The organism is Hydrogenophaga sp. T2, assembly GCF_049843535.1.
Classification (GTDB): Bacteria; Pseudomonadota; Gammaproteobacteria; order Burkholderiales; family Burkholderiaceae_C; genus Hydrogenophaga; species Hydrogenophaga crocea.
This window is the reverse complement of the sequence record NZ_JBBHZJ010000003.1, coordinates 1-109,563: the sequence shown is the minus strand read 5'-3', so window position 1 is coordinate 109,563 and position 109,563 is coordinate 1. Positions and strand designations below refer to the sequence as shown.

107 protein-coding genes and 3 tRNA genes (1 of these 110 only partly in view) are annotated in these 109,563 nt (G+C 69.7%); 54 read left to right on the top strand and 56 right to left on the bottom strand.

Annotated elements, in window-relative coordinates; all coding sequences use genetic code 11:
* The 4 genes from WDZ95_RS07575 to WDZ95_RS07560 form a co-directional block, all read right to left on the bottom strand.
* On the bottom strand, positions 1–2,565 hold the 5' portion of the coding sequence (locus WDZ95_RS07575; protein ID WP_425777432.1) for a valine--tRNA ligase. 315 nt of this gene lie to the left of the window's left edge; 2,565 of the gene's 2,880 nt are visible here — the first part of the coding sequence; the start codon lies at positions 2,563–2,565; its stop codon lies off the left edge, out of view.
* Between the two features lie 99 nt (positions 2,566–2,664).
* Positions 2,665–2,850: a DUF2783 domain-containing protein gene (locus WDZ95_RS07570; RefSeq protein ID WP_425777430.1), complete on the bottom strand. Its 186-nt coding sequence runs from the start codon at positions 2,848–2,850 to the stop codon at positions 2,665–2,667.
* Complete coding sequence (locus WDZ95_RS07565) at positions 2,847–4,568, bottom strand: FAD-dependent oxidoreductase (RefSeq protein WP_425777428.1); 1,722 nt, start codon at positions 4,566–4,568, stop codon at positions 2,847–2,849. The genes WDZ95_RS07570 and WDZ95_RS07565 overlap by 4 nt, the downstream gene beginning before the upstream one ends.
* Positions 4,569–4,886: 318 nt before the next feature.
* Positions 4,887–5,513 carry a VOC family protein gene (locus WDZ95_RS07560; RefSeq protein WP_425777426.1) on the bottom strand — a complete coding sequence of 209 codons (627 nt, stop codon included), beginning with the start codon at positions 5,511–5,513 and terminating at the stop codon, positions 4,887–4,889.
* Positions 5,514–5,673: 160 nt separating this feature from the next.
* Between WDZ95_RS07560 and yaaA the strand changes: the two genes are divergently transcribed.
* From yaaA to WDZ95_RS07540, 4 genes are all read left to right on the top strand, one after another.
* A complete protein-coding gene (gene yaaA / locus WDZ95_RS07555) occupies positions 5,674–6,450 on the top strand; it encodes a peroxide stress protein YaaA (RefSeq protein ID WP_425777424.1) in 777 nt (258 codons plus the stop codon).
* Between the two features lie 16 nt (positions 6,451–6,466).
* Positions 6,467–7,357: a 2OG-Fe(II) oxygenase gene (locus tag WDZ95_RS07550; protein ID WP_425777422.1), complete on the top strand. Its 891-nt coding sequence runs from the start codon at positions 6,467–6,469 to the stop codon at positions 7,355–7,357.
* Between the two features lie 10 nt (positions 7,358–7,367).
* Positions 7,368–8,219: an NADPH-dependent 7-cyano-7-deazaguanine reductase QueF gene (gene queF, locus WDZ95_RS07545; RefSeq protein WP_425777420.1), complete on the top strand. Its 852-nt coding sequence runs from the start codon at positions 7,368–7,370 to the stop codon at positions 8,217–8,219.
* 180 nt (positions 8,220–8,399) lie between these two features.
* Positions 8,400–8,735, top strand: a complete 336-nt coding sequence (locus tag WDZ95_RS07540; protein WP_425777419.1) for an RNA recognition motif domain-containing protein — start codon at positions 8,400–8,402, stop codon at positions 8,733–8,735.
* 70 nt (positions 8,736–8,805) lie between these two features.
* Here the strand turns inward: WDZ95_RS07540 and WDZ95_RS07535 are convergent, their stop codons facing one another.
* Both WDZ95_RS07535 and WDZ95_RS07530 read right to left on the bottom strand, forming a co-directional pair.
* The gene (locus WDZ95_RS07535; RefSeq protein ID WP_425777417.1) at positions 8,806–9,648 is read right to left on the bottom strand and encodes an anti-sigma factor; all 843 of its coding nucleotides are present in this window, start codon (positions 9,646–9,648) and stop codon (positions 8,806–8,808) included.
* Between the two features lie 10 nt (positions 9,649–9,658).
* The gene (locus tag WDZ95_RS07530; protein ID WP_425777415.1) at positions 9,659–10,240 is read right to left on the bottom strand and encodes an RNA polymerase sigma factor; all 582 of its coding nucleotides are present in this window, start codon (positions 10,238–10,240) and stop codon (positions 9,659–9,661) included.
* Positions 10,241–10,457: 217 nt separating this feature from the next.
* Between WDZ95_RS07530 and WDZ95_RS07525 the strand changes: the two genes are divergently transcribed.
* A complete protein-coding gene (locus WDZ95_RS07525) occupies positions 10,458–11,003 on the top strand; it encodes a DUF3455 domain-containing protein (RefSeq protein ID WP_287468765.1) in 546 nt (181 codons plus the stop codon).
* A gap of 120 nt (positions 11,004–11,123) precedes the next feature.
* Here WDZ95_RS07525 and WDZ95_RS07520 read toward each other — a convergent pair whose 3' ends face one another.
* Genes WDZ95_RS07520 through WDZ95_RS07510 form a run of 3 tightly spaced genes read right to left on the bottom strand, consistent with a single transcriptional unit; the run spans position 11,124 to position 14,262 of the window.
* Complete coding sequence (locus WDZ95_RS07520) at positions 11,124–12,185, bottom strand: histone deacetylase family protein (protein ID WP_425777412.1); 1,062 nt, start codon at positions 12,183–12,185, stop codon at positions 11,124–11,126.
* 24 nt (positions 12,186–12,209) lie between these two features.
* Complete coding sequence (locus WDZ95_RS07515; protein ID WP_287468767.1) at positions 12,210–13,061, bottom strand: enoyl-CoA hydratase-related protein; 852 nt, start codon at positions 13,059–13,061, stop codon at positions 12,210–12,212.
* Positions 13,024–14,262, bottom strand: coding sequence for a Y-family DNA polymerase (locus WDZ95_RS07510; protein WP_425778052.1), 1,239 nt, complete (start codon positions 14,260–14,262; stop codon positions 13,024–13,026). Before WDZ95_RS07510 ends, WDZ95_RS07515 begins: the two co-directional genes overlap by 38 nt.
* A gap of 107 nt (positions 14,263–14,369) precedes the next feature.
* On the opposite strand from WDZ95_RS07510, the gene WDZ95_RS07505 reads away from it, so the two are divergent.
* Positions 14,370–15,089: an SIMPL domain-containing protein gene (locus tag WDZ95_RS07505; protein WP_287468768.1), complete on the top strand. Its 720-nt coding sequence runs from the start codon at positions 14,370–14,372 to the stop codon at positions 15,087–15,089.
* A 4-nt stretch (positions 15,090–15,093) separates the two neighbouring features.
* On the opposite strand, the gene WDZ95_RS07500 is transcribed toward WDZ95_RS07505, so the two are convergent.
* Positions 15,094–16,248: an alpha-hydroxy acid oxidase gene (locus WDZ95_RS07500; RefSeq protein ID WP_425777410.1), complete on the bottom strand. Its 1,155-nt coding sequence runs from the start codon at positions 16,246–16,248 to the stop codon at positions 15,094–15,096.
* Between the two features lie 145 nt (positions 16,249–16,393).
* On the opposite strand from WDZ95_RS07500, the gene WDZ95_RS07495 reads away from it, so the two are divergent.
* Positions 16,394–17,944, top strand: coding sequence for an AMP-binding protein (locus WDZ95_RS07495; protein WP_425777408.1), 1,551 nt, complete (start codon positions 16,394–16,396; stop codon positions 17,942–17,944).
* Here the strand turns inward: WDZ95_RS07495 and WDZ95_RS07490 are convergent.
* On the bottom strand, positions 17,893–18,339 hold the full coding sequence (locus WDZ95_RS07490) for a hemerythrin domain-containing protein (RefSeq protein WP_425777406.1): 447 nt from the start codon (positions 18,337–18,339) through the stop codon (positions 17,893–17,895). The two genes, WDZ95_RS07495 and WDZ95_RS07490, sit on opposite strands and share 52 nt — an antisense overlap.
* A gap of 101 nt (positions 18,340–18,440) precedes the next feature.
* Here WDZ95_RS07490 and WDZ95_RS07485 point away from each other — a divergent pair, with 101 nt between their 5' ends.
* Positions 18,441–18,794, top strand: a complete 354-nt coding sequence (locus tag WDZ95_RS07485) for a hypothetical protein (RefSeq protein ID WP_425777404.1) — start codon at positions 18,441–18,443, stop codon at positions 18,792–18,794.
* Positions 18,795–18,804: 10 nt separating this feature from the next.
* On the opposite strand, the gene WDZ95_RS07480 is transcribed toward WDZ95_RS07485, so the two are convergent.
* From WDZ95_RS07480 to argH, 4 genes are all read right to left on the bottom strand, one after another.
* Positions 18,805–19,806 (bottom strand): Bug family tripartite tricarboxylate transporter substrate binding protein, encoded by a 1,002-nt coding sequence (locus WDZ95_RS07480; RefSeq protein ID WP_425777403.1) that lies wholly within the window; start codon positions 19,804–19,806, stop codon positions 18,805–18,807.
* A gap of 32 nt (positions 19,807–19,838) precedes the next feature.
* Positions 19,839–20,993, bottom strand: coding sequence for a mandelate racemase/muconate lactonizing enzyme family protein (locus tag WDZ95_RS07475; RefSeq protein WP_425777401.1), 1,155 nt, complete (start codon positions 20,991–20,993; stop codon positions 19,839–19,841).
* Positions 20,994–21,124: 131 nt separating this feature from the next.
* Positions 21,125–22,012: a LysR substrate-binding domain-containing protein gene (locus WDZ95_RS07470; RefSeq protein WP_425777399.1), complete on the bottom strand. Its 888-nt coding sequence runs from the start codon at positions 22,010–22,012 to the stop codon at positions 21,125–21,127.
* 45 nt (positions 22,013–22,057) lie between these two features.
* Positions 22,058–23,491, bottom strand: coding sequence for an argininosuccinate lyase (gene argH / locus WDZ95_RS07465; RefSeq protein WP_425777397.1), 1,434 nt, complete (start codon positions 23,489–23,491; stop codon positions 22,058–22,060).
* A 96-nt stretch (positions 23,492–23,587) separates the two neighbouring features.
* On the opposite strand from argH, the gene WDZ95_RS07460 reads away from it, so the two are divergent.
* Together WDZ95_RS07460 and WDZ95_RS07455 are read left to right on the top strand one after the other, a co-directional pair.
* Positions 23,588–24,649 (top strand): sensor histidine kinase, encoded by a 1,062-nt coding sequence (locus WDZ95_RS07460; protein WP_287468774.1) that lies wholly within the window; start codon positions 23,588–23,590, stop codon positions 24,647–24,649.
* A gap of 35 nt (positions 24,650–24,684) precedes the next feature.
* Entirely contained in the window at positions 24,685–25,428 is a 744-nt protein-coding gene (locus tag WDZ95_RS07455; protein WP_166227379.1) for a LytR/AlgR family response regulator transcription factor, read from the top strand.
* Positions 25,429–25,459: 31 nt separating this feature from the next.
* Here WDZ95_RS07455 and WDZ95_RS07450 read toward each other — a convergent pair whose 3' ends face one another.
* The 4 genes from WDZ95_RS07450 to WDZ95_RS07435 form a co-directional block, all read right to left on the bottom strand.
* Entirely contained in the window at positions 25,460–26,614 is a 1,155-nt protein-coding gene (locus WDZ95_RS07450) for an aminotransferase class V-fold PLP-dependent enzyme (protein WP_166227378.1), read from the bottom strand.
* Positions 26,615–26,648: 34 nt separating this feature from the next.
* Positions 26,649–27,167, bottom strand: a complete 519-nt coding sequence (lspA, locus tag WDZ95_RS07445) for a signal peptidase II (protein ID WP_425777394.1) — start codon at positions 27,165–27,167, stop codon at positions 26,649–26,651.
* A complete protein-coding gene (gene ileS, locus WDZ95_RS07440) occupies positions 27,167–30,022 on the bottom strand; it encodes an isoleucine--tRNA ligase (protein ID WP_425777392.1) in 2,856 nt (951 codons plus the stop codon). Before ileS ends, lspA begins: the two co-directional genes overlap by 1 nt.
* Positions 30,023–30,139: 117 nt before the next feature.
* Positions 30,140–31,204 (bottom strand): bifunctional riboflavin kinase/FAD synthetase, encoded by a 1,065-nt coding sequence (locus tag WDZ95_RS07435; protein ID WP_425777390.1) that lies wholly within the window; start codon positions 31,202–31,204, stop codon positions 30,140–30,142.
* A gap of 166 nt (positions 31,205–31,370) precedes the next feature.
* On the opposite strand from WDZ95_RS07435, the gene WDZ95_RS07430 reads away from it, so the two are divergent.
* A complete protein-coding gene (locus WDZ95_RS07430; RefSeq protein ID WP_166227374.1) occupies positions 31,371–31,928 on the top strand; it encodes an HNH endonuclease in 558 nt (185 codons plus the stop codon).
* A 21-nt stretch (positions 31,929–31,949) separates the two neighbouring features.
* Here the strand turns inward: WDZ95_RS07430 and WDZ95_RS07425 are convergent, their stop codons facing one another.
* From WDZ95_RS07425 to WDZ95_RS07415, 3 genes are read right to left on the bottom strand one after another with little or no spacing between them, the layout of a single operon-like run.
* Positions 31,950–33,323 (bottom strand): alpha/beta fold hydrolase, encoded by a 1,374-nt coding sequence (locus WDZ95_RS07425; RefSeq protein WP_425777387.1) that lies wholly within the window; start codon positions 33,321–33,323, stop codon positions 31,950–31,952.
* A complete protein-coding gene (locus WDZ95_RS07420; protein ID WP_425777385.1) occupies positions 33,323–34,438 on the bottom strand; it encodes an acyl-CoA dehydrogenase family protein in 1,116 nt (371 codons plus the stop codon). The genes WDZ95_RS07425 and WDZ95_RS07420 overlap by 1 nt, the downstream gene beginning before the upstream one ends.
* Before the next feature lie 16 nt (positions 34,439–34,454).
* Positions 34,455–35,636: an acyl-CoA dehydrogenase family protein gene (locus WDZ95_RS07415; protein WP_425777383.1), complete on the bottom strand. Its 1,182-nt coding sequence runs from the start codon at positions 35,634–35,636 to the stop codon at positions 34,455–34,457.
* Positions 35,637–35,780: 144 nt separating this feature from the next.
* Here WDZ95_RS07415 and purN point away from each other — a divergent pair, with 144 nt between their 5' ends.
* Entirely contained in the window at positions 35,781–36,374 is a 594-nt protein-coding gene (gene purN, locus WDZ95_RS07410; RefSeq protein WP_425777381.1) for a phosphoribosylglycinamide formyltransferase, read from the top strand.
* A gap of 1 nt (position 36,375) precedes the next feature.
* Here the strand turns inward: purN and WDZ95_RS07405 are convergent, their stop codons facing one another.
* Positions 36,376–37,995 carry a peptide chain release factor 3 gene (locus WDZ95_RS07405; protein WP_166227368.1) on the bottom strand — a complete coding sequence of 540 codons (1,620 nt, stop codon included), beginning with the start codon at positions 37,993–37,995 and terminating at the stop codon, positions 36,376–36,378.
* Between the two features lie 35 nt (positions 37,996–38,030).
* Here WDZ95_RS07405 and WDZ95_RS07400 point away from each other — a divergent pair, with 35 nt between their 5' ends.
* The gene (locus tag WDZ95_RS07400) at positions 38,031–39,299 is read left to right on the top strand and encodes an RsmB/NOP family class I SAM-dependent RNA methyltransferase (protein ID WP_425777379.1); all 1,269 of its coding nucleotides are present in this window, start codon (positions 38,031–38,033) and stop codon (positions 39,297–39,299) included.
* A 166-nt stretch (positions 39,300–39,465) separates the two neighbouring features.
* Positions 39,466–40,692 carry a DesA family fatty acid desaturase gene (locus WDZ95_RS07395; protein WP_425777377.1) on the top strand — a complete coding sequence of 409 codons (1,227 nt, stop codon included), beginning with the start codon at positions 39,466–39,468 and terminating at the stop codon, positions 40,690–40,692.
* Between the two features lie 86 nt (positions 40,693–40,778).
* Here WDZ95_RS07395 and rpmG read toward each other — a convergent pair whose 3' ends face one another.
* The 3 genes from rpmG to trxB all read right to left on the bottom strand — a co-directional run bounded on the left by rpmG (position 40,779) and on the right by trxB (position 42,358).
* Positions 40,779–40,949 (bottom strand): 50S ribosomal protein L33, encoded by a 171-nt coding sequence (gene rpmG, locus WDZ95_RS07390; RefSeq protein ID WP_166227366.1) that lies wholly within the window; start codon positions 40,947–40,949, stop codon positions 40,779–40,781.
* A gap of 11 nt (positions 40,950–40,960) precedes the next feature.
* Entirely contained in the window at positions 40,961–41,194 is a 234-nt protein-coding gene (rpmB, locus tag WDZ95_RS07385) for a 50S ribosomal protein L28 (RefSeq protein WP_166227365.1), read from the bottom strand.
* Positions 41,195–41,410: 216 nt separating this feature from the next.
* Entirely contained in the window at positions 41,411–42,358 is a 948-nt protein-coding gene (gene trxB, locus WDZ95_RS07380; RefSeq protein ID WP_166227364.1) for a thioredoxin-disulfide reductase, read from the bottom strand.
* A gap of 184 nt (positions 42,359–42,542) precedes the next feature.
* Between trxB and WDZ95_RS07375 the strand changes: the two genes are divergently transcribed.
* The 9 genes from WDZ95_RS07375 (at position 42,543) to lysS (ending at position 53,032) form a co-directional block, all read left to right on the top strand.
* Complete coding sequence (locus WDZ95_RS07375; protein ID WP_166227363.1) at positions 42,543–43,217, top strand: Crp/Fnr family transcriptional regulator; 675 nt, start codon at positions 42,543–42,545, stop codon at positions 43,215–43,217.
* A 53-nt stretch (positions 43,218–43,270) separates the two neighbouring features.
* Positions 43,271–45,610 carry a DNA translocase FtsK gene (locus WDZ95_RS07370; RefSeq protein ID WP_425777374.1) on the top strand — a complete coding sequence of 780 codons (2,340 nt, stop codon included), beginning with the start codon at positions 43,271–43,273 and terminating at the stop codon, positions 45,608–45,610.
* 52 nt (positions 45,611–45,662) lie between these two features.
* On the top strand, positions 45,663–46,304 hold the full coding sequence (gene lolA, locus WDZ95_RS07365) for an outer membrane lipoprotein chaperone LolA (protein WP_425777372.1): 642 nt from the start codon (positions 45,663–45,665) through the stop codon (positions 46,302–46,304).
* A gap of 28 nt (positions 46,305–46,332) precedes the next feature.
* Entirely contained in the window at positions 46,333–47,628 is a 1,296-nt protein-coding gene (locus WDZ95_RS07360) for a replication-associated recombination protein A (RefSeq protein WP_425777370.1), read from the top strand.
* Positions 47,629–47,845: 217 nt separating this feature from the next.
* Complete coding sequence (locus WDZ95_RS07355; protein WP_166227359.1) at positions 47,846–48,775, top strand: branched-chain amino acid ABC transporter permease; 930 nt, start codon at positions 47,846–47,848, stop codon at positions 48,773–48,775.
* Positions 48,776–48,794: 19 nt separating this feature from the next.
* Entirely contained in the window at positions 48,795–49,895 is a 1,101-nt protein-coding gene (locus WDZ95_RS07350) for a branched-chain amino acid ABC transporter permease (protein WP_425777367.1), read from the top strand.
* Between the two features lie 10 nt (positions 49,896–49,905).
* Positions 49,906–50,676 (top strand): ABC transporter ATP-binding protein, encoded by a 771-nt coding sequence (locus tag WDZ95_RS07345; RefSeq protein WP_166227357.1) that lies wholly within the window; start codon positions 49,906–49,908, stop codon positions 50,674–50,676.
* A 14-nt stretch (positions 50,677–50,690) separates the two neighbouring features.
* Complete coding sequence (locus tag WDZ95_RS07340) at positions 50,691–51,407, top strand: ABC transporter ATP-binding protein (protein WP_425777365.1); 717 nt, start codon at positions 50,691–50,693, stop codon at positions 51,405–51,407.
* A 68-nt stretch (positions 51,408–51,475) separates the two neighbouring features.
* Entirely contained in the window at positions 51,476–53,032 is a 1,557-nt protein-coding gene (gene lysS, locus WDZ95_RS07335) for a lysine--tRNA ligase (protein WP_425777363.1), read from the top strand.
* Positions 53,033–53,058: 26 nt separating this feature from the next.
* Here lysS and WDZ95_RS07330 read toward each other — a convergent pair whose 3' ends face one another.
* From WDZ95_RS07330 to WDZ95_RS07320, 3 genes are all read right to left on the bottom strand, one after another.
* Entirely contained in the window at positions 53,059–54,831 is a 1,773-nt protein-coding gene (locus WDZ95_RS07330) for a 7TM diverse intracellular signaling domain-containing protein (RefSeq protein WP_425777361.1), read from the bottom strand.
* A gap of 31 nt (positions 54,832–54,862) precedes the next feature.
* Complete coding sequence (rpoH, locus tag WDZ95_RS07325) at positions 54,863–55,819, bottom strand: RNA polymerase sigma factor RpoH (protein ID WP_166227353.1); 957 nt, start codon at positions 55,817–55,819, stop codon at positions 54,863–54,865.
* 138 nt (positions 55,820–55,957) lie between these two features.
* Entirely contained in the window at positions 55,958–56,932 is a 975-nt protein-coding gene (locus WDZ95_RS07320) for a Bug family tripartite tricarboxylate transporter substrate binding protein (protein ID WP_425777359.1), read from the bottom strand.
* A gap of 148 nt (positions 56,933–57,080) precedes the next feature.
* Here WDZ95_RS07320 and WDZ95_RS07315 point away from each other — a divergent pair, with 148 nt between their 5' ends.
* The 3 genes from WDZ95_RS07315 to WDZ95_RS07305 all read left to right on the top strand — a co-directional run bounded on the left by WDZ95_RS07315 (position 57,081) and on the right by WDZ95_RS07305 (position 59,673).
* Positions 57,081–57,845 (top strand): FadR/GntR family transcriptional regulator, encoded by a 765-nt coding sequence (locus WDZ95_RS07315; RefSeq protein ID WP_425777357.1) that lies wholly within the window; start codon positions 57,081–57,083, stop codon positions 57,843–57,845.
* A 58-nt stretch (positions 57,846–57,903) separates the two neighbouring features.
* Positions 57,904–58,488, top strand: coding sequence for an NnrU family protein (locus tag WDZ95_RS07310; RefSeq protein ID WP_425777355.1), 585 nt, complete (start codon positions 57,904–57,906; stop codon positions 58,486–58,488).
* Between the two features lie 63 nt (positions 58,489–58,551).
* Positions 58,552–59,673 (top strand): PQQ-dependent sugar dehydrogenase, encoded by a 1,122-nt coding sequence (locus WDZ95_RS07305; RefSeq protein WP_425777353.1) that lies wholly within the window; start codon positions 58,552–58,554, stop codon positions 59,671–59,673.
* 26 nt (positions 59,674–59,699) lie between these two features.
* Here the strand turns inward: WDZ95_RS07305 and phnE are convergent, their stop codons facing one another.
* Genes phnE through senA form a run of 4 tightly spaced genes read right to left on the bottom strand, consistent with a single transcriptional unit; the run spans position 59,700 to position 63,412 of the window.
* Entirely contained in the window at positions 59,700–60,533 is an 834-nt protein-coding gene (gene phnE, locus WDZ95_RS07300; RefSeq protein WP_425777351.1) for a phosphonate ABC transporter, permease protein PhnE, read from the bottom strand.
* Positions 60,530–61,372, bottom strand: a complete 843-nt coding sequence (locus WDZ95_RS07295) for a PhnE/PtxC family ABC transporter permease (RefSeq protein ID WP_425777349.1) — start codon at positions 61,370–61,372, stop codon at positions 60,530–60,532. The genes phnE and WDZ95_RS07295 overlap by 4 nt, the downstream gene beginning before the upstream one ends.
* Positions 61,373–61,382: 10 nt before the next feature.
* Positions 61,383–62,210: a phosphonate ABC transporter ATP-binding protein gene (locus WDZ95_RS07290; RefSeq protein ID WP_425777347.1), complete on the bottom strand. Its 828-nt coding sequence runs from the start codon at positions 62,208–62,210 to the stop codon at positions 61,383–61,385.
* A gap of 8 nt (positions 62,211–62,218) precedes the next feature.
* The gene (senA, locus tag WDZ95_RS07285; protein WP_425777345.1) at positions 62,219–63,412 is read right to left on the bottom strand and encodes a selenoneine synthase SenA; all 1,194 of its coding nucleotides are present in this window, start codon (positions 63,410–63,412) and stop codon (positions 62,219–62,221) included.
* Here senA and senB point away from each other — a divergent pair.
* Genes senB through WDZ95_RS07270 form a run of 3 tightly spaced genes read left to right on the top strand, consistent with a single transcriptional unit; the run spans position 63,411 to position 66,181 of the window.
* Positions 63,411–64,406 (top strand): selenoneine biosynthesis selenosugar synthase SenB, encoded by a 996-nt coding sequence (gene senB / locus WDZ95_RS07280; protein WP_425777343.1) that lies wholly within the window; start codon positions 63,411–63,413, stop codon positions 64,404–64,406. The two genes, senA and senB, sit on opposite strands and share 2 nt — an antisense overlap.
* Positions 64,407–64,419: 13 nt before the next feature.
* Entirely contained in the window at positions 64,420–65,490 is a 1,071-nt protein-coding gene (gene selD, locus WDZ95_RS07275; RefSeq protein WP_425777341.1) for a selenide, water dikinase SelD, read from the top strand.
* Position 65,491: 1 nt separating this feature from the next.
* Entirely contained in the window at positions 65,492–66,181 is a 690-nt protein-coding gene (locus WDZ95_RS07270; protein WP_425777339.1) for a haloacid dehalogenase type II, read from the top strand.
* A gap of 9 nt (positions 66,182–66,190) precedes the next feature.
* Here the strand turns inward: WDZ95_RS07270 and WDZ95_RS07265 are convergent, their stop codons facing one another.
* Genes WDZ95_RS07265 through ftsY form a run of 3 tightly spaced genes read right to left on the bottom strand, consistent with a single transcriptional unit; the run spans position 66,191 to position 69,266 of the window.
* Entirely contained in the window at positions 66,191–66,997 is an 807-nt protein-coding gene (locus WDZ95_RS07265; RefSeq protein ID WP_425777337.1) for a DUF4399 domain-containing protein, read from the bottom strand.
* Between the two features lie 32 nt (positions 66,998–67,029).
* Entirely contained in the window at positions 67,030–68,154 is a 1,125-nt protein-coding gene (locus WDZ95_RS07260) for an NAD(P)/FAD-dependent oxidoreductase (protein WP_425777335.1), read from the bottom strand.
* 17 nt (positions 68,155–68,171) lie between these two features.
* Positions 68,172–69,266 carry a signal recognition particle-docking protein FtsY gene (gene ftsY / locus WDZ95_RS07255; protein ID WP_425777333.1) on the bottom strand — a complete coding sequence of 365 codons (1,095 nt, stop codon included), beginning with the start codon at positions 69,264–69,266 and terminating at the stop codon, positions 68,172–68,174.
* 29 nt (positions 69,267–69,295) lie between these two features.
* Between ftsY and WDZ95_RS07250 the strand changes: the two genes are divergently transcribed.
* From WDZ95_RS07250 to WDZ95_RS07230, 5 genes are read left to right on the top strand one after another with little or no spacing between them, the layout of a single operon-like run.
* Positions 69,296–70,702, top strand: coding sequence for an insulinase family protein (locus WDZ95_RS07250; RefSeq protein ID WP_425777331.1), 1,407 nt, complete (start codon positions 69,296–69,298; stop codon positions 70,700–70,702).
* A complete protein-coding gene (locus tag WDZ95_RS07245) occupies positions 70,699–72,048 on the top strand; it encodes a M16 family metallopeptidase (protein WP_425777329.1) in 1,350 nt (449 codons plus the stop codon). Before WDZ95_RS07250 ends, WDZ95_RS07245 begins: the two co-directional genes overlap by 4 nt.
* Positions 72,049–72,057: 9 nt before the next feature.
* A complete protein-coding gene (rsmD, locus tag WDZ95_RS07240; protein WP_425777327.1) occupies positions 72,058–72,639 on the top strand; it encodes a 16S rRNA (guanine(966)-N(2))-methyltransferase RsmD in 582 nt (193 codons plus the stop codon).
* A 21-nt stretch (positions 72,640–72,660) separates the two neighbouring features.
* Positions 72,661–73,155 (top strand): pantetheine-phosphate adenylyltransferase, encoded by a 495-nt coding sequence (gene coaD / locus WDZ95_RS07235; protein WP_425777325.1) that lies wholly within the window; start codon positions 72,661–72,663, stop codon positions 73,153–73,155.
* 10 nt (positions 73,156–73,165) lie between these two features.
* Complete coding sequence (locus tag WDZ95_RS07230) at positions 73,166–73,456, top strand: YfhL family 4Fe-4S dicluster ferredoxin (protein ID WP_166227309.1); 291 nt, start codon at positions 73,166–73,168, stop codon at positions 73,454–73,456.
* Here the strand turns inward: WDZ95_RS07230 and pth are convergent.
* The 7 genes from pth to WDZ95_RS07195 all read right to left on the bottom strand — a co-directional run bounded on the left by pth (position 73,414) and on the right by WDZ95_RS07195 (position 79,379).
* Complete coding sequence (pth, locus tag WDZ95_RS07225) at positions 73,414–74,067, bottom strand: aminoacyl-tRNA hydrolase (RefSeq protein WP_425777322.1); 654 nt, start codon at positions 74,065–74,067, stop codon at positions 73,414–73,416. The two genes, WDZ95_RS07230 and pth, sit on opposite strands and share 43 nt — an antisense overlap.
* Before the next feature lie 158 nt (positions 74,068–74,225).
* Complete coding sequence (locus tag WDZ95_RS07220; protein ID WP_425777320.1) at positions 74,226–74,852, bottom strand: 50S ribosomal protein L25/general stress protein Ctc; 627 nt, start codon at positions 74,850–74,852, stop codon at positions 74,226–74,228.
* 85 nt (positions 74,853–74,937) lie between these two features.
* Positions 74,938–75,912 carry a ribose-phosphate pyrophosphokinase gene (locus WDZ95_RS07215; protein ID WP_166227306.1) on the bottom strand — a complete coding sequence of 325 codons (975 nt, stop codon included), beginning with the start codon at positions 75,910–75,912 and terminating at the stop codon, positions 74,938–74,940.
* Between the two features lie 94 nt (positions 75,913–76,006).
* A tRNA-Gln gene (locus WDZ95_RS07210) sits at positions 76,007–76,083 on the bottom strand.
* An 86-nt stretch (positions 76,084–76,169) separates the two neighbouring features.
* Positions 76,170–77,045, bottom strand: coding sequence for a 4-(cytidine 5'-diphospho)-2-C-methyl-D-erythritol kinase (locus WDZ95_RS07205; RefSeq protein WP_425777318.1), 876 nt, complete (start codon positions 77,043–77,045; stop codon positions 76,170–76,172).
* A gap of 61 nt (positions 77,046–77,106) precedes the next feature.
* Positions 77,107–77,598: a lipoprotein insertase outer membrane protein LolB gene (locus WDZ95_RS07200; protein WP_425777316.1), complete on the bottom strand. Its 492-nt coding sequence runs from the start codon at positions 77,596–77,598 to the stop codon at positions 77,107–77,109.
* Positions 77,595–79,379 (bottom strand): tetratricopeptide repeat protein, encoded by a 1,785-nt coding sequence (locus WDZ95_RS07195; protein ID WP_425777314.1) that lies wholly within the window; start codon positions 79,377–79,379, stop codon positions 77,595–77,597. The genes WDZ95_RS07200 and WDZ95_RS07195 overlap by 4 nt, the downstream gene beginning before the upstream one ends.
* 94 nt (positions 79,380–79,473) lie before the next feature.
* Between WDZ95_RS07195 and mutM the strand changes: the two genes are divergently transcribed.
* The 3 genes from mutM (at position 79,474) to mutY (ending at position 83,364) form a co-directional block, all read left to right on the top strand.
* Positions 79,474–80,289 carry a bifunctional DNA-formamidopyrimidine glycosylase/DNA-(apurinic or apyrimidinic site) lyase gene (mutM, locus tag WDZ95_RS07190; protein WP_425777312.1) on the top strand — a complete coding sequence of 272 codons (816 nt, stop codon included), beginning with the start codon at positions 79,474–79,476 and terminating at the stop codon, positions 80,287–80,289.
* A gap of 73 nt (positions 80,290–80,362) precedes the next feature.
* Positions 80,363–82,309, top strand: coding sequence for a dynamin family protein (locus tag WDZ95_RS07185; protein ID WP_287470205.1), 1,947 nt, complete (start codon positions 80,363–80,365; stop codon positions 82,307–82,309).
* Positions 82,306–83,364: an A/G-specific adenine glycosylase gene (mutY, locus tag WDZ95_RS07180; protein ID WP_425777309.1), complete on the top strand. Its 1,059-nt coding sequence runs from the start codon at positions 82,306–82,308 to the stop codon at positions 83,362–83,364. The genes WDZ95_RS07185 and mutY overlap by 4 nt, the downstream gene beginning before the upstream one ends.
* Here the strand turns inward: mutY and rapZ are convergent.
* From rapZ to WDZ95_RS07165, 3 genes are read right to left on the bottom strand one after another with little or no spacing between them, the layout of a single operon-like run.
* The gene (rapZ, locus tag WDZ95_RS07175; protein ID WP_425777307.1) at positions 83,346–84,236 is read right to left on the bottom strand and encodes an RNase adapter RapZ; all 891 of its coding nucleotides are present in this window, start codon (positions 84,234–84,236) and stop codon (positions 83,346–83,348) included. The genes mutY and rapZ overlap by 19 nt on opposite strands.
* Before the next feature lie 2 nt (positions 84,237–84,238).
* Positions 84,239–85,882, bottom strand: coding sequence for a DNA repair protein RecN (gene recN, locus WDZ95_RS07170; RefSeq protein WP_425777305.1), 1,644 nt, complete (start codon positions 85,880–85,882; stop codon positions 84,239–84,241).
* A gap of 41 nt (positions 85,883–85,923) precedes the next feature.
* Positions 85,924–86,841, bottom strand: coding sequence for an NAD kinase (locus WDZ95_RS07165; protein ID WP_166227299.1), 918 nt, complete (start codon positions 86,839–86,841; stop codon positions 85,924–85,926).
* A 91-nt stretch (positions 86,842–86,932) separates the two neighbouring features.
* Here WDZ95_RS07165 and hrcA point away from each other — a divergent pair, with 91 nt between their 5' ends.
* The 4 genes from hrcA to greB all read left to right on the top strand — a co-directional run bounded on the left by hrcA (position 86,933) and on the right by greB (position 88,824).
* Positions 86,933–87,943, top strand: coding sequence for a heat-inducible transcriptional repressor HrcA (gene hrcA / locus WDZ95_RS07160; protein ID WP_425777303.1), 1,011 nt, complete (start codon positions 86,933–86,935; stop codon positions 87,941–87,943).
* Positions 87,944–87,983: 40 nt separating this feature from the next.
* Positions 87,984–88,060: transfer RNA gene (locus WDZ95_RS07155), tRNA-Ile, on the top strand.
* Positions 88,061–88,114: 54 nt separating this feature from the next.
* A tRNA-Arg gene (locus WDZ95_RS07150) sits at positions 88,115–88,191 on the top strand.
* Between the two features lie 72 nt (positions 88,192–88,263).
* Complete coding sequence (gene greB / locus WDZ95_RS07145) at positions 88,264–88,824, top strand: transcription elongation factor GreB (protein ID WP_425777301.1); 561 nt, start codon at positions 88,264–88,266, stop codon at positions 88,822–88,824.
* A gap of 4 nt (positions 88,825–88,828) precedes the next feature.
* On the opposite strand, the gene WDZ95_RS07140 is transcribed toward greB, so the two are convergent.
* From WDZ95_RS07140 to WDZ95_RS07125, 4 genes are all read right to left on the bottom strand, one after another.
* A complete protein-coding gene (locus WDZ95_RS07140) occupies positions 88,829–91,090 on the bottom strand; it encodes a RelA/SpoT family protein (protein WP_425777299.1) in 2,262 nt (753 codons plus the stop codon).
* A gap of 91 nt (positions 91,091–91,181) precedes the next feature.
* Entirely contained in the window at positions 91,182–91,385 is a 204-nt protein-coding gene (gene rpoZ, locus WDZ95_RS07135) for a DNA-directed RNA polymerase subunit omega (RefSeq protein ID WP_166227296.1), read from the bottom strand.
* Positions 91,386–91,402: 17 nt separating this feature from the next.
* The gene (gene gmk, locus WDZ95_RS07130; protein WP_166231206.1) at positions 91,403–92,023 is read right to left on the bottom strand and encodes a guanylate kinase; all 621 of its coding nucleotides are present in this window, start codon (positions 92,021–92,023) and stop codon (positions 91,403–91,405) included.
* A 7-nt stretch (positions 92,024–92,030) separates the two neighbouring features.
* On the bottom strand, positions 92,031–92,942 hold the full coding sequence (locus WDZ95_RS07125; protein WP_425777296.1) for a YicC/YloC family endoribonuclease: 912 nt from the start codon (positions 92,940–92,942) through the stop codon (positions 92,031–92,033).
* A 60-nt stretch (positions 92,943–93,002) separates the two neighbouring features.
* Here WDZ95_RS07125 and WDZ95_RS07120 point away from each other — a divergent pair, with 60 nt between their 5' ends.
* Genes WDZ95_RS07120 through hemW form a run of 5 tightly spaced genes read left to right on the top strand, consistent with a single transcriptional unit; the run spans position 93,003 to position 97,497 of the window.
* On the top strand, positions 93,003–94,013 hold the full coding sequence (locus WDZ95_RS07120) for a serine/threonine protein kinase (protein ID WP_166227294.1): 1,011 nt from the start codon (positions 93,003–93,005) through the stop codon (positions 94,011–94,013).
* Positions 94,010–94,912, top strand: coding sequence for a PP2C family protein-serine/threonine phosphatase (locus tag WDZ95_RS07115; RefSeq protein ID WP_166227293.1), 903 nt, complete (start codon positions 94,010–94,012; stop codon positions 94,910–94,912). The genes WDZ95_RS07120 and WDZ95_RS07115 overlap by 4 nt, the downstream gene beginning before the upstream one ends.
* 31 nt (positions 94,913–94,943) lie before the next feature.
* On the top strand, positions 94,944–95,672 hold the full coding sequence (rph, locus tag WDZ95_RS07110; RefSeq protein WP_166227292.1) for a ribonuclease PH: 729 nt from the start codon (positions 94,944–94,946) through the stop codon (positions 95,670–95,672).
* Positions 95,669–96,280, top strand: a complete 612-nt coding sequence (locus WDZ95_RS07105; protein WP_425777293.1) for a non-canonical purine NTP pyrophosphatase — start codon at positions 95,669–95,671, stop codon at positions 96,278–96,280. The genes rph and WDZ95_RS07105 overlap by 4 nt, the downstream gene beginning before the upstream one ends.
* Entirely contained in the window at positions 96,277–97,497 is a 1,221-nt protein-coding gene (gene hemW, locus WDZ95_RS07100; RefSeq protein ID WP_425777291.1) for a radical SAM family heme chaperone HemW, read from the top strand. Before WDZ95_RS07105 ends, hemW begins: the two co-directional genes overlap by 4 nt.
* Positions 97,498–97,507: 10 nt before the next feature.
* On the opposite strand, the gene WDZ95_RS07095 is transcribed toward hemW, so the two are convergent.
* The 5 genes from WDZ95_RS07095 to WDZ95_RS07075 all read right to left on the bottom strand — a co-directional run bounded on the left by WDZ95_RS07095 (position 97,508) and on the right by WDZ95_RS07075 (position 103,057).
* Positions 97,508–99,337, bottom strand: a complete 1,830-nt coding sequence (locus WDZ95_RS07095; RefSeq protein WP_425777289.1) for a PAS domain S-box protein — start codon at positions 99,335–99,337, stop codon at positions 97,508–97,510.
* Positions 99,330–99,713: a response regulator gene (locus WDZ95_RS07090; protein ID WP_166227288.1), complete on the bottom strand. Its 384-nt coding sequence runs from the start codon at positions 99,711–99,713 to the stop codon at positions 99,330–99,332. Before WDZ95_RS07090 ends, WDZ95_RS07095 begins: the two co-directional genes overlap by 8 nt.
* Positions 99,710–100,828 (bottom strand): sensor histidine kinase, encoded by a 1,119-nt coding sequence (locus WDZ95_RS07085; protein ID WP_425777287.1) that lies wholly within the window; start codon positions 100,826–100,828, stop codon positions 99,710–99,712. Before WDZ95_RS07085 ends, WDZ95_RS07090 begins: the two co-directional genes overlap by 4 nt.
* Before the next feature lie 139 nt (positions 100,829–100,967).
* Positions 100,968–102,377: a heavy metal sensor histidine kinase gene (locus WDZ95_RS07080; protein ID WP_287470195.1), complete on the bottom strand. Its 1,410-nt coding sequence runs from the start codon at positions 102,375–102,377 to the stop codon at positions 100,968–100,970.
* On the bottom strand, positions 102,374–103,057 hold the full coding sequence (locus WDZ95_RS07075; protein WP_166227285.1) for a heavy metal response regulator transcription factor: 684 nt from the start codon (positions 103,055–103,057) through the stop codon (positions 102,374–102,376). Before WDZ95_RS07075 ends, WDZ95_RS07080 begins: the two co-directional genes overlap by 4 nt.
* 202 nt (positions 103,058–103,259) lie before the next feature.
* On the opposite strand from WDZ95_RS07075, the gene WDZ95_RS07070 reads away from it, so the two are divergent.
* Positions 103,260–103,652 (top strand): DUF4148 domain-containing protein, encoded by a 393-nt coding sequence (locus tag WDZ95_RS07070; RefSeq protein WP_166227284.1) that lies wholly within the window; start codon positions 103,260–103,262, stop codon positions 103,650–103,652.
* Positions 103,653–103,828: 176 nt separating this feature from the next.
* Here the strand turns inward: WDZ95_RS07070 and WDZ95_RS07065 are convergent, their stop codons facing one another.
* On the bottom strand, positions 103,829–104,647 hold the full coding sequence (locus WDZ95_RS07065; RefSeq protein WP_425777284.1) for a hypothetical protein: 819 nt from the start codon (positions 104,645–104,647) through the stop codon (positions 103,829–103,831).
* A gap of 137 nt (positions 104,648–104,784) precedes the next feature.
* On the opposite strand from WDZ95_RS07065, the gene WDZ95_RS07060 reads away from it, so the two are divergent.
* The 7 genes from WDZ95_RS07060 to WDZ95_RS07030 all read left to right on the top strand — a co-directional run bounded on the left by WDZ95_RS07060 (position 104,785) and on the right by WDZ95_RS07030 (position 109,420).
* Entirely contained in the window at positions 104,785–106,092 is a 1,308-nt protein-coding gene (locus WDZ95_RS07060; protein WP_425777283.1) for a tyrosine-type recombinase/integrase, read from the top strand.
* A 93-nt stretch (positions 106,093–106,185) separates the two neighbouring features.
* Complete coding sequence (locus tag WDZ95_RS07055) at positions 106,186–106,434, top strand: hypothetical protein (protein WP_425777281.1); 249 nt, start codon at positions 106,186–106,188, stop codon at positions 106,432–106,434.
* 18 nt (positions 106,435–106,452) lie between these two features.
* Positions 106,453–106,992 (top strand): HNH endonuclease, encoded by a 540-nt coding sequence (locus WDZ95_RS07050; RefSeq protein WP_425777279.1) that lies wholly within the window; start codon positions 106,453–106,455, stop codon positions 106,990–106,992.
* Positions 106,985–107,650 carry a hypothetical protein gene (locus WDZ95_RS07045; protein ID WP_425777277.1) on the top strand — a complete coding sequence of 222 codons (666 nt, stop codon included), beginning with the start codon at positions 106,985–106,987 and terminating at the stop codon, positions 107,648–107,650. Before WDZ95_RS07050 ends, WDZ95_RS07045 begins: the two co-directional genes overlap by 8 nt.
* Positions 107,651–107,749: 99 nt before the next feature.
* On the top strand, positions 107,750–108,427 hold the full coding sequence (locus tag WDZ95_RS07040; protein WP_425777275.1) for a hypothetical protein: 678 nt from the start codon (positions 107,750–107,752) through the stop codon (positions 108,425–108,427).
* Positions 108,428–108,540: 113 nt separating this feature from the next.
* Positions 108,541–109,050: a DUF6988 family protein gene (locus WDZ95_RS07035; RefSeq protein ID WP_425777273.1), complete on the top strand. Its 510-nt coding sequence runs from the start codon at positions 108,541–108,543 to the stop codon at positions 109,048–109,050.
* Between the two features lie 169 nt (positions 109,051–109,219).
* Positions 109,220–109,420, top strand: coding sequence for a helix-turn-helix transcriptional regulator (locus WDZ95_RS07030; RefSeq protein WP_425777271.1), 201 nt, complete (start codon positions 109,220–109,222; stop codon positions 109,418–109,420).
* The last annotated feature ends 143 nt before the right edge of the window (positions 109,421–109,563 follow it).

Sequence of the window (109,563 nt, the reverse complement as noted above, 5' to 3'; positions counted from 1 at the left end):
CAGCGACTGCAGCACCGGCGCGGCCGCGCGCAGGAAGTCGGCGTCGCCCACGGCGTACAGCGGCAGGCGCTGGGCCGGTGACACGCCCATTTCGCCGCGCAGCGTGCGGCAGGCGTCCACCAGCTTCTTCAGGCGCGCCACGTGGGCCTCGGCGGTTTCGTCGATGCGTTCGGGCTGGCTCACCGGGTAGGCGGCCAGCGCCACCGACTCGCCCGCGCGGCCGGCCACGGGCGCCACCTTCTGCCAGAGTTCCTCGGTGATGAAGGGGATCAGCGGGTGCGCCAGGCGCAGGATGGCCTCGAGCGTGCGGATCAGGGTGCGGCGCGTGGCGCGCTGCTGCGATGCATCGCCGGTCTGCACCTGCACCTTGGCGATCTCGAGGTACCAGTCGCAGAACTCGTTCCAGACGAAGTCGTAGATCGCGTTGGCGACGTTGTCGAGCCGGTACTCGGCGAAGCCCTTGGCGACCTCGGCTTCCACGCGCTGCAGCGTGGACGAGATCCAGCGGTCGGCTTGGCTGAAGCTCAGGTAGCCATGGAAGGGCTGGCCCACGGCGCACTCGTCCTTGGTGTGCTCTTTCAGGCCGCAGTCGTGGCCCTCGCAGTTCATGAGCACGAAGCGCGTGGCGTTCCAGAGCTTGTTGCAGAAGTTGCGGTAGCCCTCGCAGCGCTTGCTGTCGAAGTTGATGCTGCGGCCCAGCGAGGCCAGGGCCGCGAAGGTGAAGCGCAGCGCGTCGGCGCCGTAGGCGGGAATGCCCTCGGGGAATTCCTTCTCGGTGTCCTTGCGCACGCGCGGCGCGGTCTCGGGCTTGCGCAGGCCGGTGGTGCGCTTTTCGAGCAGGGGCGGCAGCGCGATGCCGTCGATCAGGTCCACCGGATCGAGCACGTTGCCTTCGCTCTTGCTCATCTTGCGGCCCTGGGCGTCGCGCACCAGGCCGTGGATGTAGACGTGGCGGAAGGGCACGCGGCCGGTGAAGTGGGTCGTCATCATGATCATGCGAGCGACCCAGAAGAAGATGATGTCGTAGCCCGTGACCAGCACCGAGCTCGGCAGGTAGAGGTCGTAGTCGCCGGTGGCGCCGCCTTCGGTGTTCGGCCAGCCCATGGTGCTGAAGGGCACCAGCGCCGACGAGTACCAGGTGTCGAGCACGTCGGGGTCGCGCGTGAGCGTTTTGCCCGGGGCCTGGGCCTGCGCCTCGGCCTCGTTGCGCGCCACGTAGATGCGGCCCTCTTCGTCGTACCAGGCGGGAATCTGGTGGCCCCACCAGAGCTGGCGGCTGATGCACCAGTCCTGGATGTTGCCCATCCACTGGTTGTAGGTGTTGACCCAGTTCTCGGGCACGAAGCGCACCTCGCCCGAGGCCACGGCGTCGATGGCCTTCTGCGCGATGCTCTTGCCCGTGGGGTCCTGCTCGCTGACCTTGGTGGTGGCCACGAACCACTGGTCGGTGAGCATGGGCTCGACGACCTGGCCGGTGCGCGCGCAGCGCGGCACCATGAGGCGGTGCTTCTTGGTCTCCACCAGCAGGCCCTGGGCCTCGAGGTCGGCCACCACGGCCTTGCGCGCGGCGAAGCGGTCCAGGCCCTGGTACTTCGCCGGCGCGTTCTGGTTGATCGCGGCGTCGAGCGTGAGCACGCCGATGATGGGCAGGCCGTGGCGCTGGCCCACGGCGTAGTCGTTGTGATCGTGCGCGGGCGTGACCTTGACCACGCCGGTGCCGAAGGCGCGGTCGACGTAGTCGTCGGCGATCACCGGGATCTCGCGCTCGCACAGCGGCAGCTTCACGGTCTTGCCCACGATCGCGGTGTAGCGCTCGTCTTCGGGGTGCACCATCACCGCGGTGTCGCCGAGCATGGTCTCGGGGCGCGTGGTGGCCACCACCACCGAGCCACTGCCATCGCTCAGCGGGTAGCGGATGTGCCAGAGGAAGCCGTCTTCCTCCTCGCTCTCCACCTCGAGGTCGCTCACGGCCGACTTGAGCACCGGGTCCCAGTTGACCAGGCGCTTGCCGCGGTAGATCAGGCCCTGCTCGTACAGGCGCACGAAGGTCTCGGTGACCACGGCCGAGAGCTTGTCGTCCATGGTGAAGTACTCGCGCGACCAGTCCACGGTGTCGCCCATGCGGCGCATCTGGCCCGTGATGGTGTTGCCGCTCTTCTCCTTCCACTCCCAGACCTTTTTCGTGAAGGCGTCACGGCCCAGGTCGTGGCGGCTGGTCTTTTGCTCCTGCAGCTGGCGCTCGACCACGATCTGCGTGGCGATGCCCGCGTGGTCGGTGCCCGGCACCCACAGCGTGTTCGCGCCCATCATGCGGTGGTAGCGCGTGAGGCTGTCCATGATGGTCTGGTTGAACGCGTGGCCCATGTGCAGGGTGCCGGTCACGTTCGGCGGCGGCAGCTGGATGCAGAACGCCGGTGCGCCCTCGCGCGCCGCGCCGGTGCCGCGAAAGCCCGCGCGGCCCACGCCGCGCTGCTCCCACCAGGGGCCCCACTGGGCCTCGATCGGTGCGGGTTCGAAGGATTTGGCCAGCGAAGCGAGGCCAGGTTGCTGCACGGTGTCGGTCATGGGACGCGCCAGAATGACAACGGCATCCCGCGGGATGCCGTTGGATGAGACGGGGGAAGCGGCGATTTTAGCGGCCGCCCCTGTGCCCGGCCGCTGCGCTCAGAGCGCTTCGCGGGCCGCGGCGATGCAGTCGGCCAGCACCCGGGCGTCGCCCACCTGGTTGGCCAGCAGCAGGATCAGGCGCGCGCTGAAGGCCTGGATCTGCTCGGGCGAGAGATCGGCCTGGGCGTCGAGCAGCTGCTCGTAGAAGGTGTCGGCGTCCTGCCAGTTCGGGGTGGTGATCATGCGTTCACTCCGGTGAGGCCCAGCGCCAGGCCGATGGCCTGCACCAGATCCGCGTTCACGGCGCGGCCATGGGCCGCGAGGTAGGCGTCGGGCCGCACCAGGGCCCAGCCGCCCGCGGCAGCCTGACAGGCGTCGCGCAGCGCGCCCTTCAGGTCGCGCACGTGCTCCAGGCACTGGGCGGCGTCGTCCGCGCCCACCACCTGCACCACGCGCAGCGGCGCGGTCGCGCTCAGGCCCGCGAGCCGGTTGCGGTCGGCGCGCGAGAGCGGGCCGAAGCACAGCAGCAGCAGGTCGCCCGCGGCCCAGTCGAGCAGCTGGTTGAGCCGGCCCTCGCGGCCGTCGGCCCAGGCGAAGGCCACGTTCTGCACCGATTGGCCGGCCGCGCTGCCCTCGCCGTAGAGGCAGGCGCGCGAACGCGTGTAGGGGTTGGCCACGGCCATGCGGCCGGTGTTGATCAGCGGGCGCGCGAACGCGTGGCGCTTGGCCAGGGCGATGGCGGCGTTGCGGTAGGTGCGTTCGATGCCGTCGGCCGGGCGCAGGAAGCGCGCGGTGCGGTTGGTCACGCGCACGTTCTCGCGCGCGGCCTCCAGGCGCTCGTCGCCGTAGCTCTCCAGCAGCGCGGGCGCGGCGCGGCCGCGCATCACGGCGGCGAGCTTCCAGGCCAGGTTGTCGGCGTCGGCCACGCCGGTGTTGCCGCCGCGCGCGCCGAAGGGGCTCACCACCTTGGCCGAGTCGCCCATGAAAAACACGCGGCCGTGGCGCATGGCGTGCACGCACTCGCTGCGGTAGGCGTAGGGGCCGACCCACACGATCTCGACCTCGACGTCCGGCCCGAACTGGCGCGCCAGGCGCTCGCGCACCACGTCTTCGCGGCTCACGTAGGCCGGGTCGGCGTTCGGCGCCATCTGGTAGTCGATGCGCCACACGTCGTCGCCCATGAGGTGCTGCCACACGGCGCGGTTCTCGTTGAAGGGCGCTTCGATCCAGGTGTGGCGTTCCTGCGGCGGGCGGGTGGTGAAGCGCACGTCGGCGATGCACCAGCGGTCGTCGCCGCGCTTGCTGTCGAAGGGCACCTGCAGCCACTTGCGCAGCGGGCTGGCCGAGCCGGTGGCGTCGATCACGTGCTCGGCGCGCACCTGGTACGCGCCCGCGGGCGTCTCGATGCTCAGCAGCGCGCCATGTTCATCCTGCTCGAAGGCCGTGAGGCGGTTGCGCCAGCGCAGCGCCACGTGGCCGAGCGCGTTGATGCGGTCGACCAGGAAGGCCTCGATGTAGAACTGCTGGATGTTGATGAAGGGCGGCTGCTGGCTCAGGCGGTAGCCGCCCTGCTGGCGCAGGTCGAAGCTGTAGACCTCGTCGTGGCCCGCGTAGGTGCGGCCCACGCTCCATTGCACGCCCTTGGCCGCGATGTGTTCGTAGATGCCCAGGCGCTCGAAGATCTCGAGCGATTTCTGCGTGTAGCAGATGCCGCGCGAGGACGCGCCCTTGACGCCCACGGTGTCGTCCTCGTCGATGAGGATGGCCGGCACGCCCAGGCGCGCGAGCGAGCAGGCCAGCGTGAGGCCGGTGATGCCGCCACCCACGATCACGATGGGGTGCTTCGCGGGCGCGCCGCTGCCGATTTCGGGCGGCGGCACGAAGGGGTAGGTCGGCAGCTCGTAGCCGCCGCCCTGCGTGAACTCGTAGCCGTTGGTGTGGGCGACTTCTTTGTACGTCATGTCCTTGTTCCTCGGGTCGTCATGCGGGCGCTTCGCGCGTTGCACCTCGCGCACGCCCGCGATCGCGGGGTACTCCACTCCGCGGCTGTCCCCCGGCCCTGCTGCGCAGGGCCTCCTCCTTTATGCCGCTGCGCGAAGCACCCCACACTCGCGGGCTGAAGTGGCGTGGTTGTCTTCATGGGTCGAATGCCTCGGAGGGGGGCGGTGGCAGGGCGGGAGGGCGCAGCGAGATAAAGGAGGAGGACGGCGCAGCCGTCCGGGGGACATTCGCGGAGCCCTCCCGCCCTGGCGCCGCCAACCGGTGCCTCCGGAGAAAGATCAACCCTTGACAGCCCGCGCCGCCACCTCGGGCCGGTCGTTCTGCTGCGGCTTGAGCGGCGCGCTCGACTTGCCCTCGGCGCGCTCGCGGCGCCACTGCTCCTTGCGCGCCGTCCATTCGTTCAGGCGCGCGTGTGCGGTCTTGCTTTCCTGCAGCATCTGGAACTCGTCGGCGAGCTGGGCGGTGAGCTCCAGGCGGATGCCGTTGGGGTCGAAGAAATAGATGCTCTTGAAGATGTGGTGATCGGTCACGCCCAGCACCTCGATGCCGTGGGCCTGCAGCCGCGCCTTGGTGTTCTCGAGCTCCTGCACGCTGTTGACGCGGAAGCTGATGTGGTTGACCCACTTGGGCGTGTTGGGGCTGGGCAGGGCGGCTTCGTCGTCGCCGAGGTCGAAGAACGCGATGAACGAGCCGTCCTGCAGGCGGAAGAAGAAGTGGGTGTACGGGCAGTACTCGCCCGTGCTGGGCACGTGGTCGCTCTGGATGATGTGGTACAGCGGCAGGCCCAGGATGTCCTCGTAGAAGTGCCGCGTTTCCTCCGCGTCGCGCGCGCGGTAGGCGTAGTGGTGCAACTGCTGGATCGGGGCCGGCGCGGGCAGGTCGGCAAGGGGCGTGGCTGGCGTCATGGCGGTCTCCGGAAACGGTGGACGAAATTTACCATAGCGAAATCAATTTCCCAAAGCGTAATTCTGACCCTGGGGTGGGGCGACCCTGCGGCCCGCCGTTGGTCGGACGCGCACCGATAATCACCGCTGCCCCGGATACCCCCTCTCCCCGAAGCCCTGCATGCTCTTCCTCATCTCGCCCGCCAAGGCCCTCGATTACGAGACCCCGCCCCACGTCAAGACGCACACGCAGCCGCTGTTCGTGCCGCAGGCCAGCGAGCTCGTGGCGGTGATGCGCGAGAAGTCGCCGCAGGAGATTGCAACGCTGATGGACCTGTCCGACAAGCTCTCGGCGCTGAACGCGGCGCGCTATGAGGCCTGGAGCCCCCGGTTCAGCGCGAAGAATTCCAAGCAGGCGGTGCTGGCCTTCGACGGCGACGTTTACGGCGGGCTCGACGCCAAAACCCTCTCGGCCGACGACCTCGACTGGCTGCAGCAGCACCTGTGCATCCTGAGCGGGCTCTACGGCGTGCTGCGCCCGCTCGACTGGATGCAGCCCTACCGGCTCGAAATGGGCACGCGCCTCAAGACCGCGCACGGCGGCTCGCTCTACGCGTTCTGGGGCAGCCGCATCGCCGAGTACCTCAACGAGCGCGCCCGGGCCGACAAGAGCCCGGTGGTGGTGAACCTCGCGAGCGAGGAGTACTTCAAGGCCGTGGACCGCAAGGCGCTGCAGCCGCGCGTGCTGAGCTGCGTGTTCGAGGAGCGCAAGGGCGCGGGCTACAAAGTGATCAGCTTCATGGCCAAGCGCGCGCGCGGCCTCATGGTGCGCTGGGCGGTGCAGCAGCGCGTCAGCACCCCCGAACAACTCAAGGGCTTCGACCTCGAGGGCTACCGCTTCGAGGCCGCCTTGTCCGAGCCCGACCGCCTGGTCTTCCGCCGCGAAGCCAAGGCCTGACCCCCGGAGGATCCGCATGAGCCAGACCGTCACCCCCGAACTGCGCCGCTGGATCATCGAGCAGGCCAGCGCCGGCTTCTCGCCCGAATCCGTGCTCAAGGCCATGCTCGACGCCGGCTGGCAGCAGCCCGTGGCCGAGCAGGCGCTCGAACGCACGCTGCTCGAACACCTGGGTTCGGTGACGCCGCAGCAGCTTGCGCAGGCCGCGCCGGAGGTGCGCGAGGCGGTGAACGCCGCGCTCGGCGTGAGCGCGCAGATGCCGCACATCGACCTCTCGGGCTCGCCACGCCGCATCGACGCGGGCGACCGCTGGGTCGACGTCATCACCCACCTGAACCACCCGCGCGTGGTGGTGCTGGGCAACCTGCTCAGCCCCGAGGAGTGCGACGCCATCATCGAGTCGGCCAAGCCGCGCATGGCGCGCTCGCTCACCGTGCAGACCACCACCGGCGGCGAAGAGATGAACCCCGACCGCACCAGCAACGGCATGTTCTTCGCGCGCGGCCAGACGCCCGAGGTGAGCGCGGTGGAAGCGCGCATCGCGCGGCTCGTGGGCTGGCCGGTGGAGAACGGCGAGGGCGTGCAGGTGCTGCACTACCGCCCGGGCGCCGAGTACAAGCCGCACTACGACTACTTCGACCCCGCCGAGCCCGGCACGCCCACCATCCTCAAGCGCGGCGGCCAGCGCGTGGCCACGCTGGTGATGTGCCTCAACGAGCCCACGCGCGGCGGCGGCACCACCTTCCCCGACGTCGGCCTTGAAGTGGCCCCGGTGCGCGGTCACGCCGTGTTCTTCAGCTACGACCGGCCCCATCCCTCGACCCGCACGCTGCACGGCGGCGCGCCCGTGCTCGAGGGCGAGAAGTGGGTCGCCACCAAATGGCTGCGCGAGCGCGAGTTCGCCTGAGCCTTCTCCCATGAGCGCCAACACCCCCGAACAGTCCCAGCTCGGCAAGGCCTCGGCCTACGTCGACGTTTACGACTCCAGCCTGCTGTACCCCTTGCCGCGCGAAACCAAGCGGCGCGAGATCGGCATCACCGGCAGCGTGCCCTTCATGGGCTGCGACCTCTGGACCGCCTACGAGCTCTCGTGGCTCAACCGCCGCGGCAAGCCGCAGGTGGCGCTGGCGCACATCACCGTGCCCTGCGAGAGCACGCACATCGTCGAGAGCAAGTCCTTCAAGCTCTACCTCAACAGCTTCAACAACACGCCCTTCGACAGCGCCGACGCGGTGCGTGAGCGGCTGCGCGCCGACCTCAGCGCCGCCGTGTGGCACGGCGGCGCGGTGCAGAGCGGCGTGGGCGTAAAGCTGATCGCGCCCGAGCGTTTCGACGCCGAACCCATCCACGAGCTCGACGGCGTGAACCTCGACCGCCTCGACGTGGAGTGCACGCGCTACCAGCCCGCGCCCGAACTGCTCGGCGCCGCCTTCGACGAGCAGCCCGTGAGCGAAACCCTGGTGAGCCACCTGCTCAAGAGCAACTGCCTGGTCACGGGCCAGCCCGACTGGGGCAGCGTGCAGATCGCCTACAGCGGCCCCCAGATCGACCAGGCCGGCCTGCTGCAGTACCTGGTGAGCTTTCGCAACCACAACGAATTCCACGAGCAGTGCGTGGAGCGCATCTACATGGACGTGTGGACGCGCTGCAAGCCCACCAAGCTCGCGGTGTACGCGCGCTACACGCGCCGCGGCGGTCTGGACATCAACCCCTGGCGCAGCAGCCATCCGCAGCAGCCGCCGGCCAATGTGCGCACCGCGCGGCAATGACCGTCGGTCACCCCGCGCCGCGAAATCGCGAAATGCTTAGGTGATTCGGCACTTCGCGCGTAGCATCGCGGGCTTCGCCGTCCCTGCACGGTCGATCACTGGCCGTCCGGTCCCTTGCGGGGCGGGGCGGCCCCTCAGGCGGCCCGCCTTCACGCGGCCACCGCCTTCTCTCGCGGGTCCGTGCCCATTGCAGGCCGTCCCGCTTCTTCGAAAGGCTCAGTCATGAGCAGCAAACTGTACGTGGGCAATCTGCCCTACTCCGTCAACGACGACTCGCTTCGTCACAACTTCTCCGAATACGGTGCCGTGGCCTCCGCCAAGGTCATGGTCGATCGCGACAGCGGCCGTTCCAAGGGTTTCGGCTTTGTCGAAATGGCTTCCGAAGCCGAGGCTCAGGCCGCCATCAACGGCCTCAACGGCCAGTCGGTCGACGGTCGCCAGATCGTCGTCAACGTGTCGCGCCCCAAAGAGGCTGGCACCGGCGGTGGTTACCGCAGCAGCGGCCCGCGCTACTGAGCGCAGCCCCGGGCGGTCACGCCCATGAAAAAAGCCGGCACCTGTGCCGGCTTTTTTTTGCCCGCCGCGCTCAGATCTGCTTCTGGATCAGCGCGCCATGGAACAGCACCGGGCCCGTGGGGCCGCGGTCGCCCGGCACGCCGCCCAGCGGCTCCAGGCTGATCGCGAGCAGCGGGATCTCCCGCACCGCGTTCTCGCTCGACGCGAGTTGCAGCAGCCGCTCGGGCGTGAGCACGCCCAGCGAGCGCGGCGTGGCCCCGGGCGGCACGGCCCAGAGCTGCAGCGAGCGGTCGGCCGCCTCGCGGAAGTTGCCCACGCGCTGCAGGCTCAGGCGGTTGTTGCGGCCGTCGAAGGTCACGAGCACCGCGGGTTGGTTCTTGTCGTCGGTGAGCACCGACACGTAGCGCACCTCGGGCGCGGCCTGCAGCTCGCGCTCGAGCTGGGCCACGCGCGCGTCGCGCTGCTGCAGGTCCTGCTGCAGCGCGGCCACCTGGGCCGCGCGTTCACCGGCGTCGCGCTGCAGGCCGGGCACGAGCAGGGCCGCGAGCACGGCCACCGCCACACCGGCCAGGCCGGCGCCGCGCCACAGGGCGAGGTGGTTCCACCAGCCGCCGCGCGCCGAGGCCGCCGTGATGGGCGCGGCCGACGCGCGCTGGCGCTGCAGCGCGGCCTGTTCCTGCTCGGCATGCACCAGGTTCAGGATGCGCGTCCACACCTGCGGCCCGGGCTCGGCCGCGGGCTGCAGTTCGTTGAGGCTGCCGACGCGGATCTGCCACTCGATGGCGGCCGCGCGCACGGCGGGCTGCTCGCGCGCGATGGCTTCGAAGCGCCGCCGCGCGCCGCCGCGCAGCGTGCCCAGCGCATGGGCGGCGGCCAGCCGCTGTGTCAGCTCGGGGTGTTTGTGCAATTGCATGGCGCTCCCCTCAGGCGAACTGCTTCATGCAGTCGCGCAGCTTGTCCAGCCCACGACGGATCCAGGTCTTGACCGTGCCCAGCGGCAGGGCGAGCCGTTCGGCGAGTTCGCCGTGGCTGAGGTCGCGCAGGTAGGCCAGGCTGATCACCTCGCGCTGCTTGTTCTCGAGCTGTCCCAGGCACTGGTGCAGCGCCCAGGCCTGCTGGCTCGCGAGGTTGGTGTCCATGGGGTTGGGCGAATCGCCTTCGAGCGTCTCGGCCAGGGTCTCGTCGATTTCCTGCGTGAGGTGGGTGCGTTCGGCCGCCCGCCGGCGCAGGCAGTCGAGCGAGCGGCTGCGCACGATCAGGCCGAGCCAGGCCATGGGCGGGCTCAGCGTGGCGCGGTAGTCGGCCGCGCTGCGCCAGACCTGCAGGAAGGTTTCCTGTAGCACGTCCTCGGCCAGTTCGGCCGTGCCGACGACGCGCATCGACAGCCCGTAGAGCTTGCGCCCGCAGAGGTCGTAGAGCGCCTTGAGCGCGGCTTCGTCGCGCTGGGCAATGCGGTCGATCAGGGTCATGAGGAGGTCGTCGGGGTTCGCGCTCATGCGGCGCATTGTGCTGGCTCTTTCCTTTACGCCGCTGACGCGACGCCGGATTCACCGCCCCGGCGGGCCGCGGCGTGAAGTCCATCACCGAGCGGATTACTCGGGCATTCGAATCCGGCGTGGGCCGGCCCTGCGTACCCGGAGCGTGCCTTGCACAACAGGCGCCGGCCATGCACCGGTGCCACCGATCGCAGAACCCTTCCTTCACTTTCAACGGAGCTTTTCCATGATCCTCAAATCGACCCTGGCCGCAGCGGCCGTTCTCGCCATGACCGCCTGCGCCACCGGCATGGGCGCCAAGCCCATGTTTTCGCAAGACGGCCTGCCCGACGCCGTGAAGGTGCCCGCCGGCCACAAGGTGGCCATGGAGACCGTGGGCGTGGGCGAGATCACCTACGAGTGCCGCGCCAAGAAAGACGCGGCCGGCCAGTTCGAGTGGGTGTTCGTGGGCCCCGACGCCAAGCTGCTCGACCGCGCGGGCAAGCAGGTGGGCAAGTACTACGGCCCGCCGGCCACCTGGGAATCCATGGACGGCTCCAAGTTCACCGGCGCGCAGGTGGCGGTGTCGCCGGCGCCCGCCGGCAACATCCCGCTGCAACTGGTCAAGGCCAACCCGGCCACCGGCATGGGCGCCTACCAGGGCGTGACCTACGTGCAGCGCGTGGCCACCAAGGGTGGCGTGGCCCCGGCCACCGCCTGCGCCGCGGGCAACGTGGGCGCCAAGCAGATCGTGCAGTACCAGGCCGACTACATCCTCTACAAGGCCATCTGATCGGCCGGTTTCTTTTCCCCAAGGTCCCCTGATCCGGCCCCCTTCTCCATCAGGCGGGGGGTCGTTAGGCCCTGCGAACGATGGATCGTCGCAGGGCACTTTTTCGAACGCGCGTCCGCTTCAGGCCGCGCGTTCGAAGCCTTCGAGCAGGTTGGCTGCATTCACGCCCACCTCGGCCACCGCGTAGCCGCCTTCGAAGGTGAACACCGTGGGCAGGCCGAGCGCGGCCAGCGCCGCGCCGATCGCCGGGTAGTCGCCCGAGCGCAGCTCGAAGCCCGAGATCGGATCGCCTTCGTAGGTGTCCAGGCCCAGCGGCACCACCAGCGCGGTGGCGCCGAAGCCGGCCACGGCCTGCAGGGCCTCGTCGAGCGCCGCGCGCCAGGCCGCGGTGCCGGTGCCGCGGGGCAGTGGCCAGTTGCGGTTGAAGCCTTCGCCCGCGCCCGCGCCGGTTTCGTCGGCATGGCCGAGGAAGAACGGGTACTCGGTGTGCGGATCGCCGTGCAGCGAGAGCGTGAGCACGTCGGCGCGCTCGTAGAAGATCGTTTGTGTGCCGTTGCCGTGGTGGTAGTCCACGTCGAGCACGGCCACGCGTGCATGGCCGCCGTCGCGCAGCGCCTGGGCCGCGATGGCCGCGTTGTTGAGGAAGCAGTAGCCGCCATAGAAGCCCGGGCCCGCGTGGTGCCCCGGCGGCCGCGTGAGCGCGAAGGCGCTGCGCTCGCCGGCCAGCACGGCCTGGGCCGCGGCCAGCGCGCAGGCCGCGCCCGCGCGCGCGGCGCGCCAGGTGCCGGCCATGAGCGGCGTGCCCGAGTCGAAGGCGAACAGGCCCAGCCGCGCCGCGGCATTGAGCGGCACGCGGTCGTGGCGGAAGGCGTGGGCCTGGGGCAGCGGCCAGACCGAGGGCAGGGCGTCGCGCTGCGCGTTGGCGGGGTCCAGCGCGACCCAGTCGTCCCAGGCGTTCGCGAGGAAGTGCAGGTAGCGCGGCTCGTGCACGCGGGCCAGGGCCGCGTCGAGCACGGCGTCGCCCACCTCGGGCGGGCGTTGCGGGCCGATCGCGCGGCGCTGGAGTTCGTCGCGCACGTAGTGCAGGCGGTCGGGCACTTCGTGGCAGTCCACGAGGCGGCCACGGAACATTTCCTGGCGGCCCGCGTGTTCGGCGTGGTGGGGGTTGATGAGGGTCAGCATGCCGGCGAGGTTAACGCCAGCGCCTCAGCCCTGACCGGCGTCCATGAAGGACTGCAGCGGCGCGAGCGGCGTGAACCGGCCGGGGCGGCGGTCCTGGGCCGCGGCAATGGCCTCGCGCACGTGCGCGTTGCTCCAGATCGCGCCTTGCAGCCAGCCCATCTGGCGCAGGCTGTCGTCGACCGAGTGGTCGCGCGCGTAGTTCACGGCCTGCTTGGTGCCCCAGATGGCCACGGGCGGCTTGGCCGCGATCTCGCGCGCGCACTTCAGCGCGGCGTCGACGGTGGCGGCGTGGCTGTCGAACACCTCGTTGACCAGGCCCACGGCGAGCGCGCGCTGTGCGCCCAGCCGCCGGCCGGTGTAGGCGAGCTCTTTCACCACGCCGAGCGGGATCAGCTTGGGCAGCCGCTGCAGCGTGCCCACGTCGGCCACCATGCCGATGTTGATTTCCTGGATGCAGAAGAAAGCGTCGGCCGAGGCGTAGCGGATGCAGCCCGCGGTGACGAGGTCGACCGCGCCGCCCACGCAGCCGCCCTGGATCGCGAAGATCACCGGCACGCGCAGGGTTTCGAGGCGTGTGAAGGTGGCCTGCATGTCGGTGAGCAGGTCGAACACCGCGGCGCGGCCCTCGGGGCTCTGGTCGTCCATGGTGATGGCGCCGCCGAAGGTCTCGAGCGCCATGCCGGCGCTGAAGTGCTTGCCCGTGCTGCTGATCACGAGCGCGCGCGCCCGGCCTTCGTCGTGGATGCCCCGCAGCAGCGCGTCGAGCTCGCGCCAGAACGTGGGGTGCATGGTGTTGAGCGTGTCGGGCCGGTTCAGCGCCAGGTGCGCCACGTGGTCTTCAGTCCAGCTCAGGGAAAAGCAGGTCGGTGCGTTCATCGCGGTGGGCCTTGTCTCGGGGCTTGGGAAGCGGGCCATTCTGGTCGCCGGGCGCGGCCTCGGCTGTCCCGGGTTTGACGAGCTTGCTCGACTTCACGCCCAGCAGGCGGAAGCGGCGCGTGAGGTCCACGCGCTTGAGGCACAGGCCGGCGGCGCGGCGGATGGCGGCGGCGTCGTTGGTGGGCGCGTCCAGCGTGAGGTCGCGCGTGACTTTGCTGAAGCCCACGTAGGTGAGCTTCACGCCGATGGTGCGCGCGAGGTAGCCCTTGCGCTGCAGGTCGGCCGCCACCTGCTCGCACAGCCGCGTGAGGATGGCGCCGAGCTCGGCGCGGTCGTGCACCGCGTGCAGGTCGCGCTCGAAGGTGGTCTCGCGGCTCAGGCCCACGGGTTCGCTCTCGGTCACCACGGGCCGCTCGTCGCGGCCCCAGGCCGCCTCGTGCAGCCAGGCGCCGTAGCTCTTGCCGAAGTGGGCCACCAGCCAGTCGCGCTCGCGCGCCGCGAGCTCGCCGATGGTCTGGATGCCGTGCGACTGCAGCCGGGCGTCGGCCTTGGGCCCCACGCCGTTGATCTTGCGACAAGGCAGAGGCCAGATCAGGCGTTCGATATCGCCGGGTGTGACGATGCTGATGCCGTTGGGCTTGTTGAATTCGCTCGCCATCTTGGCGAGCAGTTTGTTGGGCGCCACGCCGATCGAACAGGTGAGGCCGGTGGCCTCGAAGATGCTCTTCTGGATCAGCCGCGCGAGCACACGCCCGCCCTCGCGCTGGCCGCCGGGCACCTCGGTGAAGTCGATGTAGACCTCGTCCACGCCGCGGTCCTCCATCACCGGCGCGATCTCGGTGATGACGCGCTTGAAGGTGCGCGAGAGGCGGCGCACCTCGTCGAAATCCACCGGCAGCAGGATGGCCTGCGGGCAGAGCCTGGCGGCCTTCATGAGGCCCATGGCCGAGCCCACGCCGAACTGGCGCGCGGCGTAGGTGGCCGTGGTGGCCACGCCGCGGCCCACGTAGTCGCGCAGCAGCGGAAAGAAATCGACCGGAATGCGGTCGAGCGAATCGGGGCCCCAGTCGGTCTCGGGGTAGGCCACGCGCAGGCGCTCGAACATCTCGGACTCGCGCCGGCGGCCGCCGCCGATCACCAGCGGCAGGCCCTTGAGCTGCGGGTAGCGCAACAGCTCCACGGACGCGAAGAAGGCGTCCATGTCGAGGTGGGCGATGCGGCGCGGCAGGGTCACGCCGCGATCGTAGCCCGCTTACCATGCCCGGGTATGCCGATTGCACCCGTGGTCGGCCCGATGCGGAGGACCCCATGACCCATCCCCTCACCCGATTGCTCGCGGCGGCCCTGGTGGGCGCCGGCGTGGCGCTGGCCGGCTTCACCATCGGCCAGGGCCTGGAGCGTTTCCGGCTCGCCGACCGCAGCGTGACCGTCAAAGGCCTGGCCGAGAAGGACGTGGAGAGCGACTTCGCGATCTGGACGCTCACGTTTCGCCGCGGCGGCAATGCCTTCGGCGAAGTGCAGAAGGCGCTGGCCGGCGACCGCGATGCGGTGGTGGCCTTTCTCAAGGCGCGCGGCTTCAAGGACGACGAGATCGAGGTGCGCCCGCTGGCCGTGCAGGACCTGTTCGCGCGCGAGTACGGCGGTGGCCAGCAGCCGCTGCGCTTCAACGGCACGGGGCAGGTGCTGGTGAAGTCGGCGCGGGTGACCGAGGTGCAGGCCGCGTCGCTCGCGGTCGATCCGCTGATCCAGGCCGGCGTGCAGATCAGCGGCGAGGGACAGACCGGCCCGGCCTACCAGCTGCGCGGCTTCAACGACGTGAAGGCCCCGCTGCTCAGCGAGGCCACGCGCAACGCGCGCGAGCAGGCCGAGAAGTTCGCGGCCGAGGCGGGGGCGCAGCTGGGGCCCTTGAAGGTGGCCAATCAGGGCGTGATCAGCATCAGCGGCGCCGACGGCAACGAGCACGACAGCAACGGCTCGCGCGTGAAGCGGCTGCGCGTGGTGAGCACCTTCGTGTACGAGCTGCGCTGAGGCCTCAGGCCGTCGGGTAGGTCCCCGGCAGCAGGATGGACTTGTCCACCGTCTCGATGTTGGTGTGGCCGCAGAAGGCCATGGTGAGGTCGAGCTCCTTGTGGATGATCTCGAGCGCCTTGCTCACGCCCGCTTCGCCCATGGCGCCCAGGCCGTAGAGGAAGGCGCGGCCGATGTAGCAGCCGCGTGCGCCCAGCGCGCGCGCCTTGAGCACGTCCTGGCCGCTGCGCACGCCGCCGTCCATGTGCACCTCGATCTTCGAGCCCACCTCGGCCACGACCGCGGGCAGCGCCTCGATGCTGCTCTGCGCGCCGTCGAGCTGGCGGCCGCCGTGGTTGCTCACGATCAGCGCGTCGGCGCCGCTGGCCACCGCCATGCGGGCGTCTTCCACGTCCTGGATGCCCTTGAGGATCAGCTTGCCGCCCCAGCGCTCCTTGATCCACGCCACGTCGCCCCAGTTGAGCTTGGGGTCGAACTGCTGCGCGGTCCAGGCGCCGAGGTTGGCCATGTCGGTCACGCCCTGCACATGGCCCACGATGTTGCCGAACTGGCGCCGCTTCGTGCCCAGCATGCCCAGCGCCCAGCGCGGCTTGCTCGCGATGTTGATCAGGTTGGCCAGCGTGAGCTTGGGCGGCGCCGACAGGCCGTTCTTGAGGTCCTTGTGGCGCTGGCCCAGGATCTGCAGGTCCAGCGTGAGCACCAGCGCGCCGCAGTTCGCGGCCTTGGCGCGGTCGATCAGGCGCTCGATGAAGGCGCGGTCGCGCATCACGTAGAGCTGGAACCAGAAGCCCTCGCCGGCGTGCTGCGCCACGTCTTCGATCGAGCAGATGCTCATGGTGGAGAGCGTGAACGGGATGCCGAACTTGCGGGCTGCGCGCGCCGCGAGGATCTCGCCGTCGGCGTGCTGCATGCCCGTGAGGCCGGTGGGCGCGATCGCCAGCGGCATGGCCGTGTCCACGCCCACCATCGTGGTGCGCGTGCTGCGGTTCTCCATGTTCACGGCCACGCGCTGGCGCAGCTTGATCTTCTGGAAGTCGGACTCGTTGGCGCGGTAGGTGCCTTCGGTCCACGAGCCCGAATCGGCGTAGTCGTAGAACATGCGCGGCACGCGCTTTTGCGCCAGCACGCGCAGGTCTTCGATGGTGGTGATCACGGTCATGCCAGGTCTCCTCGGGCGCTTGTTCGGACGATGCGCGCGATGGTAGCGAGCCGCCCCCGCCCGGGCACGTGAATGTGCGACAGCGCGGCGTGAAAGATTTTCAGAGCCGCGGCTACCATGCCGCGACCACGAGGAGACAAGCCCCATGAACCTGGCCCACCTGCTGGCGCGCGACGCGCGGCGCGCGCCCGATCGGCCCACCCTGTTCGACGGCTGCCGCTGCAGCGCCAGCGCGGCGCAATGGGCCGCGCGCGCGGCCCGCCTGGCGGCGGCGCTGCGCGCACGCGGCGTGCAGCCGGGCGAGCGCGTGCTGCTGTTCATGCGCAACCACCCGCGCTACCTCGAACTGCTGTTCGGCGCCTGGTGGGCCGGTGCGGTGGTGGTGCCGGTGAACGCCAAGCTGCACCCGGCCGAGGTGCGCTGGATCGCCGACAACGCCCAGGCCTCGATCGCCTTCGTCACGCGCGACGTCTGGCCCGCGGGCGAAGCGCTGCCCGGCGTGCCCGTGATCGACGCCGAATCGGCCGAGGCCACGGCGCTGCTGGAGGGCGGCGAGGGCGCGCCCATCGTGGAGCGCGGGCCCGAGGACACGGCCTGGCTGTTCTACACCAGCGGCACCACCGGCCGGCCCAAGGGCGTGATGATCACGCACCGCAACCTCATGACCATGGGGCTGACCTACTTCAACGACGTCGACCCCATCGCCGCGCACGACGTGATCGCCTATGCCGCGCCCATGTCGCACGGCGCGGGCATCTACGCCATTCCCCACCTGATGGCAGGCGCCCGCCACGCGGTGCCGGCCTCGGGCGGCTTCGATGCCGCCGAGCTGCATGCGCTGGGCCTGGCGCTCGGGCCGCTATCGCTGTTCGCCGCGCCCACCATCGTCAAGCGCATCGTGGATCACGCCGAGGCGCAGGGCCTGTCGGTGAGCGACTGCGCGCGCGCCTACAAGACCATCGTCTACGGCGGCGCGCCCATGTACGCGGCCGACATCCAGCGCGCGCTGCGCGTGATGGGCCCGCGCTTCGTGCAGATCTACGGCCAGGGCGAAACGCCGATGACGGGCACGGCGCTGTCGCGCGCGGTGCTGGCCGACGCGGCGCACCCGCGGCACGCCGAGCGCATCGCCTCGGTGGGCGTGGCGCAGACGCCGGTGCGCGTGCGCGTGGCCGGCCCCGACGGCGAGCCGCTGCCGCCCGGCGAGATCGGCGAGGTGCTGGTGCAGGGCGACACCGTGATGGCGGGCTACTGGCGCAACCCCGAGGCCACGGCCGCGGCGTTGCGCGGCGGCTGGCTCTGGACCGGCGACCTCGGCGCGCTCGACGCCGACGGCTTCCTCACGCTCAAGGACCGCAGCAAGGACCTGATCATCAGCGGCGGCTCCAACATCTACCCGCGCGAGGTGGAAGAGGTGCTGCTCACCGCGCCCGGCGTGGCCGAGGTGGCGGTGGTGGGTGCGCCCGACGCCGAGTGGGGCGAGTCGGTGGTGGCCTTCGTGGTGCCGCAGGGCTCGGCCGCGGCGGGTGCGACCGTGGGTGCGGTCGTGGATGCGGCCGCGCTGGACGCGCACTGCCTCGCGCACATCGCGCGCTTCAAGCGGCCCAAGCGCTACGTGTTCCTGTCGGCCCTGCCCAAGAACCACTACGGCAAGGTGCTCAAGACCGAACTGCGGGAACGCGCGGCCTCGGGCTGAGCGGCCGCGTGCGCGCGCAGTGCGTCGGCGAGCGCGCTGTCCATGGCCACCACGTGCAGCGCAAACCACTCGTCGAGCGCGTCGAGCATGCGCTCGATCAGGCCCAGGTCGCCCTGGCGCGCGCGCTTGCCCACCTCGTGCAGGGTCTCGAGCACGTTGGCGTGCTGGCCTGCGTGGCAGTTCTGCGGCGGCAGGCCGAGCTCGGCCATCCACTGCTCCTCCTGCGCGAAGTGCGCTTCGGTGTGGCGCACCAGCGCGTCGTAGGCGGGCAGTCGCTCGGTGGGCGGCGTGTCGCGCAGCGCCTGCATCAGGTCCATGAAGCCGTCGTGCGTGCTGTCCATGCGCTCGTCGCCGGTGCGCATGCCCTCGGGCAGGTGGGGGTGGGTGGGGTGCATGGGCCGGCAGCTTAGGGGGGTGCAGCACCGCAGGACTTGACCCAGGTCAAGCGGCGCCGGGTCTGGCCGGGCGCGCCGCGCCGGCGTACAGTGCAGGCGTCATGCACACCCGATCCCTGGCTCTCCTGTTGTTCGCGCTGGCCCTGCTGGGCGCCGGTGCGCCCGCGCCCGCGACCGATGCGCCGCCCGCGGGCGCGCCCGACATCTGGCGCTGGACCGACCGCTTCGGCCAGCTGCACTACACGCCGAAGATCGACATCCCGCCCGAGCGCCGCGCCTTCGCCGAGCCGGCCTCCGCCCCGCTGCCGCCCGGCACCACCGCCTGCGACGCGGCCTGGAACCGCTACCGCGCGAACCAGGCCTGCTTCGACGCCTTCCGCGTGGTGGGCGGCGGCCTCAAGCCCGACGCCTTCCGTCACTGCCAGGAGCTGCCGCAGCCCCAGCCCTGCCGCTGAGGCCGCGGCCTCACTGGTTCGAGATCTTCTGCTCGCGGATCACCTTGCCCCAGGCGGCCGACTCGCGCGGCAGCTCGGCCGCCATCGGGCCCGCGGCCAGGTAGGCCGGCACCGCGCCCTGCTGCGCCGCCACCTGCGCGATGTCGGGCGCGGCCATCACCTGCCTGATCGCGTCGCTCAGGCGCTCGACGATGGGCGCGGGCGTGCCCGTGGGCGCGAGCACATACAGACGCGGCACGGCCGAGAAGCCGGGCAGGGCGTCGGACAGCGCGGGCACGTCCTCGGCGCCCGCGAGCTTGACCGGGTTCATGAGCGCGAGCGCACGCAGCTTGCCGGCGCGCGCCTGCGCGATGGCCGAGGCCGCGCTCACCACGCCGATCGGCACCTGGCCGCTCATCACGTCGGGCACGATCTGCGCCGCGCCGCGGTAGGGGATGTGGACCACGAAGGAGCGCGTCTGGCCCTTGAGCATCTCGAAGCCCAGGTGGTGCACCGTGCCCACGCCCGAGGTGGCGAACGAGTAGCGACCCGGCTGCTCCTTGAGCAGCTTCACGAATTCGGCGGGCGTCTTCGCGGGGAAGTCGTTGCTGGTGACGATGATCAGCGGCAGCGTGAACACGCTGGCCACGGGCGTGAAGGCCTTGAGCGGGTCGAAGCTCATGCGCGGCTGCAGGTGCTGGGCGATCAGCAGCGAGCTGTCGCCGAGCATCAGGGTGTAGCCGTCGGGCGCGGCGCGCGCCACCGTGTCGCCCGCGATCAGGCCGGCCGCGCCGGTGCGGTTCTCGACCACCACCTGCTGGCCCAGCAGCTCGGACAGGCGCGGCGCGAGCAGGCGCGCCATGGCGTCCACGCCGCCGCCGGCCGAGTAGCCCACGACGAGGCGGATCGGGCGCGTGGGCCAGGCCTGGGCCTGCGCCGGGCTGGCCAGGCCCGCGGTGGCGAAGGCCGCGAGCAGGCCGGTCACCAGCGTGCGGCGCTGCGCATCCGGTCGGGACGGGGTGTGCGGGTTCATGTCTGTCTCCTGTCGTTCTGGGGGAATGCGTTTCAGGCCTTGCCGGCGCCGCGCGAAAGCGGCCGGCGCGCGTACTCGGCCAGCCGCTCGGGGTTGGGCTTGAAGCCCAGGCCCGGTGCCTCGGGCAGGCGCAGCACGCCGCGCTCGGGCTTGGGCAGGTCGTCGAACACCAGCTCGCAGCACTGCACCGCCACCGAGTGGTATTCGACCAGCGAGCCGTTGGCCAGGCCCGCGTGCAGGTGCATGTTGTGGTGCGGCCAGGCGCCGCCGTTGGCGAATCGCGTGTTGAAGGCCGCGGCCATGCCCGCGATGCGGCCGCACTGCGTGAAGCCGCCGCTGATGCAGGCGTTGGGCTGCACCACGTCCACCGCCTGCGCCACGAGCAGGTCGCGAAAGCGCGAGGCCAGGCCCTCGTTCTGGCCCGCGGCCAGGGGGATGCCGGTCTTGGCGCGCAGCTTCACCAGGTTGGGAATGTCGTTGTGCGACACCGGCTCTTCGAAGAAGGCGATGTCGTAGGGCTCGACCTTCTTCGCCAGCGCGTGGGCGTGGAAGTAGTCGAGGCTGCAGTTGGCGTCGATGTAGAGCTGCACGTCGGGACCCACGGCCTCACGCACGGCGCGGATGCGCTGCACGTCCTCGGCGATCACCTGGTCAAGCGGGCGCGGCTCGTCGCGCCGCTGCAGCGCGTGGTGGCCCACGGTCATCTTCAGGCGCGTGAAGCCGCGCGCCACCCAGTCCTGGGCGGCCGCGGCGAGTTCGTCGCGCTCGAAGAAGGCGAAGCCGAAGGTGGCGTAGACCGGTACCTCGGCGCGCGCGCCGCCCAGCAGCCGCCAGCAGGGCTGGCCCAGGGCCTGGCCCTTGATGTCCCAGAGCGCGAGGTCGATGGCCGCGATGGCGTGGCTCGCGTAGCCCGACTGGCCGCGCGGCGTGAGCAGCCAGTACAGCCGGTCCCAGATCTGCTCGTGGCGCATCGGGTCCATGCCGACCAGGTGGTGGGCCGCGATGTCGTTGACGATGCTGCCGATGACCTCTTCTTCGGTGATGGCGGTCATGCCGGTGCCGACCAGGCCGGTGTCGGTCTCGATGCTGACCAGGCAGACGGAGAGGCTGGTGTTCTTGGTGCCGCGCGCCGCGTTCACGGTGACGGGCAGGTTCAGCGGCGTGGCCCGCACGTGGGCGATCTTCATGGGGTCTCCTGCGCCGCTCGGGCGGCGGCTGTTTCGGGGGTGGGCGGCCAGTGTAGGAAGCGCCCGGCGGGCGCGGCAATGGCGTGTGCCAAACGCGGCTTTCGCGTTTCGCGAAAGCCGTGCGCGCGGGCTCAGCGCGTGAGGGCGCGGATCAGCGTGGCCGCGGCCGGCGCCAGCGGCGCGTCGGTGCGCGTGGCGATGTGGTGCGTGCGCTTCGCCCAGGGGTCGGCCAGCGGCACCGCGGCCAGCGGCAGGTGCGCGAGCTGCGGCGCCACCGCTTCGAGCGGCAGCACGCCCACGCCCAGGCCCGCGGCCACCATGCGGCAGACGGCGTCGAAGCCGCGCATGCGCATGCGCACGTTGAGCGGGCGGCCGGCGTCGGCCGCCGAGGCCACGAGCCGGTTCGACAACGCGGTGCCGTCGCTGAGCGTGATGAAGGGCTCGTCGAGCGCCTCGGCCAGGCGCAGCTTGCGCCGGCCCGCCAGCCGGTGGCCGCGCGGCGCAAGCAGCACCAGGGTGTCGCGGAAGAAGGGCGTGAAGCCCAGGCCCGCGGGCGGCACCGGCAGGTCGACCACGCCGAAGTCGGCCCGGCCTTCGAGCAGCGCGAGCGGGATCTCGGGGCTGCCGCGCTCTTCGAGGTCGACGCGGATCAGCGGGTGCGAGTCCATGAAGCGCTGCAGGCGCTGCGGCAGCACCTCGAGCAGCGCCGAGGTGTTGGCGAGCACGCGCACTTGCCCCTGCAGGCCTTCGCTGTAGCCGCGCAGGTGCAGGGCCAGGCGGTCGGCGTCGGTGAGCAGGGCGCGGCTGCGCTGCACCAGCATCTGGCCCGCGGGCGTGAGCTGCACGCCGCGCGAGGAGCGCTCGAAGATGCGAAAGCCCAGCGATTCTTCGAGTGCGGTGATGCGCGAACTGGCCGCGGCCACCGCGAGCCGCAGCCGCTCGCTGGCCGCGCTGATCGAGCCGTGGTCGGCGGCGGCGATCACCACGCGCAGCGTGCCGAGGTCGATGGGCTCGTGCATGCGCGGGGTGCGTGGGCAGGCGGTGGGGCGGGCGCTGGGGCGGCCTCAGCCCAGGCGGTTGCGGTGGCGCGCGATCTGCTCGCGCACCTGGGCCGGCGCGGTGCCGCCCAGGGTGTTGCGCGCGGAGAGCGAGCCGCGCAGGCTCAGCACGCCGTACACGTCTTTTTCGATGCTGGGGTGGAAGCCCTGCAGCACCGTGAGCGGCAGCTCGGACAGGTCGCAGTTGTGGCTGGTGGCGGCCTTGACCGCGTGGGCCACGGTTTCGTGCGCGTCGCGAAAGGGCAGGCCCTTCTTGACCAGGTAGTCGGCGAGGTCGGTGGCGGTGGCGTAGCCCTTGTTGGCCGCGGCCTCCATGGCGGCGGCGTTCACCGTGATGCCGCCTTCCTTGGCGCCGGTGGCCGGGTTGACCTGGCCGCCCACCATCTCGGCGAAGATGCGCAGCGTGTCCTTGAGCGTGTCCACGGTGTCGAACAGCGGCTCTTTGTCTTCCTGGTTGTCCTTGTTGTAGGCCAGGGGCTGGCCCTTCATGAGCGTGATCAGGCCCATCAGGTGACCCACCACGCGGCCGGTCTTGCCGCGCGCGAGCTCGGGCACGTCGGGGTTCTTCTTCTGCGGCATGATCGACGAGCCCGTGGTGAAGCGGTCGGCGATCTTCACGAAGCCGAAGTTCTGGCTCATCCACAGAATGAGCTCTTCGCTCAGACGGCTGATGTGCACCATGCACAGCGATGCCGCGGCGGTGAACTCGATCGCGAAGTCGCGGTCGCTCACGCCGTCGAGGCTGTTCTGGCACACGCCTTCCATGCCCAGCGTCTTCGCCACGCGTTCGCGGTCGAGCGGGTAGGTGGTGCCGGCCAGGGCCGCGCTGCCCAGGGGCAGCCGGTTGGTGCGGCGGCGCACGTCGGCGAAGCGCTCGGCATCGCGCGAGAACATCTCCACGTAGGCCAGCAGGTGGTGCGCGAAGCTCACGGGCTGGGCCACCTGCAGGTGGGTGAAGCCGGGCAGGATCACCTCCACATTGCGCTCGGCCACCTCCACCAGCGCGCGCTGCAGGTCGGTGAGCAGGCCGATGATGAGGTCGGTCTCGCCGCGCAGCCACAGGCGCACGTCGGTGGCGACCTGGTCGTTGCGGCTGCGGCCGGTGTGCAGCCGTTTGCCCGCGTCGCCCACGAGCTGCGTGAGCCGCGCTTCGATGTTCAGGTGCACGTCTTCGAGGTCGAGCTGCCACTGGAAGGTGCCGGCCTCGATCTCGCTCGTGATCTGCGCCATGCCGCGCTGGATGTCGGCCAGGTCGGACGCGCCGATGATGCCTTGCGCCGCGAGCATCTCGGCGTGCGCGAGGCTGCCCTGGATGTCGGCTTGCCAGAGGCGTTTGTCGAAGAAAACACTGGCCGTGTATCGCTTGACCAACTCGCTCATGGGCTCCGAGAATAGGGCGGACCAGGCTTCGGATTTCTTGTCGAGTTGGTTGGATGACATGGTGTTGTCAGCGGCTGGATGGGGGGTTTTTCGAGCGCCTGGGCGACCATGCGCGGGCCTGGGTGGCCGACCGGATGGAAAACGGCATCGCTTCCCATGAAAGATTCGCGGATTTTATCGACCTTCCAGGAGCTGCCCCACGCGGCGGGCGCCCGTGGCCTCTCCGACATGCCCGACCCCGCGCGGGCCCGCGTGCAGGTCTTCGACACCTGCCAGGTGGGCGTGGTGCTGCGCGCCGTGCTCTGCGTGCAGGCCTCGGTGGCGGTGGCCGCGCTGTTCCAGGCCGACACCTTCATCGACTGGGGCACGCGCATGGCGGTGCTCACGGGCGCGGCGCTGCCCGCGGTGCTGGCCTGGCTGCTGGTGATCTGCGCCATCAAGCGCCCGCTGGGCCGCATGGCCAGCCCGATGCAGTGGACCATCGGCGTGTCGTTGGGCGCGCTCGCGGGCCTCTACGGCTGCGGGCTGGTGGCCTGGCTGGGCATCATCGACCACAACCGCTGGCTGGCCAGCGCGGCCGCGGGCGCGCTGGTGGCGGCGGTGCTGGTGGCCGGGCTGGTCTGGCGCGCCAAGGCCCGCATGCCCGCGGGCACCACGGCGCGGCTGGCCGAGCTGCAGGCGCGCATCCGGCCGCACTTCTTGTTCAACACCCTCAACAGCGCGATCGCGCTGGTGCGTGAGGAGCCGGCCAAGGCCGAGGCCCTGCTCGAAGACCTGAGCGAGCTGTTCCGCCACGCGCTGGCCGACCCCAAGGAGGCCGTGCCGCTGTGGCAGGAGCTCGAGCTGGCCGAGCACTACCTCGCGATCGAGCATGTGCGCTTCGGCGACCGGCTGCAGATCGAGTGGTCGATCGACGAGGCCGCGTCCAAGGCGCGCCTGCCGCCCCTGATCCTGCAGCCGCTGGTGGAAAACGCGATCAAGCACGGCGTGGAGCCCAGCCCCACCGGCGCCACGGTGCGCATCAGCACCCAGCGCCGCGGCAGCGTGGTGGTGATCAAGGTCACCAACACCGTGCCTTCGGGCACGGGCAAGCGGGGGAACGGCCTGGCCCTGGACAACGTGCGGCAGCGCCTGTCTTTGTTGCATGATGTGCAGGGTCGCTTCCAGAGCGCGCTGGTCAACGGCGTGTTCCAGGTGCGGCTGGAAATCCCGGTATAAGCGCGGCTGGCAAGACGCCGATCACGGAGCAACACATGGCACTGAAGGTACTGATCGTCGACGATGAAGTCCTCGCACGTTCGCGCATGCGCACGCTGCTGAGCGAATGCACCGAGCCCCGCACCGACGTGGTCGGCGAGGCGGGCAATGCCGTGCAGGCCATGGACATGATCCAGCGCACCCACTGCGAACTCGTGCTGCTCGACGTGCACATGCCCGGGGTCGACGGTATCACCCTGGCCAACACCCTGCGCCAGATGGCGGCGCCGCCCTCCATCGTGTTCGTGACGGCCTATGCCGAGCATGCGGTGAGCGCGTTCGAGGTCGAGGCGGTCGACTACCTGACCAAGCCGGTGCGCCGCGAGCGGCTGCAGCAGGCGCTGCAGAAGGTGGTGAAGGCGCGCGCCGGCAAGGACGGCGGCTCGCCCGACGCCGGCCCGCCCGAGGCGCTGATCATCCAGGAGCGCGGCCGCAGCGAGCGCGTGGCGCTGTCCGACATCATCTACCTCAAGGCCGAGCTCAAGTACATCACCGTGCGCACGGCCGAAAAGGAGCACATCTACGACGGCGCGCTGAGTGACCTCGAAGCGCGCTACTCGCACCTGTTCGTGCGCGTGCACCGCAACGCGCTGGTGTCGCGCCGCGCGGTGCGCGCCGTTGAGAAACACACCGATCCGGTGGACGGCGAAGGCTGGATGGTGCGCCTGGACGGCGTGGACGAGCGCCTGGCCGTGTCGCGCCGCCAGCTCGCGGCGGTGCGCGAAGCCCTGATGGGCTGAACGCGGGCCCGGCGCCGGGCCCGCTGCGCGATCAGGCGGCCTTGCGGGCCGCCTCGATGGGCGCCACCTGCTGCAGCGCGGCTTCGAGCCGGGCCACGGTGGCGGGCACGTCGTGCCACTTGTCCAGGCCGAACAGGCCCAGCCGGAAGGTCTTGAAGTCGGCGCCTTCGTCGCACTGCAGCGGCACGCCCGCGGCGGTCTGCAGGCCCAGCGCCAGGAAGGCCTTGCTCGATTGCACCTCGGCGTTCGTGGTGTGGCTCACCACCACGCCCGGGGCCTTGAAGCCCTCGGCCGCCACGCTGGCAAAGCCGTGGCGTTCCACCAGCGCACGCACCGCCTGGCCCAGCGCGATCTGCTCCTCGCGCACGCGCTCGAAGCCATAGGCCTCGGTTTCGAGCATGGTGGCATGCAGGCGCGCCAGCGCGTCGGTGGGCAGGGTGGTGTGGTAGGCGTGGCCGCCGCCCTCGTAGGTTTCCATGATCTGCAGCCACTTCTTCAGGTCCATCGCGAAGGTGGTGCTCTGGGTGGCGTCGATGGCCTGGCGCGCGCGTTCGCTGAGCATGACCATGGCGCAGCAGGGCGAGCTGCTCCAGCCCTTTTGCGGCGCGCTGATGAGGATGTCCACGCCGGTGGCGCGCATGTCCACCCACATCGCGCCCGAGGCGATGCAGTCGAGCACGAACAGGCCGCCTACGGCGTGCACCGCGTCGGCCACGGCCTTGAGGTAGGCGTCGGGCAGCATCATGCCGGCCGCGGTTTCCACGTGCGGCGCGAACACCAGCGCGGGCTTCTCGCGCGCGATGGTGGCCACCACCTCGTCGATCGGCGCCGGCGCCCAGGGCGCCTGCGCGCCCGCGCGCACAGGCCGCGCCTTGAGCACGGTGTGGCTCGCGGGGATCGCGCCCATGTCGAAGATCTGCGTCCAGCGGTAGCTGAACCAGCCGTTGCGGATCACGAGCACGTGCTTGCCGTGCGCGAACTGGCGCGCCACCGATTCCATGCCGAAGGTGCCGCTGCCCGGCACCAGCACGGCCGAGTGCGCGCCGTAGACGCGCTTGAGCAGGGTGGAGATGCCCGTCATGACGCCCTGGAAGCGACGCGACATGTGGTTGAGCGCGCGGTCGGTGTAGACCACCGAGAACTCGTAGAGGCCGTCGGGGTCGACGTCGGGCAGCAGGCCGGGCATGAATGTCTCCTGGTGTTGTGGGGGCGCGGCGGCCTCAGGCCGCGCGCCGGGCGCGCCGCACGCGCAGCACCTCGTCGAGGATCAGGCAGGCGGCGCCGAGGGAGATGAATGTATCGGCCAGATTGAACGAGGGGAAGTGCCCGCCCGGAAACAGGCCTTCGAGGAAGCGCCAGTGGAAGTCGAGCCAGTCGATCACGTGGCCGTGCACCAGGCGGTCGACCACGTTGCCCAGCGCCCCGCCCATGATGCTGGCCAGCGCGAAGGCGAACAGCTTCTGGCCCGGGTGGGCGCGCAGCATCCACACGATGAAGACCGACGCGCCGACGCCGATGGCGGTGAAGAACCAACGCTGCCAGCCGCCCGCGCCCGCGAGGAACGAGAACGCCGCGCCCGGGTTGTGAACGCGCACCAGGTTGAAGAAGGACGTGACCGTGACGCTGTCGCCGAGCTGGAAGTTGAGCAGGATCAGCCACTTGGTGAACACGTCGAGCGCGAACACCAGCGCGGCCAGGCCCAGCCAGGGCGCGATCTCGCGCCAGCTTGCGCGGGCCATCAGGCCACCGAGCGCGACTCGCCCGCGCCGAACAGGTTGCTGGTGCAGCGGCCGCAGAGCGTGGGGTGGGCGGCGTCGTGGCCCACGTCGTCGCGGTAGTGCCAGCAGCGCTCGCACTTGGCGGCCGTGGCGGGCGTGACCGCGATCGCGAGCGCGTCGCCGTCGATCACGCTCGCGGCCGAGGTGATGGTGACGAAGCGCAGGTCGTCGCCGAGCGAGCGCAGCAGCGCGGCGTCGTCGGCGGGCGCGGTGATGGTGAGCAGCGCCTGCAGCGAGGAGCCGACCGCGCCCTGCGTGCGCACGGCCTCGATCTCCTTGTTCGCGAGGTCGCGGATCTCGCAGATGCGCGCCCACTTGGCGAGCAGGCCCTCTTCGGCGGGCGGCAGGTCGGCCCAGGTCTCGAAGAAGATCGAGCCCTGGTTCTTCGCGCCCGCGAGGATGGGCCAGGCCTCTTCGGCCGTGAAGCTCATGAAGGGTGCCATCCAGCGCAGCATGGCGTGGGCGATGTGGTGCAGCGCGGTCTGCGCGCTGCGGCGCGCGCGGCTGGCGGGCGCGCTGGTGTAGAGCCGGTCCTTGAGCACGTCGAGGTAGAACGCGCCCAGGTCTTCGGAGCAGAACGCCTGCAGCTTGGCGACCACGGGGTGGAACTCGTAGCGGTCGTAGTGGGCCGTGACCTCGGCCTGGAACTGCGCGGTGCGCGCCAGGGCCCAGCGGTCGATCTCGAGCAGCTCGCCCAGCGGCAGCGCGTCTTTCGCGGCGTCGAAGTCGCTCAGGTTGGCGAGCAGGAAGCGCAGCGTGTTGCGGATGCGGCGGTAGGCGTCGACCACGCGCGCGAGGATCTTGTCGTCGCCCGCGATGTCGCCCGAGTAGTCGCTCGCGGCCACCCACAGGCGGATGATCTCGGCGCCCAGCTTCTTGGTCACCTCCTGCGGGTCGATGCCGTTGCCGAGCGACTTGCTCATCTTGCGGCCCTGGCTGTCGACCGTGAAGCCGTGCGTGAGCAGGCCGCGGTAGGGCGCGCGGTCGAACAGCGCGCAGCCCAGCAGCAGCGAGCTGTGGAACCAGCCGCGGTGCTGGTCGTGGCCTTCGAGGTACAGGTCGGCCTCGGGGCCTTGGGAATGGAAGGCACCGTTGGGGTAGGCGTGCGCGTGGCTGCCGCGCAGCACGTGCGAGAAGGTCGAGCCCGAGTCGAACCAGACCTCGAGGATGTCGCTGCTCTTGTCGTAGTGCGGGGCGTCGGCCGCGCCCAGGATTTCCTCGGTGGTCACGCGGCTCCAGGCCTCGATGCCGCCCTTCTCGACGATGTCGGCGGCCTGGTCGAGGATCTCCATGGTGCGCGGGTGCAGCTCGCCCGTGGCCTTGTGCAGGAAGAACGGGATCGGCACGCCCCAGCTGCGCTGGCGCGAGATGCACCAGTCGGGCCGGTTGGCGATCATGTCGCGCAGGCGGGCGCGGCCGTTCTCGGGGTAGAAGCCGGTGTGGTCGATGGCGTCGAGCGCGAGCTGGCGCAGGGTCTGGGGCGCCTTGTCTTTCGTGAACACGCCAACGCCTTCGTCCATGCGCACGAACCACTGCGCGGCGGCGCGGTAGATCACGGGCGTCTTGTGGCGCCAGCAGTGCGGGTAGCTGTGGGTGATGCCCACGGTGCTCATGAGCCGGCCCGCAGCCTTGAGCGCGGCGATGATCACCGGCACGGCCTTCCAGATGTGCTGGCCGCCGAACAGCGGGAAGTCGGCCGCGTACACGCCGTTGCCCTGCACCGGGTTGAGGATGGTGTCGACCGTGAAGCCGTTGGCGATGCAGGAGTTGAAGTCGTCCAGGCCGTAGGCGGGCGAGGAGTGCACGAGGCCGGTGCCGTCGCTGTCGCTCACGTACTCGGCCAGGAACACAGGCGAGAGGCGGCGGTAGCCGGCGTCGGCGTCGTAGAGCGGGTGTCGGAAGTTCAGGCCGCCCAGGCGTTCGCCTTGGGCGGTGGCGATCACCGTGCCGTCGAGGCCGAAGCGCTCCAGGCATTTCTCGACCAGCGACTCGGCCAGCACCAGGCAGCCCTTGGGCGTGTCGACCAGGGCGTAGACCAGCTCGGGGTGGGCGTTGAGCGCCTGGTTGGCCGGAATGGTCCAGGCGGTGGTGGTCCAGATCACGGCGAAGCCGGTCTTGCCCGCGGGCAGACCGGGCAGGCCGAAGGCGGCGGCGAGCTGGGCGGCGTCGTCGGTCTCGAAGGCCACGTCGAGCGTGTCGCTCTGCTTGTCCGCGTATTCGATCTCGAACTCGGCGAGCGAGCTGCCGCAGTCGAAGCACCAGTACACGGGCTTCAGGCCGCGGTAGACGAAGCCGCGCTCGATCACGCGCTTGAAGGCGCGGATCTCGCCGGCCTCGTTGGCGGGCGCCATGGTGAGGTAGGGGCGCTCCCAGTCGCCGAGGATGCCCAGGCGCTTGAAGTCGTTGCGCTGCTGGTCGATCTGCTCGGTGGCGTAGGCGCGGCTCTTGGCCTGCATGTCGTCGCGGCTCAGGTGGCGGCCGTGCTTCTTCTCGATCGCGTTCTCGATCGGCAGGCCGTGGCAGTCCCAGCCCGGGATGTACTGCGCGTCGAAGCCGGCGAGCTGGCGGCTCTTGACGATCATGTCCTTGAGCACCTTGTTCACCGCGTGGCCCATGTGGATCTGGCCGTTGGCGTAGGGCGGGCCGTCGTGCAGCACGAACAGGGGCGCGCCGCGGCGGGCGTCGCGCAGGCGCTGGTACAGGCCCTCGTCGTTCCACTGCTTGACCCAGCCCGGCTCGCGCTTGGGCAGGTCGCCGCGCATGGGGAAGGGGGTGTCGAGCAGGTTGACGGGGTAGGCGTTCTTGTTCTCGGACATGGTGTTTGGCGTGTTGGCTTCGACAAGCTCAGCCCGAGCGGGGGAGCGGATGTGCGAGAGGTTCAGCAGCCGTTCGCCCTGAGCTTGTCGAAGGGCAGCGAGCGGGGCCTGGGCCCGTCAAATTCGGTCGCGGGTGGTCTGCCGGTGGGTGCGGCCGTGCATGGCCTCGAAGAACGCACGCGCGTCGGCGACGTCCTTGGCGATGCCCTGCGTGAGGGCGTCGAGGCTGTCGTACTTCAGCTCGTCGTGCAGTTTGTGCAGCAGTTCCACGCGCACGATTTTACCGTAGGCCTCCCCGCCGGGCAGGCGCTCGGCCAGGCCCGCGGGCCAGTCCAGGCAGTGGGTCTCGAGCAGCACCCGGCCGCCGTTGACGTCGTCGGGGTCAAGCGAGGGCCGCACGCCCAGGTTGGCCACGCCGGCCAGGGGCTCCGGCCAGAGCCCGTGCACCTGCACGGCGAAGATGCCGCTGGCCGCGGGTTTCCAGTGCGCAAAGCGCAGGTTGAGGGTGCGAAAGCCGTCGCCCCGGCCCGGGGCGGATTCGGCGAGCTGGCGGCCCAGCTTGCGCCCGTGCACCACGTGGCCGCTGATGGCGTAGGGGCGGCCGAGCAGGGCGGCGGCGTCGTCCATGCGGCCTTCGGCGAGGGCCTCGCGCACCGCCGAGCTGGACACGCGCAGGCCGTGCACCTCGTAGCTCTGCATGCGCGCCACGTCGAAGCCCAGGCGCGCACCGGCGGCATCGAGCAGGGCGTAGTCGCCCGCGCGCTGCGCGCCGAAGCGGAAGTCGTCGCCCACCAGCACGTACTTCACGCCCAGGTCGCGCACCAGGGTGTCCTCGATAAAGGACTGCGCGGTCTGGCTCGCCAGCCGGTCGTTGAAGGGCAGGATCACGCAGCGGTCGACGCCGCATCGCTGCAGCTCTTCGAGCTTGTCGCGCAGGGTGGCGATGCGCGCCGGCGCGAGTTCGGGCTTGCGGTGCAGCGCGGCGAAATAGTCGCGCGGGTGCGGCTCGAAGGTCATCACGCAGCTGGGCACGCCGCGGTGGCGGGCCTCGTTCTGCAGCAGCGCCAGCATGGCCTGGTGGCCGCGGTGCACGCCGTCGAAGTTGCCGATGGTCAGCGCGCAGCCGCGCAGGGCGCCGGGCGTGCCGTGGGAGCGGGTCCGGGGACCGCGGAGGATCTGCATGGGGCGGGGTGGTGTGTCACATCGCGGGGGCATGTCCCGCATGGACGCAAAAGAGCCGTGGAAGGTTGTTATATTGGCACACGAAAACGCAGGCCCCGGGGCCGGGTCCATGTGACCGTGCGGTACCGGGTTCTTCCAGTGTCTCGACCGTGTGAAGGAGCCCGTTTTGAAGGTCTTGAAGCTCTCCGCCCAGGGACTGCCGCAGTCCTGGATCAGCCTCGAGGAAGCCGTGTTGCACTACGCGGCCGACGAGGTGCGCTGGGAAATGGGCGCCGAGATCGCGGTCTTCCACGGCGGGCACAACGCCATCACGGGCCGGCAGTCGATCGTTCGGATCAACTCCATCATCGGCACCCACGGCGTGCCGCGCATCAACCCCTTCGACCTGCGGCCCACGCTCACCAACCAGAAGCTGTTCGCGCGCGACCGCAACGTGTGCGCCTACTGCGGCGACCACTTCCACGAAGACGAGCTCACGCGCGAGCACATCGTGCCGCTGGCGCAGAACGGGCGCGACCTGTGGATGAACGTGGTCACGGCCTGCAAGTCGTGCAACCACCGCAAGGGCAACAAGACGCCCGAGCAGGCCCACATGCCGCTCCTGTACGCACCGTATGTGCCCAGCCTGTGGGAGGACTTCATCCTGCGCAACCGCCGCATCCTGGCGGACCAGATGGAGTTCCTGATGGCCCACCTGCCCAAGAGCTCGCGGCTGCACGCCTAGCGCCTTGCGGCGCCGGGCGGCTCAGTTTGTCAGTTCCAGCACCACCACGCGGTTCTCGGCCGCCGGCCAACTGCGGCCGACCAGCCGCTCGCCATTGAATTCGGCCGCCACGGCGCGCACGCCGGCTTCGCGCAGCACGAGCTTGGCGCTCGACACCCCCGCGCCGCCCGGTCCCACGCCCGGCAGCGGCCGGCCGTCCAGCGCCATGCGGTCGCGCGCGAGGTCGAAGTAGCCGCGCGGGCGGGTGAGCGTGAGCACCGAGGCCGCGGTCTTGTCGGCCTCGGCCAGGCGCTCGGCGCGCAGGTGGATCAGCGCACTGCTGCGCGGAAACGGGCTGCGGTAGATGTGCGTGGTGGCGTAGCCCGCGGCACTGAGCACGAACTCCAGCGGCGTGCCCGCGGGCGCGGTGAACGGGCCCCAGCGGCCGTCGGCGCCCACGGTCTTGCGGTGCAGCGCGCCGCCGCGGCGTTCGCCCGTGGCGGGGTCGACCGCGTACACCTCGAGCTGCGCGCCGGGCAGCGGCAGGTTGTTGGCGTAGTTGCCCGAGGCCGGATCGGTGGGCACGAGGCCCAGGCCGGTGAGCTGGCCGTCGAGCACCACCGGCCCCGCCGCCACCGCCTCGGTGGTCTGCGGCGCGCGGCCGGTGATGAAGCGGTAGGTGGCCTCGAAGGCGGCGGGCGAGAACGAGGTTTCGCGGTGGTCCACGCGCGGCAGCACCACGTTGGTCGCGCCCTTGAGCGCGGGGCCGTCGAAGCCCACGTTCGTGGCCGTGCCACGGGCGCCGATCCACAGGCCGTCGGGCTGGGCGAACTTGTCGTTGTTGTCCGAGCGGAGGGTCAGCCACTGCACCGGCCCGCTCACCTCGTCGCCCGCGGCGTTCTTGGGCGCGTTGAGCGCGCGCAGGAAGGGGCCGGTGCCCGAGAACTCGTTGCCTTCGCGAAAGCCCGGGATGGCCCACACGCCGTGGTTGGGCGTGCCGCCCAGGATGGCGTGGCTCACCGTGGCCGCCCCGCCGCCGTTCTGCACGTAGTTGCGCACCGCATAGCCGCCGCGCGAATTGGCCACCAGCACCACCTGCTTCGCCCCGGTGCGCTGCAGCACGCGCTCGACCTCGGCCTTGAGGAAGGCCATGTGTTCGGCGGTGGAGCTGCGCCCGGGCTGGGGCTTGGCGTCGTCGTCGCGCGCCAGCGGGTAGGGCAGGTCGATGGCGTGCAGCCGCTCGCGCGGCCAGCCGTTGGACTCGAAGCGCCACACGGTGGTCTGCCAGATCGAGGCCGAATCACCGTTGCCGTGCACGAAGACCACGGGCGGCCGATCGGCGCCCGCGGTCGGGTGCGCGCAGGCGCCAAGCAGGGCGGCGCTGGCGAGCAGCGACAGGGCGAGGCGGCGCCGCATCAGGCAAACACGCCCGCGGTGTCCTGCATGCGGGCCGAGACCTCGCCCAGGTGGTGCAGGGTGTCGCCGAACGTCATTTCCATTTGGGTGAGCCGCTTGAAGCAGTGGCTCACGATGTACTCGTCGGTCACGCCGATGCCGCCGTGCAGTTGCACCGCCTGCTGGCCGACGAAGCGCATGGACTGGCCGAGTTGCACCTTGGCGCGCGCCATCGCGGCACGGCGCTCGTCGGCCGGCGCGTTGAGCTTGAGGCTCGCGTAGTAGCTCATGGAGCGCGCGAGTTCAAGCTGCATTTTCATGTCGGCCGCGCGGTGGCGCAGGGCCTGGAAGCTCGCGATCGGCACGCCGAACTGCTTGCGCGTGTTCAGGTAGTCGGCGGTGATCGCCAGGGTCGCGTCCATCAGGCCCACGGCCTCGGCGCAGGTGGCGGCGATGCCGATGTCCACCGCGTGTTCGAGCGCGGCCTGGCCGTTGGCGCTCACGAGCACGGCGGGGGCTTTTTCCAGCACCAGGTCGCCCGCGCGCGCGCCGTCCTGCGTGGGGTGGCCCGTGGTGCGCACGCCGCTGGCGCCGGCTTCCACCAGGAACAGGGCGGTCTTGCCGTTGGCCATGGCCGGCACCAGGAAGGCCTGGGCCTGGTCGGCCGCGGGCACCAGGTGCTTGTGGCCCGTCACGGTCCAGGCGCTGCCCGTGCTGCTCGCGGTCGCGGCCACGCGGTCGAGCCGGTAGCGCGCGCCGCGCTCCTGGTGGGCCAGCACCACCAGGGCCTCGCCGCCCGCGATCCTGGGCAGCCAGGCGGCTTTCACATCGTCGGCGCCGTAGGCCCCGATCACGCCGCTGGTGATCAGCGTTTGCGCCAGCGGCTCGAGCACCATGCCGCGGCCCAGTTCTTCCATCACCACCATGGCCTCCACCGGGCCCATGCCCAGGCCGCCGTGGGCCTCGTCCACGTAGAGGCCGGCCAGGCCCAGCTCGGCGAGTTCGCCGTAGGCGCCGCGGTCGAAGCCGCCCGCGGCCACGATGGCACGGCGGCGCTCGAAACCGTAGCCCTTTTCCACCCACTTCTGCACGGCGTCGCGCAGGGCGATCTGGTCGTCGGAAAAATCGAAGTCCATGTTGTTCGTCTCCTGGTCAGCCGAGCACGGTCTGGGCCACGATGTTGCGTTGCACCTCGTTGGAGCCGCCGTAGATCGTGGTCTTGCGCATGTTGAAGTAGGTCGAGGCGAGCGGCGCATTGGCCAGCACGCCGCCCGGGAAGTCGCCCTGCCAGCCGGCTTCCATGGCCTCGTGGATGAAGGGCAGGCTGTAGGGGCCGGCGGCCAGCATCATGAGTTCGCTGTAGCGCTGCTGGATCTCGCTGCCGCGGATCTTGAGCAGGCCCGCGATGTCGAGCGAGTTCTTGCCCGATTTCTCGGCCGAGAGCACGCGCAGCACCAGCATCTCGAGCGCCACGATGTCGACCTCGAGCAGCGCGATCTGGTCGCGAAAACGCAGGTCGTCCCACACGCCTTCGGTCTTGGCGATGCGCTTGAGGCGCTCGAGCTCGCGCTTGGCGCGGTTGACGTCGGCGATGTTGGTGCGCTCGTGGCTGAGCAGGTGCTTGGCGTAGGTCCAGCCCTTGTTCTCTTCGCCGATCAGGTTCTCGGCCGGCACCTCGACGTTGTCGAAGAAGACCTCGTTGACCTCGCACTCGCCGTCGAGCAGCTTGATCGGGCGCACCGTGACGCCCTTGGACTTCATGTCGAGCAGCAGGAAGGAGATACCGGTCTGGGGCTTGCCCTCGGTGCTGGTGCGCACGAGGTTGAACATCCAGTCGCCGTACTGGCCCAGCGTGGTCCAGGTCTTCTGGCCGTTGACGATGTATTTGTCGCCCTTGCGCTCGGCGCGGGTCTTGAGCGAGGCGAGGTCGGAGCCCGAGCCGGGCTCGCTGTAGCCCTGGCTCCACCAGACCTCGCCGCTGGCGATGCCGGGCAGGAAGCGCTCCTGCTGCGCCTTGTTGCCGAAGGCCATGATCACGGGCGCCACCATCACCGGGCCGAAGGGCACGATGCGCGGCGCGCCGGCCAGCGCGCATTCTTCTTCGAACAGGTGCTTCTGCACCGCGTTCCAGCCCGGCCCGCCGAATTCCTTGGGCCAGCCATAACCGAGCCAGCCCTTCTTGCCGAGGATCTTGGCCCAGCGCTGCATGTCGTCGCGCGACAGGCGCAGCGCGTTGTGTACCTTGTGACTGATGTCGGCGGGCAGGTTGTCGCGCACCCAGGTGCGGATCTGCTCGCGAAACGCCTGTTCTTCCGGCGTGAAAGCCAGGTCCATGTCGTGTCTCCTTCAAGGCCCGCGCTGCGGCGGGACGGCGGGTTGGGCAATCCGGATCAGTTTCGCACGACCGTTCGTTTTTGGGCTGTCCAGGCGGCGACAAGCCGAGTGTTCCGCTCGGCCGCCTCATTACACTCCCGGCCCATGTCTGCGCCGCTTGCCCGTCCGATCGTCATCCTCATTTCGGGCAGTGGCTCGAACATGGCCGCCCTGGTGGAGGCCGCGCGCCACGGGCGCTGGGCCGCGCGCTTCGGCGCCGGTGTGGTGGCGGTGGTGAGCAACCGGCCCGGCGCGGCCGGCCTGGCCTGGGCGCGCGAGCAGGGCCTGGCCACCGCGGTGGTCGACCACCAGCAGCACGCCGACCGCGAGGCCTTCGACGCCGCGCTGATGGCCGCGATCGACGCCCACCGGCCCGCGCTGGTGCTGCTCGCGGGCTTCATGCGCATCCTCACGCCGGGCTTCGTGCGGCACTACGAGGGGCGGCTGCTCAACATCCACCCCAGCCTGCTGCCGGCCTTCCCGGGCCTGAAGACGCACCAGCGCGCGATCGAGACGGGTTGCCGCTTCGCGGGCGCCACGGTGCACCGCGTGACGGCCGAGCTCGACCACGGCGAGTACCTGGAACAGGCCGTGGTGCCGGTGCTGCCCGGCGACACGCCCGAGGCCCTGGCCGCGCGCGTGCTCACGCAGGAGCACCTGATCTACCCGCGCGCGGTGGAGCGGCTGCTCGCGGGCTGACTCACATCGACTTGGCGAACACCAGGCCCGCGTGCTCGCGCATGGCGTGGAACTTGATCTTGGGCCAGTTGGCTTCGACCGCACGCAGCGTGGCCATGTGATCGAGCAGCACGGTGGGCGCATCCACCGCGTCCAGCGCCACGCGGTGGGCGTTGGCGTCGATGAAGCGCTTGAGCTCCTGCTCGCCGCCGTCTTCGGGCGCGCAGGTGACCCAGCGCGCCACGTTGTACGAGCTGCCCGTGATGCGCGCCTTCACCCCGTACTCGTGCTCGAGCCGGTGCGCCACCACCTCGAACTGCAGCTGGCCCACGGCCCCGAGCAGCAGCACGCTGCCCGCCACCGGGCGGAACACCTGGATCGCGCCCTCTTCGCCGAGCTGCGTGAGGCCGGCGCGCAACTGCTTGCTGCGCAGCGGGTCGGCCACCTCCACGCTGCGGATGATCTCGGGCGCGAAGAAGGGCAGGCCGGTGTACTGCAGCGCCTCGCCCTCGGTGAGCGTGTCGCCGAGCTGCAGCACGCCGTGGTTGGGAATGCCGATGATGTCGCCCGCAAAGGCTTCGTCGAGCAGCTCGCGGCGCTGCGAGAGGAAGCTCACCACGGTGTTGGGCCGCAGCTCCTTGCCGCTGCGCACGACCTTGAGCCGCATGCCGCGCTCAAAGTGGCCGCTGGCCACGCGCACGAAGGCGATGCGGTCGCGGTGCGCCGGGTCCATGTTGGCCTGGATCTTGAACACCACGCCGCTGAACTTGCGTTCGTCGGGCTCCACCGTGCGCTGCATGGCGGCGCGCGGGCCGGGCGGCGGGGCCAGGTCCACCAGCGCGTCGAGCACCTCGCGCACGCCGAAGTTGTTGACCGCCGAGCCGAACAGCATGGGCGTCTGGTGGCCGGCCAGGAAGGCCTGCTCCTCGAACGCGGGCGAGGCGCCGGCCACGAGTTCGAGTTCGTCCTTCGCCTGCGCGAACTCGCTGCCGAAGCGCTGCGCCGTCTCGGGGTTGTCCAGGCCTTCGAGCACCTCTTCATCGCCGCCGCGGGTGTCTTCGCCGGCCGTGAACACGCGCATGCGGTCGGCGCGGCGGTCGTACACGCCGCGGAAGGTCTTGCCCATGCCCACCGGCCAGGTGAAGGGCACCACCGTCATGCCGAGCTCGCGCTCGATCTCGTCCATCAGGTCCAGCGGGGCTTGCACCTCGCGGTCCATCTTGTTGATGAAGGTGATGATGGGCGTGTTGCGCGCGCGGCAGACCTGCAGCAGCCGCCGCGTCTGCGGCTCCACGCCGTTGGCGGCGTCGATCACCATCAGCGCAGCGTCGACCGCGGTGAGCACGCGGTAGGTGTCTTCGGAGAAGTCCTGGTGACCCGGCGTGTCGAGCAGGTTGATCACGCAGTCGCGGTACTCCATCTGCATCACGCTGGAGGCGACGGAAATGCCGCGCTGCTTTTCGATCTCCATCCAGTCGCTGGTGGCGTGGCGCGCCGCCTTGCGCGCCTTCACGCTGCCCGCGATGTTGATGGCGCCCGAGAACAGCAGCAGCTTCTCGGTGAGGGTGGTCTTGCCCGCGTCGGGGTGGGAAATGATGGCGAAGGTGCGGCGGCGCCGGACCTGTTCCTGGATCTCTGACATAGGCCGGGATTATCGAGGCTGGGACAATAGCCCCCATGCACCCCAAAGCCCTGCTCGATGAATCCGCGGCCCTGATCGAGGCCGTGTTCCGTTTCGACCACCCGGCCGATGCCGTGGTGGCACGCCACTTCCGCGAGAACCGCTCGCTCGGCCCGCGCGAGCGCGCCACCCTGTCCGACACCGTGTACGCCGCGTTGCGCGAGCGGCTGAAGTTCGAATGGCTCGCGCGCTCGGGCAGCGGCTCCAAGTGGCGCCGGCTGGCCATCCTGGGCTTTCCGGGCGACCGCGACTTTCTCAAGAGCGCGCTGAGCGAGCCCGAAAAGGTCTGGCTCGACGCCTGCGCCAAGGTGCGCGAAGACGAATGGCTCGCGCCGCACCGCCACAACCTGCCCGAATGGCTGGCCGAGGCGCTGCGCGCCCAGGTGGGTGAGGGCTTCGACGCGCTCGCGGCGGCGCTGCTCGAGCCCGCGCCACTCGATCTGCGCGTGAACCTGCTCAAGACCAAGCGCGAGGCCGCACTCGCCGCGCTGCGTGAAGCGGGCCTCAAGGCCGAGGCCACGCCGCATTCGCCGCTGGGCATCCGGCTGCAGGGCAAGCCGACGCTGGCCAAGGTGCCCGCGTTCGCGAACGGCGAGGTCGAGGTGCAGGACGAGGGCTCGCAACTGCTGGCCCTGCTGCTCGACGCCAGGCGCGGCGAGATGGTGGTCGACTTCTGCGCCGGCGCGGGCGGCAAGACGCTCGCCATCGGTGCGGCCATGCGCAACAGCGGCCGCCTCTACGCCTTCGACACGTCGGCGCACCGCCTCGACGGCCTCAAGCCGCGGCTGGCGCGCAGCGGCCTGTCCAACGTGCACCCGGTGGCCATCGCGCACGAGCGCGACGATCGCATCAAGCGGCTGGCCGGCAAGATCGACCGCGTGCTGGTGGACGCGCCGTGCTCGGGCCTGGGCACGCTGCGCCGCAGCCCCGACCTCAAATGGCGCCAGACCCCGCAGACCGTGGCGGCGCAGGCCGCGTTGCAGCAGGCCATCCTGGCCAGCGCCGCGCGCCTGCTCAAACCTGGCGGGCGGCTGGTGTACGCGACCTGCAGCCTGCTGGTCGACGAGAACGAGGCGGTGGCCGAGGCCTTCGGCCAGGCCCACCCGGATTTCGAGCCCGAAGCGGCCGCGGGCCTGCTCCAGGCGGTCAAGGTGTCCGGGGCCGAAACCCTGTGCGCCGGCGAGGGTGGGCGCTTTCTGCGCCTGTGGCCCCACCGGCACGGCACCGACGGCTTTTTCGCTGCCGTCTGGCGGAAAAAAGCTTGATCGGGATCAATTGGCCCTGAACTTCCGCCCAGTTCCGGGGCCTATACGGGCCAAAGGGCTTGGTCGGGGCCACCCCCCCACCTAAAATCTCGGCTGTCGCGCCTGCCTGCCCCGGGCGCGCGGACGTTCCTGCGTTGTGTGTTCGGGCAGTCCTGATTGGACCTTGATGAATCCTTCCGATACCGGCTCCCTGTCTGCCTTCTTCGATGGCGCCGTGGCCTTGCTGGCCGATGGCCTGTTGGGCCTGGCCTGGTGGCAAGTGCTGATCGTGGCCCTGGTGCTCACGCACATCACCATCGCCAGCGTGACGATCTACCTGCACCGCCATTCGGCGCACCGCGCGCTCGACCTGCACCCGATCGCATCGCACTTCTTCCGCTTCTGGCTCTGGATGACCACCGGCATGGTCACCAAGGAGTGGACCGCCATCCACCGCAAGCACCACGCCAAGTGCGAGCACGAGGGTGACCCGCACAGCCCGCACATCTTCGGCATCAAGAAGGTGTTCTACGAAGGCGCGGAGCTGTACCGCGCCGAAGCCAAGAACACCGAAACGCTGGAACGCTACGGCCACAACACGCCCAACGACTGGATCGAGCGCAACGTCTACAGCCGCTACTCGGCGCTGGGCGTGAGCCTCATGCTGATCCTCGACGTGCTGCTGTTCGGTGCACTGGGCCTGGCGGTCTGGGCGCTGCAAATGGCCTGGATCCCGATCACGGCCGCCGGCATCATCAACGGCATCGGCCACTGGTGGGGCTACCGCAACTTCGAGGCCACGGACGCGAGCACCAACATCTCGCCCTGGGGCATCATCATTGGCGGCGAAGAGCTGCACAACAACCACCACACCTACCCGACCTCGGCCAAGCTGTCGGTCAAGCCCTACGAGTTCGACATCGGCTGGATGTACATCAGCATCCTGCAGGCGGTGGGCCTGGCCAAGGCCAAGAAGCTGCCGCCCAAGATGGCGTTCGGCGCCGTGAAACCGGTGGCCGACGAGAAGACGCTCGAGGCCATCATCGCCAACCGTTACGAGGTCATGGCCGGTTATGCGCGCGAGATGCGCGAGGCCTGCAAGACCGAGATCGCCGCGCTCAAGGCCCGCCAGGCCGACGCCTCGGTGCTCAAGGCCGCCAAGCGCTGGCTGCACCGCGACGACGACAAGGTGCCGCAGTCGGTCAAGCCGCAGCTGGCCCAGGCACGCGCCGAGCACCCGGTGCTCGACAAGATGGTGACCATGCGCGAGGAGTTGCGCGCCCTGTGGTCGAGCACCAACGCCACGCGCGAACAGCTCGCGGCCGACCTGCAGGCCTGGTGCCACCGCGCCGAAGAGAGTGGCATCGCGGCCCTGCGCGACTTCTCGATCCGCCTGCGCTCGGCGCACGCCTGACGCCAAAGCGGCCCGCGGGCCGCTTTGCTCAGGGCAATAAAAAACCCGCTGTGTTCACAGCGGGTTTTTTATTGGGCTCGGCCGAATTACTTCAGCTTCACTTCCTTGTACTCGACGTGCTTGCGCGCGACCGGGTCGAACTTCTTGAAGAGCAGCTTGTCGGGCGTGGTCTTCTTGTTCTTGTTCGTGGTGTAGAAGTGGCCGGTGCCCGCGGTGGACTCCAGCTTGATCTTTTCGCGACCGCCTTTGGTTGCCATGGTGGTTCTCCTTAAGCCTGGCCGTTGGCACGCAGATCGGCCAGCACGACGTCGATGCCTTTCTTGTCGATCAGGCGCAGGGCAGCGCCCGACACGCGCAGACGAACCCAGCGGTTCTCGCTCTCGACCCAGAAACGGCGGTATTGCAGGTTCGGCAGGAACCGGCGCTTGGTTTTGTTGTTGGCGTGGGAAACGTTGTTCCCGACCTGGGGCTTCTTGCCCGTGACGTCGCAGACGCGTGCCATGAGGACACTCCGATCCATTCACACGGCTGTTCGCAGCGGGCCGCAGGAGCATCCTGCGACTGGCGTCCAGCCTCACCTCGCCAGATAAAGGGTGGCGGTAACCCGGGGGATCGCGGTTTGACCGGCCGAGGCCGGACATTCAGCAAAGCCCGCGATTATACCCACGCCGGCTCCCGGCTGTCACGCCGGGGGCCGGACGGGGTGCGGGCGACGGGATCAGCCCGCCTGCTGTTCGAGGAACCGCTGGGCGTCGAGCGCGGCCATGCAGCCGGTGCCGGCGCTGGTGATGGCCTGGCGGTAGATGTGGTCCTGCACGTCGCCGGCCGCAAAGATGCCGGGCACGCTGGTCATGGTGGCCATGCCGTTGAGGCCGGACTTCGTGACGATGTAGCCGTCCTTCATCTCGAGCTGGCCCTGGAAAATCTCGGTGTTGGGACGGTGGCCGATGGCGATGAAGCAGCCCTGCAGCTTCAGGTCTTCGGTGGCGCCGGTCTGGGTGTCCTTGAGGCGGATGCCGGTCACGCCGGTGTCGTCGCCCAGCACCTCGTCGAGGGTCTTGAACAGCTTGAGTTCGATCTTGCCTTCCTTGACCTTCTCCATCACCTTGTCAACGAGGATGGGCTCGGCGCGGAACTTGTCGCGGCGGTGCACCAGGTAGACCTTGCTCGCGATGTTCGAGAGGTACAGCGCCTCTTCGACGGCGGTGTTGCCGCCGCCGATCACGCAGGTGGTCTGGCCGCGGTAGAAGAAGCCGTCGCAGGTGGCGCAGGCGCTCACGCCCTTGCCCATGAAGGCTTCTTCGGACGGCAGGCCCAGGTACTGAGCCGAGGCGCCGGTGGCCAGGATCAGCGCGTCGCAGGTGTAGGTGCCGCTGTCGCCCGTGAGCGTGAAGGGGCGCTTGGAGAAGTCGACCTTGTTGATGTGATCGAAGACGATCTCGGTCTTGAAGCGCTCGGCGTGCTGCTGGAAGCGCTGCATCAGCTCGGGGCCCTGCACGCCGTGCACATCGGCGGGCCAGTTGTCGACCTCGGTCGTGGTCATGAGCTGACCCCCCTGGGCGATGCCCGTGATGAGCACGGGGTTCAGGTTGGCGCGCGCCGCGTAAACCGCCGCGGTGTAACCGGCCGGACCCGAGCCGAGAATCAAGACTTTCGCGTGTTTCATGGTGCGTGGCCCCATCGAGAAACGAGGCAATTGGTTTAGAGTCGCGGGGGTATATGGAGATACCCGGCGCGATAGTCAATGTGAGTCGATGTGAGAAGAGCCAACGGTCCGAGCCGCGGGCCGTGATCTGCCGGGATTGTAGGGAAGCGGGCCCTTTTGCCCCCCGCTGTCTGGGAATACACGCATGTCCATCCTGTCCAATCTCGACCTGATCCGCCGCGTTCCGCTGTTCTCCACCCTCACGCAGGCGCAAGCCGAATCGGTGGCCGACGCGGTCGTCAAGCGCCGTTACAAGCGTGGTGAGTGCATCGTCGAGCAGGGCAAGAAATCGAACTGCCTGGCCATCGTGCTCACGGGCCGGGCGCGCGTGGTCACCACCGACAGCCGCGGCCGCGAGGTGATCCTGGCCACCATGAACCCGGGCGATTACGTGGGCGAGATGAGCCTGATCGACAACCAGCCGCACTCGGCCACGGTGCGCGCCGAGGTGCAGACCGACGTGCTGATCCTGGGGCGCAACGAGTTCGCGCGCTGCCTGCCCGAAAACTCCTCCATGGCCTATGCCGTCATGCGCGGTCTGGTGCAGCGCCTGCGCCACGCCGACCGCAAGATCGAATCGCTCGCGCTGCTCGACGTGTACGGCCGCGTGGCGCGCGCGCTGCTCGAGCAGGCGCAGCCCAACCGCGACGGCGTGCTCATGATCCGCGACCGCGTGTCGCGCCAGGACGTGGCCAAGATGATCGGCGCCTCGCGCGAAATGGTCAGCCGCGTGATGAAGGACCTCGAAGACCGCGGTTTCATCGAGGTCACCGAAGACGGCGCCACGCTGATCAAGGAGCGCCTCAGCACCCTGGGCTGAGCGCCGGGACGGGGGCCGGGCTGGGGTAAGCTTGCGCTTGCTTCCCCCCGGACATGACCTACTCCCTGAACACCCTCAATGCCGACCGCCGCGAAGCGCCCGCGGTCGGCGGCATCGCGCGCTTCGCCCAGGAAATCGGCCTGGTGCTGGGCGCCGCGGCGCTGGCCTTCTGGCTGCTGGCCCTGCTCAGCCACTCGCTGGCCGATCCCGCCTGGAGCACCACCGGCTCGCGCGCCGACGTGGGCAACTGGGGCGGGCGACTGGGCGCCATCGTCGCCGACGCCAGCTATTTTCTCTTCGGTTTTTCCGTCTGGTGGGTGTTTGCCGCCGGGGTGCGGGCCTGGTTGTCGGGCCTGGCGCGCTGGCTGCGGGGCGCCGCGCCCCAGGCCGACGGGCCGCGCTGGTGGCAGCGCCTGCTGGTGCGCCGTGTGGCGTTCTGGGTCGGCCTGGCCGCGCTGCTCGCGTTCAGTGGCGCGCTCGAATGGACGCGCCTGTACCGGCTCGAGCCGCTGCTGCCCGGTCATGCGGGCGGCGTGGTGGGCCACGCGCTCGGGCCGCTGGCCCTGCGCTGGCTGGGTTTCACGGGTTCTGCCCTGGCGCTGCTCGCCTTGGTGCTGGCCTGCCTGCCGCTGGTGTTCCGTTTCTCGTGGGGCCACTGGGCCGAGGTCGTGGGCCAGCACCTCGACGGCTGGTTCGAGGCGCGGCGCGAGAAGCGCGAGGCGGTGGAAGACGAACGCATCGGCCGCCAGGCCGCGCGCGAGCGCGAGGTGGTGGTGCAGACCGAGCGCGTGGAGATCGAGGAACACCACCCGGTGCCGGTGGTGATCGAGCCCACCATGGTCGAGGTGCCCAAGAGCGAGCGCGTGGCCAAGGAGCGCCAGAAGCCGCTGTTCTCGGAAATGCCCGACAGCAAGCTGCCGCAGGTGGACCTGCTCGATGCGGCCGCGGGCCAGCAGAACACGGTGGACGCGCAGACGCTGGAGATGACCAGCCGGCTGATCGAGAAGAAGCTCAAGGACTTCGGCGTCGAGGTGCGGGTGGTGGCGGCCGCGCCGGGCCCGGTGATCACGCGCTACGAGATCGAGCCCGCCACCGGCGTGAAGGGCTCGCAGATCGTCAACCTGAGCCGCGACCTCGCGCGCTCGCTCTCGCTGGTGTCGATCCGCGTGATCGAAACCATCCCGGGCAAGAACCTGATGGCGCTGGAGCTGCCCAACGCCAAGCGCCAGACCATCCGCCTCTCGGAGATCCTGGGCTCGGCGGTCTACAACGACGCCAAGTCGCTGCTCACCATCGGCCTGGGCAAGGACATCGGCGGCCAGCCCGTGGTGGCCGACCTCGCGAAGATGCCGCACTGCCTGGTGGCCGGCACCACCGGCTCGGGCAAGTCGGTGGGCATCAACGCCATGATCCTGTCGCTGCTCTACAAGGCCGACCCCAAGGACGTGCGCCTGCTGCTGATCGACCCCAAGATGCTCGAGATGAGCGTCTACGAGGGCATCCCGCACCTGCTCGCGCCGGTCGTGACCGACATGAAGCACGCGGCCAACGGCCTGAACTGGTGTGTGGCCGAGATGGAGAAGCGCTACAAGCTCATGAGCAAGCTGGGCGTGCGCAACCTCGCGGGCTTCAACACCAAGATCGACGAGGCCAAGGCCCGCGGCGAGAGCATCGGCAACCCGTTCTCGCTCACGCCCGAGCAGCCCGAGCCGCTCGAGCGGCTGCCCTACATCGTGGTGGTGATCGACGAACTCGCCGACCTCATGATGGTGGTGGGCAAGAAGATCGAGGAGCTGATCGCGCGCCTGGCGCAGAAGGCGCGCGCCGCCGGCATCCACCTGGTTCTCGCCACGCAGCGCCCCAGCGTGGACGTGATCACCGGCCTGATCAAGGCCAACATCCCCACGCGCATCGCCTTCCAGGTCAGCAGCAAGATCGACAGCCGCACCATCCTCGACCAGATGGGCGCCGAAAGCCTGCTGGGCATGGGCGACATGCTCTACCTGCCCTCGGGCATGGGCTTCCCCACGCGCGTGCACGGCGCTTTCGTGAGCGACGACGAGGTGCACCGTGTGGTGGCCTACCTGAAAGAGCAGGGCGAGGCCGACTACATCGACGGCGTGCTCGATGGCGGCGCCGGTGACGGCGAGGGCGGCGATGCCTTTGGCGACGGTGGCGGCGAGGGTGGGGGCGAAAAAGACCCGCTGTACGACCAGGCTGTGGCCATCGTGCTGCAGGACCGCAAGGCCAGCATCTCCTACGTGCAGCGCAAGCTCAAGATCGGCTACAACCGCGCCGCGCGCCTGCTCGAAGACATGGAAAACGCCGGTCTGGTGAGCGCGCTCACCAGCAGCGGGCAGCGCGACATCCTGGTGGGTGGCCGCCCCGAATGACCGCCGGCAACCCTCCGGTGCAACTCCCGCCGCCCTCGAGGCTCCGAGTGTCATGAACATCCGATCCCTGCTTTCCGCCGCCGCCCTGTGCTGGGCGGCCCTGCCGGCCCATGCCGACGGCCTCAAGGCGCTCGAGGCCTTCCTGCGCGAGGCCAGCAGCGCGCGCGCCGATTTCACCCAGGTGGTGACCTCGCCCGCACGCGCCAACGAGGCCACGCCGCGCCAGCGCACCAGCAACGGGCGCTTCGTGTTCCAGCGCCCCGACCGCTTCCGCTTCGACTACCTCAAGCCCTTCGAGCAGACCATCGTGGCCGACGGCCGCCAGCTCTGGCTGCACGACGTGGACCTGAACCAGGTGACGGTGCGCGCGCAGAAGGACGCGCTGGGCAGCACGCCCGCGGCCATCATCGCGTCGGCGCCCGACCTCGCCGCGCTGCGCAGCAGTTTCGATCTGCGCGCCGCGCCCGATGCCGACGGCCTGCAGTGGGCCGAGGCCACGCCCAAACAGCGCGATGGCCAGCTGCGCAAGGTGCGCCTGGGCTTTGCCGGCACCCAGCTCTCGGTGCTCGACATCGAGGACGGCCTGGGCCAGCGCTCGGTGCTGCGCTTCTCGCAGTGGCAGAACAACCCCGCGTTCAAGGGCGGCGAGTTCCGCTTCGAGCCCCCCGCGGGCGCCGATGTGATCCGCCAGTGAACGGCCGCGTGGCGCACCCGATCCGATCTTGAACACCGCTGCCCACGCCCCGCTGGCCGAACGGCTGCGCCCGCGCACGCTGGGCGAGGTCATCGGGCAGCAGCACCTGCTGGGCGAAGGCATGGCGCTGCGCCTGGCCTTCGAGTCGGGTCAGCCACACAGCTGCATCCTCTGGGGCCCGCCGGGGGTGGGCAAGACCACCATCGCGCGGCTCATGGCCGACGCCTTCGACGCCCAGTTCATCACCATCAGCGCGGTGCTGGGCGGCGTGAAAGACATCCGCGAGGCGGTGGAGCAGGCCGAGCTCGCGCGCGACGGCCTGCATGCGCAGCGCACCATCGTGTTCGTCGACGAGGTGCACCGCTTCAACAAGAGCCAGCAGGACGCCTTTCTGCCGCACGTGGAAAGCGGTCTGTTCACCTTCATCGGCGCCACCACCGAGAACCCCTCGTTCGAGGTGAACTCGGCGCTGCTGTCGCGCGCCGCGGTCTACGTGCTGCAGCCGCTCACCGAAGACGACCTGCGTGCCATCGTGGCCAAGGCGCGCGCGATCGACGCCGTCCCCGAGATCGAAGGCCCTGCGCTCGAGCGCCTGATCGGCTACGCCGACGGCGACGCGCGCCGCCTGCTCAACACGCTTGAAACCCTGGCCGTGGCCGCGCGGCGCGAGAAGCTCGAGGCCGTGAGCGACGCCTGGCTGCTGCGCGTGCTGGGCGAGCGCATGCGCCGCTACGACAAGGGCGGCGAGCAGTTCTACGACACGATCAGCGCGCTGCACAAAAGCGTGCGCGGCTCCGACCCCGACGCCGCGCTGTACTGGTTCGTGCGCATGCTCGATGGCGGCGTGGACCCGCGCTACGTCTCGCGCCGCCTGATCCGCATGGCGGCCGAAGACATCGGCCTGGCCGACCCGCGCGCCCTGCGCTTCGCGCTCGACGCCGCCGAGGTCTACGAGCGCCTGGGCTCGCCCGAGGGCGAGCTGGCGCTGGCCGAATGCGTGGTCTACCTCGCGGTGGCCGCGAAATCGAACGCGGTTTACAAGGCCTTCAACCAGGCGCGCGCCTTCGTCAAGCGCGACGGCACCCGGCCCGTGCCCATGCACCTGCGCAACGCGCCCACCCAGCTCATGAAATCGCTCGACTACGGCAAGGGCTACCGCTACGCGCACGACGAGCCGGGCGGCTTCGCGGCGGGCGAGAACTACTGGCCCGAGGGCATGCAAGCGCCTGCGTTCTACGAGCCCGTCGACCGCGGGTTGGAAATCCGCATTGGCGAAAAGCTGCGCGAACTGCGCCGCCTGAACGGCCAGGATCAGAAGAACTGATGCGTCCGTAGTCGCACTGATACGGGGGGCTGCGTCCCGGGTTTACCCTTTGATTTCAGGGGCGAAGCCCCCGATGGAGCCCTGATACCCCTCGCTACAATCGCGCACCACCAACCCGCCCCAGGCCTTTATCGAGGCCGCCTCTGGCGGGTTTTTTGCTAGGTTGAAACAGGGGCGGTGCCACCACCCCGCCGGTCAAAAACACGGAGAACCTTTCATGGAAGTCTTGCTACAGCAGATCCTCAACGGACTGGTGCTGGGCAGCATGTACGCCCTGGTCGCCCTGGGCTACACGATGGTGTACGGCATCATCGGCCTCATCAACTTCGCCCACGGCGACGTGCTCATGGTGGGCGCACTCACCAGCTGGACCATCATCACGGCCATGCGCGAAGCCTCGCCCGACATGGCGGGCTGGATGATCCTCATCGTGGCCACGCTCATCGCCATGGTGGTGTGCGCCGCGCTCAACTTCACGATCGAGAAGCTGGCCTACCGGCCCTTGCGCAACTCGCCGCGACTGGCCCCGCTGATCACAGCGATCGGGGTGTCCATCTTGCTCCAGACGCTCGCGATGATCATCTGGAAGCCCAACCCCAAGTCCTACCCGGCCACGCTCTCGCGCGAACCCATCGAGTTCTTCGGCGCCGTGCTGTCCGTCACCCAGATCACCATCCTCGCCACCACCGCCATCGTGCTGGCGCTGCTGATGTGGCTGGTCAACCGCACCAACCTGGGCCGCGCCATGCGCGCCACCGCCGAGAACCCGCGCGTCGCGGCGCTCATGGGCATCAAGCCCGACGTGGTCATCTCCGCCACCTTCATCATCGGCGCCATGCTCGCGGCCATCGCCGGCATCATGTGGGCGTCGAACTACGGCACGGTGCAGCACGCCATGGGCTTCATGCCCGGCCTCAAGGCCTTCGTGGCCGCGGTCATGGGCGGCATCGGCAACCTCGCGGGCGCCGTGATCGGCGGCATCGCGCTGGGCCTCATCGAATCGCTGGGCGCGGGCTACCTGGGCAAGCTCACCGGCGGTTTCCTGGGCAGCCAGTACACCGACATCTTCGCCTTCATCGTGCTGGCCTTCGTGCTGATCCTGCGCCCGTCGGGCCTGCTGGGTGAACGCGTGGCCGACCGCGCCTGAGGCCACGGGGAGAAACACCATGACGAACTCCAAACCCGTCAAGCTGATCGCCTTCGTGATCGTGGGCATCCTCATGCTGGTGCTGCCGCTCGTGCTGCAGGCCACCGGCAGCAACTCCTGGGTCCGCATCGTCGACGTGGCGCTGCTGTATGTGCTGCTGGCGCTGGGCCTGAACATCGTGGTGGGCTACGCCGGCCTGCTCGACCTCGGCTTCATCGCCTTCTTCGCGGTGGGCGCCTACCTCTACGGCCTGCTCGCCTCGCCGCACCTCACCGACACCTTCGCCTGGCTGGCGGCCACGTTCCCCAACGGGCTGCACATGAACTTCTGGATCGTGATGGTGATCGCGGGCATCCTGGCCGGCGTCACGGGCCTGATCTTGGGCTTTCCGGTGCTCAAGCTGCGCGGCGACTACCTCGCCATCGTCACGCTGGGCTTCGGCGAGATCGTGCGCATCTTCATGCTCAACCTCGACCGCCCGATCAACCTCACCAACGGCCCCAAAGGCCTGAGCAACGTGGACGCGGTGAGCGTGTTCGGCCACAGCATGAGCCAGCGGCTGGACGTGTCCATCGGCGGCTTCAGCTACACCTTCCAGTCGGTCACGCTGTACTACTACCTCATCCTGTTCTTCGTGGTGGTGGCGATCTGCATCGCCTACCGCCTGCAGGACTCGCGCATCGGCCGCGCCTGGATGGCCATCCGCGAAGACGAGATCGCGGCCAAGGCCATGGGCCTGAACACGCGCAACCTCAAGCTCGCGGCCTTTGGCATGAGCGCCACCTTCGGTGGTGTCGCGGGCGTGCTGTTCGCCTCCTTCATGCGCGGCGTCTACCCCGAGTCCTTCATCCTGATGGAGTCGGTGATGATCGTGGCCATGGTGGTGCTCGGTGGCCTGGGCCACATTCCGGGCGTCATCCTGGGTGCGCTGGTGCTCGCGGGCCTGCCCGAGCTGCTGCGCCATGTGGCGCACCCGCTCACGGCCATGACCGACGGCCGCCTGGGCCCCGAGATCCTGCGCCAGTTGCTGATCGCGCTGGCCATGATCGTCATCATGCTGCTGCGACCCAAAGGTCTGTGGCCCGCCCCGGAACACGGCAAGTCCCTGGCGACCAAGTGAGGAGCGCGGCATGAGCGAAACCATTCTGAAAGTCGCCAACGTCTCCAAGCGTTTCGGCGGTCTGCAAGCCCTCAGCGACGTGGGCATCCATATCCAGCGCGGCCAGGTCTATGGCCTGATCGGCCCCAACGGCGCGGGCAAGACCACGTTCTTCAACGTGCTCACCGGCCTGTACACGCCCGACAGCGGCAGCTTCGAACTCGCGGGCAAGCCCTACACGCCCACCGCGGTGCACGAGGTGGCCAAGGCGGGCATCGCGCGCACCTTCCAGAACATCCGCCTGTTCGCCGAGATGACGGCGCTCGAGAACGTGATGGTCGGCCGCCACGTGCGCACGCAATCGGGCCTGCTGGGCGCGATCCTGCGCACGCCGCGCTTCAAGCGCGAAGAGCGCGAGATCACCGACCGCGCGCGCGAGCTGCTCGACTACGTGGGCATCGGCAAGTTCGCCGACTACAAGTCGCGCACCCTGAGCTACGGCGACCAGCGCCGCCTGGAAATCGCGCGCGCGCTCGCCACCGACCCGCAGCTCATCGCGCTCGACGAGCCCGCCGCCGGCATGAACGCCACCGAGAAGGTGCAGCTGCGCGAACTCATCGACCGCATCCGCAACGACAACCGCACCATCCTGCTCATCGAGCACGACGTGAAGCTGGTGATGGGCCTGTGCGACCGCGTGACCGTGCTCGACTACGGCAAGCAGCTCTCGTCGGGCACGCCGGCCGAGGTGCAGAAGGACCCGAAGGTGATCGAGGCCTACCTCGGCACCGGCGGGCATTGAGCAGGAGACCCCACATGGCAAACACGCTTCTCAAAGTCAAAGGGCTCAAGGTCTCCTACGGCGGCATCAAGGCCGTCAAGGGCGTCGACCTGGAAGTCAAGGAAGGCGAGCTGATCTCGCTGATCGGCTCCAACGGCGCCGGCAAGACCACCACCATGAAGGCCATCACCGGTTCGCTGGGCATGGAAGACGGCGACGTGGAGTACCTGGGCCAGAGCATCCGCGGCAAGGGCGCCTGGGACCTGGTGAAACAGGGCCTGGCCATGGTGCCCGAAGGCCGTGGCGTCTTCACGCGCATGACCATCACCGAGAACCTGCAGATGGGCGCCTACGTGCGCAGCGACAAGGCCGGCATCGCGCAGGACATCGAGCGCATGTTCGGCATCTTCCCGCGCCTGAAGGAACGCAAGGACCAGCTCGCGGGCACCATGAGCGGTGGCGAACAGCAGATGCTCGCGATGGCGCGCGCGCTCATGAGCCAGCCCAAGGTGCTGCTGCTCGACGAGCCGTCCATGGGCCTGTCGCCCATCATGGTCGACAAGATCTTCGAGGTGGTGCGCGACGTGTCGGCCCAGGGCGTGACCATCCTGCTGGTGGAGCAGAACGCCAGCCGCGCGCTGCAGATCGCCGACCGCGGCTACGTGATGGACTCGGGCGAGATCATCATGACCGGCGACGCCAAGCAGATGCTGACCGACCCCAAGGTGCGGGCCGCTTACCTCGGCGAATAAGCCCGGTTTCGCCCAAACCTACAATCGCGGGTTGCGCGCCATTCGGCGCCCAACCCGCTTTTTCATTCATGAGCCAAGCCAACACCCCCGACACCGCCGCGCCCGTGGCGCACGACGAGAACCAGCTGATCGCCGAGCGCCGCGAGAAGCTCAAGGCCCTGCGCGAGGCGCAGCAGCGTGGCGAGGCGGTGGCTTTCCCGAACGACTTCAAGCCGCAGGACCAGGCCGCCGCGCTGTTCGCACGCCATGGCGAGACCAGCAAGGAAGACCTCGAAGCCACGCCGGTGCGCGCCAGCGTGGCCGGCCGCATGATGCTCAAGCGCGTGATGGGCAAGGCCAGCTTCGCCACGCTGCAGGACGCCTCCTTCGGCCCGAGCGGCGGCCGCATCCAGATCTACCTGAACAACGACAGCGTGGGCGAGGCGCAGCACAACGCCTTCAAGCACTGGGACCTGGGCGACATCGTGGCCGCCGAGGGCGTGCTGTTCCGCACCCGCACCGGCGAGCTCACCATCCACGCCGACAAGATCCGCCTGCTCACCAAGAGCTTGCGCCCGTTGCCCGACAAGTTCCACGGCGTGGCCGACCAGGAGATCAAGTACCGCCAGCGCTACGTCGACCTGATGACCGACGAATCGGCGCGCCGGCGCTTCGTCACGCGCAGCCAGGCCGTCACGGCGCTGCGCCAGTTCATGGTCGACAGCGGCTTCCTCGAGGTCGAGACGCCCATGCTGCACCCCATTCCCGGGGGCGCCAACGCCAAGCCCTTCATCACGCACCACAACGCGCTCGACCAGGAAATGTTCCTGCGCATCGCGCCCGAGCTCTACCTCAAGCGGCTGCTGGTGGGTGGCTTCGAGCGCGTGTTCGAGATCAACCGCAACTTCCGCAACGAAGGCATCTCGGTGCGCCACAACCCCGAGTTCACCATGATGGAGTTCTACGCGGCGTACTGGAATTACGTCGACCTCATGGACTTCGTGGAGCGGCTCATCCGCCACGTGGTGCGCACGGTGCGCGGCGATGGCGAGATCACCTACCAGGGCCGCGCGGTGAACCTCGACGCGCCCTTCGAGCGCCTGACCATCCGCGACGCGATCGTCAAGTACACCGAGGCCGGGGCGAACGTGGACGATGCCGACTGGCTGCGCGCCCAGCTGCGCAAGCTCGGCCTGAGCGAGGAGAAGGACCAGCTCGCCGGCCGCAGCCTGGCCTCGTTGCAGGTGCTGTACTTCGAGGAAAAGGTCGAGAGCGAGCTCTGGAACCCGACCTTCATCATGGACCACCCGACCGAGATCTCGCCGCTGGCGCGCGCCAACGACGCGCGGCCCGAGGTCACCGAGCGCTTCGAGCTCTACATCACGGGCCGCGAATTCGGCAACGCCTTCTCCGAGCTCAACGACGCCGAGGACCAGGCCGCGCGCTTCCACGCGCAGGTGGCGGCCAAGGACGGCGGCGATGACGAGGCCATGCACTTCGACGCCGACTACATCCGCGCACTCGAATACGGCATGCCGCCCGCGGGCGGCTGCGGCATCGGCATCGACCGCCTCATGATGCTGGTGACCGACAGCCCCAGCATCCGCGACGTGATCCTGTTCCCCGCGCTGCGCCGCGAGGTCTGAGGCCGAGCGAGCGCGGCCGCGCTCGCTCAGAAGTTCAGCCGCAGGATCGCCTTGCGCGGGTCCTGGCCGAGCAGGCGCAGGCCCTCGTGCATCCAGCGCAGGTGGGCCTCGGCGTCCTGGCCGTGTTCGCCGCGCGCGTCGGGCAGCAGGGCCACCACCACCCGCAGGCGCAGCGTGGTGCCCGGGGGCAGGCGATCGGGCGAGCGCAGCCCCGCGGCCACCAGGCTGGTGGCCACGCCCGCGGCCTGCGTGTCTTTCACCGGCCCTTCCATCAGCAGCGCGAAGTCCTGGTCGTCCACGCGCGCGGCCGTGTCCACGTCACGCGCCTGCGAGCGCAGCAGCGAGGCCGTGATGACCAGCGCGCGGTCCGCGGTCTCGCGGCCGTGGCGCTCCAGCAGTTCGGCGTGGTTGTCCAGGCGCACCAGCAGCAGCGCGCTCGAATGGTGGTAGCGCTGTGCGCGCACCAGGCTGTCGTGCAGGCACAGCATCATGTGCGAACGCACCATCAGCCCGGTCAGCGGCTCGGTGCGTTCGAGCGCGCGGGCCCGCATCTGCGATTCGTGCTGCATGCGCGAGCGCTGCAGCAGCGCATAGACCAGCACGGGTGCTTCGAGCGTGGCTGCGATCACCATGCCGTACTGCGAGAGGAAACCCGACGAGATCAGGTTGAAGTTGCGCATCACCGGCAGTGCGCCCGCGATCAGCACCGGCAGCATGCCCAGCACGAACCAGCGCAGCCAGCCATCGCCGCTGCGCCAGGCGCGCCAGAGCATGACCGCGATGGTGGCCATGGCCGCCGTGCCCAGCGCCGTGACCGCCTGCAGCGAGACGCGGCTGGGCGTGATCAGGTCCCAGGCCACCGTCGCGAGCCACAGCAGCGCCAGGCCCAGGCACAGGCGGTCCAGCAGCCGCCCCAGGCGCCGTGGCTGGGCCACCTGGCGCACGAACAGCAGACCGGCCACGCCCATGAGCGGCAACAGCACGAACTCGGCCACCTGGTTCCAGCGCGCCTGGCCTGGCCACAGGAACTGCCCGCCCACGCCGAGCGAGGCTGCCATGCCCAGGCCGAGCAGGGTGGTGTACACGGCGTACAGGCCGAAGGCCGGGTCGCGGTAAACGGCGACGTGCACCAGCGCCACCAGGGTGAGCAGCAGCGCCATGCCGAAGTAAACGCCCAGGCCGAACTGCTGGTGGATGCGCAGCTCGCGCAGCGTGTTGTGGTCGTGCAGCCGCAGCTCGCCCGAGAACGGCACGCGCGCGTGCTCGATGCGCACCCAGTAGCGCACCGCTTCGCCCGGGCGGGCATCCAGGCCGAACACCGGGTAGCGGTCGGGATGGGCCCAGTCGCGCACCGGCAGGCGGTCGCCCGCACGCTGCACCCGCCAGCGGCCCTGGGCGTCGCGGTGGTAGAGCTCGATGAAGTCGGTGCCCGAGCGCGCGAGCTCGAGCTCCCAGGCCGCGTCGGTGCCGCGCTGCATCACCTCGAAACGGATCCAGAGCGCGGCGTCGTTGGCCAGGCGTGTGCGGTCACCGGCCGCGCGCGGGGTCCAGACGCCGGTGTGGCGATGGGCCTCGATCTCCTCGATGCCCAGCGAACCATTGGGGTCGAGCAATTGCTCGCTGCGCCCGGCCAGATCGACCGTGCCGTGCCGGTCGTCGAGCACGATGGGTCTGGAGGGCTCCCCGGCGCTGGGGGCGGCGATCGCGGCTTGGGCGGTGGACGTGGGCGGCGCGATCAGGGCGAGGCACAGACCCAGGGCAGCGCCCAGGCGCTGCCACACTGTGGGGAACGACGGCATAGGGGGCGATTGTGCAATCGCCCCGGCCGGATCAGGCGTAGGCGGCGAGCGCCTTGCGCATTTTCTTCATGGCCGCCACTTCGATCTGGCGGATGCGCTCGGCGCTCACGCCGTACTCGGCGGCCAGTTCGTGCAGCGTCATGCCGCCCGAGCCGTCGTCGTTCACCTTGAGCCAGCGTTCGCTCACGATGCGGCGCGAGCGCTCGTCGAGCTCACCCATGGCGCGCGCGATGCCTTCGGTGGCCAGGTGGTCGCGCTCGGCCGACTCGATCATGGCCGTGGGCTCGTGCGAGGCGTCAGCGAGGTAGGCGATGGGGCCGAAAGCCTCTTCGCCGTCGTCACCCGGCGCGGGGTCGAGCACCACGTCGCCGCCCGACAGGCGCGTTTCCATCTCGCGCACTTCCTCGGGCTTGACCTTGAGCTCGCGCGCGACCACGCCGATCTCGGCGTCGCTGAGCACCTCGCGGTGGGTGTCGCCGTCGAGGGCTTCGGCGCGCAGGCCCTGCTTGCGCGAGCGCAGGTTGAAGAACAGCTTGCGCTGGGCCTTGGTGGTGGCCAGCTTCACCATGCGCCAGTTCTTGAGGATGTATTCGTGGATCTCGGCCTTGATCCAGTGGATGGCGTAGCTCACCAGGCGCACGCCCTGGTCGGGGTCGAAGCGCTTGACGGCCTTCATGAGGCCCACGTTGCCTTCCTGGATCAGGTCGCCGTGGGGCAGGCCGTAACCCAGGTACTGGCGCGAAATGGACACCACCAGGCGCAGGTGCGACATCACGAGCCGGCCGGCGGCTTCGAGGTCGTTGTGGTCGCGCAGGCGGCGGGCAGCTTCCTGCTCTTCCTCGAGCGTGAGCAGGGGCAGGCGGTTGATCGCGGAGATGTACGCGTCCAGGTTGCCCAGCGGCGGCAGCGTGAGCGAGCGGCTCCAGGGGCTGGCAACGGCCAGGGCACCAGGGGCGGCGGGATGCGCGACAGCAAGCGATGGGGACATGGATGACCTCCTCGGGAAATCGGTCGAAATATTAGCACTCGCTTGGAGAGAGTGCTAAGCCGGAAGTTCCGGCCCGCCGAACGCCCGGGTTGACCGTATGTGAGGCCATCTCCAGGGGCTGCAAGTGCCCCTTTTTTCTTACTCCAGCCGGATGTTTGCCGCCTGCACCACCTGGCCCCAGCGCTGGCGCTCGCGTTCGAAGAACGCGTCCTGCTCGGCGGGTTGCATGGTGTGCACCTCAGCCCCCTGGCCCGCCGGGCGGGCGCGCACCTCGGGATTGCGGATGGCCTTGATCAGCTCGGTGTTCAGGCGCGCCACCACGGCCGGCGGCGTACCCTTGGGCACCAGCACGCCCTGCCAGGTGCCCGACTCGAAGTCCTTCACGCCCTGCTCGGCCAGCGTGGGCACCCCCCCCACCAGCGGCATGCGGGTGCGCTTGGAAATGCCCAGCACCTTGAGCTTGCCGCTCTGCACGTGCGGCAGCGTGGCGAGCATGCCGTTCATGATCACCTGCGTCTGGCCGGCCACGGTGTCGGCCACGGCCTGCGAGCCGCCCTTGTAGGGCACATAGGTCCACTTGGCTCCGGTGGCGCGTTCCACGGCCACGCCCGCCACGTGCGGCGCGCTGCCCATCGCGGTCACGGCGAAGTTCAGGTCGCTGGTCTTGGACAGCGCCACGAGTTCCTGCAGCGTGTTGGCCTTTACGGAGGGATGCACCGCAAGCATGTGCGGCGAGTAGGCGAGCATGGTCACGCCGCGCAGGTCCTTGCTGGGGTCGAACTGCAGCTTGTAGACCGAGGGACTGATGGCCAGCGCACCCACGTCGCACAGCAGCAGCGTGTAGCCGTCGGCGGGCGACTGTGCGACCAGCGCCGCGCCCAGGTTGCCGTTGGCGCCCGCGCGGTTGTCGACCACCACGGGCTGGCCCAGGCTTTCGCCCAGCACCTGGCTGATGGCGCGCGCGATGATGTCCGAGGAGCCCCCCGGCGGGTAGGGCACGACGATCTTCACCGGCTTGTTCGGGAAGGCCACCTGTGCACCGGCCAGGGACGGCAGGCCCACGGCGGCCAGTGCGGCGGATGAGGCGATGAGGTGGCGTCGGTTGAGGGCCATGGTCGGTCTCCTGGGGGCACGGCAGGCGGGGTTTGTCGGTTCACGGCGGGCTTGTTACATTTCACCGGCGCGTTGTTGTCGGTTGTCTGTTGTCAGACAACCGGGCGGATTGTGGGAAGCGCCCCGTCGCCGCGTCAAGGAAAAAGCCATGCTCCCCGTGAAAACCCCAGGTGCCGGCCGTGCACCGCCGCCCATGCCGCCGGCGCGCCGCGCGCGCGGCCTGGTGCCCGAGATCGTCGACACCCTGTCGGCCGACATCCGCGAAGGCCGTTTGCCGGGCGGGGGCAAGCTGCCCACCGAGTCGGCGCTCATGGCGCGCTTCGAGGTCAGCCGCACCGTGGTGCGCGAGGCGATTTCGCGGCTGCAGGCCTCGGGGCTTGTCGAAACGCGGCACGGCATCGGCACCTTCGTGCTGGCCGTGCCCGAGCAGCGCAACTTCCGCATCGCGCCCGAGGAGTTCGCCACCGTGGCCGACGTGGTCGAGCTGCTCGAGCTGCGCATCAGCATGGAAGGCGAGGCCGCAGGCCTGGCCGCACAGCGGCGCGACGAGCAGCACCTGCAGAACATGGCGGGGGCGCTTGCGGCCTTCGAGCAGTCGATCGAGGCCTCGTCCGACGCCGTGCCCTCGGACTTCCAGTTCCACATGGAGGTGGCGCGCGCCACTGGCAACCGCTACTTCGCGGACCTGATGACCTACCTGGGCACCATGATCATTCCGCGCACGCGGATCAACACCGCCAGCAGCGCTCCCGAGGGCCGGCTGGCCTACCTGCGGCGCGTGCACACCGAGCACCAGACCATCTACCAGGCCATCCGGCGGCGCGACGCCGAGGCGGCACGCCAGGCCATGCGCCTGCACCTCACGAACAGCCGCGAGCGGCTGCGGCGCGCACAGTCCGACCCACCCACCTGAGCGCGCCCACCCGGTCACGCGGGGCGGTTAGAGTCTGGGCCTCTTTCTGGAGCTCCCCATGACCTGGCTCGTTCTCGGACTGGTGCTGTTTCTCGGCATTCATTCGGTATCCATCGTGGCGCCGCGCGGTCGGCACGCCATCGCACACCGCATCGGCGAAGGCCCCTGGAAGGGGCTGTACACGCTGGTGGCGCTCGCGGGCTTCGGCCTGATCGTGGCCGGCTACAGCGCCGCGCGCCAGGACCCGGTGCTGCTCTGGACGCCGCCGCCGGCCATGCGCCACCTGGCGGCGCTGCTGATGCTGCCGGTGTTCGTGCTGCTGTTTTCGGCCTACCTGCCCGGACGCATCCAGCGCGCGGCGAAACACCCCATGCTCGTGGCGACCAAGCTGTGGGCGCTCGCGCACCTGCTGGCCAACGGCAACCTGGCCGACGTGGTGCTGTTCGGCGCCTTCCTGGCCTGGGCGGTCGCCGACCGCATCTCGGTCAAGCGCCGCGCCGCGGCCGGCCTGCTGCGCCCGGTGCACGGCGCCTCGCCCGGCCGCGCCAACGACGCCATCGCGCTCGTGGGCGGCCTGGCCGTGTACGCCGTGTTCGCCTTCTGGCTGCACGGCTTCCTGATCGGCGTGCGCCCCTTCGGTTGAGCGCCGGGAACCGCCGCGGGGTGCCACGCCTCCATCGGCCAGCCCCCCAACGACGGAGATCACATGACCCGAGCTTTTCCCCGCCGGGCCCTGGCGCTGGCGCTGGCCGCCGGCCTGATGGGCCTGGCCAGCGGCGCCAGCGCCAGCGGCCTCTCCCCCGAAGTGCTCACGCGCGACCTGCAGAACCCCTGGGGCCTGGCCTTCATCGGCGAGGGCCGCATGCTGGTCACCGAGCGCCCTGGCCGCATGCGCGTGGTCGAGGCCGACGGTCGCCTGGGCCCGCCGCTCAAGGGCCTGCCCGAGATCGACGCGGTGGGCCAGGGTGGCCTGCTCGACGTGATCACCGACCGCGACTTCGCGCGCAACCGCACGCTGCACTTCTGCTACAGCGAGCCCGGCCTGGGCGGCAATTCGACCGCCATGGCCTCGGCGCGGCTGTCGGACGACCGCAGCCGCCTCGACGACCTGCGCGTGGTGTTCAGCCAGAAGCCCAAGGTGGCGAGCCGGCTGCACTTCGGCTGCCGCATCGCGCAGGCTGCCGATGGCAGCCTGTTCCTGGCCCTCGGTGACCGCTACAACCGCATGCAGGACGCGCAGACGCTGGACAACCACCAGGGCAAGCTGGTGCGCGTGATGCCCGACGGCCAGCCGCACCCCGACAACCCCTTCCTCAAGCGCGCGGGCGCGCGGCCCGAGATCTACACGCTCGGCCACCGCAACATCCAGGGCGCGGCGTTCGCGGCCGACGGCACGCTCTGGACCATCGAGCATGGCCCGCAGGGCGGCGACGAGCTCAACCGCCCCGAGGCCGGCAAGAACTATGGCTGGCCCGTCATCACCTATGGCGAGAACTACGGCGGTGGCCGCATCGGCGCGGGCATCACGAGCCGTGAAGGCCTGGAGCAGCCGGTGCAGTACTGGGTGCCGTCCATCGCGCCCTCGGGCCTGGTGTTCCTGGGCAGCGACCGTTACGGCCCGGGCTGGAAGGGCAGCCTGTTCACGGGCTCGCTCAAGTTCCGCCACCTCGTGCGACTGCAGCTCGAGGGCGGCCGAGTGGTCAAGGAAGAGCGCCTGCTCGGCGAGCTGAACCAGCGCGTGCGCGACGTGCGCGAAGGCCCCGATGGCCTGCTGTACCTGCTCACCGACGACAGCAACGGCCAGCTGATCCGCCTGCGCCCGCGCTGAGCGGCGCGCGGCGCCGCGCCGCCGCCTCAGCGCGTGAGCCAGCGCCGCGAGGCATGGCTCGCGCCGTCCACCAGCGCCACCAGCAGCAGCATGGCCGCCAGGATGGTGGCGGTCTTGCCCATCTGGAACAGCCCCATGTGGAAGGCCAGCAACTGGCCCAGGCCACCCGCGCCCACCACGCCCAGCACGGCGGCCGCGCGGATGTTGTTCTCCCAGCGGTACAGCGTGTAGCTCAGCAGCTGCGGCAGTACCTGCGGCAGCGTGGCATAGAGGAACACGCGCGCGCGCCCCACGCCCTGCTGGCGCAGCGCGTCGCCCGGGCCGGGCGGGGCGTTCTCGATCGCCTCGGCGAACAGCCGCCCGAGCACGCCGGCCGTGTGCAGCGCGAGCGCGAGCGTGCCCGCGAATGGACCCAGGCCCGCGCTGATGAGCAGCAGCGCCGCCCACACGAGTTCGGGGATGCTGCGCAGCGCGTTGAGCAGCCAGCGTGTGGGGCGGCGCGCCCAGGCGGCGTCGCCGTCGTGCAGGCGGCTCGCGGGCACCGCGAGCGCCAGGCCCGCGAGCGCGGCCAGACCGGTGCCCAGCGCCGACATGGCCAGCGTCTCCCAGGCGCCCGTGGCCACGCGCTGCAGGAACGCGGGCGAGGTGTCGGGCGGGAAGAATTCGCCGACGAAGCGGCCCATGCTCTGCGCCGCTTCCCACGACAGGAACTGGCGCCACTGCAGGTCGAGCGACCAGAAGCTGGCCACGATCAGCGCGAGCACGCCGAGCGCGAACCAGCCGCCGCGGTGGCGCAGGCTCAGCAGGCCGGGCGGCAGCCGGTAGGGCGGGTTGGCGGCGGCGGGGCGGCGCATGGTCATCCCAGGGCCTTTCGCAGCCACGCGCTCGCGCGGTCGGCCAGCGCCACCAGGGCCATGAACACCAGCAGCATGCTCGCGACCTCGCCGCCGTTGAACATCTTCATGGAGTTGTCGAGCTGCTGGCCCAGGCCGCCCGCGCCCACGAAGCCCAGCACCACCGAGGAGCGGATCGCGCATTCCCAGCGGTAGACGGTGTAGCTCGTGAGCTCGGCTGCGTTGGCCGGCAGCAGTGCGTACAGAAAGGCCTGCAGCCGGCCGCTGCCGTTGCGCAGCAGGGTCTGGGTGGCGTGGGGTTCGCCGCTTTCGAGGATTTCGCCGTAGACCTTGCCCAGCATGCCCGCGTAGGTGAGCGCGATCGCCAGCACACCGGCCGTGGGCCCCAGGCCCACCACGCGCACGAACACCAGCGCCCACACGAGCTCGGGAATGCTGCGCAGCACGATGAGCAGCCAGCGCACCGCCTGCCGCAGCGCGGCCGGCAGCGGGGCCATGCGGCCCGACAGCGCCGACACCGACAGCACGCGCGTGCCGACCAGCGTGAACGGCACGGCCAGCAGCAGCGCGAGCGTGACGCCCGCGGTGGCCATGGCCACGGTGCGCCAGGTTTCGCGCGCGACCATCTTGAGGAATTCGGCGTCGTGTGCGAGCGGCACGAAGCTGCTCAGGAACTGGCCCGTGACCTTGAGGTTCTTCGGCTCGAACAGCACCCAGGGCCGGAACTCCGTGGCCACGCCCAGGGGCCACAGCAGCACCAGCGTGGCCGTGATCCAGAACAGGCGCGGCAGCCAGGCCGGATCGCGCTTGGGCGCGCCGGGGCGGGGGGCGGCGAGGGTGTTCACGCGCGGCCCCTCAGCGGCAGTGCATGACCACGGGCTGCGCCAGCGGGGCGTCGGGCGCGGCCGCGCCTTCGCCACGCAGCTCGTGCTCGAAGCGGTCGTAGAGCCGCGCGAGGCGCTCGCGCGTGACCTCGGCCGCGGGCAGGTCGAAGGCGAGCTGGCCGTCGCGCAGGCCCACGATGCGCGGGAAGTGTTCCAGCGCCACGTCGACCTGGTGCAGCGAGGCCACGAGCGTGGCGCCGCGTTCCTGCGCGCCCGCGATCAGCGTGGTGACGGCCTGGCGCGAGCGCGTGGGGTCGAGCGCCGAGAGCGGCTCGTCCACGAACCAGGCCTGGGCCGGCGCGAGCAGGGCGCGCGCCAGGCCCACGCGCTGGCGCTCGCCGCCCGAAAGCCGGTCCACGCGCTCGAAGAGCTTTTCGCCGAGGTCGAAGCGGTCGAGGGCGTCGAACGCGGCGGGGATGTCGTGCGGGTAGAACAGCGAGCGCACGCTGGCCCACAGGCCCAGGGCAGGCAGGCGCGCCGCGAGCACCGCGGTGACCACGCGCTGGCGCGGCGGCAGCGGCGGCACCTGAGGGGCGAGGAACAGCCGCCCGCGCAGGCGCTGCAGCTCGCGCCGCGGCAAGGACCACGGCGCGCTGCCGCCGACGCCGAATCGGCCCGCCGAGGGCGGCTGCGCGCAGGCCAGCAGGTGCAGCAGCGTGGTCTTGCCCGCGCCCGAAGGGCCGATGACCGCGAGGCGCTCGCCCGCGGCGATGCGCAGGCTCAGGCCGTGCAGGGCCGGGGGCAGGCCGGGGCGTGCGGTGCGGTGGCGCACGCTGACGTGGTCGAGGTCGAAGTTCACGGCCCGCATTAGAACCCGGCCGCGCTGCGAAAGCCCGCGAAGAGGTCGTTGCGTTCGGCGCTGAAGAAGTTGCGGTAGCGCGGGTGGCGCAGGTGCGCGGCCGTGGCGTGGCTCGCGCCCTTGAGCACCGGGCGGCCGTCGAACCAGGGGCGCGAGTATTCGCGGTAGGGATGGGCCACGAAGCCCGGGAAGGGCGCAAAGGGGCTCGAAGTCCATTCCCAGACCTGGCCCCAGGCGAAGCCGGGCGCGCCGAGCGCGGCGCATTCCCACTCGGCCTCGCTGGGCAGGCGCCGGCCGGCCCAGTCGCACCAGGCCCGGGCCTCGGCCGCGCTCAGGTGGCAGGCCGGGGCCATGGGATCCAGGGGCTGCCACACGCCGTGCCGGTGCCGCTGCCACTGGCCACCGGCGCGGCGCAGGTGGCGCGGCACCGGCACGGCGCCCGCGTCGACCGCAGGCAGGTAGCGCGCCCAATGCACGGGCTGGGCGTCGATCTCGAAGGCCGCGAGCGCCACGCTGGCGCCCGGCAGCTCGTTGTCGAACGCAAAGCCCGGCCCGGGCCGGCCCAGGCGCCAGGTTTGCGCGGGCAGGCGCAGGGGGGGCCGCGGCGCGGCGGGCGCGGGCGGCAGGTGTTCGGCGGGCAGGGCGATGCCCAGGGTCTGCGCCATGTAGACCCAGGCCTCGGCGTGCATGTCTTCGTGGAACAGCGCGAGGCGGAAGACGTAGAGCGCGTCGTCGTGGTCGTCGGCGCGCGCGAGCAGCGCCAGGGTGTCGTCGAGGCTGGCCTGCAGGTCGGCGCGGGTCTGTTCCAGCGTGGGCAGCGGCAGCGACCAGCGGGTGGCGTGCGGCACCGCGCTGCTGTCGTACAGCGCATCGGCGTCCAGGCCGCGCGCGGCCTGGCGCGCCGGGTGCAGCGGGTGCTCGGGGTCGGCCTGCGCGCCGCGGTTGCGCCCGGGGTGGCGAGCGATCCAGCGGTCGGTGAACCAGGCGATGTGCCCCAGCTCCCACAGCGGCGGGTTGAGCTCGGGCGAACGCGGCACCGCCAGCGCGGGGCCGAGCGCGGCCTCGTAGGCGTCGAGCAGGCGCAGCGTGCGCGCACGCGTGGTCTGCAGCAGCGCGGCCAGCGCCGCGGGCCCGGCGCGGCGCGCGGCTTCTCCCACGGTTTCATCGGCTGCTGCCTGCTCGCTCACAATGCTGGCCTCCATGCGCGCCGACCCACGCCCCCTGCTGTGCATCGCCACCCCCGCGATGGCCGACGCCAACAACGGCAACTGGCAGACCGCGCGGCGCTGGCAGCGGCTGCTCTCGGGCCATTATCGGGTGGCCCTCGCGCGCCACTGGGCCGAACTCGAGGGCCCCGAGCGGCCGGCCGCGCTGATCGCCCTGCACGCGCGGCGCTCGGCCCCGGCGATCGCCGACTGGGCGCGCGAAGCCGGCGGCGCGCCGCTGGTGGTGGTGCTCACCGGCACCGACCTGTACCGCGACATCGCGCACGACGCCGACGCGCGCCGCTCGATCGGGCTTGCGCACCGGCTCGTGGTGCTGCAGGAGCGCGCGCCGCTGGCGCTGCCCGAGGCCTTGCGCGCGCGCTGCCGCGTGGTGTTCCAGTCGTGCCCGGCGCGCGCACCGCTGCCCCGGCCGCGCACTTTTCTGCGCGCCGTGATGGTGGGCCACCTGCGCGACGAGAAGTGGCCGCAGACCCTGTTCGAGGCCGCGCGCGCGATCGCGCCGCACGAGGGCATCCGCATCGACCACGTGGGCGGTGCGCTCGACGCGGCGCTGGGCGAGGCCGCGCGCGCCACCGCCGCGGCCTGTCTGCACTACCGCTGGCTCGGCCCCTTGCCGCACGCCCAGGTGCTGCGCCGGCTGCAGCGCGCGCACCTGCTGGTGCACACCAGCCGCATGGAAGGTGGCGCGCACGCGATCCTCGAAGCGGTGCGCTGCGGCACGCCGGTGCTGGCCTCGCGCATCGACGGCAACCTGGGCATGCTGGGCGAGGCCTATGGCGGTTACTTTTCGCCCGGCGACGCGGCCGGCCTGGCGGCCTTGCTGCGCGACTGCCGCGAGGGCATGAACGCCGCCGATGGCAGGCTCGCCGGCCTGGCCGCACAATGCCGCGCACGCGCGCCACTGTTCGACCCCGAGCGCGAGCGGCAGGCGCTGCTGGACCTGCTGGGCGAGCTGCGCCCTGGCCACTGACACGGAGAACCCCATGAACGCCCCCACCCCCGGCGCCGCCACCGAGCCGCGCCTGACCAGCCTCTCGCACGGCGGCGGCTGCGGCTGCAAGATCGCCCCCGGCGTGCTCAGCGAGATCCTCAAGGGCACCACGCAGATGCCCATGCCCAAAGAACTGCTGGTGGGCATCGAGACCGCCGACGACGCGGCGGTGTACCGCCTCAACGACGAGCAGGCGCTGATCGCCACCACCGACTTCTTCATGCCCATCGTGGACGACCCCTACGAGTTCGGGCGCATCGCGGCCACCAACGCCATCAGCGACGTGTACGCCATGGGCGGCACGCCCATCATGGCGCTCGCGCTGGTGGGCATGCCGATCAGCGTGCTGTCCACCGAAACCATCGCCCGCATCCTCAAGGGCGGACAGGACGTGTGCCAGGCCGCGGGCATTCCGATCGCGGGCGGCCACACCATCGACTCGGTCGAGCCCATCTACGGCCTGGTGGCGCTGGGCCTGGTGCACCCCGCGCGCGTCAAACGCAACGCCGACGCGCGCGTGGGCGACCGCCTGGTGCTGGGCAAGCCGCTGGGCGTGGGCGTGCTGTCGGCCGCGCTCAAGAAAGACCGGCTCGACGCCGAGGGTTACGCCCAGATGATCGCCAACACCACCAAGCTCAACACGCCCGGCCCCGAGCTCGCGAAGCTCGCGGGCGTGCACGCGCTCACCGACGTGACGGGTTTCGGGCTGGCCGGCCACACACTGGAACTGGCGCGCGGCGCGGACACCGCGGTGCGGCTGGACTGGTCGCGCGTGCCCCTGCTCGCGGGCGTGCGCGCGCTCGCCGCGGCGGGTGTGGTCACCGGCGCCTCGGGCCGCAACTGGGCCGCCTACGGGCACGAGGTGCAACTGGGCGCGGCGCTGCAGGCGAGCGACCAGGCCCTGCTCAGCGACCCGCAGACCAGCGGCGGCCTGCTGGTGTCGTGCAGCGCCGAGGCCGTGCCCGAGGTGCTTGCGGTGTTCCAGCGCCACGGCTTCGCGCAGGCCGCGGAGATCGGCGAGGTGGTGCCGTCCGGCGGTGGCGCGCGGCTGCGGGTGGTGTGACATGCCGTCCATCCTCGTCTTCGACATCTTCGGCACCGTGGTCGACTGGCACGGCAGCATCGTGCGCGAGGTGGCGGCGCTGTACCCGCAGGTCGACGCCGACGCCTTCGCGCTGGCTTGGCGCGCCGGCTACCAGCCTGCGATGCAGCGCGTGCGCGGCGGCGAAACCGGCTGGACGCGGCTCGACGAACTGCACCGCGGCATCCTCGACGAGATCCTGCCGCGCTTCGGCCTGCAGCACCTCGACGACGCCGAGCGCGCCCACCTCAACCGCGTGTGGCACCGCCTGGCCCCCTGGCCCGACAGCGTGGCCGGCCTCACGCGGCTCAAGCGGCGCTTCACCATCTGCTCGCTGTCCAACGGCAACATCGGCCTGCTCACCAACATGGCCAAGCGCGGCGGCCTGCCCTGGGACTGCGTGCTCTCGGCCGAGGTGTTTCGCGCCTACAAGCCCGACCCGCGCGTGTACCTGGGCGCGGCCGCCGTGTTCGACGTGCCGCCCGCCGAGGTGATGCTGGTGGCCGCCCACCACGACGACCTGGCCGCGGCACGCGCCTGCGGCCTGGGCACGGCCTACATCGAGCGCCCGCTCGAATTCGGCGCGGGGCATGTGAAGGACGTGTCGCCCGTGCCCGCCAACCAGTGGCACGCGCGCGACCTGGTGCATCTGGCGGAGCAGCTCGGCTGCTGAAGCGCGGGCTCAGCGCACCTCGAGGCGCGCGGTCACCGCCTCGGCCCGGGCACTGCGGCCGTCGAGGTTGTCGAGCATTTCGAGTTTGAGCGTGTAGCGGCCCGCCGGCGGTGCCAGCCACACCTCGGTCTGGCCATCGATGAAGTCCATCACCGCCGGCGCACCGTTGCCCGATTCGGGTGACACCGTGAGCCGGAAATGCCCGGTGCCTGCAAGCTTCTGCGCCATCTGCGCCACGTTGAGCAGCGAGGCGTGAAAGCGCACGCGGATCGGCGGGCGGGCGGCCGGGGCGTCGAGGCCGATCTCCAGGCCCTTCTTCTGCAGCGTGGCCGGGTCGGTGGCGGTCTTGCGCGTGACGGTGATCTTCGCGGGCTTGCTGAACACGAAGTGCGGCAGGTGCTGCTGATCGGCCAGCAGCATGCGCAGCGTGTACTCGCCCGGCGGCAGCGTCAGCACGGTCTCCATCTGGCCCTTGCCGAAGTGGATGTACTGGTCGTTGAAGGGCAGGGCCTTCTTGAAGTCGAGCGGCAGGTCGCGGTTGACCAGCAGGTGGTGGTGGCCGCTCTTGCCCTGGCCGGCCTGCGCGATCGGGGCCAGGCCCCAGCCGCCCGAGAGGCCGAACTTGAGCAGGTAGGGCGTTTCGATGCGGTCGCCGTCCTTGAGGTTGGTGAAGTAGGCCTCGGCCGACAGGCGCGGCGGCGGCACCTGCCAGGGGTGCAGCGGCGCGGGTGCGGGCGGCGGTGTCTGGGCGGCGGCGCTGCCCAGGATCAGGCAGCCGAGCAGGCCAAGGGCGGCGGTGGCGCGGCGGGTGGGCATGGCGGTGGAACGCGATAGAAAGGGCTTCGAGTCTACGGGGCGGGGCGCGCGTGCCGGTCCAGCGCACGCTGGTCGCGGCGCTCGCGCCAGCGGCGCACCCACGCGCCCTGCACCACCCACGGGCCCCAAACGGCCAGCGCATGGTGTTCGCCGCAGGCCAGCAGCATGGGCGGCTGGCGCGGCGGCCGGCGCGCCTTGAGCGGCGTGCCCGCGTGGGCGGCGAGCAGGAGCGGGGCGAGCGCGTCGTGGTCGGGGGCGTGGGCGCCGCGCTCGGCCGCCTCGCCACTGGCGAACACCGCGGGGTGGCTGAGGCTGCGGCCATGGTCATCGCAGCGCACGCGGCCGCTGTCGCCGAGCGCGAGGCCGCTGACCGCGAGCCAGGCGGGCGCGTCGCCGGGGCAGGCCAGCAGGGGCACGTCGCAGCGCAGCAGCGCGCCATTGCCCAGGCGCACGCCTTCGGCGGTGAAGCCCGTGCAGGGCTCGCACAGCACCTGGATGCCGGCGCGCCGCAGGCGCTGGCGCACGCGCTGGCGCGCCCGCGCGGGCAGTTCGGCGGCGGGCTCCGGGCCGCCCGTGACCAGCGTGAAGGTGCTGCCCGGCGCGCCGTCGCGGCGCAGGCGCTCGGCCGCGGCGAACGCGGCTTCCACCGCGGCCGTGTTGCCGCCGATCACGGCCAGCGACACGGGCTGGCGCTGGGCCAGCGCCAGCACCCCGGGCCACAGCGCCAGCAGGCCTTCCAGTGGCCACAGCGCGAGCGCGTGTTCGCGCGCGCCGGGCCAGCGCGTGTCCAGGCGCTCGCGGTCGAGCGCGGCCGCGGGGTCGAGCGAGAGCAGGTCGAAGTCCAGCGTCTGCGGGGCCGAGCCGTCGGCCGGCTGCCAGGTGAGCTGGCGGGCCTCGGCGTTGAGCGCGATGCAGTGGCCCGCGAGCGCGCGCGCATGCGCGGCCTGCAACAGCGCGGGCAGCGCAATGCGCGCCTGCTCGGGCGTGCGCCCGCCGGCCATGAGCGAGGGCAGCAGGGCCGCGGGCGTGTGCTGCGGCCAGCGCGTGAGCAGCGTGACCTGCAGGTCGCCCGGGTGGTGCGCCGCGAGCCGTCCCAGCACCGCAAGGTGCGCCGGGCCCGCGCCCACCAGGACCAGCCGCGTGATGCCGCTGCGCATGGCGGGCCCGGCCGTGCTCAGCCGAGCAGCGCCTGCGCGAACTCGCGCGGGTCGAAGGTTTCGAGGTCTTCGAGCTTCTCGCCCACGCCGATGAAGTACACCGGCACCGGCCGCTCGCGCGCGATGGCACAGAGCACGCCGCCCTTGGCGGTGCCGTCGAGCTTGGTGACGATGAGGCCGGTGAGCTTGAGCGCGTCGTCGAAGGCGCGCACCTGCGCGAGCGCGTTCTGGCCGGTGTTGCCGTCGATCACCAGCAGCACCTCGTGCGGGGCCGTGGCCTCGGCTTTGGTGACCACGCGCTGGATCTTGCGCAGCTCTTCCATCAGGTGCAGCTGCGTGGGCAGGCGGCCGGCGGTGTCGACCAGCACCACGTCCTTGCCGCGCGCCTTGCCCGCGCTCACGGCGTCGAAGCACACGGCGGCCGGGTCGCCGCCTTCCTGGGTGACGATGTCGACGGTGTTGCGGTCGGCCCAGACCGCGAGCTGCTCGCGCGCCGCGGCGCGGAAGGTGTCTGCCGCCGCCAGCAGCACGCTCGCGCCTTCATCGGCCAGGTGGCGCGTGAGCTTGCCGATCGAAGTTGTCTTGCCCGCGCCGTTCACGCCCGCGACCATGATCACCGTGGGCTTGTGCTGTCCGATCACCAGCGGGCGCTGCAGCGGCTGCAGCAGGTCGGCGATGGCGTCGCCCAGCAGGGCCTTGACGGCCGCGGGCTCGGTGGCCTTGTGCTCCTTCACGCGGCGGCGCAGGTCGCTGAGCAGGAACTCGGTGGCGGACACGCCGGTGTCGGCCATGAGCAGTGCGGCCTCGAGCTCTTCGTAGAGCGCGTCGTCGATGCGCGTGCCCGTGAAGACGGTGGCGATGCTGCCGCCCGTCTTGCGCAGGCCGGCGCGCAGGCGCTCCATCCAGCCCTGGCGCGCGGGGGCAGGGGCGGGGGCCTCGGCCGGCGCTGCCGTGGCTGGGGCGGCGGGCACGGGGGCGGGGGGCACGGGGGCGGGGGGCGCAACGGGTGTCGCAACAGGTGCCGCAGGGGGGGCGGCAGCGGGCGCCGGGGCGCTCACCGGCGCGGGCGCGGGTGCGGCTTCAGGGTTTTTCCGGCGAAAGAACGAGAACATTTGTGAATCTCTGGAATCCTTGGGATTCTATGAAACGCCTTCTGATGCCCCTGGGCCTGGCGCTGGCCCTGTGCGCGCCCCTGCCGGCGACCGCGCAAACAGCCCCACCTTCCACTGCCTCGCCCGACCCGGCCGCGACGCTGGCGCGGCAGTACACGCTGTCCAACGGCATGACCCTGATCGTGCGCCCCGACCGGCGCGCGCCCACGGCGGTGCACATGCTGTGGGTGCGCGTGGGCTCGATGGACGAGGTCGACGGCACCTCCGGCGTGGCCCACGCGCTCGAACACATGATGTTCAAGGGCAGCGCACTGCTCAAGCCCGGCGAGTTCTCGCAGCGCGTGTCGGCCCTGGGCGGGCAGCTCAATGCCTTCACGAGCCGCGACAACACGGCCTACCACGAGCAGGTGCCGGCCGACCGCCTCGAGGAGGTGATGCGCCTGGGCGCCGACCGCTTCGCCACCAACCGCTGGTCCGACGACGAGTTCGCGCGCGAAATGTCGGTGATCAAGGAGGAGCGCCGCCAGCGCACCGAAGAATCGCCGCGCGCGCGCATGTACGAGGCCTTCAACGCCATGGTCTGGCAGGCCAGCCCCTACCGCCGCCCGATCATTGGCTGGATGAGCGATCTGGACGCCATGACCCCGCAGGACGCGCGCGACTTCCACCGGCGCTGGTACGTGCCCGCGAATGCCGCGGTGGTGATCACCGGCGACGTGGACGTGCAGCGCGTGCGCGAATGGGCCGAGCGTTACTACGGCCGCATTCCTGCGGCGGCCGTGCCCGAGCGCAAGCCGCGCACCGAGCCGCCGCAGCAGGGGCCGCGCCGCCTCGAGTACCGCGGCGTGACCGAGCAGCCCCTGGTGACCCTGGCCTGGCACGCGCCGCGCTACAGCGGCCGCGACGACGAGGCCAGCCGCGACGCGCTCGCGCTGGCGGTGCTGTCGGGCCTGCTCGACGGCTACCCCGGCGCACGCCTGGACCGTGCGCTGGTGCAGGGCGAGGGCAACGCGGGCAAGCGCGTGGCCGACAGCGCCAGCGCGGGTTACGGCCTGATCGGCCGCGGGCCGCAGGTCTTCACGCTGTCGGCCGTGCCGGCGCGCGGCGTCACGCCCGAGATGGCGGCGGCCGCGCTCAAACTCGAGGTCGAACGCATCGCCCGCGAAGGCGTGAGCGAGGCCGAGCTGCAGCGCGTGAAGACGCAATGGACGGCGAGCGAGGTTTACAAGCTCGACTCCATCATGGGCCAGGCCCAGGAGCTGGGCACCTACTGGATCAACGGCCTGCCGGTGGACGCCGGCGAACGCCTGATTGCGCAACTGCGCGCGGTCACCGCCGAGCAGGTGCGGGCGGTGGCGGGCCGCTATTTCATCGAGCGCACGCTCAACACCGGCGTGTTGCTGCCAGAGGCCAGGAACGGGGAGGGTGCGCGATGAGCGGGCGTTTCGTTTTCTTCTGCCGCGTCGCTCTCGTGGCGGCTGCGGTCTGCGGCGGCGTGGCCCAGGCCGCGATCCCGATCGAGCAGTGGGCGCACGCCAGCGGCGCGCGCATCTACCTCGTGCAGAGCCCGAGCATTCCCATGGTGGACGTGCAGATCAACGTGGACGGCGGCAGCCGGCGCGATCCCGCGGGCAAGACCGGCCTGGCGGGCGTGACCGCGGGCCAGTTCCAGAGCGGCGTGCGCGCCCACGCCGGTCAGCCCGCGCGCGACGAGAACGCACTGGCCGCGGCCTGGGTGGACCTGGGCGCGCAGTTCAGCGCCAGCGCCGGCAGCGACCGCTTCACGGTGCAGCTGCGCAGCCTCACCGACCCCGCGATCCTGCCGCGTGCGGTGGCGCTGGCGGCGCAGCAGCTCGCCGCACCGGCCTGGCCCGAGCGCGTCTGGCAGCGCGACCGCGAGCGCAGCGTGGCCGCGCTGCGCGAGGCGCTCAACCGCCCCGGCACGCGCGCCCAGCAGGCCTTCCTGCCCGCCGTGTACGGCGATCACCCCTACGGCCGCTACACCACCCCCGAGAGCCTGCAGGCGATCTCGGTGGACGACATGCAGGCCTTTTACCGCCGCCACATGAACGCCTGCCGCGCGCAGATCGTGATCGTGGGCGCGGTGGACCGCGCGGGTGCGCAGGCCATCGCCGATCCGCTGCTCACCGCCATCGCGCCCCACGGCTGCGCCACGCTCGGCGAGGTGCCCGAGGTGCGGCCGCTGGCGCGCGCCGCCGAGCAACGCCTGCCGTTCGAGGCCGCGCAGGCGCAGATCCTCATCGGCCAGCCCGGCATTGCGCGCAACCACCCCGACTTCTTCGCGCTGCTGGTGGGCAACCACGTGCTCGGGGGCGGCGGCTTCACCTCGCGCCTCACGCTCGCGGTGCGCGAGCAGCGCGGCCTCACCTACGGCGTGTACAGCAACTTCTCGCCGGGCCGCCACGCGGGGGCATTCCAGATCGGCATGACCACCCGGCCCGACCAGGCCGACGAGGCGGTGCGCGTGGTGCGCGAGACACTCAGCGCCTACCTCGCCGACGGCCCGACCGAGGCCGAGCTGCAGGCCGCCAAGGACTTCCTCATCAACGGCTTTGCGCTGCGCATCGACAGCAACCGCAAGCTGCTGGACAACGTGGCCAACATCGCCTGGAACGGGCTGCCGCTCGACTACCTGGACACCTGGACCGAACAGATCCGCCGCCTCACGCGCGAGCAGGTGCGCGACGCGATGCGGCGCGCGCTGCAGGCCGATCGCATGGTGACCGTGGTGGTGGGCGCTCAGGCGCCGGCCGCGCGTTAAGCTCGGCGCATGAAACACCAGGCCGGTTCGCCGCCGCAGGAGGTGCGCATCCTCGGCGGCCAGTGGAAACGCAGCAAGCTGCCTGTGGCCGACCGCCCGGGTCTGCGGCCCACGCCCTCGCGCGTGCGCGAGACGCTGTTCAACTGGCTGGGCCAGGACCTCACGGGCTGGCGCGTGATCGACGCCTTCGCGGGCACGGGCGCGCTCGGCTTCGAAGCCGCCTCGCGCGGCGCGCGCGAGGCCCTGCTGTTCGAGCAGGACCCGGCGCTGGCCGCGCAGCTGCAGGCCGTGCGCACGCGCCTGAAGGCCGAGGCCGTGCGTGTGCAGCGCGGCGATGGCCTGGCGGCGCTGCGGGCCGCGGCGGGGCAGGGCTGGAACGCCGTCTTCCTCGATCCCCCGTTCGATGCCACGGCCGTGTTCGAGCCCGCGCTGCGCGCGGCGGCCGCGGCCATCGGCCCCGAGGGCTTCGTGTACCTCGAAGCACCCCGGCCCTGGAGCGAGGCCGAGCTGGCCGCGCTGGGCCTGGCGCTGCACCGCCACGGCCGCGCGGGCGCCGTGGCCTTTCACCTGCTACGGCCGCTGGCGGCCTGAGCGGGCGGGATAATCCGGCCCATGGCTGCCTCCCGCATCGCCGTCTACAGCGGCACCTTCGACCCCATCACCCTCGGCCACGAGGACGTGATCCGGCGCGCCGCCGGCCTGTTCGACGAGTTGATCGTCGCGGTCGCGGTGGCCCACCACAAAAAAACCCGGTTCTCGCTGAACGAGCGCGTGGCGCTGGTGGAGCAGGCGGTGCAGGGCCTGCCGGGCCGCGTGCGCGCGCTGCCCTTCGACGGCCTGATCATGGACCTCTGCCGCGAGCACCGCGCGCAGGCCGTGGTGCGCGGCATCCGCAACCTCACCGACTTCGATTACGAAGCGCAGATGGCGGCCATGAACCGCAAGCTGCACCCGGGCGTCGAGACCGTGTTCCTGTTGCCGCAGGCCGAGCTGCAGTGCATCAGCAGCACCCTGGTGCGCGAGATCGCCAAGCTCGGTGGCGACGTGTCGACCATGGTGAACCCGGCCGTGGCGGCCAGCCTCGTGACGCCGCCCTTGCAGGCCTGAGGACCGCGCCATGGCCTTGATGATCACCGACGAGTGCATCAACTGCGACGTCTGCGAGCCCGAGTGCCCGAACCAGGCGATTTACATGGGCGAGGAGATCTACGAGATCGACCCCGCGCGCTGCACCGAATGCGTGGGCCACTTCGACGAGCCGCAGTGCATGCAGGTCTGCCCGGTGTCGTGCATCCCGGTCGACCCGAATCACGTCGAGTCGAAGGAAACGCTGTGGCAGAAGTACCAGCGGCTGCAGAAGGCCGGTCAGGGCTTGTCGTCGGCCGCGGGTGAGGCGCCTTCGGCCTGAGCCGGCGGCGGCGCCGGGCGCGGCGGTTTGGGCCGCGGCGGCTTGCTGGTGTGGATCAGGGCTGTGGCCTTGTCCATCTCGCCCGCTATCAGGTGGGGCAGGGCCGTGAGGCAGCGGTCCAGCGTCTGCGCGATCGCGATGCGGTCGTCGGGCGAGGGCTTCTTGAGCACCCAGTTCGCCACCTCGTTCTTGTTGCCCGGGTGGCCGATGCCGATGCGCAGCCGCCAGTAGTCGGCGCTGCCGAGCTGGGCGTGGATATCGCGCAGGCCGTTGTGTCCCGCATGGCCGCCGCCTTTCTTGAGCTTGGCCTCGCCCGGGGGCAGGTCGAGTTCGTCGTGCGCCACCAACACCTCTTCGGGTGCGATCTTGTAGAAGCGCGCGAGCGAGCCCACCGACTTGCCCGAGAGGTTCATGTAGGTCTGCGGCTCCACCAGCCACACGCTGTGGCCGCCCACGTTGGCGCGCGCCACCAGGCCGAAGTGCGAGCGCTCCATCTGCAGCGACACCTTGAGCTGGCGCGCCACGTCGTCGACCCACCAGAAGCCGGCGTTGTGGCGCGTGTGTTCGTACTCGGGGCCGGGATTGCCCAGGCCGGTGATGAGTTTGATCATGGGGCGGGATTGTCCCAAATGTGGCCAAAGAAAAGGCCCGCACGCGGCGGGCCTTGTTCAGCGAAGGCAGAAGGGTTCTGGCGCCGGGCCGCCCCAAGCCGGAACGCGCCCCCTTTGGGGGGCAGCGACCCGCGCAGCGGCGGAGCGTGGGGGCCAGATTACTTCTTGCCTTTGGCCTTCTTCTTGTCGTCGGCCGGGGCGGCGACCGGTGCGGCCACCACTTCTTCCACGGGCTCGACCACGGTGGCCACGGTGATGTCCTTGCGGCCGTGGGTCACGATCTTCACGCCCTTGGGCAGCTTGATGTCACCCGAGTGCACGGTGGCGCCCTTGGTGACCTGGCTCAGGTCGACGCTGATGAATTCGGGCAGCGCGGTGGCCAGGCACTCGATCTCGATCTCGTTGGCCACGTGGTTGACCAGGCACTTGTCGAGCTTGACGGCGGGCGATTCTTCGGCGCCGGTGAAGTGCAGGGGCACCTTCTTGCGCAGGCGGGTCTTGTCGTCCACGCGCTGGAAGTCCACGTGCAGCACGAGGGGCTTGTAGGGGTGGTACTGCACGTCGCGCAGCAGCACTTTCTCGACCTTGCCGTTGAGCTCCATGTCGAGGATGGACGCGTGGAAGGCTTCCTTCTTCAGCGCGTGCCACAGGGCGTTGTGATCGAGTTCGATCGTGGCGGGGGCGGTGTTGCCGCCGAAGACGATACCGGGCGCACGGCCGGTGATGCGCAGGCGGCGGCTCGCACCCGTGCCCTGCTTGCTGCGCTCGAAAGCGACGAATTGCATGACTGACTCCAGTTGAGGGGTTCCGCGACCAGAACGCCTCTGTTTCAACGATGGCCGCCGCGGGGGCGACCGGCTTCTTGCTGCCTCAGAACAGGTTGTCCTGATCGGCGAACAAACTCATGACCGACTCGCCCGAGGAAATGCGCGCGACCGTCTCGGCGATCAGCGGCGCCACGGAGAGCTGGCGGATCTTGGCGCAGGCCTGGGCGGACTGCGACAGGGGAATGGTGTTGGTCACGACCACTTCGTCGAGCGCCGTGCCCTTGGCGATGCGCTCGATGGCCGGGCCCGAGAAGATCGGGTGCGTGCAGTACGCATAGACGTTCTTGGCGCCACGCTCCTTGAGCACCTCGGCCGCCTTCACGAGCGTGCCCGCGGTGTCGATCATGTCGTCCATGATCACGCAGTTGCGGCCTTCGATGTCGCCGATGACGTGCATGACCTCGGACACGTTGGCCTTGGGGCGGCGCTTGTCGATGATGGCCATGTCGCAGTTGAGCTGCTTGGCCAGCGCACGCGCGCGCACCACGCCGCCCACGTCGGGCGAGACCACCAGCAGGTCTTCGTAGTTCTTGGTGCGCAGGTCGCCCAGCAGCACGGGCGAGGCGTAGATGTTGTCGACCGGGATGTCGAAGAAACCCTGGATCTGGTCGGCGTGCAGGTCCATGGTGAGCACGTGGTTCACGCCCACGGTCTGCAGCATGTCGGCCACCACCTTGGCGCTGATCGGCACGCGGCTCGAACGCGGGCGGCGGTCCTGGCGGGCGTAGCCGAAGTAGGGGATGACCGCGGAGATGCGCTCGGCCGAGGCGCGCTTGAGCGCGTCGACCATGATGAGCAGCTCCATCAGGTTCTCGTTGGTGGGCGCGCAGGTGGACTGGATCACGAACGCGTGGCGGGCGCGCACGTTCTGGGTGATCTCGACCGTGACTTCGCCGTCGGAGAAGCGGCCCACATTGGCCGCGCCCAGCTGGGTGCCCAGGTGTTGGGCGATCTCGGACGCCAGCACCGGATTGGCATTGCCGGTGAAGAGCATGAATTCCGGGGGCTGAACGTTCATGGCAATCCCAGCGGTCTGGCGGCCACCGGCGGGGCCGCGATCAAAAAACAACGGCCATCAGGGATGGCCAGTGTGAGTGATGTCAGAAAAACGGTGGCAGGGGAGGAAGGACTCGAACCCTCGCATGCCGGAATCAAAATCCGGTGCCTTAACCAACTTGGCGACTCCCCTACGCAGGAGGCCCGTGCCACAAGACACGTGCCACCGAATTGTCGCAGGTTGCACAACCGCAGGACCGACTGCTGGGTGGGCTGGACTCAGTCCTCGCACCAATCGGCCAATGGATGCACATCCATGTTGCTGCAGACCTGCACCTGCCAACCCGCTGGCGGCGCGTTCAGGCTTGTGATGCCCGGGGCGAGCGGTGCGAAGACCGCGGTGCCGGACCCGCTCATGCGAGCGGACAAACCTTGCGAAGCCAGCCAGTCGATGCAGTCGCTCACCTCGGGGCAGAGCGTTTGCGCGACCGGTTGCAGGTCGTTGCGACCAAAAGCCATGCAGGCTTTCAAATCCAACAAGCTGTTTGCAGCGAAGCCTCGCATTGTAGCAGTTTCTGAATCGCGTTTGAGCGATGGCGACGCAAAGATCTGTGGCGTGGACGCGCCGCCTTGTGGTTTGACCACCACGAGCCGGCCCGCGGGCAGGGTGATCGGTGTGATCTGCTCGCCAATGCCCTCGACCCAGGCGTTGCGCCCGCCGATGAAGAACGGCACGTCGGCGCCCAGGCCCAGGCCGATGCGCGCGAGCTTGGCGCGCCGCAGCTTCAGGCCCCACAGCCGGTTGAGCGCGAGCAGCGTGGTGGCGGCGTCGGACGAGCCCCCGCCCAGGCCGGCCTGCGTGGGCAGGCGCTTGTCGAGCGTGATGCGCGCGCCCTGTGTGCAGCCCGTGGCCTGTTGCAGCGCGCGCGCGGCGCGCACGCAGAGGTCGTCCTCGGGCAGCGCGCCGGCCTGCAGGTCGACGCGCGCGATGCTGCCATCGTGGCTGCGCTCGATGTGCAGGCGGTCGCACCAGTCGATCAGCATGAACACCGACTGCAGCAGGTGGTAGCCGTCGGCGCGGCGGCCCACGATGTGCAGGAAGAGGTTGACCTTGGCCGGCGCGGGCAGGTCGTACAGGCGCTGAAGACCGGTCATTGAACGACCCTCCGTGCTGCGCACTGCGGGGCTGAGCGCCTTGGGAGCGGCCCGGCGGCGCTCATGGCTGCTGCACCACCACGCGCAGTTCGGCTGCCGGGGCTGGCTGCTCGCGCCGCGCCACCAGCCGGCCCTGGGCCTGGGCCGAGAGGTCGGCGCGCCAGCCCTCGGCTTCGGTGCCGCGGCCGTCGAGCCAGTCGAACAGCACGGCGATGGGCAGCGGCGCGCCCGTGATTTCGGCGGTGAGTTCGCTCAGGCTGCCGCGGCGCGTCAGTTCGGTGCCGCGTTGCAGCTCGGCGCCCTGGGGCGACCAGCGCACCGTGGCCAGGGTCTGGCCCAGCACCGAGGCCAGGCGCAACTCGCCCGCGCGGGCCGAGCCCTGCAGGTCGAACAGGGCCGAGAAGGCCTGCGGCGGCTGGCTGTCGACGCGCAGCGCCAGGCGCCCGCTCCAGGTTTCGCCGGCCACGGGGCGCGGCGGCGTGGCACAGCCCCCCGCCAGGGCGGCCAGGCCGAGCAGCCAGGTTCTGCGATCGAGCGTGGCGGTGCGGATCACGGCTGCACGTTCAAGCGGCGCAGCGTGTTTTGCAGCGTCTCGTTGTCGCGCGCCAGCAGCAGGCCCTCGCGCCACACCTTCAGCGCTTCTTCGCGCTGGCCCCGGGCCCAGAGCACCTCACCCAGGTGAGCGGCGATCTCGGCATCGGGCCGCCTGGTGTACGCGTTGCGCAGAATGCCGAGCGCGCGTTCGGTGTTGCCCAGGCGGAACTCGACCCAGCCCAGGCTGTCCTGGATGTAGGCGTCGTCGGGCGCCAGGGACACCGCCTTCTCGATCAGTTGCCGGGCCTCGGGCAGGCGCTCGTTGCGGTCGGCCAGGGCGTAGCCCAGCGCGTTGTAGGCGTGGTGGTGGTCGGGCTTGACGGCGATGAGCTGGCGCAGCAGCCGCTCCATCTCGTCGTTGAGGCCGGCGCGCTCGGCCATCAGGGCCTGGTCGTAGAGCAGCTCGGGTTCCTGCGGAAAGCGCTTGAAGGCCTCGCCGTAGACCTCGTACGAGCCCTTGTAGTCCTTGAATTCGCGCAGCAGCTGGGCTTCGCCGATGAGCTTGAGGCGCGCGTCGGCGGGCCGGCGCTCGGGCAGCGCGCGCAGCATCTGGCGCGCTTCGGTCATGCGGCCCTGGCGCGCCATCACCGAGGCGCGGCGCAACTGCGCAGCCATGATGTCTTCGGGGTTGTCGATGCGGTCGATCCAGGCGTTGGCGGCGACGAAGTCTTCGCGTTTCTCGGCGATCTCGGCCATCAGCAGGTAGGCCTGCGTGAGGCCGCGTTGCGTGCGCTCGTCGGTGCTCGCGCCCACCAGGCCGATGAAGGTCTGCAGCGAGAGCGTGGCGGCGTCGTAGGCGCGGTCCTGCACCTGCAGCGTGCCCAGCAGCAGCCAGGGCTCGGCCTGCTCGGGCGCGCGCGTGGTGAGCCGCTCGAGCTGCACGCGCGCGTCGCGCAGGCGCTGCAGGTCGAGCAGCACGCGCGCGTAGGCCACGGCCACGCCGAAGTCGCGCGGCGTGGCATTGCGCGACGCGTCGATCTGCTGGCGGATGACGGGTTCGACCTCGGCCTGCCCGTCTTCGAGCAGTTCGAGCGCCAGCAGCGCCGGGTACGGCGAGGCCGGCTCGATCGCATGGCCGCGTCGCGCGGCGTCCACCGCGGCGGCGTTGCGGCCCTGCGCGCGCTCCATGCGGCCGATGGTGGTCCAGGCCGAGGCGCCGTACGCGGGCTGGCTCAGAAAGGGGGTCAGCGCCTCGCGCACGGCGGCCAGGGCCTGCGCCTTGTCGCTGGCGCGCGCATAGGTCTGGGGAATGGCGTTGATGGCCTCGTTGCGCCCCTCGGCCGGCGTGGACTGCAGCACCGAGCGCAGCACCGAGGCGGTTTCCGCGGACCGGTCGAGCGCGAGCAGGATCTGAAGCAGGTAGCGGTCGGCCTCGTTGCTGCCAGGGATCGCCTGGGCCCAGGCGCGCGCGGCGGCCAGCGCCGATTCGCCCGAGCGGCCCTGCAGCGCGATGTTCACCGCGCGCTTGAACAGATCGGGGTCCTTCTGCCGGCGCGCGGCGTCGAGGATCAGCGAAAACCCGGCGCCCGGATCACCCCCCGCGACGTTGAGCTCGCCCAGCAGCAACTGGTAGAAGAGCATTGCGTCGAGCGCTGAGTTGGCCGGAGCCGGAGCCGGGGCCGCTGCGGCGGCGGCTGCGGGCGCCTGGGCCTGGGCGCCCTGGTTCAGGCCCAGACCGGCCGCCAGGGCCAGCGCGAGCAGGGAAGGACGGGCACGTCGAGGACGCTGGAGGGCTTTCATCGGGCCATGATAATCGTTGGGTTCCGGGGCTTTGGGGCTCTGGATCCGATTCCCCACCGCCGCGTTCCCCGGCGGGCCAACCCCTGTCTGTCCTGTGCCTGAACTGCCCGAAGTCGAGGTCACGCGCCGCAGTTTTGCGGACCGCATTGCCGGCGCCAGCGTCGAGCGCGTGCGCCTGGGCAAGCCGCTGCGCTGGCCCCTGGGCTGCGCGCCCGACGGTCTGGTCGGGCGGCGCGTGCAGGCCGTGCAGCGGCGCGGCAAATACCTGCTGGTGCAGCTCGACGCGGGCTGGCTGCTGCTGCACCTGGGCATGTCGGGCAGCCTGCAGTTCGCCGCGGCCCTGCCGCCGCCCGGCGCGCACGATCACTTCGAGATGCACACCAGCCGCGGCCTGCTGCGCCTGCACGACCCGCGCCGCTTCGGCGCCGTGGTGCACGTGCCTTCGCTCGACGACACCCGCGCGCGCAAGCTGCTCGACGGCCTGGGCGTGGAGCCGCTCGAAGCGGGCTTTGACCCGCTGGCCTTCCACCGATCGCTCCAGATGCGCCGCGCGTCGATCAAGCAGGTGCTGCTCGCGGGCGACATCGTGGTCGGGGTGGGCAACATCTACGCCAGCGAGGCCTTGTTCCTCGCGGGCATCCGCCCCACCACCCGGGCCGATCGCATCAGCCGGCCGCGCGCGGCCCGGCTGCACCGCGCCATCGTCGACGTGCTGCAGCGCGCGCTGGCCCTGGGCGGCAGCACCCTGCGCGATTTCTCGAGCGCCGAGGGGCAGAGCGGCTACTTCCAGCTCGACGCCATGGTCTACGACCGCGCGGGCCAGCCCTGCCGCGTGTGCGCCACCCCCATTCGCAGCCTGCGCCAGGGCCAGCGGTCCACCTATTACTGCCCGCTCTGTCAGCGTCCCTGACCTTGTGTCTGACCGCCCGGCCTCGGCAGAAAAGCCGGGTGCTATATTGACCAATCGCCCCAACCACCCGCCCATGAGCTTCATCCAGGCCCTCGATCAACACGGTGCATGGCGCAAGCAGTTTGCCTTGCGCCTGAAGCTGTTGTCCGAATGGCTGATCGATCACGAGCTGATGGAGCCCGGCGTTCGCGAGCGCCTCGACCAGCTGCACGCGCAGGTCAAGAACGACAAGATCACCGTGGCCTTCGTGGCCGAGTTCTCGCGCGGCAAGTCCGAGCTCATCAATGCGGTCTTCTTCGCGGGCTACGGTCGCCGCATCATGCCGGCCAGCGCCGGGCGCACCACCATGTGCCCCACCGAGCTCGCCTACGACGCCGAGCTGCCGCCCTGCCTGCGCCTGCTGCCCATTGAAACGCGCCTGCAGCCGCAATCGCTGCTCGATTGGCGCAACGCCCCGAACAAGTGGGAGCGCGTCGACCTCGACGTCAACGACCCCAAACAGCTCGCCAAGGCCATCCACAAGGTGGCCGAGGTGCGCCGCGTGCCCGTGGACGAAGCCCGTGCCCTGGGTTTCTGGCACGACGAGATCCCCGAAGACAACCCGCTGCCGGGCGCCGACGGCCTGGTCGAGGTGCCGCGCTGGCGGCACGCGCTCATCAACATGGCGCACCCGCTGCTCAAGCAGGGCCTGGTCATCCTCGACACGCCGGGCCTCAACGCCATCGGCGCCGAGCCCGAGCTCACGGTGAGCCTGCTGCCGCAGGCGCACGCGGTGGTGTTCATCCTCGCGGCCGACGCGGGCGTGACCAAGTCCGACCTCGGCATCTGGCGCCAGCACCTGGGCTCGCTGGGCGACGGCCAGGCCTCGCGCCTGGTGGTGCTCAACAAGATCGACACCCTTTGGGACGCGCTGAGTTCGCCCGAGCAGGTGCAATTGCAGATCGCGGCCCAGCGCGCCGATTCGGCCGAGATCCTCGGCGTGCCGATGGAGCAGGTGCTCGCGGTGTCCGCGCAAAAGGGCCTGCTCGCCAAGGTCAACCGCGACGACGAACTGCTCAAGGCCAGCCAGCTGCTCGACCTCGAACACGCGCTGGGCGACCGTTTGCTCGCCCAGCGCCGGCGCATCCTGAGCGCGGCCGTGTCGGCCGGTGTGGACGCGCTGCGCGGCGAAGCGGGCCGCATGGTGCGCGCGCGCCTGCGCGACCTGGTCGAACAGATCCAGGAGCTCGACGGCCTGCGCGGCAAGAATGCGGGCGTCATCAAGCAGATGCGGCTGCGCATCGAGCAGGAGCAGGCCGACTTCGACGCCAGCGGCGCCAAGATCCAGGCCGTGCGCTCGGTTCACCTGCGCCTGCTCAAGGACCTGTTCGCGCTGCTCAGCCCCTCGCACCTGAAGGCCGAAGTGGCCGCGCTGGCCAAGCAGCTCAAGAGCCCGGGCATCAAGCTCGGCGTGCGCCGCGCCTACGACCACACCTTCGACCGCCTGCGCGAAGACCTCGACAAGGCCGACCGCATGGCAGGCGAGATCCAGTCCATGCTCGAGGGCAGCTTCAAGAGCCTCAACGCCGAGTACGGCTTCTCGCTGCAGGCGCCCAGCGGCCCGCAGCTCGCCGCCTACCGCAAAGACCTCGATCTGATCGAGAAAAGCCACCTGCAGTACCTGAGCCTGGGCAATGCGTTGCGCCTGGCCCAGCCCGAGTTCGCCGAGCGCCTGGCGCGCGCGCTCATGAGCCGCCTTCGCGTGGTCTACGACACCGCGGTGAACGAGGTCGAGCTCTGGAACAAGTCGGCCGCGGCCCAGCTCGACGCGCAGCTGCGCGAGCGCCGCCGCAATTTCACGCGCCGCATCGAGGCGGTGTCGCGCATCCAGCAGGCCGCGAGCGGGCTCGACGAGCGCATCCGCGAACTGCAGGCGCAGCAGGCCGCGCTCAACCAGCTCGAGGCCAAGTTCGGTGAGCTCACCGAGCAGCTCATGGCGGCCTCCGAAGACGAACCCGCCGACGAAGCCCTGGTGGCATGACGGCGCTGCCGTCGGCCTTTGCGCCGCGCCTGATCGCGTGGCAGCGCGCCTCGGGCCGCCACGGCCTGCCCTGGCAGGGCACGCGCGATCCTTACCGCGTGTGGCTGTCCGAAATCATGCTGCAGCAGACGCAGGTGTCCACGGTGCTGGGCTACTACCCGCGTTTTCTCGAACGTTTCCCCGACGTGGCCGCGCTGGCCGCCGCACCCCTGGACGACGTGATGGCGCTCTGGAGCGGCCTGGGCTACTACAGCCGCGCGCGCCACCTGCACCGCTGCGCGCAGGCGGTGGTGGCGCAGCACGGCGGGCAGTTTCCGCGCACCGCCACCGAACTCCAGACGCTGCCTGGCATCGGCGCGTCCACCGCGGCCGCCATCGCCGCGTTCTGCTTCGGCGAGCGCGTGTCCATCCTCGACGGCAACGTGCGGCGCGTGCTGTCGCGCGTGCTGGCTTTCGAGGGCGACGTGGCCGAGGCGGCCGCGCAGCGCGCGCTCTGGGCGCACGCCCAGGCCTTGCTGCCCGAAGCGCCCGAGGGCGACGACATGGCCGCTTACACCCAGGGCCTGATGGACCTGGGCGCCACGCTGTGCACGCGCAGCAAGCCGGCCTGCGTGGTCTGCCCCATGGTGGATCTCTGTGCCGCGCGCATGAGCGGCGACCCGGCGCGCTTCCCGGTCAAGACGCGCAAGGGGGTGCGGCGCTTCGAGCGCTGGTGGCTGCTGCTGGCGGTGCGGGCCGACGCGGTCTGGCTGCAGCGCCGGCCCGAGCGTGGCATCTGGGCCGGGCTCTACGCGCCGCCGGTGTTCGCCAGCGAAGACGCGCTGCACGCGGCGCTCGGTGATCGGGCCGCGCGGCTGGAGCCAGGCTCACCCGTGTCGCACAGCCTCACGCACCGCGAGCTCGAACTGCTGCCGCAGCGGCTGCCGCTGCCGGCCGACGCCGCGCCCGGCGTGCCCGGGCAATGGGTGCCGTGGACCGAAGCCCTGGCCCTGGGCCTGCCCACGCCGGTGCGCGGCCTGCTGCAGGTCCTGCGCGATCAGCCCTTGCCCCAGTGATCGGCCTCGCGGTGGCGCACCCGCGTCACCCACCGGGTGCCGAACTGTCCCGCCAGGCGCTCCACCAGATAGACCGAGCGGTGCTGACCGCCGGTGCAGCCGATGGCCACGGTGACGTAGCTTCGGTGGTCGCGCATCATCAGCGGCAGCCAGTGGTCGAGGAAGGCGTGGATCTGGTTTTCCATCGCCACCACCTCGTGGCTGGCCGCGAGGAAGGCGGCCACGGGCGCGTCGCGCCCGGTCATGGGGCGCAGCTCGGGTTCGTAGTGCGGGTTGGGCAGCATGCGCACGTCGAACACGAAGTCGGCGTCCATGGGAATGCCGCGCTTGAACGCGAAGGATTCGAACACCAGCGTGAGCGGCGTGTGCGTGGCGCCCACGAGCTCCTTGACCTGGCTGCGCAGCTGCGCGGGCCGCACCAGGCTGGTGTCGAGCACCAGGGCCTGCTCGCGCAGCTCGGCCAGCAGCTCGCGCTCGTGCTCGATGGCGTCGGTGAGCGCGCGGTGCTGGTCGTGCGCGCTGTTGAGCGACAGCGGGTGCAGGCGGCGCGTTTCCGAGAAGCGGCGCACCAGGGTGTCGGTGGTCGAGTCGAGGAACAGCGTGGTGAGGTGCAGGTCGGCGTTGCGCAGCGCCGCGAGGCGCCGCGGCAGCCCGGGCAGCGACGAGGCGCTGCGCACGTCCATGGCGATCGCCACCTTGGGCGCGCTGTGGTTGCGTTCGAGTTCGACGAAGGATTCGAGCAGCTCGGGCGGCAGGTTGTCGACGCAGTAGAAGCCCACGTCTTCGAGCGCGGTCAGCGCCACGGACTTGCCCGAGCCCGACATGCCCGTGATGACCACGAGTTCGGTGACGGCGGCGGAAGCGGCGGCCATGGTCAGGCAGAGAGCAGTTCGCGCGCGTGCGCCAGCGACACGTCGGAGCGGTCGTTGCCGCCCAGCATGCGCGCGAGTTCGCGCACGCGCGTGTCGTGTTCGATGGGCTGCACCGTGCTTTGCGTGCGGCCCTCGCGCACCTGTTTGGCCACCAGCAGGTGGTGATCGGCGCAGGCGGCCACCTGGGCCAGGTGGGTCACGGCCAGCACCTGGCGGTCTTTGCCAAGCTGGCGCATGAGCCGGCCCACGGTGTGGGCCACGGCGCCGCCGATGCCGGCGTCGACCTCGTCGAAGATCAGCGTGGGCGCGTGGCCGAGCCGGCTCGTGATGACCGCGATCGCCAGCGCGATGCGCGACAGCTCACCGCCCGAGGCCACCTTGGCCACGGGCCGCGGCGTGCTGCCCGCGTGGCCCGCCACGCGGAACTCCACCTGCTCACGGCCGTGCGCGTGCGGCGTGTCCAGCGGCAGCAGCGCCACCTCGAAGCGGCCGCCTTCCATGCCCAGGGTCTGCATGGTCTCGGTCACGGCCTGGCTCAGCCGCGGCGCGGCCTTCTGGCGCTGCTGGCTCACGGCCTTGGCGGCCGCGTCGAAGGCCGCACGGGCCTTGGCCTCGGCGCGTTCGAGGGCGTCGATGTCGAGCGCCTGGTCGAGCTGCGCGAGCTCGGCCTTCCATTGCGCGAGCAGCGCGGGCAGTTCTTCGGCGGGGGTGCGAAAGCGCCGCGCGAGCGAGAGCCATTGAGACAGGCGCTGGTCGAGCTCGGCGAGCGCCTCGGGGTCGAGCTCGGCGTGGCGCTGGTGCTGGTGCAGCTCGTGCACCGCGTCCTGCACCTGGGCCAGGGCGCTCTGCAGCGACTCGAGCGGCTGGGCAAAGGCGGGCTCGATGTGGGCCTGGGCCTGCAGCGCGGCGATGGCGCGGTTGATCAGGCCCACCGCGTTGTCGTCGGCCTCGTCGAGCGCGTGCACCGCGGCCTGGGTGGCGTCGATCAGGCTTTGGGCGTTCGCCAGGCGGCCGTGCCGCGTGTTGAGCTCTTCCCATTCGCCGGGCTGCGGTGCGAGCTTGTCGAGCTCGCCGATCTGCCAGGCCAGGCGTTCGCTTTCCTGGCGCAGTGTGGACTGGCGCTCGCGCGCGCGCTCGAGCGCGGCCTGGGCCTCGCGCCAGCCCGACCAGGCCTTGGCGAGCGGCGCGGTGTCGATGCCGGCAAAACCGTCGAGCAGGCCGCGCACCGCGTCGGCGCGCGTGAGGCCTTGCCAGGCGTGCTGGCCGTGGATATCCACCAGCGCGTCCCCGGCCTGGCGCAACTGGGTCAGCGTGGCCGCGCTGCCGTTGATCCAGGCGCGGCTGCGGCCCTCGGCGTCGACCACGCGGCGCAGCAGCAGGGTGTCGTCGTCCGCGAAGCCCTGCTCGTCGAGCCAGGGGCGCAGCGCGGCGGGGCGGTCGAACTCGGCCGCGATCTCGCAGCGCGCCGCGCCTTCGCGCACCACGCCGGCCTCGGCGCGCGCGCCGAGTGCGAGCTGCAGCGCGTCGATCAGGATGGACTTGCCCGCGCCGGTCTCACCCGTGAGCACGCCGAAGCCGGCGGCCAGTTCGAGGTCGAGCGAGGGCACGATGACGAAGTCGCGCAGGGCGATGCGGCGAAGGCTCATGGCAAGGGCGGTGAATGAACAGCGCGATTGTCACCGGGCGCTCAGGCCCCTTCGTTCCAGTGCAGTTTTCGCCGCAGCGTGTCGAAGTAGTTCCAGCCCACCGGGTGCAGCAGGCGCAGCGAATGCTCGGAGCGTCGCACCACGACGCGGTCGCCGTGCAGCAGGCTGGCGAACGACTGCATGTCGAAGCTCGCGCTGGCGTCGCGGCCGGCCACGATCTCCATCGCGATCTCGCTGTGAGAGGGCAGCACCACCGGCCGGTTGGACAGCGTGTGCGGCGCGATCGGCACCATCACCCAGCCGCCGATGTCGGGGTGCATGAGCGGGCCGCCGGCCGACAGGGCATAGGCGGTGGAGCCCGTGGGCGACGCGATGATCAGGCCGTCGGCGCGCTGGTTGGCCACGAAGTGGCCGTCGATTTCCACGCGCAGCTCGATCATGCTGGCGACCGCGCCGCGGTTGACCACCACGTCGTTGAGCGCGGTGGCCTCGAACACGCAGCGGCCGTCGCGCCACACGCTGGCGGCCATGAGGCTGCGCGCCTCTTCCTGGTACTCGCCGCGCAGGATGGGACGCAGCACCTCGCGGTAGCTGTCGAAGGGAATGTCGGTGATGAAACCCAGGCGGCCCTGGTTGATGCCCACCAGCGGCACGCCGTGGCGCGCCATCTGGCGGCCGATGCCCAGCAAGGTGCCGTCGCCGCCCACCACGAGCGCGAGCTGCGTGTGGCAGTCGATGCCGGCCACGTCGATAGTGGGGTGATCGGTGATGCCGGTGTTGAGCGCGGTCTGCAGCTCCAGCGAGACATCGCAGCCCTCGGCCATGAGGAACTGCGCGATCTCCTCGACCGCGTTGCGCGCGCCGGGCGCCTGGTACTTGCCCACGATCACCACCTGCTCGAAGCGCAGCGGGCGAAGGGCCTTGGGCGCAAGGGCGCGCGGCAGGTGGGGGGCATTCATGCGCAAATTACAACATAGGCCCATGGCGATATGCCCCGTGCATTCCCCTGCCATGAACGCGGCGTGAGAGGCCTTCCGTAGAATCTTCGGCATGCTGGACGATCGCTCGAAGCTGCTGCTCAAGGCGCTGGTGGAACGCTACATCGCCGACGGCCAACCCGTGGGCTCGCGCACGCTAGCCAAGGCCGCGGGGCTTGAGCTCTCGCCCGCCACCGTGCGCAACGTGATGAGCGACCTCGAGGAGCTCGGCCTGATCGCCAGCCCGCACACCTCGGCCGGGCGCATTCCCACCGCGCGCGGCTACCGGCTGTTCGTGGACACCATGCTCACCGTGCGGCGCGACGAGATCCCCACCGTCTCGGCCATTGCCGCGCCGGGCATCGAGTCGCCCCAGCGCGTGATCAGCCAGGCCGCGCACCTGCTGTCGAGCCTGTCGCAGTTCGTGGGTGTGGTGATGGCGCCGCGGCGCGCCTCGGTGTTCCGCCACATCGAATTCCTGAGCCTGTCCGAGCGGCGTGTGCTGGTCATCATCGTCTCGCCCGAGGGCGAGGTGCAGAACCGCATCATCCAGACGCAGGCCAACTTCAGCCAGTCGCAACTGGTGGAGGCCTCGAACTTCCTCAACTCGCACTACGCGGGCCTGACCATCGAGGCCGTGCGCGAGCGCCTCAAGACCGAACTGGAAGCGCTGCGCGGCGAGATCGCCGACCTCATGAAGCAGGCGGTGGACATCGGCGCGCAACCGGCCGAGCAGGACGAGGTGGTGGTGGCCGGTGAGCGCAACCTGCTGTCGGTGAGCGAATTCAGCAGCGACCTGGGCAACCTGCGCCGCCTGTTCGACCTCTTCGAGCAGAAGACGCAGCTGGTACGCCTGCTCGACGTGTCCACCCAGGCCGACGGCGTGCGCATCTACATCGGCGGCGAAAGCCAGGTCGTGCCCTTTGAAGACCTGTCCATCGTGACCGCGCCCTACGAGGTCGACGGCCAGGTGGTGGGCACCCTGGGCGTGATCGGCCCGCAGCGCATGCCCTACGACCGCATGATCCAGATCGTGGACGTGACGGCCAAGCTCGTGAGCAACGCGCTCAGCCACACCGAGTGAGGCGGCGCGCACGCACGCGCACCTACAATCGCGCGCTCCCGGGCCGTTAGCTCAGTTGGTCAGAGCAGAGGACTCATAATCCTTTGGTCGTTGGTTCAAGCCCAACACGGCCTACCAAAAAGGGGTGCAGCAAAAGAAACGCGAAAAAATGCTGCTATACTTCAAGGCTTCGCGGCTGTAGCTCAGCTGGATAGAGTACTTGGCTACGAACCAAGGGGTCGTGGGTTCGATTCCTGCCAGCCGCGCCACCATAGAAGCCCTGCAGCCACAAGCTGCAGGGCTTTTTCTTTGCCCCCTCGCTTCACCTGTTGGGTTCTTCCGTGAGCAAGGCCTTCACCCGCGAAACCGAGCACGACGACGATGACGCCGATGGCGGGGCCGCCATCGCCACGCCCGGTGGCAAGAACTACGTCACGCGCCAGGGCTACGAACGCCTGCGCCGCGAGCTGCTCACGCTGATGGACGAGGAGCGGCCCAAGGTGGTCGAGGCCGTGCACTGGGCCGCCAAGAACGGCGACCGCTCGGAAAACGGCGACTACCTCTACGGCAAGAAGCGCCTGCGCGAGATCGACCGGCGCATCCGCTTCCTCACCAAGCGGCTGGAGATCGCCGAGGTGGTCGACCCCTCGCTGCACCACGGCAACGACCAGGTCTTCTTCGGCGCCACCGTGACCTATGCCGACGAAACCGGCCGCGAGACCACCGTGACCATCATGGGCACCGACGAGGCCGACAACACCCAGGGCCAGGTGAGCTGGGTCTCGCCGGTGGCGCGCGCGCTGCTCAAGGCGCGCGTGGGCGACGTGGTGAAGCTTGCGGTGCCCGGCGGCCTGCAGGAGCTCGAGGTGCTCGAGGTGCGCTACCCCGCGCCCGGCGCCTGATCGCTCAGGGCTTGGGGGTGGCCTTGTAGCGCTGCGCCTTGATCACCGAGGGCGTGCGCTTGAGGCTGCGCAGCACGTCGGCCAGGTGCTGGCGGTCGCGCACCGCCACCGAGAAGCGGATGTCGGTGGCCGTTTGCGCGGGGTCTTCGCCCATGTCCACGTGCGTGATGTCGGCCTCGGCCGTGGCGATCGCCGAGGCCACGCGCGCGAGCACACCCTTGCCGTTGGTGACCGTCACCACCACCGTGGTATCGAACGAGCGCACGGGCTCGTCGGCCCATTCCACCTCGATGAAGCGCTCGGCGTCGCGCCCGCGCAGGCGCCGGGCCGTGGGGCAGTCTTCGGCGTGCACCACCAGGCCTTCGCCGCGGCCCAGGTAGCCCACGATGCGATCGCCCGGAATGGGGCGGCAACAGGGCGCGTACTGCACCGACATGCCTTCGCTGCCGTCGAGCGTGACCACGCCTTGCGAAAGGGTTTCTTCGCGGCCGGTGTCGTAGCGCTCGCGGCTGATCAGCACCGCGTCGGGCTTGAGGCCGGTCTCGGCCAGCAGCACCGCGAGCTTCTTGCCCACCATGCTCGCGATGCGCCGGCCCATGCCGATGTCGGACAGCAGCTCCGCACGGTTCTTGCTGCCGGTGAAGCGCAGCAGCTTGTCCCAGACCGCGGCGTGCTCGCCGTCTTCGGCCGGCAGTTGCGCGATGCCTTCGGAGCGCAGCGCCTGGCCCAGCATGCGTTCGCCGAGCTCGAGCGATTTTTCCTGCGCGATCGCCTTGAGGTGGTGGCGGATCTTGGAGCGCGCGCGGCCGGTTTTCACGAACGAGAGCCAGGCCGGGTTGGGTTCCGCCTTGTCGTCGGTGATCACCTCGACCACGTCGCCGTTGGAGAGCTCGGCGCGCAGCGGGCGCTGCTCGCCGTTGATGCGGCCGCCCACGGCGTGGTGGCCCACGTCGCTGTGGATGGCGTAGGCGAAGTCGACCAGCGTGGCGCCGCGCGGCAGCGCGAGGATCTTGCTCTTGGGCGTGAACACGTAGACCGCGTCGGGGAAGAGGTCGATCTTGATGTGGTCCCAGAACTCGCTCGCGTCGTGCGTTTCCTGCTGGATGTCGAGCAGCGACTGCAGCCACTGCGTGCCCAGCCGCTGCGAGGTGTCGCTGCCCGGTTCGTTGGCCTTGTAGAGCCAGTGTGCGGCCACGCCCGATTCGGCCACCACGTCCATGCTGTGGGTGCGCAGCTGGAACTCGATGTTGGTGCCGAACGGCCCCACCAGCGTGGTGTGCAGCGACTGGTAGCCGTTGAGCTTGGGAATGGCCACGTAGTCGCGGAACTTGCCGGGCAGCGGCTTGTAGAGCTGGTGCAGCAGGCCCAGGCCGGTGTAGCAGTCGGTGAGCTCGGGCACGACGATGCGAAAGCCGTAGATGTCGGTCACCTGCGCGAACGACAGGTGCTTGCTGTCCATCTTGCGGTAGACGGAGTAGAGCGTCTTCTCGCGGCCCAGGATGCGCACCGGCATGCCGTGCGCGGCGAAAGCGTCTTCGAGCTCGCGCTGCACGCGCGCGATCAGGTCTTTGCGGCGGCTGCGGGCGCGCTCCAGCGCCTTGGCCAGCACCTCGTAGCGCCAGGGGTGCAGAAAGCGGAACGAGAGGTCCTGCAGCTCACGGTAGGTGAAGTTCAGGCCCAGCCGGTGGGCGATGGGCGCGTAGATCTCGAGCGTTTCGGTGCTGATGCGCTGCCACTTGCTGCGCGGCATGTCGCCCATGGTGCGCATGTTGTGGGTGCGGTCGGCGAGCTTGATCAGGATGACCCGCACGTCCTTGGCCATGGCCAGCAGCATCTTGCGGAAGGACTCGGCCTGGTTCTGCTCGCGCGACGAGAACTCGAGCCGCTCGAGCTTGGTGAGGCCGTCCACCAGTTCGGCCACCGGTGCGCCGAAGCGTTCCACGAGTTCCTGCTTGGTCACGCCGCAGTCTTCGATCGCGTCGTGCATCAGCGCGGCCATCAGGGCCTGGGCGTCGAGCTTCCATTCGGCGCACTGCGCCGCGACCGCGATCGGGTGGGTGATGTAGGGGTCGCCGTTCTTGCGCAGCTGGCCCAGGTGGGCCTCGTCGGCGAAGCGGTAGGCCTGGCGGATGCTCTCGATGTCGTGCGCGCCGAGGTAGTCGAGCTTGCCCAGCAAGGCGGCGAAGCTGGCCGCCGCGGCGCTCGCCGCCGCGCTGGCGGCGTCGTGGGGCGGGGGAGCTAGGGTGCCGTCGACGGGAGACATCATCCTGTAACTGTAGCGCGCCACCGAGATCGGCCCGGAGATCCAAACAAAAAGGCACCGCGTCGCGGTGCCTTTCAGCGGGAGCGCGGGTCGCTCAGACCGGCACTTTCTTGAGCATCTCGAGGCCGACCTTGCCTTCGGCGATCTCGCGCAGGGCGGTCACGCCCGGCTTGTTCTTGCTCTCGATCTTGGGCGAGTGGCCCTGGCTCAGCATGCGGGCGCGGTAGGTCGCGGCCAGCACGAGCTGGAAGCGGTTGGGGATCTTTTCCAGACAGTCTTCAACGGTGATGCGTGCCATGGCGGGGCTCCGGAAATTCAGGTGATGTTGAGGGCCCGGAAGGTGTCGCTGCGGGCGTTGCGCTGGGCCGCGTATTTGAGGCGCTGCGCGTGAACGATGGCTTTGAGGTCGAACAAGGCCCGTTCGAAAAGCTCGTTGATTATAACGAAGTCGAATTCCTTGGCATGGGCCATCTCGTTGGCGGCGTTCTGCAGCCGCACCTCGATCACGTCGGCGCTGTCTTCGGCGCGGCGCTCCAGGCGCGAGCGCAGCTCTTCCCAGCTCGGGGGCAGGATGAAGACCAGCACCGCATTCGGGAAGATGCGCTTGACCTGGATCGCGCCCTGGTAGTCGATCTCCAGGATCACGTCGGCGCCTTGCTTGATGCGCTGCTCAAGCGCCTGCTTGGAGGTGCCGTAGCGGTTGCCGTGCACCTGCGCCCATTCCACGAAGCCGCCCTGGAGCACCATCTGGTCGAAGGTGTCCTGGCTCACGAAGTAGTACTCGCGGCCGTGCACCTCCTGGCCGCGCGGGGCGCGGGTGGTGTGCGAGACCGAGGGCTGCACGCGCGAGTCGAGCTCCATCAGCGCCTTCACGAGGCTGGACTTGCCGGCGCCGCTGGGCGCGGCGACGACGAACAGGTTGCCGGGGTATTCCATCGGGGATTCACTCAAGGTTCTGCACCTGCTCGCGCATCTGTTCGATGAGCACTTTCATGTCGACCGAAATGCGCGTGAGCTCCAGGCTCGAGGACTTCGAGCCCAGGGTGTTGGCTTCGCGGTGCAGTTCCTGGATCAGGAAATCGAGCCGCTTGCCGATGTCGCCGCCGCGCTGGATCAGGCGGTCGATCTCGTCGAGGTGCGAGGCGAGCCGGGTGAGCTCTTCGGCCACGTCGATGCGGATCGCGAAGGCCGTGGCCTCAGCCAGGGCCCGGTCGCGCGCGACCTCGCTGTTCGCCACGGCACCGCTCGCGTCGGCGCCCAGGGCTTCGTTCCAGCGGTCGAGGAAGCGCTGGCGCTGCTGCGTCACGAGCTGGGGAATCAGGGGTTCGGCGGCCCGGGCGAGCGTGCGCAGCTGGGCCGTGCGGTCGTGCAGCATGCCCGCCAGGCGCGCGCCTTCGCGGGCCCGGGCCTCGATCAGCTGGGCAATGGCGCTCGCCGCGACGGCGGCCACGCGGTCTTGCGCGTCGGCCGGCAGCGGCGTGCCGCGCGCGCTCAGGCCGATCACCTCGGCCACCGAGAGCGGGGCGGCCTGGGGCAGCCAGGCGCGGATCGCGTCCTGGGCGCTCACCAGGCGCTGCAGTTCAGCGCTCGACGGCGCCCGGGTGCCCGCGTCGCCGCGCTGCTCGAACCAGGCGCGCAATTCGACCTTGCCGCGCTTGAGCGCCTGCGTGAGCTGTTCGCGCAGCACGGGCTCGGCGCCGCGAAGCTCTTCGGGCAGCTTGAAGGTGAGGTCGAGGAAGCGGCTGTTGACCGAGCGGATTTCGACACCGACGGATGGTCCCGCATCGTGGGCGGCCGGTGGGGATGCGCCGCCTTGCTGGGCGGTGGCGTATCCGGTCATGCTGTAAACTGCCATCGCTCTGGGCCGGTCGGTGTTGGAGGTCCAAAACGGGGCGTTTCGGAAACCGATCGAATTATGTCAAAGGTCAAACCCGCACCCTTGCCGCCCGACACGGTGATCGGCGGCTATCGCATCGTTCGCAAACTCGCTGCCGGCGGTTTTGGCGTGGTCTACCTCGCGGTCGACACCGAAGGCCAGCAGGTCGCGGTCAAGGAATACCTGCCGTCGTCGCTGGCCTCGCGCGCGCCCGGCGAGCTGCTGCCGCAGGTGCAGCCCGAAAAACTTTCGCTCTACCGCCTGGGCCTCAAGAGCTTCTTCGAAGAAGGGCGCGCCCTCGCGCAGATCTCGCACCAGTCGGTGGTGAGCGTGCTCAACTTCTTCCGCGAGAACGAAACCGTCTACATGGTCATGAACTACCTCGAGGGCTCGTCCCTGCAGGAGTTCATCATCACCGCGCGCGAGCTCAAGAAGCAGAAGGTCTTCCGCGAATCGACCATCCGCTCGCTCTATGACGAGGTGCTGCGCGGCCTGCGCATCGTGCACCAGCACAAGATGCTGCACCTGGACATCAAGCCCGCCAACATCTTCGTCACCGACGACAACCGCGCGGTGCTGATCGACTTCGGTGCCGCGCGCGAGGTGCTGAGCAAAGAGGGCAACTTCATCCGCCCCATGTACACGCCCGGCTTCGCTGCGCCCGAGATGTACCGCCGCGATTCGTCCATGGGCCCGTGGACCGACATCTACGCCATCGGCGCCTGCATCTACGCGAGCATGCAGGGCTACCCGCCCAACGACGCGCCGCAGCGCCTCGAGAAAGACCGCCTCTCGCTCGCGCTGTCGCGCCTGCGCGGGGTGTACTCCGACAATCTGATCGAGGTCGTCGAGTGGTGCATGTCGCTCGATCCGCTGTCGCGCCCGCAATCGGTGTTCGCGCTGCAGAAGGAGCTCAGCCGCGAGACCGAGCGCAGCTACACCAAGCTCACCGTCGCCGAGAAAATGCGCCTGCAGTTCGACAACATCGTCTCGGACAAGCAGAAGTCGCTGCTGCGCAAATCCACCGACGTGGGCACCAAGTTTCGATGAAGTTTTCCGTCTACCAGATCAGCCGCCAGGGCGGCCGCGAACGCAACGAAGACCGCATGGGCTACGCGTACACGCGCGAGTCCGGCCTGTTCGTGCTGGCCGACGGCATGGGGGGCCACCCCGAAGGCGCCATGGCCGCGCAGCTCGCGCTGCAGACGCTGTCGGCGTACTTCCAGAAGGCCGCCAACCCCACGGTGCGCGAGGTGCCCGAGTTCCTCTCGAGCGCGCTCATGGCCGCGCACCACCAGATCATCCGCTACGCCGCCGAGAAGGGCATGCTCGACACGCCACGCACCACGCTCGTGGCCGCGGTGATGGAGCGTGGCCACATCCACTGGGTGCACTGCGGCGATTCGCGCCTGTACATCGTGCGCGACGGCGAGCTGCTCACGCGCACGCGCGATCACTCCTACATGGAGCAGCAGCAGCACCTGGGCCGAGCCACCGAGCACATCAACCGCAACATCCTGTTCACCTGCCTGGGCTCGCCGGCCAAACCCGTGTATGACCTCTCGGGCCCCGTGCAACTGATGCAGGGCGATCGCGTGCTGCTGTGCTCCGATGGCCTCTGGGGCACGGTCGAAGACGACGAGATCGTCAAGGAGCTGGCCGCGCACCCGCTTGAACAGGCGATCCCCGAACTCGTCGAGACCGCGCTGCGCCGCGGCGGCGCGCGCTGCGACAACGTGACCGTGCTCGCCATGGAATGGGAAACGGCCGACGAATACCAGAGCACGCGCGTCTCCACCGACGACATCGAAGACGGCGTGTTCGCCTCCACCATCCAGTCGGGCGTACCCGACCCCACCATCGAAGACCTGGACGACGCCGCCATCGAGCGCTCGATCGCCGAGATCAACGCGGCCATCCAGCGCACCGCAGCGGCGCGCAACTCCTGAGCCTTCGGCTTCCTCTCTCGAGGTTTTTCCCATGACGGTTGCTTCCCGACCCGGCCAACGGGCCGCCGATGCCCTGCGCCCGGTGCGCATCACCCGCGGCTACACCATGCACGCCGAAGGCTCGGTGCTCATCGAGTTCGGCAACACCAAGGTGCTGTGCACCGCATCGGTCGAAGAAAAAGTGCCGCCGCACAAGCGCGGCAGTGGCGAAGGCTGGGTCACGGCCGAATACGGCATGCTGCCGCGCGCCACCCACACCCGCAGCGACCGCGAGGCCGCCAAGGGCAAGCAGAGCGGGCGCACGCAGGAGATCCAGCGCCTGATCGGCCGCTCGCTGCGCGCCGTGTTCGACCTCAAGGCGCTTGGCGAGCGCACCATCTCGCTCGACTGCGACGTGCTGCAGGCCGACGGCGGCACGCGCACCGCGGCCATCACGGGCGCCTTCGTGGCCGCGCAGGACGCGGTGAACCGCCTGATCGCCGACAGCAAGCTCGGCGCCTCGCCCATCCGCGACCACGTGGCCGCGATCTCCGTGGGCATCCTGGGCGGCGTGCCGCTGCTCGATCTGGAATACGTGGAAGACTCGGCCTGCGACACCGACATGAACGTGGTGATGACCGGCGCCGGCCACTACGTGGAGGTGCAGGGCACGGCCGAAGGCGCGGCCTTCACGCGCCGCGAGATGGACGCGCTGCTCGCCCTGGCCGACAAGGGCATCGCCGAACTCGTGGCCCTGCAGAAGGCCGCGCTGGCCGCATGAAGCTGGTCCTGGCGTCGAACAACGCGGGCAAGCTCGCCGAACTGCAGGCCCTGTTCGCCCCGCTGGGCGTGCAGCTCGTGCGGCAGTCCGAGCTGGGCATTCCCGAAGCGCCCGAGCCGCACCGCACCTTCGTGGAAAACGCGCTGGCCAAGGCGCGCCACGCGTCGCGCCTGAGCGGCCTGCCCGCGCTGGCCGACGACGCCGGCCTGTGCGTGGAGGCCTTCGGCGGCCTGCCCGGCGTGGACACCGCCTACTACGCCACGCAGCACGGCCTGCCCAAGGGCGACGACCACAACGTGACCGCGCTGCTCGAGCAGATGCGCGGCGTGGACGACCGCCGCGCCGCACTCGTGAGCACGCTGGTGGCGCTGCGCCATGCCGACGACCCCGAGCCGCTCGTGGCCACGGGCCGAGCGCCCGGCCTGATCGCGCGCGAGCGCATCGGCGAGCACGGCTTCGGCTTCGACCCGGTGATGTTCATCCCCGCGCTGGGTCAGACCTTTGCACAGCTCGACCCCGCGGTGAAGAACCACCACAGCCACCGTGGCCAGGCCGCACGCGCCATGCTGGCCCTGATGCGCGAGCGCTGGTTCGCGCCCGCGGCATGAGCGAGGTCCACGCGCGGCACGACCCGCGCCACTGGATGCGCCCGGGCACGCTGCAGCTCACGGCGCTGCCGCCGCTGTCGCTCTACATCCACCTGCCCTGGTGCCTGAAGAAGTGCCCCTACTGCGACTTCAACTCGCACGAGTGGAGCGCCACCGCCGCGCCTGGCGAGCCCATGCCCGAGGCGCGCTACCTCGACGCGCTGCGCGCCGACCTCGAGGCCACGCTGCCGCTGGTGTGGGGCCGGCCGGTGGTGAGCGTTTTCATCGGCGGCGGCACGCCCAGCCTGTTCTCGCCCGACGCGATCGACCGCCTGCTCGCCGACGTGCGTGCGCGCCTGCCGCTCGAGGCCGACGCCGAGATCACGCTCGAAGCCAACCCCGGCACCTTCGAGAAGGACCGCTTCCGCGCCTTCCGCCAGGCCGGTGTCACGCGCCTGTCGGTGGGCGTGCAGAGCTTCAACGACGAACACCTCAAGGCCCTGGGCCGCGTGCACGACGGCCGCCAGGCGCGCGCCGCGCTCGACGAGGCCGCGCAGGTGTTCGACACCTTCAACCTCGACCTGATGTATGCGCTGCCGGGCCAGACGCTCGCCCAGCTCGAGACCGACCTGCGCACCGCGCTGTCGTACGCGCCGCCGCACCTGTCGGTCTACCACCTCACGCTCGAGCCCAACACCTACTTCGCCAAGTTCCCGCCCGCGCTGCCCGACGAGGACACCGCCTACGACATGCTCGACCGCATCACCGCGCTCACCGGCGAGAGCGGCCTGCAGCGCTACGAGGTATCGGCCTACGCGAAGCCCGGCCACGCCTGCCGCCACAACCTCAACTACTGGCGCTTCGGCGATTACATCGGCATCGGCGCGGGCGCGCACGGCAAGCTCAGCTTCGCGCACCGCGTGGCGCGCACGGTGCGCATCCGCGAGCCGCGGCTGTACATGGAGCGCGCGCTCGCGGGCGATGCGCTCGCGGCCATGGACGAGGTGCCGCGCGCCCAACTGCCCTTCGAGTACATGCTCAACGCGCTGCGCCTGCGCGAGGGTTTCGCGCTGGCCGACTTCATGGCCCACACCGGCCTGCCGCTGTCGAGCGTGCAGCGCGCGCTCGACGAGGCCCAGGCCAAGGGCTGGCTCGAACGCGAGGCCGGCTGGGTGCGCCCGAGCGAGCGCGGCTTCGATTTCCTGAGCGACCTGCAGTCGCTCTTTTTGCCCGACTGAGCCCAGGCCCTCAGGCCGCCGACAGCGAAGCCGCTGCGGGCTGCGCCACCAGCGGCAGGCGCAGCGTGGCCGTGGTGCCCTGGCCGAAGGTGCTGTCCAGCGACACCGTGCCGCCGTGCAGCTCCACGATCTCTTTCACCAAGTTCAGCCCCAGCCCGGTGCCCGGGATGTTGCCCGAGGTGTCGGCGCGGTAGAAGCGCTCGAAGGCGCGCTGCAGTTGCACCGGTGTCATGCCCAGGCCCTCGTCGCGCACCTCGATGGCCACGACGCCCGCGCCGTCGGCGCCGGCTTCCACGCGTGCCGTGAGCGCCACCGGCCCGCCCGCGGGCGAGTACTTGAAGGCGTTGCTCAGCAGGTTGGTCAGCGCCTGCTGGATCTTGGCGGCGTCGGCCAGCACCTGCACCTCAGGGATCTCGCCCACGGTGACGCTGCGCGCGAGGTCGGTGCCCGCCGCGTCCTGGATCGCGGCCTGCACGATGTCCGTGAGCGGTGCGGGCACGATGTGGAAGTCCTTGCCCTGGCGCGCTTCGATGCGCGAGAGGTCGAGCAGCTCCTGGATCAGGTTGGCCAGCAGCTTGCCCTGGCGGTGCACCGTCTGCAGCAGGTCGAGCCGTTTCTCGTCGCTGTAGCGGCGGTGGATCATGAGCTCGGTGAAGCCCAGGATGCTCGCCAGCGGCGTGCGCAGTTCGTGCGCGGCGGTGGCCAGGAACTCGCTCTTGAGCCGGTCAACCTCGCGCTGCTGGGTCACGTCGCGGAAGTACAGGAAGGTCTCCGCCACCAGCCCCTTGGTGCGCCGCACCTCGCACTCGAGCACGCGCAGCGCGGGCTGCTGCAGCTGGAACACGCGCGGCGCCGCCGCGCCCGTGGCGGCGGCCGTGAGTGCGGGCGTTTCCCCGCCGCACAGCGCGCCGAACCAGCGCTCGAAAGCCGCGAGCGTGCGCACCTCGGGCGGCAGCGGACCGGCCATGGCCTGGAAGGCCGGGTTGGTCGACACCAGGGTGTCGCTGGCGTCGAACACCACGAAGCCGTCGGGGCTGAGGTCGAAGGTGGCGTTGAGGCGTGCCGTGCGCTCGATGAGCTTTTGCTTCACCTCGATCTGCGCCGACACGTCCTCGATCACGTGGATGTAGTGCGTGATGCGGCCCTGCGAATCGCGCACCGGCGAGACCGAGAGCTTGTTGTGGAAGGGGCTGCCATCCTTGCGGTAGTTGAGCAGCGTGATGCCCAGCTCACCGCCCGACTGCAGCGTGCGCGCGAGCAGCGCGAGGTCGTCCGGATCGGTGAGCGCGCCGTTGAGCAGGCTGGTGTCGCGGCCCAGCACCTCGTGTGGCGCGTAGCCGGTGATGCGGCTGAACGCGGGGTTCACGTGCACCAGCGGCTGCGGGTAGTTGCGCGCATCGCTGATGCAGATGCCGTTCAACGCGCAGTCGACCGCGCGGCTGTAGAGCGCGAGGTACTCCTCGGTGAACTTGGCCTCGGTGAGGTCGCGCACGATGCAGGTGTAGCGCACGTGCGCGTCGTTGGCGATCTCGCCCAGCAGCAGCTCCACCGGGAACGCGGTGCCGCCGTGGCGCAGGGCCTGCAGTTCGAGCTGGCCGACGCGGCTTTGCGTGCTGTGCATCAGCATGCTGTCGGCCATGGTGGCGCGCAGCCGCTCGGTGTCCAGGCCGGGCAGCAGCTCGCCCAGGGCCAGGCCCAGCAACTCGGCCGAAGGCCGGCCGAACATGCGCTCGGCCGCGGGATTGACGCTGACCACGCGGGCCTCGTCCGACGCGCCGATGATGGCGTCGGCCGCCGTGTCGAGAATGGCCCGCAGGCTGGCCTGCGTCGCTTCAGCCATGGCGACTCAGCAGGTCGTCCACCAGGTCGAGCAGCTTGAGCGGGCTGAACGCCTTGGTGAGGTAGGCATCGCAGGCCACGCGCTCGCCGAGCTCGAGGTCTTCCTTCTGCGCGCGCGCCGTGAGCAGGATGATGCGGGTGCCCGGGCCGAGCTCCGGGTCCTTCTTGATCTTCTCGCACACCTGGAAGCCGTCGAGCTCGCCGGGCATCATCACGTCGAGCAGCACCAGGTCGGGCCGCAGGCGGCGCGCCATCTGCCAGCCGTCCATGCCGTTGTCGGCCTCGTGCAGCTCGGCGTCTTCGAGGTGCTGCAGCGTCAGGTTGACCAGTTTGCGGATGTCGGGCTGGTCGTCGACGATGAGGATGCGGTGCGTCATGCGGGGGCCTTGGGGCGTGGTCGTTGCCGCGCCAGCAGGCGCGAGAGGTCTTCGGCGTAGATCTGGGCCTGCAGCAGGTCCAGCTGGTGGTGGTTGCGCAGCGGCGCGCCCGTGGGCAGGTCGACCCGCACCAGCAGCTCGCCGCCTTCTTCGTCGATGCGCAGCCGTCCGCCGTGGCGCTCCACGATGCGCTGCACCAGCGGCAATCCGATGCGCTGCGCATCGGGCACGCCTGCCACGGCCTGCAGCGGGCGCTGCGCCTGCTGTTTCAGGGCCGGGGCGGCCACGCCGCCGGCGTTGCGCAAGGCCACCTGCAGGTGCGCGCCGTTGGCCTGGAAGCTCACGCGCACCGCCACCGGCTGGCTCAGTGGCACCTGGCCGCGTGCGTGGTCGGCCGCGTTGCGCAGGCATTCGGTCAGCGCGCGCCGCAGCAGGCGGCGGCTGCCGTACACCGGGGGCAGGTCGTCGCGCGCGCCTTCGGGCTGCAGCACCACGTGCGCGGCCTCGAGCGCGGGCGCGATCTCGCGCGCGGCCTCGTCGAGCAACTGCGGCATCAGCACGCGTTCCTCGTCCACCATCACCTCGTCGCCGAACACGTCGACCAGGTCGCCCAGGCGCTGCAGCTTGTCGTCGAGCGCGCGCACCGCGGCATCGCGCGGTTCGCCAGCGGGCGTGTCCAGCACCGCCTGCATGGCGGGCCGCAGTTCGTCGCGCAGCAGCGCCATCACGCGCGGCAGGTCGGTTCGGGCGGGGTCCGTGGGGGCCGGGGCGGGCGCTGCCCCTGGCAGCGGCTGGGCCACGATGTGCATGGCCACCAGGCCGGCGATGGGGCGCGGCGCGCATTCGCAGACCAGGGTCTGGGCGCCCTGGTCGGCATGCACCTCGACCGAGAGGCGGGTGTCGCTGCGCGCCTGGCCCTGTCCGATGTCGCGCACCAGCGCCTTCACCTGCGGGTCACCGGGCAGCGCCAGCGCGGGCCGGCTCGACAAGGCCTTGGCCGCCTGGTTGGCGAACGCCACCTGGCCGTCGGCGTGGAACAGCAGCAAAGGCGCGCCCACCAGGTCCAGCAGCAGCAGCAGCGGGTGGCCTGGCGGAGCGGCGGTGGCGGTCGGCATGGTCTTGTGCGTCGGCGGCACAAGCGCCGACACGTCCTTGTGTCTGGCGCATCGGCCGCCGGCCGGCGCCATTGAGGCCCGTCCGACGGGCGGGCCCCCGCGGCGTGAACAGGATCACGCCGAGCGCCCGGGCGCGGCCTCAGGCCGGCGCGGTGACGCTGAAGCCCACGCGCGTGCGGCCGCCGCCCGATTCGGCCGCGGCCGCGCCGTCGTGCATGCGCGCGATGGCGGCCACGATGGACAGACCCAGGCCGTGGTGCGGCTTTTCGAGTTCGCAGCGCGAGGCGTCGCTGCGGAAGAAGCGGTCGAACAGGCGCGGCAGGTGCGCGGCCTCGATCTCGGGGCCGGTGTTTTCCACCCACAGCCGCGCGCCGTGGTCGCCCTCGCGCAGGATGCGCACGCACAGGCGCGAGCCCGGGTCGGCGTAGCGGATGGCGTTGCCCAGCAGGTTGGACAGCGCGCGCTTGAGCAGGGGCTCGTCCACCGAGAGCATGGCATCGCCCTCGATGTCGATGCCCAGCCCGGCCTCTTCCATGGGCGCTTCGTGAAACTCCACCACCTGGCGCACCAGCTCGGCCAGGCTCACGGGCGCACCGCGCCGCGCCTTCACGCCGCGGTCGGCCTGGGCCAGGAACAGCATGTCGTTGACGATGCCCGCCATGCGCTGCAGCTCTTCGAGGTTGGACAGCAGCACCTCTTCGAGCTCGGCCACGCTGCGCTCGCGGCTCAGCGCCACCTCGGTGTGGCCGATGAGGTTGGCCAGCGGCGTGCGCAGCTCGTGCGCCACGTCCGCGTTGAAGCCTTCGAGCTGCACGTAGGTGCGCTCCACGCGCTGCATGAGGCCGTTGAACTGCTCGATCAGCGGCTGCAGCTCTTCGATGGGCACGGGCAGCGACAGGCGCTGGTTGGGGCGGCTCGCGTCGATGGCGCGCGTTTGTGCGGCGAGGTCGGCCAGCGGGCGCAGGCTGCAACGCACGCGCCAGAAGGTGGCCCAGGCCACGAAGGCGCCGCCGGCCAGCGTGGCGCCGATCAGCAGCAGCGCCATGCGCCGGCCGTGTTGCGCGTCGCTGGTGCAATCGAGCACCACGCGGCCCTGCAGCGGCTCGCCGCCGCCTGCGCGCGGCACCGCGAAGCGCAGCTCGCGCGAAGGCGCGCGCTGCGGGTCGAAGGTGGGCGAAGGGTCGCGGTAGAGCTCGGTGCCGTCGGCCCGCAGCATCTGCACGAAAGTGCCGGGCTGGCGCTCGCCGAGCCAGGCGAGCTTGTTCGCCATGGCGCGCTCGCCGCCCTCGGCGTCGGCGGTCTTGAGCACGTCCACCAGCACCGCCGCGTAGCCGCGCAGGTGCTCTTCCTGCTTGCTCTTGAAGAGCATGAAGGTGGCGAAGTAGATGCTGGCCAGCAGCACGCCCAGGCCGATGATGGTCTGCAGCGCGAGCAGCAGCGACAGCCGCTTGCCGATCGAGTAGACGCAGGCCGTGGGGGCGGCGGCGCCGCTGCCTTCTGCCGCGGGCGCGGCCGCGGGCAGCGGCGTGTTCAGGGTTTGGGTGTTCATGCCGTGCGGTCCTCCAGCACGTAGCCCATGCCGCGCACGTTGTGCAGCAGCTTGGGCCGGAAGGGATCGTCCATCTTGGCGCGCAGGCGGCGGATCGCCACCTCGACCACGTTGGTGTCGGAGTCGAAGTTCATGTCCCACACCTGCTCGGCGAGCGTGGTGCGCGAGAGGATCTGGCCCTTGCGCCGCGCCAGCAGCGCCAGCAGCGAGAACTCCTTGGCCGTGAGCTCGAGCCGCTGGCCGTCGCGCCAGGCTTTGCGGCCGATCAGGTCCATCTCGAGGTTGCTGATGGTGAGCTTGGTGTTGCTCCCCTCGCTGCTGGCCGGGCCGCGGCGCAGCAGCGCGGCCACGCGGGCCAGCAGTTCGGAGAACGCGAAGGGCTTGACCAGGTAGTCGTCGGCGCCGGCCTGCAGGCCGCGCACGCGGTCTTCCACCAGGTCGCGCGCGGTGAGCATGAGCACGGGGGTGTTGCGCTTCTCGCGCAGTGCCGCGAGCACGCCGAAGCCGTCGACGCCGGGCAGCATGATGTCCAGCACGATGAGCTGGTAGTCGCCCTCGGTGGCCAGGTAGCGGCCCTCGATGCCGTCGCGCGCGACGTCGACGGTGTAGCCGTCTTCCGTCAGACCCCGTTTGACGTAATCGGCCAGTTTGGCTTCGTCTTCGATGACCAGGATGCGCATGTCAGGGTGGCAGCAGCGTGGGGCGGCGCGCACTTCGCGCCATGCGAAATTGTCACGGAAAGTGCGCGGGCGCTGGGTTACCGATCCGTAATTCTGGCGTTCGGAAGATGACAGACCCGGTTTTTAAAGTTCTGTCCATGCCGGGAAACAAACGGCATCTGGTGTCTCCTCCCCTCCAACTGTCGTCTCCAAAGGAATTCCCATGAAAGCCGCTCTTCTGCCCATCGCCTTCGCCCTGACCGCCGGTGCCGCCTTCGCCGAAGGCCCGCTGCAAGGCAACGAAGTCTTCAACTTCCAGTCGCAACTGACCCGCGCCGAGGTGCAGGCCCAGGTGGCCCCCGCCTACAAGGCCGACGTGATCGCCCGCGGCGAAGCCAGCCCCTCGCAAGCCCAAGCCACCGTGGTGGCCAGCGGCCTGAGCCGCGCGCAAGTGCAGGCCGAGGCCGCCGAAGCCTACCGCCTGGGCCTGGTGGCACAAGGCGAAATCCTGCCGGTGCCGACCGCCGCGCAGAACGAACAGATCCGCCTGGCCGGCCAACGCGCCGTGCAAGGCAACGCCGTGGTGCAGGCCCCCGCCGCCACCAGCGTCAACTGAGCATCGGCCGGGCGTGCCCGGCTGTTGTGTTGTCTCCTCCAAGGTATGGATTTGAAGGGCTGCCCGAGGGTGGCCCTTTTTTTTTGGCCACCCGAGGGCAGCCCTTTTTTATTGCCCGTCCACGCGGGCATTGAAGCGCGGCTGCCCGCGTTCATGTTCCAGCCGGCGCGCTGAACTCAGCCCCGCGCGATCCCGCCGATCATGGCCGCAAAGGGCTGGCCGCCCAGCGCCTGCACGAAGGTGTGGAGCACGAAGGCCGTGTACAGCACGGCGGCAGCCCGCACCCTGCCGACCGCGGCGGGTCCGCGCCAGCGCGCGATCAGCCAGGCCAGGGCCGGTACGCCCTGCATCGCGTGCGTCGCGAAGAAGTGCGGCACGCGCAGGTCGCCCCCGTCGCGCGACCAGCCCATCGGCCACAGGCCCGCCGCGTCGCTGGGTGTGCCGCCGACCCAATGGTTGGCTTGCGCCGCCAGCGTGCCGGCCGTCAGCAGCGTCAGCGGCAGGGTGAGGCCCAGGCCCCACACCACGCCGGCGCGCAGCGCGGGTGAAAGACCGGGCCCGCGCGCCCGCGCGACCGCAAAGGCCATGGTCGCGGTGGCCGACGTGAGCACCACCGCCGCGAAGCCCATGGTGCCGTACAGCACCCCGGTGGGCAGGCTGGTGACGTTGAAGTGCGAGCCGGTGCCCAGCGCCGCAGCGCCCGCGATCCAGGCCACTTCGGCCAGCACCGCCAGCACGACGGCGCGTTCGTGCCAGTGCCACCAGGGCCGCGACGTGACGGCCGCCGCGGCATGGCGCGACGCCCAGGCCAGCGTGAGCAGGTACAGCACGAACGACAGCAGGAACTTCAGCGGCTTGATCCACACCGGAATGCCCTGGTACAGGCGGGTGTCGATGGCGAGCGCGATGGCGACGGGCAGGGCCGCAATGGCCAGCAGCACGGCCAGGCCGGTGTAGCGAGGAGAGCTGCGGTGCAGTTGACGGAGCCCAAGCATGGTGTCAGGCGGACGATCGCCCCTCGCATCTGGCGGAGACGGTGTCCGCCATGAATAGGATTTAAGAAGTCTCAGGAGATATCAAAACCAGAACACTTCCACTCTGTACAGGGAGAGGTGTTGACCCGCATAGGGTCATGACGTATCGTGCAATCTCGTTACGGATGGTACGTTTTTTGGTGCAAAGGCGGACGATGCCAAAGAAAGCAAAGGAACTCGGCCCGCTTGAAGTGAAGCGCATCTTAGAACCGGGGCTTCACTTCGTGGGAGGGGTCGCTGGTCTAGCGCTTCAGGTCAGCGAGACCGGGGCGAAGAGCTGGGTGCTGCGCGCTGTGATCGGGAACAAGCGACGCAAGATGGGGCTTGGGGGATTTCCGGATGTTCCCCTGGCTCAGGCGCGCTCACGTGCCATTGAAGCGCGCAGCCAGATCCGTAACGGGGTGGACCCAATCGACGAAAAGAAGGCCCGTCGCCGTGACCTTGCCGCAAGTCGAGCCAAGGATGTGACCTTTAAGCGCTGTGCTGAGGACTACATCACCGCTCACCGTGGTTCTTGGAAGAACGATAAGCATGAGGCACAGTGGTCTAGCACGCTTGAGAACTACGCATACCCAGTGATTGGCGACCTCTGGGTGCGGGATGTGACCATTGAACACGTGCTACGCATCCTCAAGCCGATATGGCACACCAAGACTGAAACGGCGAGTCGCCTTCGGGGGCGGATTGAAACAGTGCTCGACTCGGCCACCACTATCGGCCTGCGCGAGGGCGTGAACCCCGCCAGGTGGAAGGGCAACCTATCCACGCTGCTACCTGCGGCAAAGAAGATCGCCAAGAGTTCGCATTTCAAGGCGGTACCTGTCCCCGAACTGCCAGCCTTCTTTCAGCGCCTGCAGGCTCACGAGGGCACCTCAGCTCGGGCACTTGAGTTCCTGATTCTGACCAATGTCCGATCGCACAACGTGCGACATGCGAGCTGGTCTGAGATTGACTTGCAGACCAAGACTTGGCTCATTCCTGGCGAGGACACAGAGGGATCGAAGCAGCGGATGAAGGCCGGTGTCAGCCACAGAGTTCCTCTTTCGCCTGCCGCGCTCAAGCTGCTGGATAAGGTGGGGAAGACGGCCGGTACGGACCTGATCTTTCCTTCTCCGCGCAAGCTCGCTCCTTTGTCCGACATGGCACTCAGCAAGCTCATGAAGGACATGCAGGGCAATGGAGTGCCCCACGGCTTTCGCTCGACGTTCAGGGATTGGACGGTGGAGCGAACGAACTTCCCGAGGGAGGTTACTGAGCGCGCCATGGCTCACGCGGTGGGCGACAAGACCGAGGCCGCTTACTTGCGCTCGGATGTGTTTGAGAAGCGCCGTCGCCTGATGGATATGTGGGCGACGTACTGCACGACAAAGCCCCAGATCGAGGGAAAGGTGGTTGCGATCCGCTAAGCCCTGCGGCGGTCCATGCAGGGCAAAAGTCGGGGCTGGCAAGTGGTGGAGCACGAGCCAGCCCCTGACCACGAAGCACACAGGAGGTGCAACATGGCTCGTGACATTGTGAAGGATGCAGCGGAGGAGCTGGAACAGGCGAGAGAGTCGGCCGGCAAATGCAAGGACGAACTATTCCAAACACTTGCGCTGATACACGCCGCCTTTGACCTCGCAGAAGGGGGTGGAAATCTCGTAGATACCAAGCTTGGCATGACGAGTCCCAATTCCCGGCTGCTCTCGCTATTGATCTTGGCACAAGACAAAGCCGCGGCAGCAGTCGATCAACTCGACTTTGTCTAGGGTATGGCCACGAGCGCGATGCTGCACCGCCCCATCTATGGGGGGGTGTTTGGCCGTGGCCGGTACGCTCTGGCGACGCTACCCGTTGTGGACAGGGGGCTGCACGTCCTGCAGTTTCTGGTGATTGAGCCTGGCCCTGGTGTTGTCTTGAGCATTGCCGGGGACAAGGTCGAAGCACTGTCTGCAGCGCGACGCCTCCTGCAAGCCACGGAGCTTCTCGGGCGAGCTGAGCGAGAAGCCGCAGCCATGTCAGGCGAGCAGCAAGACCTCTGGCCCCGGGAGGCATTTGAACAGCCTCCGGTGCGAGAGCGCCAAGTGTCGCGGCGCAGGATGGAGGTGTTCAACCGTTGCAACGGACGCTGTCACTACTGCTCAACGCCGCTCAATTTGGACGGAAAGTGGCATGTCGAGCACGCACTACCACGGGCGCTCGGTGGTCTTGACGAGATCAGCAATCTCTTCGCCTCATGTCCAGCCTGCAACCTAGCCAAGAGCGACAGGACCGCGCTGGAGTTCGTTACAGCCAACACGTTGAAAAAGGAGAACGCCCATGGCTGAGCCTCAGAGTAATCAGGTCTACCGTCCAGAGAGCAAATCGAAAGGACGCTTCTATGACCCCCCAGAAGAGATCAAACTAGGCAACGGGCTCTCAAGGATCGAGGAAGGAAACAGGTGGGTGTTCGTTGGTACTCGCGAGGCAGTCGTATCTGCCGGGATCGTCCCTATGCACTTGCTGCCTGGTCAGCCAGGGCAACCGAAAAATTCGGTATCGCTGCGACCGCGTGGTGTTTGCTTCGATGGTTCAGTGCACTTCGCACCTGGCTACATTCGGATCTTCCAAAAGGGCGATGGCCGTCTTCGTGTAGTGCTCAACATGAGCGCTGAGGAGGTGAATCTTCGAGAGAGAGAACGGCAGAAGCGAGAGGCCGACGCTGCTGCAGCTAGTTCTGCATTGCTCGCTGAGCTTCCTGCTTCGATCGTTTCGTATTGCGAATCGGCGATTAAGATCAGTGGAGGGAGATGGGCCGTTGAGCAATGGTTCAACAGTCCTGAATGGCTTGCTCAAAGTGAGGTCGCGCCAAAGACGCGCAGGCAAGTTCTGGATGCACTCAAGGTGTTCGAGCTTGTCGAGATTGAACGTCGCTTATCGAAATCCCCGATGAAGGAAGCGAAGAGCGTGATCTCGGCAGCCAAGCAATCCTCGGTGAGGAACTGAGATCTTGAGTGAGCCCCAGCTAGGCCCGCGAACCGAAGAGCGGTGGACCTTCACCAGCCTGCTGGGGCACCCGTTGAAGGGTACCGAGAAGGGGTGCGAGTGAACGAAATTCAGTTGCTCGGAGACGGAAGAGATGTCGCGCGCATCACGGCGTGGATGTACTACCCACGAGACCAAGTACTGCGCAAGATGCACTTAGAGCGGTTTGAGGTGGTTAACACACTTGCGCAGATTGCCGATGAAGGCGAGCTGCTCCAGGTGAGAGCCGACACCATGAAGCGCCTTCTGCATGGACCAAGTCGCTCAGAAATTGCGCATTTGCAGGCTGAGGCTGTAAAGCAAGGAACAGTCGCCGGAGACCTGCTGCACCTGATCTATCAGATGCATCAACGCGGGCTCGACGAGCCCAGCCTTGGAAAAGCTCTAAAGGAGTATCAAGCCTTCTCTCTTGGGCCGAAGTACGGCGACAAGACCCCACTGAAGCGGGCGGAGCAAACCTTGCGTGATTGTTTCGAGGCATTCGCACCCGTTGCGCATATTTGGGCTGCGTTTCGTCTGAACGGTCCATTCCCCTACGTCGATCCCCCTGAAGATCTTTTCAGTACCGCAGAGGGGCGCAATCGGTTGCTCGGAGTTGCTAAGGCACTTGGAGAGTTCGCCACCACATTCACGCCTAAAAGAACGCGACCTGCGAAGCCGGTGATCGACCCTCGTGTATTGGTCCGCATATCCAGTTCAATCCCCGCCATGCGTTTGACCTTCAAGGAAGTCTCGTGATCTCTATAAGCCTAGAAGCACGTTTAGCTCATGAGCACGAGAGACTTGTTCAGTTGGTCAGGTGGATAGAGGACAACACCCGTGGGTTGGCTTTCCCGACAGATGACAGAACAATGCTCACGATCGGTTGCCTAGACGTTGCCATTGAGCACCAAGCTGCGATCGCCTTGCTGACTGGCGCTTCATTGCACGGTTCTGCATTTGCACTGCTCCGCAGTGTCGCCGAGGCTTTCGTTCGAGGTGTCTGGCTACAGGCTTGCGCTACTGAAGAGCAGCTAGCAGACTTCAAGCTGGGCAAGTTCCATAAGCACTTCGCGGATCTGATTAACGAGTACGAAGCGGAGATCGGTACTCCATCCGGAGTTATGTCGCAGTTCAAGGCGAGCGCTTGGAAAGCGCTCAATGGCTTCACGCATACGGGCTTCCATCAAGTTTCCCGCCGACACAGTCCAGGACGACTAGGAGGCAATTACTCTGAAGAGGAAATCTCTGATGCGCTTGGCGTAGCGGGCGCTCTTGGGTTGATTGCTGCAGGCCATCTGATGGCGATGTCTGTTCAACAAGGGTCAATGCAGCCTTACTTCGACAAGTTGGATGAGTATGCGAAGCCTTTGCTCGCATAGCCCCCACTCTCCCCATAGCGGCTCCCAAGTTCCAGCTTTCTGATGGCGTCTCAGTGAACCACATTGACCGGTCTAATCAGCTTTAGACCAGTTTTCAGTTGAGGACGCAAAAACGAGCATCTCTCCACCCCGGCGTCGTTGGACGAATCGGGACTAACTGGAGCCCCAGATGCATCAACTGCAAGCGCGGTCATATCGACCCAAGCAAGCCGCCGAACTCCTCGGCATTGGAACCGCTACCCTTTGGCGGTGGATCAAGGAGCGCAAGGACTTTCCACAGCCCAAGCGCTTAAGCCCTCGCTGCACCGTTCTCGATGGTGCTGAGCTGATCGCCTGGCGTGATGCTCAAGGGAAGGAGGCTGCGCAATGATGGCCGCCCTCCTTTATCTCTGGAGCCGCCTTCGTTCGGGGAGGTTCCAAAAATGACGAAGACCCCAGCACCTTCCACAGCACTTGGGGCCCCCGGCGAAACGCATCGTGAGTGTAAGGCTCGCAGCACTGCAAGTGAAGCCC

Bases quoted from the DNA above. Each gene is read 5' to 3' on its own strand.
- WDZ95_RS07570 (WP_425777430.1), bottom strand. From the start codon at position 2,850: ATGATCACCACCCCGAACTGGCAGGACGCCGACACCTTCTACGAGCAG.
- WDZ95_RS07565 (WP_425777428.1), bottom strand. From the start codon at position 4,568: ATGACGTACAAAGAAGTCGCCCACACCAACGGCTACGAGTTCACGCAG.
- WDZ95_RS07560 (WP_425777426.1), bottom strand. From the start codon at position 5,513: ATGACGCCAGCCACGCCCCTTGCCGACCTGCCCGCGCCGGCCCCGATC.
- yaaA (WP_425777424.1), top strand. From the start codon at position 5,674: ATGCTCTTCCTCATCTCGCCCGCCAAGGCCCTCGATTACGAGACCCCG.
- WDZ95_RS07550 (WP_425777422.1), top strand. From the start codon at position 6,467: ATGAGCCAGACCGTCACCCCCGAACTGCGCCGCTGGATCATCGAGCAG.
- queF (WP_425777420.1), top strand. From the start codon at position 7,368: ATGAGCGCCAACACCCCCGAACAGTCCCAGCTCGGCAAGGCCTCGGCC.
- WDZ95_RS07535 (WP_425777417.1), bottom strand. From the start codon at position 9,648: ATGCAATTGCACAAACACCCCGAGCTGACACAGCGGCTGGCCGCCGCC.
- WDZ95_RS07530 (WP_425777415.1), bottom strand. From the start codon at position 10,240: ATGCGCCGCATGAGCGCGAACCCCGACGACCTCCTCATGACCCTGATC.
- WDZ95_RS07525 (WP_287468765.1), top strand. From the start codon at position 10,458: ATGATCCTCAAATCGACCCTGGCCGCAGCGGCCGTTCTCGCCATGACC.
- WDZ95_RS07520 (WP_425777412.1), bottom strand. From the start codon at position 12,185: ATGCTGACCCTCATCAACCCCCACCACGCCGAACACGCGGGCCGCCAG.
- WDZ95_RS07515 (WP_287468767.1), bottom strand. From the start codon at position 13,061: ATGAACGCACCGACCTGCTTTTCCCTGAGCTGGACTGAAGACCACGTG.
- WDZ95_RS07510 (WP_425778052.1), bottom strand. From the start codon at position 14,262: ATGGACGCCTTCTTCGCGTCCGTGGAGCTGTTGCGCTACCCGCAGCTC.
- WDZ95_RS07505 (WP_287468768.1), top strand. From the start codon at position 14,370: ATGACCCATCCCCTCACCCGATTGCTCGCGGCGGCCCTGGTGGGCGCC.
- WDZ95_RS07500 (WP_425777410.1), bottom strand. From the start codon at position 16,248: ATGACCGTGATCACCACCATCGAAGACCTGCGCGTGCTGGCGCAAAAG.
- WDZ95_RS07495 (WP_425777408.1), top strand. From the start codon at position 16,394: ATGAACCTGGCCCACCTGCTGGCGCGCGACGCGCGGCGCGCGCCCGAT.
- WDZ95_RS07490 (WP_425777406.1), bottom strand. From the start codon at position 18,339: ATGCACCCCACCCACCCCCACCTGCCCGAGGGCATGCGCACCGGCGAC.
- WDZ95_RS07485 (WP_425777404.1), top strand. From the start codon at position 18,441: ATGCACACCCGATCCCTGGCTCTCCTGTTGTTCGCGCTGGCCCTGCTG.
- WDZ95_RS07480 (WP_425777403.1), bottom strand. From the start codon at position 19,806: ATGAACCCGCACACCCCGTCCCGACCGGATGCGCAGCGCCGCACGCTG.
- WDZ95_RS07475 (WP_425777401.1), bottom strand. From the start codon at position 20,993: ATGAAGATCGCCCACGTGCGGGCCACGCCGCTGAACCTGCCCGTCACC.
- WDZ95_RS07470 (WP_425777399.1), bottom strand. From the start codon at position 22,012: ATGCACGAGCCCATCGACCTCGGCACGCTGCGCGTGGTGATCGCCGCC.
- argH (WP_425777397.1), bottom strand. From the start codon at position 23,491: ATGTCATCCAACCAACTCGACAAGAAATCCGAAGCCTGGTCCGCCCTA.
- WDZ95_RS07460 (WP_287468774.1), top strand. From the start codon at position 23,588: ATGAAAGATTCGCGGATTTTATCGACCTTCCAGGAGCTGCCCCACGCG.
- WDZ95_RS07455 (WP_166227379.1), top strand. From the start codon at position 24,685: ATGGCACTGAAGGTACTGATCGTCGACGATGAAGTCCTCGCACGTTCG.
- WDZ95_RS07450 (WP_166227378.1), bottom strand. From the start codon at position 26,614: ATGCCCGGCCTGCTGCCCGACGTCGACCCCGACGGCCTCTACGAGTTC.
- lspA (WP_425777394.1), bottom strand. From the start codon at position 27,167: ATGGCCCGCGCAAGCTGGCGCGAGATCGCGCCCTGGCTGGGCCTGGCC.
- ileS (WP_425777392.1), bottom strand. From the start codon at position 30,022: ATGTCCGAGAACAAGAACGCCTACCCCGTCAACCTGCTCGACACCCCC.
- WDZ95_RS07435 (WP_425777390.1), bottom strand. From the start codon at position 31,204: ATGCAGATCCTCCGCGGTCCCCGGACCCGCTCCCACGGCACGCCCGGC.
- WDZ95_RS07425 (WP_425777387.1), bottom strand. From the start codon at position 33,323: ATGCGGCGCCGCCTCGCCCTGTCGCTGCTCGCCAGCGCCGCCCTGCTT.
- WDZ95_RS07420 (WP_425777385.1), bottom strand. From the start codon at position 34,438: ATGGACTTCGATTTTTCCGACGACCAGATCGCCCTGCGCGACGCCGTG.
- WDZ95_RS07415 (WP_425777383.1), bottom strand. From the start codon at position 35,636: ATGGACCTGGCTTTCACGCCGGAAGAACAGGCGTTTCGCGAGCAGATC.
- purN (WP_425777381.1), top strand. From the start codon at position 35,781: ATGTCTGCGCCGCTTGCCCGTCCGATCGTCATCCTCATTTCGGGCAGT.
- WDZ95_RS07405 (WP_166227368.1), bottom strand. From the start codon at position 37,995: ATGTCAGAGATCCAGGAACAGGTCCGGCGCCGCCGCACCTTCGCCATC.
- WDZ95_RS07400 (WP_425777379.1), top strand. From the start codon at position 38,031: ATGCACCCCAAAGCCCTGCTCGATGAATCCGCGGCCCTGATCGAGGCC.
- WDZ95_RS07395 (WP_425777377.1), top strand. From the start codon at position 39,466: ATGAATCCTTCCGATACCGGCTCCCTGTCTGCCTTCTTCGATGGCGCC.
- rpmG (WP_166227366.1), bottom strand. From the start codon at position 40,949: ATGGCAACCAAAGGCGGTCGCGAAAAGATCAAGCTGGAGTCCACCGCG.
- rpmB (WP_166227365.1), bottom strand. From the start codon at position 41,194: ATGGCACGCGTCTGCGACGTCACGGGCAAGAAGCCCCAGGTCGGGAAC.
- trxB (WP_166227364.1), bottom strand. From the start codon at position 42,358: ATGAAACACGCGAAAGTCTTGATTCTCGGCTCGGGTCCGGCCGGTTAC.
- WDZ95_RS07375 (WP_166227363.1), top strand. From the start codon at position 42,543: ATGTCCATCCTGTCCAATCTCGACCTGATCCGCCGCGTTCCGCTGTTC.
- WDZ95_RS07370 (WP_425777374.1), top strand. From the start codon at position 43,271: ATGACCTACTCCCTGAACACCCTCAATGCCGACCGCCGCGAAGCGCCC.
- lolA (WP_425777372.1), top strand. From the start codon at position 45,663: ATGAACATCCGATCCCTGCTTTCCGCCGCCGCCCTGTGCTGGGCGGCC.
- WDZ95_RS07355 (WP_166227359.1), top strand. From the start codon at position 47,846: ATGGAAGTCTTGCTACAGCAGATCCTCAACGGACTGGTGCTGGGCAGC.
- WDZ95_RS07350 (WP_425777367.1), top strand. From the start codon at position 48,795: ATGACGAACTCCAAACCCGTCAAGCTGATCGCCTTCGTGATCGTGGGC.
- WDZ95_RS07345 (WP_166227357.1), top strand. From the start codon at position 49,906: ATGAGCGAAACCATTCTGAAAGTCGCCAACGTCTCCAAGCGTTTCGGC.
- WDZ95_RS07340 (WP_425777365.1), top strand. From the start codon at position 50,691: ATGGCAAACACGCTTCTCAAAGTCAAAGGGCTCAAGGTCTCCTACGGC.
- lysS (WP_425777363.1), top strand. From the start codon at position 51,476: ATGAGCCAAGCCAACACCCCCGACACCGCCGCGCCCGTGGCGCACGAC.
- WDZ95_RS07330 (WP_425777361.1), bottom strand. From the start codon at position 54,831: ATGCCGTCGTTCCCCACAGTGTGGCAGCGCCTGGGCGCTGCCCTGGGT.
- rpoH (WP_166227353.1), bottom strand. From the start codon at position 55,819: ATGTCCCCATCGCTTGCTGTCGCGCATCCCGCCGCCCCTGGTGCCCTG.
- WDZ95_RS07320 (WP_425777359.1), bottom strand. From the start codon at position 56,932: ATGGCCCTCAACCGACGCCACCTCATCGCCTCATCCGCCGCACTGGCC.
- WDZ95_RS07315 (WP_425777357.1), top strand. From the start codon at position 57,081: ATGCTCCCCGTGAAAACCCCAGGTGCCGGCCGTGCACCGCCGCCCATG.
- WDZ95_RS07310 (WP_425777355.1), top strand. From the start codon at position 57,904: ATGACCTGGCTCGTTCTCGGACTGGTGCTGTTTCTCGGCATTCATTCG.
- WDZ95_RS07305 (WP_425777353.1), top strand. From the start codon at position 58,552: ATGACCCGAGCTTTTCCCCGCCGGGCCCTGGCGCTGGCGCTGGCCGCC.
- phnE (WP_425777351.1), bottom strand. From the start codon at position 60,533: ATGACCATGCGCCGCCCCGCCGCCGCCAACCCGCCCTACCGGCTGCCG.
- senB (WP_425777343.1), top strand. From the start codon at position 63,411: ATGCGCGCCGACCCACGCCCCCTGCTGTGCATCGCCACCCCCGCGATG.
- senA (WP_425777345.1), bottom strand. From the start codon at position 63,412: ATGGAGGCCAGCATTGTGAGCGAGCAGGCAGCAGCCGATGAAACCGTG.
- selD (WP_425777341.1), top strand. From the start codon at position 64,420: ATGAACGCCCCCACCCCCGGCGCCGCCACCGAGCCGCGCCTGACCAGC.
- WDZ95_RS07270 (WP_425777339.1), top strand. From the start codon at position 65,492: ATGCCGTCCATCCTCGTCTTCGACATCTTCGGCACCGTGGTCGACTGG.
- WDZ95_RS07265 (WP_425777337.1), bottom strand. From the start codon at position 66,997: ATGCCCACCCGCCGCGCCACCGCCGCCCTTGGCCTGCTCGGCTGCCTG.
- WDZ95_RS07260 (WP_425777335.1), bottom strand. From the start codon at position 68,154: ATGCGCAGCGGCATCACGCGGCTGGTCCTGGTGGGCGCGGGCCCGGCG.
- ftsY (WP_425777333.1), bottom strand. From the start codon at position 69,266: ATGTTCTCGTTCTTTCGCCGGAAAAACCCTGAAGCCGCACCCGCGCCC.
- WDZ95_RS07250 (WP_425777331.1), top strand. From the start codon at position 69,296: ATGAAACGCCTTCTGATGCCCCTGGGCCTGGCGCTGGCCCTGTGCGCG.
- WDZ95_RS07245 (WP_425777329.1), top strand. From the start codon at position 70,699: ATGAGCGGGCGTTTCGTTTTCTTCTGCCGCGTCGCTCTCGTGGCGGCT.
- rsmD (WP_425777327.1), top strand. From the start codon at position 72,058: ATGAAACACCAGGCCGGTTCGCCGCCGCAGGAGGTGCGCATCCTCGGC.
- coaD (WP_425777325.1), top strand. From the start codon at position 72,661: ATGGCTGCCTCCCGCATCGCCGTCTACAGCGGCACCTTCGACCCCATC.
- WDZ95_RS07230 (WP_166227309.1), top strand. From the start codon at position 73,166: ATGGCCTTGATGATCACCGACGAGTGCATCAACTGCGACGTCTGCGAG.
- pth (WP_425777322.1), bottom strand. From the start codon at position 74,067: ATGATCAAACTCATCACCGGCCTGGGCAATCCCGGCCCCGAGTACGAA.
- WDZ95_RS07220 (WP_425777320.1), bottom strand. From the start codon at position 74,852: ATGCAATTCGTCGCTTTCGAGCGCAGCAAGCAGGGCACGGGTGCGAGC.
- WDZ95_RS07215 (WP_166227306.1), bottom strand. From the start codon at position 75,912: ATGAACGTTCAGCCCCCGGAATTCATGCTCTTCACCGGCAATGCCAAT.
- WDZ95_RS07205 (WP_425777318.1), bottom strand. From the start codon at position 77,045: ATGACCGGTCTTCAGCGCCTGTACGACCTGCCCGCGCCGGCCAAGGTC.
- WDZ95_RS07195 (WP_425777314.1), bottom strand. From the start codon at position 79,379: ATGAAAGCCCTCCAGCGTCCTCGACGTGCCCGTCCTTCCCTGCTCGCG.
- WDZ95_RS07185 (WP_287470205.1), top strand. From the start codon at position 80,363: ATGAGCTTCATCCAGGCCCTCGATCAACACGGTGCATGGCGCAAGCAG.
- mutY (WP_425777309.1), top strand. From the start codon at position 82,306: ATGACGGCGCTGCCGTCGGCCTTTGCGCCGCGCCTGATCGCGTGGCAG.
- rapZ (WP_425777307.1), bottom strand. From the start codon at position 84,236: ATGGCCGCCGCTTCCGCCGCCGTCACCGAACTCGTGGTCATCACGGGC.
- recN (WP_425777305.1), bottom strand. From the start codon at position 85,882: ATGAGCCTTCGCCGCATCGCCCTGCGCGACTTCGTCATCGTGCCCTCG.
- WDZ95_RS07165 (WP_166227299.1), bottom strand. From the start codon at position 86,841: ATGAATGCCCCCCACCTGCCGCGCGCCCTTGCGCCCAAGGCCCTTCGC.
- hrcA (WP_425777303.1), top strand. From the start codon at position 86,933: ATGCTGGACGATCGCTCGAAGCTGCTGCTCAAGGCGCTGGTGGAACGC.
- WDZ95_RS07140 (WP_425777299.1), bottom strand. From the start codon at position 91,090: ATGATGTCTCCCGTCGACGGCACCCTAGCTCCCCCGCCCCACGACGCC.
- rpoZ (WP_166227296.1), bottom strand. From the start codon at position 91,385: ATGGCACGCATCACCGTTGAAGACTGTCTGGAAAAGATCCCCAACCGC.
- gmk (WP_166231206.1), bottom strand. From the start codon at position 92,023: ATGGAATACCCCGGCAACCTGTTCGTCGTCGCCGCGCCCAGCGGCGCC.
- WDZ95_RS07125 (WP_425777296.1), bottom strand. From the start codon at position 92,942: ATGGCAGTTTACAGCATGACCGGATACGCCACCGCCCAGCAAGGCGGC.
- WDZ95_RS07120 (WP_166227294.1), top strand. From the start codon at position 93,003: ATGTCAAAGGTCAAACCCGCACCCTTGCCGCCCGACACGGTGATCGGC.
- WDZ95_RS07115 (WP_166227293.1), top strand. From the start codon at position 94,010: ATGAAGTTTTCCGTCTACCAGATCAGCCGCCAGGGCGGCCGCGAACGC.
- rph (WP_166227292.1), top strand. From the start codon at position 94,944: ATGACGGTTGCTTCCCGACCCGGCCAACGGGCCGCCGATGCCCTGCGC.
- WDZ95_RS07105 (WP_425777293.1), top strand. From the start codon at position 95,669: ATGAAGCTGGTCCTGGCGTCGAACAACGCGGGCAAGCTCGCCGAACTG.
- hemW (WP_425777291.1), top strand. From the start codon at position 96,277: ATGAGCGAGGTCCACGCGCGGCACGACCCGCGCCACTGGATGCGCCCG.
- WDZ95_RS07095 (WP_425777289.1), bottom strand. From the start codon at position 99,337: ATGGCTGAAGCGACGCAGGCCAGCCTGCGGGCCATTCTCGACACGGCG.
- WDZ95_RS07090 (WP_166227288.1), bottom strand. From the start codon at position 99,713: ATGACGCACCGCATCCTCATCGTCGACGACCAGCCCGACATCCGCAAA.
- WDZ95_RS07085 (WP_425777287.1), bottom strand. From the start codon at position 100,828: ATGCCGACCGCCACCGCCGCTCCGCCAGGCCACCCGCTGCTGCTGCTG.
- WDZ95_RS07080 (WP_287470195.1), bottom strand. From the start codon at position 102,377: ATGAACACCCAAACCCTGAACACGCCGCTGCCCGCGGCCGCGCCCGCG.
- WDZ95_RS07075 (WP_166227285.1), bottom strand. From the start codon at position 103,057: ATGCGCATCCTGGTCATCGAAGACGAAGCCAAACTGGCCGATTACGTC.
- WDZ95_RS07070 (WP_166227284.1), top strand. From the start codon at position 103,260: ATGAAAGCCGCTCTTCTGCCCATCGCCTTCGCCCTGACCGCCGGTGCC.
- WDZ95_RS07065 (WP_425777284.1), bottom strand. From the start codon at position 104,647: ATGCTTGGGCTCCGTCAACTGCACCGCAGCTCTCCTCGCTACACCGGC.
- WDZ95_RS07060 (WP_425777283.1), top strand. From the start codon at position 104,785: ATGACGTATCGTGCAATCTCGTTACGGATGGTACGTTTTTTGGTGCAA.
- WDZ95_RS07055 (WP_425777281.1), top strand. From the start codon at position 106,186: ATGGCTCGTGACATTGTGAAGGATGCAGCGGAGGAGCTGGAACAGGCG.
- WDZ95_RS07050 (WP_425777279.1), top strand. From the start codon at position 106,453: ATGCTGCACCGCCCCATCTATGGGGGGGTGTTTGGCCGTGGCCGGTAC.
- WDZ95_RS07045 (WP_425777277.1), top strand. From the start codon at position 106,985: ATGGCTGAGCCTCAGAGTAATCAGGTCTACCGTCCAGAGAGCAAATCG.
- WDZ95_RS07035 (WP_425777273.1), top strand. From the start codon at position 108,541: ATGCTCACGATCGGTTGCCTAGACGTTGCCATTGAGCACCAAGCTGCG.
- WDZ95_RS07030 (WP_425777271.1), top strand. From the start codon at position 109,220: ATGCATCAACTGCAAGCGCGGTCATATCGACCCAAGCAAGCCGCCGAA.